A 113179-nucleotide genomic window follows, 5' to 3' on the forward strand; every position below is an offset into this window, starting at 1 on the left:
GCGCCGAAGCGCCGCCCGAGCGGCGCCACGGCACCCGGCCCGTGCTCGGGAAGCCCGAGCCGCTTGCCCCGGTACCCGAAGTCGGCGCCCATCTCCTCGGCGGCCGCACGCGGCCCGGAGAGCCACGATCCGATTGCTTGCCTATTGTCCACCCGACCACGGTACTGCGCCCGCCCGCGCCTCCTGCCGGGCGGGGGCCGCCACGGCCCGGGACATCGCACCGAAACCGGCCCGGAATGTGCCGGGAACCGGCCGCCGAGCGGGTCACGAGGTGCCGCTCACACCCGGCTCGGTTAACTTCGGCGAAACAAATGGGTCATGCTTGAGAAATCCGGTCTGCCTATGGTCGGGTCCAGCGTGTGCCACCGCACTGGCCACACAACGAGCTGCAACCCCGTCCCTCCCGGGCCGGGAGTAGGAGGAGTTGGATGTTCCAGAACGCCGACGACGTGAAGAAGTACATCGCCGACGAAGACGTCAAGTTCATCGACGTCCGGTTCTGCGACCTGCCCGGTGTGATGCAGCACTTCACCATCCCGGCAGCGGTCTTCGACCCGACCGAGGAGCTCGCCTTCGACGGCTCCTCGATCCGCGGCTTCCAGGCCATCCACGAGTCCGACATGGCGCTGCGCGCGGACCTGTCGACCGCCCGTGTCGACCCGTTCCGCCGCGACAAGACCGTCAACATCAACTTCTTCATCCACGACCCGATCACCGGCGAGCAGTACAGCCGTGACCCGCGGAACGTGGCCAAGAAGGCCGAGGCCTACCTCGCCTCCACCGGCATCGCCGACACCGCGTACTTCGGCCCCGAGGCCGAGTTCTACGTGTTCGACAACGTCCGCTTCCAGACCTCGGCGAACGAGTCCTTCTACCACATCGACTCCGAGGCCGGCGCCTGGAACACCGGGTCGGAGGAGAACAACCGCGGCTACAAGGTCCGCTACAAGGGCGGCTACTTCCCGACCCCGCCGGTCGACCACTTCGCCGACCTGCGTGCCGAGATCTCCATGGAGCTGGACAAGAACGGCCTCCAGGTCGAGCGCCAGCACCACGAGGTCGGCACCGCCGGCCAGGCCGAGATCAACTACAAGTTCAACACGCTGCTCGCCGCGGCCGACGACCTGATGCTCTTCAAGTACATCGTGAAGAACGTCGCCTGGCGCAACGGCAAGACCGCGACCTTCATGCCGAAGCCGATCTTCGGCGACAACGGCTCGGGCATGCACGTCCACCAGTCCCTGTGGGCCGGCGGCGACCCGCTGTTCTACGACGAGCAGGGCTACGCGGGCCTCTCGGACATGGCGCGCTACTACATCGGCGGCATCCTCAAGCACGCCCCGTCGCTGCTGGCCTTCACCAACCCGACGGTGAACTCCTACCACCGCCTGGTCCCCGGCTTCGAGGCCCCGGTCAACATGGTGTACTCGCAGCGCAACCGCTCCGCCGCGATGCGCATCCCGATCACGGGCTCCAACCCGAAGGCCAAGCGCGTCGAGTTCCGCGCCCCGGACCCGTCGTCCAACCCGTACCTCGCCTTCTCGGCCCTCCTGATGGCCGGCCTGGACGGCGTCAAGAACAAGATCGAGCCGCCGGAGCCGATCGACAAGGACCTGTACGAGCTGGCTCCCGAGGAGCACGCCAACGTCCAGCAGGTGCCGACCTCCCTCCCGGCCGTCCTCGACGCCCTCGAGGCGGACCACGAGTACCTCCTGGCGGGCGGCGTCTTCACGTCCGACCTCATCGAGACGTGGATCGACTTCAAGCGCACGCACGAGATCGCCCCGATCCAGCTGCGCCCGCACCCGCACGAGTTCGAGCTGTACTTCGACCTCTAGGCAGCAGGTCACCACGGCCTGAGCAGCGAGATGTGAGCAAGCCACCGGGACCGGCGCTGAAATGCGCCGGTCCCGGTGGCGTTTGCGTGTCAGGCCCGCGCAGCCGGGCGGGTGGCTCTCAGTGGGGCTCTTCGGTGACGTGGGAGTTGGTGAGCGTGAGTGCACCGCCTGCCGAGACCAGGCCGACGATGACCGCCGGTACGGCGTAGGTGATCCGCTCGCCGTGGTGGAAGAACGACGCCACCGGAGCGTCGCTCCGGGTGCCTGCGGGCAGCTGTGCGGTGCACAGCGCGGCGTCTACGCGCTGTGCACGATCTGGATCAGGTTGCCGCACGTGTCGTCCAGGACCGCGACGGTCACCGGGCCCACCTCCAGCGGCTCCTGCGTGAAGCGCACCCCGCGTTCGCGCAGCCGGGCGAACTCCGCGGGGACGTCGTCCACGGCGAAGGAGGCGGCCGGGATACCGTCCTTGACCAGGGCCGTCTTGTACGGCTTCACCGCGGGATGGCCGTCGGGCTCCAGCAGGAGTTCGGTCCCGTCGGGGTCGTCCGGCGAGACGACGGTCAGCCAGCGGTCCCGGCCCACCGGGACCTCGGCCTTCTTCACGAAGCCCAGCACGTCCGTGTAGAAGCGCAGGGCCCTGTCCTGGTCGTCGACGAAGACACTGGTCAGGTGGATTCGCATGGTGCTCTCCCGTGCGTCGGGCCTGAGCCATCGGTTCACGTCGCGCCCAGGCGGTTCGGTGTACCGATCATGGGGCGTGCGGCGGGCCCGGAAGCGTGCACGGGCCCGACGCGCCCGGGCGGAGGGCCGTTCAGACGACCCGGAGGAGTCGCCGGCCGCATGGGCGACGATGCTGCGGAGGTCGTCGCACAGGGCATCCAGGACGGTGCCGGCGACCGCCGCGCGTCCACCGATCGCTGACGTCGCACTCCCCGTCGGTGATCATCACGATGTCACCGCGCCCGGTCAGTGCCGCAGCGCCTTGGCCACCTCGACCTTGACGTCCCCGTTCAGCTTGCGGTTGCTGCGGGCCGTGGCGTCCTTGGTCCCCTTGGCGGCCACGTCGTCGACCGTCACCACGACCGTGTCGAGCAGATTGCCGCCTCCGTCCTTGAAGTTGATCTGCACGACGTACGACTGCGAAGAGTCGGTGCCGTTCTTCACCGTGATCTTCGAGGTGACGCGGCCGTCCTTGTCGGTGGCGGGGGCGCCCGCCTTGACGTCACCGCCCGCGTTCACGCCGTCCTTGAAGCTGTTCAGCTTCTCCTCGGCGGCGGCCGTCGCGGAGGCGACCACATCGGCTCCCTGGGAGGCGACGGAGGAGGCCGCCGATGCCGCCTCCGACACCGTGCTGGACGCGCTGTCCCCGTCGTCCGAGCATGCCGATGCCGTGAACGCCACGGTCATCGCCACCAGTACCGCGCTCGCGCCCCGTACGCCTCGCCTCGTCATCGTGCCTCCCAGCACTCGTCCGTCGCCCCAAGTCAAGGGGGCGGCAGGTGGGGGCGCATGCGGTGTAGGCCGGACGGGTGAGCGGCCGGGGGCGGTGGGGTCGCGGGCCGGGCGCGGACCGCCGAGTCTGGGGGGATGAACGAGCAGACCTCTCCCGGCGCACCGGCCCCGCCGCCCCCGCGGCGGCGGCTGTGGCCGTGGGTGCTGCTGATGATCCTCGTCCTGCTCGCCCTCGGCGCCGGCGCGGTCTCCGCGGTGCTGGCCCGTGAGGTCTCGGCGGAGGGCTCGCGGACCGTACACATCCGGTACGAGGTCACCGGCGCCGCCGAGGACGTGACGCTCACCTACAGCACGTGGAAGGGCGAGGAACTGTCCACCGGGCGGCTGAGCCTGCGGAGTCTGCCGTGGGCCGGAGAGCTGGACACCAAGGGGTTCATGAGCGGTGGTTCGTTCGTCGTCAGTCTCGGGAAGTCGGGTGGTGACGTGTCCTGTTCGGTGACGGTGGACGACGGCACCCGCCGCACCGACCGGGCTTCCGGCGCCTTCGCCACCGCGACATGCAGCGGGTTCTGAGACGCGACCGCGCCCCCGGGTCGTCCGGGGGCGCGGTCCTCGGCGGGAGGGTGAGGGGTCAGCGGCCGTAGCGGATCAGCGCACGGACCATGCGGCAGGTGGTGTCGGACGGCGGGTGGATGGCGAGGCGCTCGGCGGTCGTACGTATCCGGGTGTTGCTCGCGCTCGACGGGTGGTAGACGCCCGTGTCGAGCAGGGCGATCGCCAGGCGCATCGCCTTCAGCCGGCGATTGTGGGAGACGTACCACTCACGGGGCCGTCCGGCGGGGAGCGGCTTCTTCTTCAGGGGTGTGTGGAGCGGCTTGGTCGTGACTGCGGCTACGGCCATTGGCAACCTCCTGGCACGGTGGTGGAACCCTCACTAACTACCCCTATTTTACTGCCCCCCACTGACAATCGCCCCTGGCCAGAGGGGTTTTCGCAGGTCCATCGCGTACCTTTGGACCCATGGAGATCTGGATCAATCCCGCCTGTTCGAAGTGCCGCAGCGCGGTGCAGCTGCTCGACGCGGAGGGCGCCGGCTACACCGTCCGCCGCTACCTGGAGGACGTGCCCTCGCCGGACGAGATCCGGGCCGTGCTCGACCGGCTGGGGCTGGAGCCGTGGGACATCACGCGCACCCAGGAGGCGGACGCGAAGGAGCTGGGGCTCAAGGAGTGGCCGCGCGACGCGGATGCGCGGGAGCGCTGGATCGCGGCCCTCTCCGAGCACCCGAAGCTCATCCAGCGGCCGATCATCACGGCGGAGGACGGCACAGCCGTCGTCGCGCGCACGGACGAGGCCGTCCGGGACGTGCTGGGGCGCTGAGCCGCAGGCCAGCGCACCGGAGGCGGCCACCAGGCCGGGCATCGAGCCCTACGACGCCGCCTGCGCCTCGGCCTGTGCGAGCAGTTCCGTCAGCCGGAGCCCGAACCGTACGTCGCAGGGGTGCGCCTCCCCCGTACGCGCCGAGGCGATCAGCGCGTCCACCGCTGCGCCGAACGCGCCGACGGCGCCGTCCCACCGGGGCAGTCCGACGATGCCGTGCTCGCCCCTGAGCTCGATGCCCACCCCGGCCGCCGCCACCGGCGCCGCCAGCGTGAGCGTCACCGTGCTGGAGGCGCCGGAGGTGTGGCGCAGGACGAGGTGGTGGGTGCCGGCGGGGCCACGGGCCGCGGTCAGGGCGGTGACGTCGCCGAGCACCGGGATGAGGACCGAGAGCGCGTGCGGGCCGACGTCCCACAGGCCGCCCTTCTCCCTGCGCCAGGGGGAGGCGGCGTAATCGCTGTCGGCGCCGGGTGCCCACAGGGCACCGATCCACTCGGCGTGAGCGGTGAACCAGCCGCCCGTCGCGCCCTGTTCGGCGATCCAGTCCGCGGTCTCCGGTGCGAACCGCAGGGTGCAGAAGACGATCGAGGCGACCCGGGCCTGCTCGGCGGCCTCGGCCACCTCACGGGCGCCCTCGACGGTCGTGGCCACCGGCTTGTCCATCAGGAGATGGCAGCCGGCTGCCGCGGCGCGCGCGGCCAGCGGGGCCTGGACGTCCGGCGGCACGGCGAACGCCACGGCGTCGCTCACGGCGAAGAGTTCGTCGAGCCCCGCGTCCCCGGTGTACGCCGTGGTGCCGTGTGCGGCGGCCAGTTCCCCGGCAGCCTCGGCACGGCGGCCCCACACCCCGCTCAGCACGGCGCCGGGGTGGGCGGCGAGGGCGGGGGCCTGGGTGTTGCGGGCCCAGGGGCCCGTACCGACCAGACCGATGCGCAGGGGTGTCTCGGGTGTCGTCATGGCACCAGTGTGCCCGGTGCGCCGTGGTGGCCGTTCGAATCCGGTGGCGGGGCGTGCGGGGAGGTCGTTATGTTGGCGGGGCCGGCCGCGGGACTCCGGGGCGACTTCCGGGACTTGCCTCTAAAGCAAACATTTCGCTGTTCGCCCCCTCATTCCCCGGCCGGCTTCCGCATGTGCGTACCGCCTCGCGGAACACCACGGGGGATTCATCATGCCGACCGAGACCTTTGCCGACCTTGTCGCCGCCGAGGACGTGCTCCTGTTCGTCAACGCGGCGATCACCGCGACCGGCCAGCGCGAGTTCCACTCGCAGGCGTACCGGCAGCAGCTCTCGCTGGACTTCCTGCACGAGTACGTACGGGTCAACTACCGCCGGGTGTACGCCGCGTCGCTGGCCCTGGACATCAACGACCACAACGCCGTGCGCATCGTGCAGGGCCTGCTGGAGCACCCCGCCGACGCCTCGGCCGAGGAGAGGCGAACCGAGGGTCTGCTGATCGCGGCCAGGCTGGCGAAGCTGCCACCGCAACGGGTCTACCGGCTGTTCCGGGGGCTGCGGGCGGCCAGGGTCAACAACCGGCGCACCCGCGCGATCATGCGCGACTGGCTGGCCGGACGGCCGGATCCGGCGCACGACGCCGTGAAGTACCGCGCGGGGCTGAAGACCGCGGTCCGCCATGCCCATCTCCGGCTCGACGACGGCTTGGGGCAGGCGGGCGGGGCCCCGGGCGGCGAGCTGGGGGCCTTCCTCTTCCGGCCGGGGAAGCTGCCGCGCTACCGGCACCGGCTGCTCGACGCCTGGCGCCGCGCCCACTACGAGCAGGGCGCCGTCGGCGAGCTGCCGTTCACCGTCGCCGAGGGCTTCGCGGCCCGGCACGGCATGAAGCGCGAGGCGTTCCTGGAGCGGATGGTGCCCCGGATGACGCGGCTGGAGCGGCTGCGCACCCAGGGGCAGCGCAGCACGGCCGCCCCTCTGGAACTTCCGGCGGATGTCGATCTGACCGTGATGCCGCTGACCCGGCTCGCCCTGTACGTCCTGTCGTTCGGCACCGGGCTGCGCAGCCGCCACCGCACGGAGCTGACCCTGGCCCTGCGCACCGCCGCCCGCCGGGCGGCGGGACCGCATGCCGGGAGCTGGGGGCGGGTCGCCGCCGTGCTCGACGACAGCTACTCCTCGGCCGGTTCGGGCGAGAAGCGGCGGCGTCCGCTCGCGGTGGCGCTGGCCTGCCACTTCCTGCTGGAGGCCCTCGCCGCGCCCGGTGCGTACACCCCACTGTGGACGACCGGATCGATGGATTCGCTGCTGGTCAGGCCGTGGGGGCCGACACCGCTCGGCATTCGTGTCCTGGACGCCCTGGAGCACGGTCCGGACCGGCTGGTCATCGTGTCGGACGGCTGGGACAACGCCCCGCCGGGGCTCGCCGGTGAGGTGCTGCGGGTGTGGCGGACCAGGCTCGATCCGGACCGGCGCACGGCGGTGGTCCATGTGAACCCTGTATACGACGCGGACGGTTTCGACGTCCGGCGGCTGGCTCCGAGCGTGCCGACGGCCGGGATCCGGGACGCGGAGGACCTGCCCGCGCTGGTGGAGATCGCGCAGTTCTCCGAGGGCCGCACCGGCCCCGCCGAGCTGTACGCGTACCTGGACCGGCAGGTCGCCCGGTTCGTGCACGACGACCCGTCGGGAGGACCGCTGTGAACAGGCTCGAACTGACCGGGCTCACCGCCCGCCCGGCGCAGGTGTGGGGCGGCATCCGGCTCGTACCGCTGGTGCGCGAGAGGCCCGTCGAGGGGCTCCGGCTGCACCGGGAGGTGTACACGGGGTACGGGACCGGCATGGTCGAGGTGGGTCCGCGCACCCACTACACCTCGTACATCCCGCACGGTTTCGTCGCGGACTGGGCGGGTGAGGGGGCGAACACCGCCGCGTACGGGACGCAGTTGGCCGCTCAGGGCGGGAGCGGCTCGCAGAGCACCCCGCCCAGGACGCTCACGCTGCCGCGCCACCGTCACCACCGCCTGGCCAAGCGGCAGCCCGGGAACCGGCTGCGCTTCCTGCCGCTGCACCTCGCGATGGAGGGCTATCTCGCGCTGCACTTCGGCGGGCCGTCGACCGCCTGGGAGGAGTGGTCGCGCCAGGCGCTGCGCGACGGGCTTTCGCCGCGCGCCGAGGACGCGTACCTGGGGTGGTCGGTGCGCGGGCTGGGCGACGCGTTGAGGGCGTTCGAGATCCATCCCGGCCAGTGCGGGGTGATGGTGTACACGGCCGACGCGCTCGCCGCCGCCTTCGTGGTCCCGCATCCCGACGACTACCGCCTGCTGCACCCGACGCTCGTCCAGGACCTGTACGGGGAGCTGGTCCACCAGTACGCGATGTACGGCGCACCGGTGGCCGACTTCGGGGCCCGGATCCCGGACGGCCCCCACATGCGGACGCTCGCCGATCTGCGGGCCGCCGCGCGGGAGCAGGAGCGGGAGTGGGGCGAGACGCACGACACGCTCTTCGCGCGGGAGCTGCTGGACATCTCGTACGCCTTCGACCGGGTGTACCGGATGGGGTCGTTCACGCTGTGGCGGTTCCTGCCGCCGTTCCTGCGCAACCGGGACGGGCAGCACATCGGCGAGACGATCACCGACCACAAGGGGCAGGTCGCCTACCTGAAGACGTTCCGGCTGTCCGAGGCACAGATCCGGCGCGGGCATCTGCTGCAACGGCTCGCCGAAGCGGACTGGCTGCTCCCGCGGGCGGCGGTGGCGCTCGGCACCACCCCGGAGGAACTGGTGCGGCGGATCCGTGCCGCCGGCTTCGAGTCGCTGCTCCGGGACCGCGGCAGCCGGTAGCGGCAGCCCACGACCGTCCCGTCTTACGCAGGAAACCTCGGTAACACGGGGTTCACACGAGGGCAACGGTCGGGAAATCGCGCCTTGCGAAGCTGCGCTGCATAGACCGCAGCACCCGCAAAGGATGGGCTTCCGTGACGTTCAAGGCTGAGTACATCTGGATCGACGGCACCGAGCCGACCGCCAAGCTCCGTTCCAAGACCAAGATCATGCCCGGGACCCCGTCGTCCGACGTGGCCGAGCTGCCCATCTGGGGCTTCGACGGGTCGAGCACCAACCAGGCCGAGGGCCACGCCTCCGACCGGGTGCTGAAGCCGGTCTTCACCTGCCCGGACCCGATCCGCGGCGGTGACGACGTCCTGGTCCTGTGCGAGGTCTTCAACATCGACATGACCCCGCACGAGACCAACACGCGTGCCGGACTGCGCCCGGTCGCCGAGCAGTTCGGCGGCCAGGAGCCGATCTTCGGCATCGAGCAGGAGTACACCTTCTTCGACGGCGACCGTCCGCTCGGCTTCCCCGTGGGCGGCTTCCCGGCCGCGCAGGGCGGCTACTACTGCGGCGTCGGCGCGGACGAGATCTTCGGCCGCGAGATCGTCGAGAAGCACCTCGACAACTGTCTGAAGGCGGGCCTGGGCATCTCCGGCATCAACGCCGAGGTCATGCCCGGCCAGTGGGAGTTCCAGGTGGGCCCGCTGGCCCCGCTGGAGGTCTCCGACCAGCTGTGGATCGCCCGCTGGCTGCTCTACCGCACCGCCGAGGACTTCAACGTCTCCGCGACCCTCGACCCGAAGCCGGTCAAGGGCGACTGGAACGGGGCGGGCGCGCACACCAACTTCTCCACCAAGGCGATGCGCGAGGGCTACGACGCGATCATCACCGCCTGCGAGTCGCTGGGCGAGGGCTCGAAGCCGCTGGACCACGTCAAGAACTACGGCGCGGGCATCGACGACCGGCTGACGGGCCTGCACGAGACCGCCCCGTGGAACGAGTACAGCTACGGCGTCTCCAACCGCGGTGCCTCGGTCCGTATCCCGTGGCAGGTAGAGCAGGACCAGAAGGGCTACATCGAGGACCGTCGCCCGAACGCGAACGTCGACCCGTACGTCGTCACGCGGCTGATCACCGACACCTGCTGCGCCGCGCTGGAGAAGGCCGACCAGGTCTGATCCCGCGGCACCGCACGTACGAGGGGCGCCCGCCGCACAGCCGGTGGGCGCCCTTCGGCGTGCCCGGGACGGTGCATCCCCAACCGCCGCAAGCGGGTTGAGGGATGCGGGTGAGGAACGTAACGCAAAAGGTCCGTATCGACGGGTGAGAGAGGTCTGCTCCCCCGCCCTGTTCTCTGGTTCAATGGGGGCATGGCCAGCATCCAGCACACCTCGACAGGTCGCAGCGACCTCGAGCCGTTCTGGCCCTCCCGTCAGCATCACGACTTCGACCGGGTGTGTTGCCGCGCGTTGAACGCGCAGGCCCTCTAACACCGCTCACCCCGGTCTTCGGTCCGCGCGCACGAAGCAAGTCCGTCCACAGACGACTCCCTCGCGCGAAAGAGCTGACCCTCATGGCGAACACCCGTACTTTCTCCGCCGCAGTCGCTGCCACCGCAGCGCCGTCGACGACCGCTGCGACCGCTTCCGCCCGTCCCCTCTCCCCCAACCGGCCCCGTCTGCGAGCCGTGGATCCGGACGAAGTCGTCCGGCCTGCCGACGTCTCCGCGTTCCTGACTCCGGGCGCGACCTGGCTGCCCGCGCCCCAGCACACCCTGCCGGCGCTGCCGGGCCGGCCGCCGATGGTCGGTTATCTGGTGCTCATCCCCGCCGACCAGCAGCCGGCCATCGCGGCCGCGGCCGCCCAGTACGTGGTGCCCGAGGTGCTGGAGGACGAGGGAGCCGGGCCTGTACGGATCGACTCCGTCCAGCGCACCGCCGCGGTGAACGGGAACACACTCGACCTCACCTACCTGGAGTTCGAGCTCCTCGCCCATCTGGTGGCGTACCCCCACCGGGTCCACACCCGCGACCAGTTGGTGACCACGGTCTGGGGCTACGGGCACGTGGGCGACGGCCGCACCGTCGACGTCCACATCGCCCGGCTGCGCCGCAAGCTGGGCGCCAAGCACCGCCGGTCGATCCAGACGGTGCGGCGCGTCGGCTACAAGTACGTACCCTGACCGCACACGAGGTGGGCCCCGGCTGCGGTACGTACCGCAGCCGGGGCCGACTTCGCTCGTCCGGGATCAGCCGTGCGTCACCTGGGCCGCCGCGGGAACACGCTCCGGCTCCGGCTCGCTGTGGTCCAGGTCCGGCAGGCGGGTCAGGGCGCGCGGGGTGCGCCAGTTCCGCTCGCCCAGCAGCGCCATCACGGAGGGCAGCAGGACCATCCGTACGATCGTGGCGTCCAGCAGCACCGCGACGGCCAGGCCCACGCCCATCTGCTGCATGTCCTGCATCGACAGCGTCCCGAAGACCGAGAACACCGCCACCATGATCACGGCCGCACCGGTCACCGCGCCGGCCGTGCGCCGGATGCCCTCGTCGATCGCGGCCCGGGTGGAGAGACCGCGGCCATGGGCCTCGCGGATCCGGGAGACCACGAAGACGTGGTAGTCCATCGAGAGCCCGAACAGGACGACGAGGACGAACAGCGGCATCCAGGACTCGATGGCACCGACCCCCTCCGAACCGATCAGCGAGGCGCCCCAGCCGTGCTGGAACACGGCGGTCATCACACCGTAGGCGGCGGCGACCGAGAGCAGGTTGAGCAGGATCGAGGTCACGGCGATGACGTAGCTGCGGAAGCAGAACAGCATCAGCAGGAAGGTCACCGCGGTGATGAAGAGGAAGACGGGCGCGATGCCGCGCTTCAGCTGGTCGTTGAAGTCCACCGACCCGGCCACCTCACCGGTGACATAGGCCCGCGCGCCCGTGCCGTCGAACGCGGCCGGCAGCCGGTCCTCCCGCAGTTCGGACAGACCGGCCTCGCCGCCGGGCAGCGGTACCTCGATCTCCGCGACGTTCTGCGCCCGGTGGACGGTCACCTTGTCGAAGCCGGCGAGCGCCTTGCGTACGGCCGGTGCCTCGATGTCGTCCGCCTCGACGACCACCTGGGCGGGGGCGGGACCGCCGGGGAACGTCTCGCTGATGTGGCGGTGGGCGACCGACAGCTGGGAGTCCGATCCGAACTGCTTCTCCAGGCCCAGCGACTCGGTCTTCATGCCGAGGGCCGGCGCGGCAAGCACCAGCAGGACGACGACCGAGGCGGCGGCGAAGAACTTCGGCCTGGCCAGGACGGGCCGCAGCAGCCGGCCCGCGAACCTGCCGCTCTCCTTCCTGCCGCGCTTGTCGCGGCGGTTCAGCAGCGGCACCCGTCCGGAGTCGATCCGGTCGCCCAGCCAGGAGAGCAGTGCGGGCAGGACCGTCACGGAGCCCATCATGGCGATGAAGACCACGATGATCGTGGCAAGGGCGAAGCCCTTGAACAGCAGGAGTCCGGACAGGAACATGCCGGCCATCGCGACCATGACGGTCAGCCCCGACACGAGTACGGAGCGGCCGCTGGTCGCCGCGGCGATCCGCAGCGCCGTCTCGGCGTCGCGCCCCGCGGCCCGCTCGTCACGCTCACGCCGCAGGTAGAAGAGGCAGTAGTCGACGCCGACGGCGAAGCCCATCAGGAACATCACGGAGTACGTGGTCTGGAAGAGGTGCAGCTGGTGGCTGGCGAGCGAGAGCAGGCCGAAGGCTGCCAGGCACGCGGTCAGTGCGAGGCCCACGGGCAGCAGGGCCGCGACCACGGCGCCGAAGGCGACCAGCAGGATGCCGAGCGCCAGGGGCACGGCGGTGAACTCGGCCTTCTTGAAGTCCTCGGAGAGCAGATCGCCGAGCCACTTCCCGGCACTGGCCTCGCCGAACTGGTGGACGGTGACGTCCGTCCGGGCCTCCTGGACCCCGGCCACGGCGTCCAGGACGGGCTGCACCCGGTCGGCTGAGGTGGCCGCGTCGCCCTTCATCTCGAAGGTGATCAGTGCGTCCTTGCCGTCCTCGGAGGCGACCGGCTTCGCGAGGTCCGTCACCTCACCGGTCTTCCCGAGGGCCGTGGACAGCTCCTGTGCCGCCTTCCGCCAGCCGTCGGGCTCGGCCGACGACACCATGACCAGTTCGCCCGCCCGGTGGCCGAGGCCGGCGTCGGAGAGGATCTGCTCGGCGCGGGCCGAGTCGCCGGCGCCGTTCTCCGCGTTCGTCATCTCGACCATGCCCGACGCGCCGCCGATGCCCGCGGCGAGTACGACGAAGAGCAGCCAGCCGAGAATGGCTGTCTTGCGATGGTGCGCGCTCCACACACCGATACGTGCCGCGAGATTGCGCCTCATGGCGTGTTCGCCCCCTGATGTAGACGTCGGACCGGACACCACCGAATCTAGGAATCCCGGGCCCGCGGCCCCAGCCGTCGAGACCCCCTCTCCGCGGGACGTAGGGCGAGGTCACGGGGGTGGTGCTGGGTACACCCCCGCCGGGTGGCAGAACGGCTGACGTCCTCGGCGTCCGACAGGCCAGACTGGGGCACGGACCGGTGCCGGCACGACGGCTCGGCAAGCCGGCGAGGGAAGGGGACCAGGATGAAAGCGGAGCAGGGACGGATAAGGGCGGCGCTGCTTGCAGCGGGGCGCGGGCTGGTGCTGTCGATCGCCTCGATGGCGGGTTCGGTCACGCTCTTCGTGCTGACGGTGCTCTCCATCGCCTTCATCCCGCTGGGCATCGGCCTGGTCACCACCCCGCAGGTGCTGGCGGCTGTCCGCAAGCACGCCAATCAGCGCCGTCTGCTGGCCATCACCTGGTCGGACGTCCGTATCCCGGTCCCGTACCGGCCGCTGCCGAAGGATGTGCGCAGCGGGTTCACCGGGCAGGTGGAGCGGACCACGCTGATGCTGAAGGACCCGGCGACCTGGCGGGACATCCAGTGGATGCTGGTCGACATGACCGCCGGTTATGTGGTGGCGGTGCTGGCCGCGGCGCTGATGATCTACCCGGTGGAGGGCTTCGTCCTGGCGGCGGGACTGTGGCGGGTCTTCACGGACGACCGGTACTGGTACGCGTTCGTCCCCGTCGACAGCCAGGCGACGGGCCTGGCCGCCGCCGCGCTCGGGGTGGCGCTCTTCGCGACCGGTGTGGCGCTGAGCGAACGGCTGCTGCGGGCACACTTCGTGATCGCCCGTTCGGTGCTGGCCCCCACCCATGAGCAGGAGCTGGCGCTGCGCATCGACCGGCTGACCGAGACCCGGCACGAGGCGGTCGACACCGCCGCGTCGGAACTGCGGCGCATCGAGCGGGACCTGCACGACGGGGCGCAGGCCCGGCTGGTCGCCATGGGCATGAACCTCGGCACCATCGAGGCGCTGATCGAGAAGGACCCGGCTCAGGCGAAGAAGCTGCTGGCGACGGCCCGCGCGTCCTCGGCCGAGGCGCTCACCGAGCTGCGCGACCTGGTGCGGGGCATCCACCCGCCGGTCCTCGCCGAGCGAGGCCTCGGGGACGCGGTCAGGGCCCTGGCGCTGCGGCTGCCGATCCCGTCGGATGTGGACGTGGAGCTGGACGGCCGGGCCGAGGCCCCGGTCGAGTCGGCGGCGTACTTCGCGGTCAGCGAGGCCCTGACGAACGCGGCGAAGCACTCGGGAGCGGACCGGATCTGGGTGGACCTGCAGCACGTCGGCGGGATGCTGAGGATCTCGGTCACGGACAACGGCAAGGGTGGTGCGGTGACCGGAGAGGGCTCGGGCCTGAGCGGTATCGAACGCCGGCTCGGTACATTCGACGGCATCATGGCCGTCAGCAGCCCCGCGGGCGGTCCCACCATGGTGACCATGGAGATCCCTTGCGAGTTGTCCTAGCCGAAGATCTCTTCCTGTTGCGCGACGGCCTGGTGCGCATGCTGGAGGCGTACGACTTCGAGATCGCGGCCGCCGTCGAGACCGGGCCCGAACTCACCAGAGCACTCGCCGAGTTGGAGCCGGACGTCGCCGTCGTCGACGTCCGGCTTCCGCCGTCCCACACGGACGAGGGGCTCCAGTGCGCCCTGGCGGCCCGGCGGGCCAGGCCGGGGCTGCCGGTGCTCGTACTCTCCCAGCACGTCGAGCAGTTGTACGCGCGCGAGCTGCTGGCGGACGGCAACGGGGCGATCGGGTATCTGCTGAAGGACCGGGTGTTCGACGCCGACCAGTTCATCGACGCGGTACGCCGGGTCGCCGCGGGCGGCACGGCGATGGACCCTCAGGTGATCTCGCAGTTGCTGTCGCGGCGCGCGCAGGACAAGCCGATGGGCGGGCTGACACCGCGGGAGCGGGAGGTCATGGAGCTGATGGCCCAGGGCCGTTCGAACGCGGCGATCGCCTCGCAGATGGTGATCACGGAGCGGGCGGTGGCCAAGCACACCTCGAACATCTTCGGGAAGCTCGGCCTGCCGCCCTCCGACGACGACAACCGCCGCGTTCTTGCGGTACTCGCGTATCTGGATCGCGGCTAGGAGGTGGCCGGCGGGGCGGTGAGGTGCAGCGTCGTCGCCCCGAGGTACGGCTTCGCCCTGGATTCCAGCACCTTGACGCGGACCGCCGAGGCGGTGACGGCTGCGGGCAGCGGCAGGATGCGCTCGTGGCCGATGGTCGTGCCCTCGGCGATCCGCTGCCACACGCCGTCGATCCTGGCCTCCACGGCGAACCTCTCGACCCGCTGACCGTGCCGGATGTCCTCACGGACCGCCACCCGGTCGAAGGTGTACGGGCCCGGGCCCTGCGTGCGTACATCGGAACCGTAGATCCGGCGCACGTCGTTGCCGAAGGCGGTCAGTGACGCGACGTCCGCGTCCGCGATCCGGCCGTCGGGAGCGGGTGGGACGTTGAGCAGGAGCGAGGCGTTGCGGCCGACGCTCTTCTCGTACAGGTCCACCAACTGCGCTGCGGTCTTGGGCTGTTCGTCCTCGTGGTAGAACCAGCCGGGCCGGTTGGAGACGTCTGCCTCGGCCGGGTACCACTGGAGGAAGTTGACGGCCGGGTCGAGGAGCTTGGCCCGGGAGCCGATGTCGGCGTCGGTCGAGTCGTTGGGCAGGCTGCCGAGTCCCGTCCACGGGTCGGTGGTGTGCGGGGTGACGCTCCACTCGGTCTCCCGGGCGGTGCCGGACTCGTTGCCGACCCAGCGGACGCCCTGCGGGCCCTGGAAGACGACGGTGTTCGGCGAGAGCGCCTTGACCATGTCGAACCACTGCTTGACGTCGTACTTCTGAGTGATGCCGGAGCCCGACCACGGGTTGGCGCCGTCGAGCCAGAGCTCCTCGACCGGACCGTACTGGGTGAAGATCTCGTAGAGCTGGTTGAGGTAGTACGCGTCGTAGTCGTCGGCCTGCACCTTGAAGGTGGGCAGCTTGCCGCTCTTCACGCGGGCGGCGCGGTCGTCGCCGGGGACGAGCGTGGGAATCGTGCGCTCGGTGACGGCGCTGCCGTTGCCGAAGCGGCCCTGGCCGGCGGGGGCGCGGTCGCCGTCCGCCAGCGCCATCCGCTCGGGCAGGCTCAGCGGTTTGCCCTCGGCCTGCTTGGCGCGGATCTTCTCGACCCACTCGGCATGCCAGGCGTGCGGAAGTTCGGCGCCGTCGGAGGGCGAGAGGTAGAGGCCGACCTTCAGGCCTGCCTTGCGGGCAGCCTTCACATAGGCGGCCACGACATCGGGGCTGCCGGGGCTGAGGGCGACCGAGTGGTCGGTGTAGCGGCTCGGGTACAGGACGAAGCCGTCGTGGTGCTTGACGGTCAGCATGACCTGTTCGACGCCGGCAGCCTTGTAGGCGCGCATCCACTGGTCGGCGTCGATGCTCTTCGGCGCGAAGAGCTTCTCGTCCTCCGTACCGGAACCCCATTCACGGTCGGTGAAGGTGTTCATGCCGAAGTGCGTGAAGGCGGTGACCTCCCGCTGCTGCCACGCCAGCTGTCCCGTCGTGGGGACGATGTTCGCCGCCTTCTCGATGATCCGCTCGGGACTGTCGCACGCCTCGACCGTCATCTGCGAGGCGGGTCTCACGGGCGCGCTGCACGGGGCGGCGGGCGTTGCGGATCCCCGGGGTGCGGACTGCTGCGCCGTGGCCTGTACGGGGACGAGCGCGGCGGCGGCCGCCAGTGCGATCGCGCTGAGCACATGGGTGCGTCGTGCCATGGTTCCCTCCCATTCACGACCACGAGTGGTCGGATCTATTGGGTGCCGACGCGTGCATGCTGCCGCAAGAAGTGGCTCCCGGGAAGGGTTCGCGCTACATACGTCCTATCTCTCGTACGTAAAAGTCCAAGCCCGCAGCTGTTGCGGTCAGTCACAACTGGCCGCGGTCGCCTGATACTTGGCGCCCGCCAATTCCCTCTGCCGTTGAACGGACCGCGCACCGGCGCCGTATGGAACGTCACGCTTCTCCCCCGCGAAGCCTGAGGAGTCCGAGGAGTTCCATGGGACGCACATCGCGCAAGAAACGCTCCACCCTGGCCAACCGGGCGATCATCGCCTCGGCCGCACTGATCCTGGGCGGGGGTGGGCTGGCCGCGGTCAACGTCTACGCCTCTGCGGGCGAGGGCTCGTCCGCCCCGTCCCACGGCCGGAACTGGCAGCCGGTCCGCCAGGCGTCCACCATCGACTGCCCCGAAGTGGTCAACGAGATCCCCGAGGTGCCCGATCCGGCCCGGGCGGAGGTCGACCGCGAACTGGCCGCCATGGACACCCAGATCACCGATGCCTACCGGGAGTTCGCCGACCGCAAGGACAGGATGGCCAGGGATCCACAGCTCGCCCGGAATGCCGTTCTCGACCCGCTGAAGGCCCGGCGGGCCGCCAGCATCGACCGCATCGCGACCGCCATCGGGCGCAACGCTCAGCGCCCGGAGCGGCTCGGCTCGCTGGCCCCGTGCAGTCTGCGCGCGGACGACGATGGGGGCGACGAAGCGGACGGTCCCGCCGACGACCCCACGAACGAGCCCACGGACGAGCCCGCGGACGACGGTTCCGGCGGCGACGGAAACGGAACCGGAGACGGTGACGGTGACGACCAGGACCAGGGCGAGGACCAGGACCAGGACCAGGGCGGCAACGGCCCCGAGGACTCCGACTTCGTCGACATCCAGTCCGTCCAGCCCAACGTCGACAAGCCCGCCCGGCTCCGCGGCGCCTCGCGCGGCACCTTCACCACCGAGTGCGGGCGCAACCAGAACGGGAAGTTCAACCCGGACAACGTCATCGCCGCCCCCGGTGTCGGCAACGGCGCCCACCACATGCACGACTACGTCGGCAACCAGGCCACGGACGCCTTCTCCGGCGACGACGACCTGGCGGCCGGGGACACCACCTGTCGCAACCAGGGCGACCGGTCCACGTACTACTGGCCCGTGCTCCGCCTGCAGAACGGGGCGACGGAGAACGACGCCGACGCCGACGGCGGGGGCAAGGACCAGAACACCGGGGAGATCCAGACCCCGTCCCAGGTCACGCTGAGGTTCGCCGGGAATCCCACCGGGAAGGTCACGGCCATGCCGCGCTTCCTGCGCATCATCACCGGCGACGCCAAGGCGTTCACGAACGGTGATGCCAACGCCAACGCCTCCTGGAGCTGCACCGGATTCGAGGACCGGCAGCTCAAGGACAAGTACCCGATCTGTCCGGAGGGCAGTCAGGTCGTGCGTTCCTTCGCCTTCCAGAGCTGCTGGGACGGCCGGAACACCGACAGCGCGAACCATCGCACCCATGTGGCCTTCGCGCAGGACGACGGGAGGTGCCCGAACGGCTTCCGGGCCATTCCGCAACTGGTCCAGCGGATCGTGTACGACGTGCCTCCGGGGCCCGGGTTCGCCGTCGACTCCTTCCCGGAGCAGCTGCACAAGCCCGTCACCGACCACGGCGACTTCATCAACGTCTTCGACGACAAGCTGATGCGGAAGGCGGTGAACTGCATCAACGACGGGCGGAAGTGCCGCTGATCCCCACCTCTGCGGTAAACCGCCCCCGCACACCTGCGCGGTCAGCTCCCGCGGTGACCGGAATGCACTGCCTCGCTCCCCCCACTGCCGCCACTTCCCGAGTGGTGCGGCGAGGCAGTCTCCACGGTCCCCCCGAGCCGGCCGCGCAGAGCCGCGATCACCGCGGCGTCCGAGACGGCGACCCACCTGCGGCCGACCAGGTACGAACCGCCGTAGTCGTTGGCCTCGTTGATCCATTCCCGCTGGCCGCGGTCGGTGGCGAAGGTGGCCAGCACATAACGTCCGTCGTCCGTGGTGCAGTTGGCCTGCCGCAGCTCCTGCGCGTCGGTCTGGAGCTTCGGCTCGCAGTGTGCCTGTGCGGCGAGTTCCTCCAGTGTGCCGGTGGCGGTCGGCGGGACTCCGGTCCCGTCACCGCCACCGCTGCATGCCCCGAGCAGGGCCAGGCCCACGCAGCCGGCCACGACGGCAGCCAGGCGCCGCGCATCCCCTGGCCGTCGCGTCCCGCGCTGCGTCATCATCCGGCCATCGTGCCGCTTCGGGCCGGGTCCCGGCAGCCGAACAGGGGAAGCCCTCGCGGGGGCGAGTGGGCGGGAGGCCCCGCACACCACCCGGGGTGACCATCGCACGATTCGCTCGTTCTGCTGAACGTGCGCCCACTGTCAGAGGTACCGTCAGCCGCCGCCGGGTTCGATGCGGGGCAGTCCGAGGCCTCGCTCGTCGAGCACTACCCGCGGCTGGCCCGGCTCGGCTATCTCGTCCTGCCGCACTCGCTGAGCCGCGACCGGCGCGTTCTCACGGCCCACGCGCTGGCCCAGCGGTCCCTGCAGGCGGCACGCAGAGCCGGTCCGGCGGGCGGCGGTGCCGTTCCGCTGCCGCGCCGTCCCGGCCGCGCGGAGATGGCCGATCCGGGGTACGCGTATGTCCGCCGGCAGGTGCTGCGGGGCGCACTGGCGGCGGGTCGGCCGTTGCGCCTGCGGCGGCGGCCGCGTCGCGCCCAGTTTCCGCCCGTCCTGCCGCTGACCTGGGGCCTCCGGCTGTTCCCGCACTCCGGTGGAGCCGGTGAACTGGCCCTGGAAAAGCGGCTGTCGGCGGTGAGCGGCGCGGCACGGGCCGCGTTCGTCCTGCGCGGCCTGGAGGGGCTGGCGGACTGCGAGGTGCGGCGGGTGCTGTCCGACGCGGGGGTGGCCGATCCGCATGCGGCGCTGATGGAGGCGGACGGGGTGTCGGCCCCCTACGCGCTGCTGGCCTCACCCGGGTTCGACCCCTGTTCGCTCCAGGCCCGGCCGCCGGATCTGCCGCGCCGCCGCAGATGCGTGCGGGCGGCACTGGCCGGCGTCGCCGCTCTGCTGGTGTGCGGGGCGCTGTTGGGCCTGCCGGGCGAGGGCTGGGGCCGTGGCGACCTGTCCGCACCCCTGTACGCGCGCAATCCTGCCGCCGAAGAGGCCCTGGATCCGGGGGCGTTGCGGAGGGTGCCCGCGCTGTTCTGGCAGCACTCACCGCGTACCGACTTCACCGCCTGGCCGACCCGAGGCGACCGCACCGAGGACACCCGGCTGCTGCGGCGGGCGCTGCGGGTGTGGGCGCGGCCGGGCGGCGGTGTGCGGACGTCGGCGACGCCGCGGACGCCGGAGGGGCCGCCGATGGGGGCGCCGCAGCTGCTGTACGCGGGCGAGGTGGGCGCGTCCGCGGTCGTGCTGTTCCACGACGGGCTGCGTGTCGTGCGGTACGCGGAGCCCCGTGACGCCGATCCGTCCGAGGGCGCGGCGCTCGACTTCGCCCGGGTCGACGGGGCGGACATGACGTCGGCGGGCGCCCTGGTCGTGGGCCGTGCGGGGGGCGTGGTCCGTTATCTGACGGCGCCCTGGGTGCGGCAGGTGCGGGTGCGGGATCTGCTCGCCCCGGGGCGGGCGCCGCGCGCGCTGCCCCGCTCCGCCGACGGAGTGACCGGTCCGCTGACCAGCTCGGCGACCGCACCCGGCTGCCGGTCCTGGTACGCCGTCGAGCTGGCCGACGAGGCGGCGGTGCGGCTGGTGACGGATCTCGGTGAACTCGCCCCGGTCCGGCTGACCTCGGGCCCTCCGGCGAGGCCGCACGATGTCTCGGGGCGCGCCGAGTACGCGAGCTGGGCCCGGACCGCCTGCCTGCTGTCGGCCATGCGCTCGCACGGGGTGCGCACGGTGAACTCATGGGTGTACGCGTCGCAGTCGCTGCCCGAGGGGAACGGCACGGCCCAGTGGCTGTGCACCCGGGCGGAGACCTGGCGGGGCACCGGGAGCAGGGTCCTTGCCCAGTTCCAGGCCCCGTCCGGGCGGCCACCGGGGAGCAGGCCGCCGGGAGTGGTCGCGGCGCGCGGCGAGGACTCGCCGGACTGCGGGGCGCGCTCCCCGCAGGTGCTGGCGGGCGTGCTGTGGAAGTCGCGCGGCGGCCGGTGGTACGTACTCGCGGCGGGCAGCGAGCAGTTCGCGTCGCTGGCCACGTCCGGCGGGGTGAGCGGTAGTACGCGGGGGCGGTTGCTCGCGGTGCCGGCCGGGGCGGGCGACCGGGCGCAGCTGACCGGGCGGCTGGCGGACGGCAGCCACGTCGGGGCGCTGCGCTGAGCGCACCGGGGCGGCGGCCGGATGTGGGCTCAGGAATTCGTGGCATGCCTCTGTTCCCTGGGCCTACCCCTCAGTACATTGACAACATGTCTAACACGCAGCCAGCGGCGGTCGCGTCGGAGCGGACCCCCATCAAGGCCCGCCGGGTCTCCTTCGCCTGGGACAGGACCCCCCTGCACTGGTTGCCGGGCGACCCGTTCTCCACGCACACCATGAACGTGCTCCATCTGCTGCTCCCGGCCGGGGAACGCTGGTTCATCCACGTCTACCGCCAGGTGCTCCCGTACATCCACGACGAGCAACTGCGCAAGGACGTCATCGGGTTCATCGGCCAGGAGTCGATGCACTCCCAGGCCCATGACGACGTGCTCCCGCACCTGAAGGAGCTCGGCCTCGACCCGACCCCGTACACCGCCCAGGTCGACTGGCTCTTCGAGAAGATGCTCGGCGACCGGACGCTGCCGCCGGGCCGGGCGCGCAAGTGGTGGCTGATGGAGCGGGTGGCGACGATCGCGGCGATCGAGCACTACACCGCGTTCCTCGGCGACTGGATCCTGAACGCCGACGAGCTGGAGCGGCGCGGCGCCGATCCCACGATGCTGGACCTGCTGCGCTGGCACGGCGCGGAGGAGGTCGAGCACCGCTCGGTCGCCTTCGATGTGTTCATGCATGTCGACGGCGGATACCGGCGGCGGGTGCGGACCTGGGCGACGGCGTTCTCCGCCCTGCTCTTCCTCTGGCAGCGCGGCACCCGGTTCTTCATGGAGAACGACCCGAGCCTGCTGGACGGCAAGGCGTCGTTCGGGCAGTTCTACCGCAGCGGCCGGCGGGGCACCCTGCCCAGCACCCCCGCGATGCTGCGCTCCATCCCGCGCTATCTGAGCCGTACGTACCACCCCTCGCAGGAGGGCAGTACCGCACAGGCCGTCGCCTATCTCGCCCACTCGCCCGCCGCGGTCGCGGCCGGGGCCCGCACGACGGAAGCCGGCTGACGATGCCCCTCCCCCTCCCCCGTCTGCGTACCGTCGCCGTGGTGGCCGGCGCCGCACTGCTCGCCAAGCGGGCGATGCGCCGGCGCATCGAGAAGTCCCCGCTGTGGCCGCTGCCCGCACTGGAGGAGCCGGTATCCGGCCGGGCACAGCGCCGCTCCACCACGGGCAGGCGGCTGCTGGTCACCGAGCGGACCATGCCTGCGGACGGCGTCGTACAGCTCCGTCTCGAAGGCCCGGACCTGCCGCCCTGGCAGCCCGGCGCGCATCTGGACCTGGTGCTGCCGTCCGGTCTGGTCCGTCAGTACTCGCTGTGCGGCGACCCGGCCGACCACGGCACGTACACCGTGGCGACCCGGCTGGCCGAGGACGGCCGCGGCGGTTCCCGCGAGGTGCACGCCCTGCTCCACGAGGGCCAGGAGATCGAGGTCCGCGGCCCGCGCAACCGCTTCCCGCTGGCAGAAGCCCCCTCGTACCTCTTCGTCGTCGGCGGCATCGGCATCACGCCGGTCCTTCCGATGCTGCGCGCCCTCGCGGCCTCGGGTGCCGACTGGCGGCTGCTGTACGGAGGGCGCAGCCGGGCGACGATGCCGTTCCTGGCGGAGATCGAGAAGCTGGACGGGGACGGCGACCGGGTCACCGTCGTCCCGCAGGACGAGGCGGGCCACCCGGACGTCGCGGCGGCCCTCGCGGAGGTGGCCGAGGGCACTGCGGTCCACTGCTGCGGCCCCGAGCCCTTGATGGACGCGGTCGCGGCCGCCCTCCCGCCGGGCTGCACCCTGCACCTGGAGCGGTTCTCCGCGTCGGGCGCGGACGCCGCCGGGTCGCTCCCGTTCGAGGTGGAGCTGCGCCGCTCGGGCCGCACCGTGCCGGTCGCGGCGGGTCAGTCGGTGCTCGCCGCCGTACGGGCCGAGCTGCCGCACGTCTCGTACTCCTGCGAGCAGGGCTTCTGCGGTACGTGCCAACAGCGCGTCCTGGAGGGCGAGGTCGAGCACCGGGACGACCTGCTGACGGACGCGGAGCGGCGCGAGTCGATGCTGATCTGCGTGTCGCGGTGCCGGGGCGGGCGGCTGGTACTGGACCTGTAGGGCGATGCGGGTGTTCCGGCTGCCCCGCGGCACCTGGCGGGGCTCCCGGCCCGCCGGTCGGTACCCTGTTCCTCATGACGACCGGGGTACGGCGCAGGATGGGCGTCGAGGAGCGCAGGCAGCAGCTGATCGGTGTCGCGCTGGAGTTGTTCAGTCACCGGTCCCCGGACGAGGTGTCGATAGACGAGATCGCCGCTGCCGCCGGGATCTCCCGGCCGCTGGTCTACCACTACTTCCCGGGCAAACAGAGCCTGTACGAGGCGGCGCTGCGGCGGGCGGCCGACGAGCTGGCCGCCCGGTTCCTGGAACCGCACGAAGGCCCCCTGGGGGCGCGGCTGTTGCGGGTGATGGGGCGGTTCTTCGACTTCGTCGACGACCACGGTCCCGGGTTCGCGGCGCTGATGCGAGGCGGGCCGGCGGTGGGTTCCTCGACGGCCAACGCGATGATCGACGGGGTGCGTCAGGCGGCCTGCGAGCAGATCCTGGCCCATCTTGACGTCGAGGAGCCCCCGGCCCGGCTCGAGTTGGTCGTGCGGTCGTGGGTGTCGCTCGCCGAGTCGACGGCCCTGATCTGGCTGGACGGGCGGAGGATTCCGCGTGCCGAGCTGGAGTTGCAGCTGGTGCACGACTTCGCCGCGCTGGCCGCCGTGAGTGCCGCGTACGACGAGGAGATGGCGGGCGTCGTGCTGCGCGTCCTCGCGCAGGAGCCGGCCGACGGGCCGTTCGGAGACCTGCTGGTGCGGCTCTCCTCACTTGCGCCCGCCGGGCCGGCCGTGCCTCCGCAGCGGCTGCGTTAGGGCCTCAGATCTTGCGGTAGGAGGGGTCGAGGTCGCGCGCCTCGACCGAGAGGTGGAGGGTCAGCCCGGCGGCCTGCCGGATGTGGCCTGCCAGCAGTTCCAGTACCGATTCCGTGAGCCCGGCCTTGATTTCGGGGGTGCGGCCGGGCAGCAGCGAGATGTCGACGTGCACGAGCGCGTCGCCGCCGGGTGCGTCGGCCACCACGGTCTCCTCGACCCGGCGGAACCGGGTCTTGCAGGCGGCGGTCTTCGTGGTGACCTTCTCGGCGATCAGCGGGTGCAGCGCGTCCGCGAAGCCGGGGCGGTCGAAGGTGTCGTCGAGTTCGGCGGAGTAGTCGACGGTGATCTGCGGCATGACGGGCTCCTGGGCAGGGCGTGGACGGTGGTCGCCCCTACCCTTCCCCCGGTCGGGGAAGGCGCACAAGCAGGAATCACTATGTGAGCAGTTCGCCGTGGAGGGCGAGGGCCAGGCCCGCCTCCGCGCCGTCGGAGCGGCCCCGTTCGAAGGCGCGCCGGTAGGCGGCGTCACCCACGGCGGCGCGGGCCTGGCGTTCGCAGGCCTCGCGCAGCGGGCCCAGTTCCGGGGTGCCGCGCTGGGGGTGACCGACCATCCGCCAGTAGATCTGCCCCGTGCCGTACACCCGGGCCGCTTCGGCGCCTTCGCCCTGGGCGGCGATCGCGGCGGCCAGGATGTCCAGGCCGAGTGCGATGCCGAAGCGGTCACGGAGCCGGTGCTTGCCCGCGAGCATGGACCGCGCATGCGCGGCGGCCGCGGCGGCGCGGCCCTGGAGCAGTGCGATCAGGGCGAGTTGGTAGTCGACATAGCTCAGGGTCCAGCACTCGTCCCTGGCCTCGCAGGCCGCGCGCAGGACGACGGCGGCCTCGGCCGCCTCGTCCAGGCGGCGGAGGCCGGTCAGGGCGAAGACGGTGATCAGGTGGCAGCGCAGCCGGTAGGCGGTTTCGAGCGGGGTGCCTGCCCCGGTGGTGCGCAGGACCCGGTCGGCCTCGCGCAGTCCCTTCTCCGGTTCGCCGGTCATCAGATGGGTGAGGCCGCGCAGGTAGGCGGCGGCGAGGACCCCCTCGTCGGTGCCGTCGTCCGCCGCCGCCCGTACGCACTCCTCGCCGATCCGCTCGGCGGCCGGGTAGTCGCCCTGGAGCAGGACGCAGATGCCGAGCACCCACAGGACGCGGGTGCGGTGGGGGCCGGTGGCCGGGCCGGCGTCCAGGGCGCGCTGGGCGTAGCCCCGGTTCTGCGCGAGGTGGCCGCAGCAGCACCAGAAGAAGCCGATCCGGCCGGCCATCTCCTGGGCGGCGGCGGGGTCGTGGGCCAGGAGGTGGTCGAGGGCTGCGCACAGGTCGGCGTGCGAATCGGCGATGCGGTGGTACCAGAGGATCTGGTCGTCGCCGGTCCAGCCCGCATGGGCGCCGCGGGCCAGTCGGAGGAAGCAGGCGGCGTGCCGGTCGGCGGCTGCGCGCTCCTCGCCGAGTTCGGCGAGCCACATCCGGCCGTACTCGCGCAGGGTGTCCAGCATGCGGTGGCGTTCGCCGTCACGGGCGACGACGGACTTGGCGACCAGGGTGCGCAGGGCCTGCGGGATCGCGTCCGCGGTGAGCGGCCCACCCGCGCAGACGGTGGTGGCCGTGTCCTCGTCGAAGTCGCCGCGCAGTACGGCGAGCCGGGCCCAGAGCAGCCGTTCCAGCGGGGTGCACAGTTCGTGGGACCAGCCGATGGTGGTGCGCAGGGTGCGGTGGCGCAGCGGCCTGAGCGTGGCGTCGGCGAACACGTCGAGGCGGGAGGCGAGCCGGCCGGCGATCTCCTGGGCGCTCTGGCGCCCGATGCCGGCGGCGGCGAGTTCGACGGCGAGGGGGATGCCTTCGAGGCGCCGGCAGATCTCGGCGACGGCCTCGACGGTGCCGGGTCCGTCGAGGGATGTGCCGGGGGCGGCGGCGGTCGCCCGCTCCCGGAACAGGGTGAGGGCGTCGGCCGTACCGTCGACGGGCAGCGGCCCCACGTCGACGGTCTGCTCGCCCTTCATGTTCAGGGGCTGTCTGCTGGTGGCGAGGACGGTGAGTCCTGGCGAGGTGGTGAGGATCTCACCGAGGAGGTGCGCGCAGGCGGGGCGCAGGTGTTCGCAGGAGTCCAGGACGAGCAGGAGCTGCTTGTCGTCGAGCCATTCGCACAGCACGTCGATGGGCATCCGCAGGGTGTGGTCGCTGAGTCCGACCGCGTCGGAGACGGTGGCCAGGAGCAGTTCGTCGCCGTGGAGCGGGGCGAGATCGACCCACCGGACACCGTCGCGGTACGCCGATTCCGCGCGCCCGGCCGCACGGACCGCCAGCCGGGTCTTGCCGACCCCGCCGGTACCGGTGAGGGTGGTCAGCCGGCCGGTGGCGAGGGAGTGTTCGATCCGGTCGAGCTCCGCCTCCCGTCCGACGAAGCTCGTGGTCTCCTCGGGAATGTTGCTCGCCATCGTCACCGTCGCTGACCAGGTGGAGCGGCCGGTCCCGGCCCCCGTGCCCCGTACGGCACCGGCAGACGATCGACGCCGGTGCGTACGGGAAAGGGGGCCGGGACCGGCCGGGTGGAGTGGGAGAGCGCGCCCGGGAGTGTGGTGCTGCGGCTCTCCCCGGCGGCTGCCCACACGGTAGTCCCGTTGCGGGTCAGCGCAGTGAGAACACCGCCACCGTGCGTCCCGGAACGGTGAAGCTTCCCGAACTCCTCTCGTACGTCGACTTCTTGACGGTAAGATCCGCGCCCGCCGCCTGGACGGGGTGCAGGGCGTAGTTCTTCCCGGCCAGGGCGGCGACCTTCTGGGTGGTGGCGCCGGGGGCCGCGTTGAGGACGACGACCAGCTTGCCGAGCCGCATGGTGATCACGCCGGGCGTCTCGTCCTTGCCGGAGAGCGGGAAGGAGAGCGTGGACTGCACCTGTCCGGCGGTGGAGAGGTCGAAGTCCTTCTCCGTGGACCGGATGGTGAGCAGGTCCTGGTACGCGGCCGAGGCGCCGTTGATCTGTGCGCAGCCGGGGCTGATCGCCGTGTTGGTCAGCAGCGGCTTCGCGTAGGACCACTTGGCCTGGTTGTCCGCGGCCGGCGGCAGTCCGCGGCCGAAGCCGTTGCCGGCGCTGCAGTCCCAGTGCAGGGCGTTGAACCAGTCGCCGCTGTCGAAGGAGTTGCGGTCCAGCGACTTGGAGCGCAGCAGGTCCGTGCCGGCCTGGGAGAGCGAGGGGCCCTGCGAGAGGGTGGCCGTCGCCATGGCCAGGACCTGCATGCGGGCCCGGTCGGCTGCCGAGGTGCCCGCCGGGAGCTTGAAGGCGAGGGCGTCGTACAGCGTCTCGTTGTCGTGGGCGTCGGAGTAGGCCAGGGCGTCGCCGGGGGCCGCGGCGTATCCGGCCGGGGCGCCGTTGTAGTCGACGCCCGAGCCCTTGACCGTGCTGCCGGTGGTGTCGGTGAAGGTGTAATCGGCGAGGTTGCCGGTGAGTCCGACCTTGATCAGGTCCTGGTAGTGGAGCAGCCGGGCCTTCTGCTCGGCCTCGGTGCCGTTGTGGGCGGAGGTGTTGGGGTCGGTGTAGAGGCCGGTGGCGAAGCCCTGCACGCCGGGGTCCTCGTCGAACGGGGAGCCGCCGCGCACGGCGTCGCGGGCCCGGTCGGAGAAGGTGGCGATGCCGGTGCCGGCCATGTTCTTCTGGGTGGCCTGGACGAAGCGGGCGTCGTCGGCGATCTCACCGAAGTTCCAGCCCTCCCCGTACAGGATGATCTTCTTGCCGTCGACGCCGTCCTTGGCGACGGTCAGCGCGTCGAGCGCCTTGCGGACGGCCAGGATGTTGGCCTTGGGGTGGTGGCCCATCAGGTCGAAGCGGAAGCCGTCGACCTTGTACTCCTTGGCCCAGGTGACGACGGAGTCCACGACGAGCTTGCCCATCATGGTGTTCTCGGGCGCGGTGTTGGCGCAGCAGGTGGAGGTGGCGACGGTGCCGTCCTCCAGCAGCCGCTGGTAGTAGCCGGGCACGATCCGGTCGAGGACGGACTTGTCGTCCTGACCGGAGGCGACGGTGTGGTTGTAGACGACGTCCATGACGGTCCGCAGACCGGCGCCGTTGAGCCCCTGCACCATCTGCCGGAACTCGACCGTCCGCTTGGTGCCGTCGGGGTCGGAGGCGTAACCGCCCTCGGGGACGGTGTAGTGCAGCGGGTCGTAGCCCCAGTTGAAGGCGTCCTTCGCGGCGGCCTTCGCCACGCAGGCCTGCTGCTCCTCGGAGTCGGGGGCGTAGACGGACAGGTCGCAGGCCGGCTTCTGCTGGTCCGACTTCTTCTCGGGGATGGTGCCGATGTCGAAGGCGGGCAGCAGGTGGACGTAGTTCGTGCCGGAGTCGGCGAGTTCCCTGAGGTGCTTCATCCCGTCCGAGCGGGTGTCGGTGAAGGCGAGGTACTCACCGGGGTGCTTGGACGTGGGGTCCGCGATCGAGAAGTCGCGGATCTGGAGTTCCTGGATCTGGGCGTCGCGCAGCGGCACGGCGGCGGGCTTGGCCAGCCCGCTCCAGCCCTTCGGTGCGAGCCTGCCGTCCTCGAGGTCGACCACGAGGCTCCGGGCGGAGTCGGTGGTCAGGGCGGTGGAGTAGGGGTCGGTGACCTTGTTGGTGACGAGCTTCTGGACGGTGGGAGCCCAGACGTTCACGGCGTACCGGTAGGGCTTGCCGTTCCAGCTCCTGTTTCCGGTGACGGACCAGACGCCGGTGCGGTCGTCGCGGCGCATCGGGACGGACTTGCCGTCGAGTTCGAGCGACACCGTCCTGGCGGTGGGCGCCCAGACGGACAGGGTGGGTGTGCCGTGCCGGAAGACCGGGCCGAGCGAGGCGCTGCTCGCCTTCGTCCCGTAGAGGTCGTCGAGCACCCCGGCGCTCTGTACTCCGGTGGCGGCGAGCAGGGCGCCGTTGGCCGCGCGCTGGGTGGCGATCAGCTGGCCGCGCAGGGCCTCGCGGACCCTGTCCCGGTCACGGGCGTCGACGGTGAAGGCCGGGTAGTCCTTGAGGTGCGGGTACTTGGCCTTCTGCGCGTCGGTCAGTGCCGACGGGCTGAGCCGCAGCCACTGGCCCTCGTCGGAGAGAGCGCCGTCGACGACGGAGATGCCGCCGCTCGATGCGTAGACGAGCTGCTGGCTGGTGGCGTCGGTGGCCTTCACCTTCCACACGACGGTGTCGGAATCGATCCACTGCGCCTCGGCCTTGGTGAGGTCGGGGGTGGGCACGCCCCCGGTCTGCGGCAGCAGATAGCCGGCCGTACCGCCGAGCATCCAGACCTCGTGGCCGTAGCTCGCGATGTCGAGCGACTGGTCGCTGGGCAGGTCCTTCTCGTCGCCGCGGTGCAGGATGTAGCTGAGTGAGGTGGCCCCGTCGGCGAGGGGGACCTCGAAGGTGACGCCGGAGGCGTCCTTCTTCACCGGCTGGAGCGGCTTGGACCAGTCGGTGGGTTCCTTGGCGCCGGTCCAGGTGTGCAGTCCCCAGCCGTCGTAGTCGCCGTCGGCCCGGTAGTAGTGCAGGACGGCCTTGGTGGTGTCCGGGGCGGGGTAGGCGCCGTCGGGGGCGGTGTCGGCCTGGCCGTCCTTGCCCTGCTCGATCCAGACCTGTCCGGTCTTCGCGAGGTCGACGGTGCGCTCGGCCCCGTCGGCCGTGCCGGACTTCTCGACGGTGTACGGGACCGCGGATGCGCCCTCCGGCACCTTGATCCAGGCGAAGGCGCCGTAGGCGTCCCGGCCGGCGAAGGCGGCGGTGGTGTCACCGGACCTGGCCTGCCAGCCTTCGTAGTCGCCGTCGGCGCGCTTGTAGTGGATGACGGCGTAGTCGCGTTCGACGGCGACGGGCTTCGCCGGGGCTGGTGCCTGGCCGGCGGTCGACGCGGCGATCGCGCTCGCGGTGCGTCCGGTGCGGTCGACGACGACGGCCTTGTAGCGCAGCGGCGTTCCGGCGGCGGTCGTGTCACCGATGGTCTGGGTGACCTTGTACGGGGCGTGGTCGGCGGAGCCGAGCGTCGTCCACTTGCCGTTGCCCTGCTGGGCGGCGAAGACGACCCGGTTGAGGGAGCCGCCGTCTACGTCGGCGGTGAGCTCGACCGTGCCGGTGGCGCCGGCGGCCGGTGCCTTCAGCGTGATCGAGGGCTTGGCCGCGGGGGCGTCCAGGGTCTTCGCGGCGCGGAGCACGATGCTGGACAGCGCCGGGACGGTGACGGAGATCCTCTTGTCGGCGCCGCTGCGAACCGTGCCGGAACCGCCGTACAGCGTACGGAAGTCCATTCCGGCGGACTCCGTGGACAGCTCGACGGTCTTCGCCGCGGTGCCGTTGTTGGTGGCGACGACGTACTCGTTGCTGTGCTCGGGGTCCGTACGGGAGAAGGCGTAGACGGTGCCCTCGGCGTACCGCTCGGTCTGGACGCCGTCGCGCAGCGCCGGGTTCTTCGCGGTCAGCTCGGAGAGGGCGGCGACGGACCGGTAGAGCGGGTGCGTGGTGTCGTACGCGTCGGAGGCGTGCGTGCGGTCGGTACCCAGCTCGTCGTCGTCGAGGTAGTCGGCGGTCTTCGAGGCGAACATCGTCTGGCGGGCGTCCTTGTCGCCGCCGGCGCCCGTGAAGCCCTGCTCGTCGCCGTAGTAGACGACGGGGTTGCCGCGGCTGAGGAACATCAGCTCGTTGGCGAGCTCGGCGCGCTTGACCAGCTCCGCGTCATCGGCCTTCGGGTTGTCCTGCTTCAGGAAGGTGCCGATGCGGCCCATGTCGTGGTTGCCGAGGAACTTCACCTGCTCGTAGGCGTTGGCCTTGTCGGTGGTGTACCGGTAGTCGTCACCGAAGACGGCGGCGAGCTTGGAGGCCGGGGCGCCCTGCGAGGCGTACTGACGGGCCGCTTCCTGGAAGGGGAAGTCGAGCGTCGCGTCCAGCCGCCCCTGGGTGACGTAGGGCGAGGTGATCGCGGTGTCGGCGGAGTAGACCTCGCCGAACATGAAGAAGTCCTTGCGGCCGTGCTTCGCCGCGTAGGTGTCGAGCGCGGTCGCCCACTGGGTCCAGAAGTCCAGGTCGACGTGTTTGACGGTGTCGATCCGGAAGCCGTCGATGTCGAAGTCGCGGACCCACTTCTCGTAGATCTTCTCCATGCCGGAGACGACCTCGGGCCGCTCGGTCCACAGGTCGTCGAGCCCGGAGAAGTCGCCGTACGTGGTGGACTCGCCGGCATAGGTCGAGTCGCCGCGGTTGTGGTACATCGTCGGGTCGTTGAGCCAGGACGGCGTCTTGCCGCCGGTGGTGACCGGCTTGTACGGGAAGGAGTCGGCGTCCGTCCTCGCCATGCCCGCGGCGTCGTCGAAGGGCCGGCCGTTCCGGTCCAGGTACGGGTAGGCGCCCTTGGGCTTGTAGCCGTAGGTCTTCTCGGCGTAGTCGACGGTGTCGGCGGTGTGGTTGGTGATGACGTCGAAGAAGACCTTCATGCCCTTGCGGTGGGCCTGTTCGATCAGCTTCGCCAGGTCGGCGTTGGTCCCGAAGTGCGGGTCGACCTGGGTGAAGTCGGTGATCCAGTAGCCGTGGTAGCCGGCCGATGCGTCCTTGCCGGTGCCCTGGACGGGCCGGTTCCTGAAGATCGGGGCGAGCCAGATGGCGGTGGTGCCGAGCCCCTTGATGTAGTCGAGGCGGCTGGTCATCCCCTTGAGGTCGCCGCCCTGGTAGAACCCCTTGTCGGTGGGGTCGTACCCGGTCTCCAGCCGCGAACCGGTCAGCCCGCCCTTGTCGTTGCCGGAGTCGCCGTTGGCGAAGCGGTCGGGCATGACGAAGTAGAACTGCTCGCGGGTCAGGTCGTGGCGGTCGGGCTGGGAGGCCAGCTTGGCGTCCGACGGCGCGGCGGGCGGCCTGGCCGCGGCGGCGGGCAGCGCGGGCACGAGAGCCGCGCACAGGGCGGCCGCGACGACGGCTGGTGCCGTTCTTCGCGCGGGCACGCGCAGGGACGGACGTATCACTCGGGTTCTCCTCGAAGGGGTACGGGTGCAGGGCCGGACGGGCCGGTGAGGACCCGTCCGGTGGGTGGGGCGGAGGGGGTCAGCTGCGCCAGACGTCGGCGGTCAGCGTGACCTTGCCGGAGGACGGCACCGTGGCCGTGCGGTTGGCACCGCTCTCCCAGGTGACGTTGCCGCTCGCGTCCTTGCGGACGTACTTGTACTCGAACGACGTGCCGGCGGCCAGGCTCACGTCGAGCTTCCAGACGGGGTACGTGGCCGGGTCCAGCTTCAGTGCGGCGGCGGGGTTCCAGTTGCCGAGGGCGGACTGGTTGCCGGTGACGTAGATGTTCTGGCCGAGCTGGGTGGTGGCGCTGACGCCGAAGGAGGCTCCGGACGTGCCCGTGCCGGGGTCGGTCGGGTCGGTCGGGTCCGTGGTGCCGCCGCCGGTACAGGTGCGGGCGCCGGTCTGGAGGGCGAGAGCCGTGTTGGCGCCGAGCGTGGCGGTGAACTGGCCGGAGCCGTTGACCGTGACGCCGTTGCCGGACTGGATGTCGCAGTAGTCGCCGGCGGGCAGCGAGGTCTGGAACGTCCGGGTCAGCGAGGAGCCTTCGTGGTTGATCGCGACGTACGCCTTGGAGCCGCGGCCGAAGGCGATCTGGTCGCCGCCGTTGTCCCACCAGTTGGTGACGGCCTCACCGCGCGCGGTGTTGCGGAAGCCGACCATGGAGGAGATCTCGCGCCAGGCGTGCTGGCACTTCCAGCCGTCGCTGAAGCAGGCGTTCACCGTGCCGCCGCTGGGCGGACCGGCGTCCTTGTCGGACCACTCGTAGCCGGAGTGCACATCGGGCGAGCCGTAGGGCCAGGCCAGCATGAACACGCTGGCGAGCGTGTAGTTGGCGCCGTCCTTGTAGTTCAGCGTCTCGCCGTTGCGCTCGGTGTCGTGGTTGTCGACGAAGACCGCGGCCTTCGAGGAGGACATGAAGCCCCAGCCCTCGCCGAAGTTCTTCAGATTGGCGAGGTTCTCGTTGTTGAAGACCTGCTTGAGGCTGCGGGCGTAGCGGAACTCCTGGACGTCGCCGGTGCCGGCGTACTCGTCGGGCGAGACGGCCTCGCCGGCGCCGTAGATCGCCTCCTGCTTCCAGTAGGCGCCGGCGTTGCTCAGCCGGGACTTGATGTTGGCGAGGTCGGCGGCGGGCATGTGCTTGGCGGCATCGATGCGGAACCCGTCGACGCCGAGCGAGAGCAGGTCGTTGAGGTATCCGGCGATCTTGCCTCGGACGTAGTCCTCACCGGTGTCCAGGTCGGCGAGGCCCACGAGTTCGCAGTTCTGGACGTTGCCGCGGTCGCCGTAGTTGTTGATGTTCGACTGGCAGTCGTTCATGTCGTTGACCGAGTACAGGCCGGGGTAGTCGTACTTGCTGTACGAGGACCCTCCGGTGCCCGTACCCGAGCCGGATGACATGTGGTTGATGACCGAGTCCGCCACGACCTTGACGCCCGCGCTGTGGCAGGTGCTGACCATGTTGGCGAAGGAGGTGCGGTCACCGAGCCGTCCGGCGATCTTGTAGCTGACCGGCTGGTACGAGGTCCACCACTGCCCGCCCTGGATGTGCTCCTGGGGCGGCGAGACCTGCACGTAGCCGTAGCCTGCCGGGCCGAGGGAGTCCGTACAGGCCTTCGCGACGGAGTCGAACTTCCACTCGAAGAGGACGGCGGTGACGTCCTTGGTGCCCGGGGCGGATGCCTGCGCGTTCGTGGCGGGGACCACGAGGGCGGCGGCGCCCGCTATGAGGGCGAGCGCGGCAGACAGGGGTCTGCTGGCCATGGTTTCCTCCTGCGGTGGGGGAAATGCGGGTGACGGTGCAGCCTCATACGGCAACGCGCCCTGCCCTCAAGGCTCCTGAAGGTTCTTGCTGCAAGAATGCAAACCTTGCCGCGGGGAGACCGTACGAGTCCGCCAGGTTCCGGTCAACCCTTTGGACATGAGCTGCTCACATCCGCGAAATGTTGGAGATTTCTTCCTGCAAGGTCTTACGCAAGACATTGCAGCGCTGTTACCTTTTCCCCGACTCCGGTCCGGTCGGCCGGGGGTCCCGGCACCTCGGGCCCCACGCGCCCGGCCGGCCGGGCCGGTCACACCACCGGAAAGGCCCCGAGGCCGCTTCCCCGCCGGCCCATCCGGGCCGGCCTCGGGGCCTCTCCTGTGCGTGACCCCCGCAGCCGCGATCCACTCGCGGACGATGACGGACCATCAGGAACCGCACCGCCGCGGCAGGACCGGCAGGCCTCACTAGACTCGCCTTCCATGTGGCCAGAACAGCAGTCGCCCGCCGATCAGCCGAACCCGCGGGCCGAATACCCCGGTTCGACTCCCCCGCAGTCCGGTCTGCCGGGCCCCGACTGGCACGCCGCACCCACACTCGGCATGGGTACCCCCGAGCCCCGCCGCCCTCGGAACAGAACCGTGACCGCTGTCGTGGCGGCTTCCGCGGCGGTCGTCGTGGCCTGCGGCGTGACCGGCTTCCTGGTGCTCCGCGACGACGGGGGCGAGGGGAACGCGAAGACCGACGCGAAGCCCGCGGCGACGGGCTCGGCGAGCCCCGACGGCACGGACCGGTCCGCGGCCGAGGGCGGTACGGGCCCGCTCGTCCCCGGCTGGAACACAGTGGTCAACGCCAAGCGCGGCATCACCTTCGACGTGCCCGCCGCCTGGGCGCGGCAGTCCGCGAGCTGGGTCAGCTACGTCGCGGAGGACGACGACCCCGAGGAGAAGCCGCTGGTCGCGATGATGGCCCCGGCGGTCCTCAAGGAGAAGTGGTGCACGTCCGACGACGACAAGAACGGCACCGCGGAGGACACCCCGCTCGCCTCGACGGGCACCACCGGGGAGAAGGGCTCGAAGAGCGCCGCCGAGGCCGCCGAGGACACCGCGAAGAACTGGGTCTACGGCGCCTACACCCAGCCCGACAGGACACGCCTCACGGTCGGCAAGGCCGAGCCGTACCGGACGAAGACGGGCGTCGAGGGCAGCCTCGTGACCGTCACGTCGTCCGGGACGCCGAAGAAGGGCAAGTGCGACACCGACGGCAAGGCGGTGACGTTCGCCTTCAAGAACGCGGAGGGCGGCTTCGTGTCGTGGACCTACTTCGGGGCGCACGGGGTTCCCGACGAGGTGTCCGACACCACGATCCGTCAGATCCTCAGCACGGTACGGCTCTTCAAGAAGGGCGACGGGCAGGACTGAGCGGAACGCCGCCGTGGACCGGGCGGGTACGCGAGACGGGGCCGGGTCCCCCCTCCGGACCCGGCCCCGTCTCCGCGCCCGTTCACACGCTGCGCAGCGCCGCCGTGGACCCCCGTACCACCAGCTCCGGCTGGAAGACGTACTCCGTGCGCTGCACGGGACTTCCGCCGATCTCCTCCAGCAGCGCGCCCACCGCGGCCGCCGCCATCGCCTGCACGGGCTGGCGCACCGTGGTCAGCGGCGGGTCGGTGAACGCGATGAGCTGCGAGTCGTCGAACCCGACCACGGACACGTCGCGCGGCACGTCGAGTCCGCGGTCCCGGGCGGCACGCACCACGCCCAGCGCCATCAGGTCGCTGCCGCAGACGATGCCCGTGCAGCCCTGGTCCAGCAGTGCACCGGCCGCCACCTGACCGCCCTCGACGCTGAACAGCGTGGAGCAGACCAGGGTTTCGGCGTCGGCGCGGTCCAGGCCCAGCAACGAGACCGCAGCGTCCACGAACCCGTCCCGCTTGCGGCGGGAGGGCACGTAGCGCTGCGGTCCGATGGCCAGACCGACCCGGCGGTGGCCGAGTTCGGAGAGATGCCCCACGGCCATCCGCACGGCAGCGTTGTCATCGGGCGAGACGAACGGGGCGCTGATCCGCTCGTTGTAGCCGTTGATCAGTACGAACGGCACGCCGCGGTCGGTCAGCGCGGCGTAGCGCGCCGGGTCGGCCGAGGTGTCGGCGTGCAGTCCGGAGAGGAACACGATGCCGCCGACGCCGCGTTCGACGAGCTGCTCGACGAGCTCGTCCTCCGTGGCGCCGCCGGGCAGCTGGGTACAGAGCACCGGCGTGTAGCCGTGGCCCGCCAGGACCTGTTCGACCGACTGCGCGAACGCCGGGAAGATCGGGTTGGTGAGCTCGGGCGTCACCAGTCCGATCAGCCCGGCGCTGCGCTGCCGCAGCCGTACGGGACGTTCGTAGCCCAGGATGTCGAGCGCCGCGAGCACCCGCTGACGCGTGGTGTCCGCGACGCCCGGCTTGCCGTTGAGCACCCGGCTGACGGTCGCCTCGCTGACGGACGCCTGGCCGGCGATGTCCGACAGTCTCAGCGCGCCGCCCGTGCCGGGGCCTCGCGGCAGGGGAACACTCACACCGTCCACCACACCGTGGTGTCCGCCGGCAGCTCGATCTCGGCGCCGTCGGCGTGGACCGGGGTGCTGGACAGCAGGACGGTGCCGCGCACGGGGACGCGGACCGGGGCGCCCGTCGTGTTGACGGTGCAGACGAAGCCGGGGCGGGCGAAGACCAGTACGCCCTCGGGGGCGTCCAGCCACTCCACCTCGGTTCCGGCGCCGAGCCCGGGGTGCACCCGGCGGGCGGCGATCGCGGCCCGGTACAGCTCCAGGGTGGAGCCTGCCGCGCCGGTCTGGGCCTCGATGCTCAGCTCGCCCCAGCCGGTGGGCTGCGGCAGCCAGCTGCCGCCGTCGCCGAAGCCGTACGAGCTGCCCTCACGGGTCCACGGGATCGGCACGCGGCAGCCGTCGCGGAAGCCGTCCTGGCCCTCGGCCCGGAAGAACGACGGGTCCTGGCGGGCCTCGTCGGGCAGGTCGGTGACGTCGGGCAGGCCGAGCTCCTCGCCCTGGTAGACGTAGGCGGAGCCGGGCAGCGCCAGCATCAGCAGGCTGGCCGCGCGGGCCCGGCGCAGGCCCAGCTCGCGGTCGCCCGCGGTGCGGATCTGGGTGCCGAGGCCGGCCGGGTTGGCGAACCGGGTCGCGTGCCGGGTGACGTCGTGGTTGGAGAGCACCCAGGTGGTGGGGGCGCCGACCGGACGCATGGCGTTCAGCGAGGTGTCGATGACCGTGCGCAGCTCGGCCGCGTCCCAGGCGGTCGACAGGTACTGGAAGTTGAAGGCCTGGTGCATCTCGTCGGGGCGCACGTAGTTGGCGGTGCGCTCGACGGTCGGGGTCCACGCCTCGGCCACCGCGATACGCCCGCCAGTCGCCCGCCGCCGCCCCTCTGACGAAGGCCCTTCGGGCCCCATGGTGTCGGGGTACTCGTCGAGGATGGTGCGCCAGCTGCGGTAGATCTCGTGCACACCGTCCTGGTCGAAGAACGGCATGACATCGTTTCCGAGCAGCTTCAGCTGGTCGTGCGCGCCCAGGTCGGGCAGCCCCTCGGCCTTGACGAGACCGTGCGCGACGTCGACCCGGAAGCCGTCGACGCCCATGTCGAGCCAGAAGCGCAGGATCGAGCGGAACTCGTCGGCGACGGCCGGGTGTTCCCAGTTGAAGTCGGGCTGCTCGGGCGCGAAGAGGTGGAGGTACCACTCGCCGGGCGTACCGTCCGGGTCGGTGGTCCGGGTCCAGGCCGGTCCGCCGAAGATGGACTCCCAGTCGTTGGGCGGGAGTTCACCGTCGGCACCCTTGCCGGGGCGGAAGTGGTAGCGCTCGCGCAGGGCGGAGCCGGGGCCCTCGGCGAGCGCACGCTTGAACCACTCGTGCTGGTCGGAGGAGTGGTTGGGCACCAGGTCGACGATGATCCGCAGGCCCAGGTCGTGGGCGTCCCGGATCAGGGCGTCGGCGTCCAGCAGGGTGCCGAACATCGGGTCGATGGCCCGGTAGTCGGCGACGTCGTAGCCCGCGTCGGCCTGCGGGGAGGCGTAGAAGGGGCTGAGCCACACCGCGTCGACGCCGAGGTCTCTGAGGTACGGGAGCCGGGCGGTGACGCCTGCGAGATCGCCCATGCCGTCGCCGTTGCCGTCGGCGAAGCTGCGCGGATAGACCTGGTAGATCACCGCGTCCTGCCACCAGCCGGTGCGGTGGCCCGGGGCATCGTCGGACGTGCCGGTGGAGGGGGCAGCGAGGTGCTGGGTCATGTCGTCCCTGGGGTGTCTGGGTGGGGAGTGGCGCCGGGACCGGGTCGGGATGCCGGCGCCACCGTGACTGGTGCGTGCGGGTCGTACGGCCGTGCTGCTGCGGACCTCAGCCCTTGACGGCTCCGGCGGACATGCCGGTGACGAGGTGCTTCTGCGCGAACAGGAAGACCAGGGCCGCGGGTATCGCGATGAGCACGGACGCGGCGGTCATCGGGCCCCACTGGGCCCCGTACCGGTTGACGAACAGCTGCAGTCCGCCCGCGAGCGTGAGGTTGTCCTCGCCGACCATGAAGGCGGAGGCGTACGCCACCTCGCCCCAGGCGGTGATGAAGGAGTAGAACGCGGTGACGGCGAGGCCGGGCTTGGCCAGCGGCAGGATGAGCCGCCAGAACGTGCCGAACGGGGTGAGGCCGTCGACCTGGCCCGACTCGTCGATCTCGCGCGGGATCGTGTCGAAGAAGCCCTTCATCATCCAGGCGCAGAACGGCACCGAGATGGTGAGGTAGGTGATGACCAGACCAGCCGGCTTATTCAGCAGCCCCATGCTCGCCATGATGTTGTAGATCGGCACGATGAGGACGGCGACCGGGAACATCTGGGTGATCAGCAGCGTCCACATCAGTCCGCGCTTGCCGGGGAAGCGGAAGCGGCTGACGGCGTAACCGGTGGAGGCGGAGACGAACACGCCGAGGAGCGTGGTGAGCCCCGCGACGACCACCGAGTTGCCGAACCAGGTCAGGAACTTCGTGTTCTGAAGCAGGTTCGTGTAGTTCTCGAAGGTCGTCTCTTTGAAGAAGTCCGTGGTGGTCGCGAACTCGGCGGGCTTCAGCGAGGTGAGCAGAACCCAGAGCACGGGAAAGATCGCGACCACGGACGCGACGATCAGCGTCAGATGCAGTGCGGTGGAGGCCAGGGGCGAACGCTCGCCGCGCGCCCGGACCTTGGGCGCGGAGTGCCGCGCGGCGGAGGTGGGTGCGGTGGTCACCAGTCGTCTCCCTGGGTGCGGAGGACTCGCCGGTACACGGCGGCGAAGAGCATCAGGAGTACGAGGATCAGCACGCCCCACGTGGAGGACTGCGCGAAGTCGCGCGGGCTGATCTCGAAGGAGAACTTGTACGCCTGCGTCACCAGGATCTGAGTGGCGTCGCCGGGCCCGCCGCCGGTCAGCAGGAAGATCACCGGGAACATGTTGAAGGTCCAGATGGTGGAGAGCAGGATCACGGTCGTGGAGACCGGCCGCAGTCCGGGCAGCGTGATGTGGCGGAAGCGCTGCCAGGCGGTGGCGCCGTCCATCTCGGCGGCCTCGTAGTGCTCGCTGGGGATGGACTGCAGGCCGCCGAGGAGGGCGACCATCATGAACGGCACACCGAGCCACACGTTGACGGCGATGACGGAGATCTTCGCCCAGGTGGGGTCGTCGAGCCAGGGGATGCCGTCGAAGCCGCCGCCGGAGAGGATCTTGTTGAGCAGCCCGCGGTCCTCGTTGTAGAGGAAGCGCCAGGCGAAGACGGAGACGAAGCCGGGGATGGCCCAGGGCAGGATGAGTGCCATCCGGTAGGCGGAACGCCCGGCGATCCTGCGGTTGAGGATGTTCGCGAGCGCCATGCCGAGGGTGAAGGTGATGGCCACGCAGGAGACCGTCCACACCAGGGTCCACCCGAGCGTGCCGAGGAACTGGTCGCCGGTGAGCGCGTCGGTGTAGTTGTCCACGCCCACGAACTTGTACGTGGCGGGCAGGTGGTTGACACCGATGGACCGCGCGACGTTGCGCTCGTTGGCGTCGGTCAGCGACAGGTAGATGCCGCGGACCAGCGGATACCCGATGATCACGCCGATCACGATGACGACCGGGGCGACCATGGTCCAGGCGTACCAGTGGGTCGACAGAGCCCGCCGGAGCCTGCTCGGGGGTGGTGGGTTACCAGTACCGCGGCTCCGGCCGCGGGCGACGTCGTCGCCCGCGGCCTTCGCCACCGACTGGCTGGTGTGGACAGCCATCAGTCGGCCTGCCTTCCTGTGTTACTTCCAGCCCTTGAGGAGCTTGCGGTAGGAGTCGCCGGTCGTCTTGACGGCCTTCTCCGGAGAGGTCTGGCCGGTGAGGACCTTGGTGTACTCGGTGACGAGCGGCGCGAACAGGCTGCCGGTCTCCGGGATCCAGGGGCGCTCGACGGCGCTCTCGACGACCGGCTTGAAGAAGCCGACGATCTCGTTGTCGACAACGGCCTCCTCGGCGTAGGCGGAGGTGCGGGTCGGCAGGAGGTTGAGCTCCTTGGTGACCTGGGCCTGCGTCTTGACGGAGGTCATGTAGTCGACGAAGGCGTAGGAGGCGTCGAGGTTCTTGGAACCGGCGTAGACGGCCAGGTTGTGACCGCCCTGCGGGGCACCCTGCGCGGCGGAGCCGGCCGGGACCGGGGCGACGCCCAGGTTCGTCTTGTCCTTGAACTCCTTGCCGGCGTACGTGTCGGCGACGGCCCACGGGCCGTTGATCATCATCGCGACGTCGCCGTCCTTGAAGGACGACTGCATGTTCTCCCAGCCGTCCGTCGCGTCGGTCTTCGCGGTACCGGAGTCGACGAGGTCCTTGACGACCGTCATGGCCTTGACGCCGGCCGCGTTGTCGATGGTGACGGACTTGTCTGCGGCGTTGACCATGTCGCCGCCCTCGCCGTACAGGAAGGACAGGAACCAGTACGCGTCGTCGCCGCGCAGGTAGAGGCCGGTCTTGCCGGTCTTCTCCTTGATCTTCTTCGAGACGGTCTTCAGCTCGTCGATCGACTTCGGAACCTCGACGCCGGCCGCCTTGAAGATCTTCTTGTTGTAGAAGATGCCCATGGAGTCGATGACCTGCGGCACCGCGTACGTCTTGTCCTTGTACTTGGTGGACGCCGCGGCCTGCTTCAGGAAGTCGTCCTGCTTCACCAGGGCGGCGGTGCCGTCCAGCGGGGCGAGGTAGCCGAGGTCCGCGAACTCGGGGGTCCAGGCGACCTCGGAGCGGATCACGTCGGGGGCGCCGGAGCCGGCCTGCGCGGCGTTCTTGAACTTGTTCTGGGCATCACCGAAAGGCACGTTGACGTACTTGACGTCGACCTTCGGGTGCTCCTTCTCGAAGCCCTCGGCGATCTTCTTGAAGACCTTGTCCTCGCTGCCCGCGGTGGAGGTGTCCCACCACGTCACGGTGCCGGAGAGCTCGCCCGAGCTCTTGGAGGTGCCGTCGGAACTGTCGTCATCGCTGCCGCAAGCGGTCGCCGCGAGCGCCAGGGCCGCGACCAGGGCGGTGGCCGTTATGCCACGTCGCATCTGAACTCCTTCAACTGCCGTACCGCTCCGTCGCGGCGCCGGGTCGACGTGAACGTAACAAGGATGAAAGACGGCCGAAAGAGTTTGCGGAAGATTTCTGCAAGCTTCGGCGATCGTTACATTCGCGTGTCCTCACGGTTGCCGTCAAGCCTCTTGACGGGAGCACCTGACCCCTGGCAGCAGCAGGCCACCACGCCTGATTCCGCAGTGCGACGATCCGACCGCAACCCGCAAGACCCGCCCCGCAAGACCTTGCAAAACATTGCTGCGGGGCCCTGGGGTGCCCACTCCTGCCCGTGCGCGCGAGGGCCCGCGCGGGCGCTGTCGCCCGATTCCTGCCCATGGTGGGCAATCCGACCCACGCCCGGTACAGTCCAGTCCCATGACCGCACGGCTTGCCGATATCGCAACTCAGGCGGGGGTCAGCGAAGCGACGGTCAGCCGTGTACTGAACGGCAAGCCCGGTGTCGCTGCGGCCACCCGCGAATCCGTCCTTGCCGCGCTCGACGTCCTCGGCTACGAACGACCCGTACGTCTGCGCAGGCGCAGCGCGGGACTCGTCGGCCTGATCACGCCCGAGCTGGAGAACCCCATCTTCCCGGCGCTCGCCCAGGTCATCGGCCAGGCGCTGACACGGCAGGGCTACACCCCGGTGCTGGCGACCCAGACGCCAGGCGGCTCCACCGAGGACGAGCTCACGGAGATGCTGGTCGACCGGGGCGTCTCCGGCATCATCTTCGTCTCCGGACTGCATGCCGACACCTCGGCCGACATGCAGCGCTACGAACAACTGCGCGCCCAGGGCGTCCCCTTCGTACTCGTCAACGGCTTCTCCCCCAAGGTGCAGGCGCCGTTCATCTCACCGGACGACCGGGCCGCCATGCGACTCGCCGTGACGCACCTGGTGTCGCTGGGCCACACCCGGATCGGTCTGGCGGTCGGCCCGAAGCGCTTCGTTCCCGTACTCCGCAAGATCGAGGGCTTCCACGCCACGATGCAGGAGCAGTTGAACCTCACCGCGGACGAGGTGGAGGAACTGATCCAGCACTCTCTGTACACGCTGGAGGGCGGCCAGGCGGCCGCCTCGGCGCTGATGGAGCGGGGCTGCACGGCGGTGGTGTGCGCGAGCGACATGATGGCGCTCGGTGCGATCCGCGCCGCACGCCGGCTCTCCAGGGACGTACCGCGCGACCTTTCGGTGGTCGGCTACGACGACTCTCCGCTCATAGCGTTCACCGATCCGCCGCTGACCACGATCCGGCAGCCGGTGACGGCGATGGGGCAGGCCGCGGTGCGCACGCTCCTGGAGGAGATCGGCGGCACGCCCGCCCCGCACAGTGAGTTCGTCTTCATGCCGGAACTGGTCGTGCGCGGTTCGACAGCCGCAGGCCCCGGCCCCGGCGCGGCCGCCACCGCCCCGGCCGTCCCAGGATCCCACGTGCGTTCGTAGCCCGCAGGACGTGCAACCCGCTCCCGACCGGAGGATCATCAGGCGGAGGGGGCAAATCTGGCAGACTCTGTGCCTATGGGTGAATTGAGCGTGAAACCACAGGAAGGCCGCACGGAGGCCACCCCGTCACCCATCGTGAACGAGGCGGCTCCCGAGGCGAATGCGAAGCAGAACGGCGACGCGAACCGGATCGGCAGACTGCTCGACCGCGGTCTGGCCGGACTCCGCTCGCCACGGTCGCCACGACGGCCACGCATCTGGTTCGAAATCCTGCTGATCGCGGTCAGTTACTGGCTGTACTCGCTGGTGCGAAACGCCGTCCCGGAACAGAAGACGGCGGCCCTGGCCAACGCGGACTGGCTCTGGTCGGTCGAGCGGTTCCTGGGGATCGCTGTGGAGCAGTCGGTCAACCACGCGGTCGACTCGGTGACATGGCTGATCGTGTCGATGAACTACTACTACGCGACCCTGCACTTCGTCGTCACCATCGGTGTGCTCATCTGGCTGTTCCGCCGCCACCCCGGCCGTTACGCACCAGCCCGCCTGGCGCTGTTCGCGACCACGGCGGTGGCTCTGCTCGGCTACTACCTGTACCCACTGGCCCCGCCCCGGCTGATGAACGGCGGCAACTTCATCGACACGGTCATGGTCCACCAGACCTGGGGTTCGATGGCTTCGGGCAACTTCAAGCAGATGTCGAACCAGTACGCGGCGATGCCGTCGATGCACATCGGCTGGTCGCTGTGGTGCGGCCTGACCGTCTTCGCGCTGGCCTCCGCCCCGTGGGCGCGCATCCTGGGCCTGCTCTACCCGACGGTGACCCTGATCGTGATCGTGGCGACCGCGAACCACTTCTGGCTGGACGCGGTGGGCGGCATGGCGTGCCTGGCCTTCGGTTACGCGGTGTCGTACGCCTGGTACGGCGCGCTGCCGCACCACCTGCCGAGGCTGATTCCCCCGAAACCCACCCGCCGCCCGCGCCTGGCCGCGGTGACGAGGCGCCCGCGCGCCCAGAAGGCAGCCGTCTCAAGCCCCTCCGGCGATTGAGGTGCGGGGTCCGGGGCGGAGCCCCGCACCACCCGCGCGCCGCACCGCCTCACGCCCCACATCGCGCCGCACCGCCTCACGCCCCGTAGAACCGCTCCTCCACCACCGCCCGAGCCCTCCGCGTGATCCGCCGGTAGTCGTCCAGCATGTCCCCGACGTGCCCGGGCTCGTACCCCAGATACCGCCCCACCGCGGTCAGCTCCCGCGGCCCGGAGGGGAACGTGTCGGCCGGCCGGCCGCGCACCAGCATCACCGCGTTGCGGACCCGCGTCGCCAGCACCCACGCCTCGTCCAGCGTCTGCGCGTCCTCGCCGGAGATCAGCTCCGCCGCGCATGCCGCGGCCAGCGCCTCCCTGGTCCGGGTGGTGCGCAGCCCGGGCTCCGCCCAGCCGTGCTGCATCTGCATCAGCTGGACCGTCCACTCCACGTCGCTCAGCCCACCCCGGCCCAGCTTGGTGTGGAGGGTCGCGTCCGCGCCGCGCGGCAGCCGCTCGGACTCCATCCGGGCCTTCAGCCGCCGGATCTCCCGGACCGCGTCCTCGCCCAGTCCCTCCATCGGATACCGCAGCGGGTCGATGAGCTCGATGAAGTCACGGCCCAGGTCGATGTCGCCCGCCATCGGCTGGGCGCGCAGCAGGGCCTGGCTCTCCCAGACCAGCGACCAGCGCCGGTAGTACGCCTCGTACGACTTCAGCGTGCGCACCAGCGGCCCACTCTTGCCCTCGGGGCGCAGGTCCGCGTCGATGAGCAGCGGCGGGTCGGCGGTGGGCAGCTGGAGCAGCCGTCGCATCTCGGTGACCACCCGGTTCGCGGCCCGGCTCGCCTCCTGCTCGTCGACGCCTTCCCGGGGCGCGTGCACGAACAGGACGTCCGCGTCGGAGCCGTATCCGAGCTCGTGGCCGCCGAAGCGGCCCATGCCGATCACCGCGAACCGGGTGGGCAGGGTGTCGCCCCATTCCGCGCGGACGGCGGCGCGCAGCGCCCCGGCGATCGTGACGGCGTTCAGATCGGTGACGGCGCTGCCGACCCGGTCGACGAGCGCCCCGGGGTCCGCTTCGGCGGGGCTGTCCTCGGTGCCGTAGGAGCCGATGAGATCGGCGGACGTCGTACGGAACAGCTCGCGCCGGCGCACCCCGCGCACCACCGCAACCGCCGACTCGGCGTCCTCCGCCCGTCCCACCGCGGCCAGCGCCTCCTGCTCCAGAGCGTCCCGGCTGCGCGGCTTCAGCCCCTGCGGGTCGCCGAGGATCGCCACCGCCTCGGGGGCGCGCAGCAGCAGGTCGGGGGCGAGGCGGCCGGCCGACAGGACCCGGGCGAGGTTCTCCGCGGCCGCGCCCTCGTCCCGCAGGAGCCGCAGGTACCACGGGGTCTTGCCGAGCGCGTCGGACACCTTGCGGAAGCCGAGGAGTCCGGCGTCCGGGTCGGCGGAGTCCGCGAACCAGCCGAGCAGCACCGGCAGCAGCGTGCGCTGGATGGCGGCCTTGCGCGACACTCCGGACGACAAGGCCTCCAGATGCCGCAGTGCGGCCGCCGGGTCCTCGTATCCGAGGGCTTCGAGACGGTGTGCGGCGGCCTTCGCGCTGAGCCGGGACTCGCCGGGCGCGAGCTGGGCGACGGCGTCGAGCAGCGGCCGGTAGAACAGCTTCTCGTGCAGCCGCCGCACCACGGACGCGTGCCGCTTCCAGGCCTGGTTCAGCTCGGCGATGGGGTCGGTGCGCATACCGAGGGAGCGTCCGAGCCGCCGCAGGTCCGGCTCGTCGACCGGGACCAGGTGGGTCCGGCGCAGCCGGTAGAGCTGGATGCGGTGCTCCATGGCGCGCAGGAAGCGGTAGGCGTCGTCCAGCTGGGCGGCGTCCACCCGTCCCACGTAACCGCCCTCGGCGAGCGCGCCCAGCGCCTCCAGGGTCGATCCGCTGCGCAGGGTGGCGTCGCTGCGGCCGTGCACCAGCTGGAGCAGCTGGACGGCGAACTCGACGTCCCGCAGTCCGCCGGGACCGAGCTTGATCTCGCGGTCGACCCGGTCGGCGGGGATGGTGTCGACGACGCGGCGACGCATCTTCTGCACGTCGGGCACGAAGTTCTCGCGGTCGGCGGCCTGCCAGACCAGCGGCGAGACGGCCTCGACGTACTCGGCGCCCAGCTCGGGGTCACCGGCCACCGGCCGGGCCTTGAGGAGTGCCTGGAACTCCCAGGTCTTGGCCCAGCGCTGGTAGTAGGCGAGGTGCGAGCTGAGCGTGCGCACCAGCGGCCCGTTGCGGCCTTCGGGCCGGAGGTTGGCGTCGACGGGCCAGATGGTGCCCTCTACGGTCGTGTCGGAACAGATCCGCATCATGTGCGCGGCCAGCCGGGTGGCGGCCCGCATGGCCGCGCTCTCCTCGGCGCCGTCGAGGGGTTCCGCCACGAAGATGACGTCGACGTCGGAGACGTAGTTCAGCTCGTGCCCGCCGCACTTGCCCATCGCGATGACGGCGAGCCGGCACTGTGCGGCGTCGGCGGGCGTGGCCGAACGCGCGACGGCGAGCGCGGCCCGGAGCGTCGCGGTGGCCAGGTCGGCCAGCTCGGCGGCCGTCTCGGCGACGTCCGTCGTACCGCACACGTCACGTGCCGCTATCGACAGCAGGCACCTGCGGTAGGCGACGCGCAACGAGTCCGGGTCGTCGGCCCCGGCCAGCTCGCGTTCGAACTCGGGGACCCCGGGGTGCAGATCGGCCGCCTCGTACGTGACGAGGGCCTGCCAGTCGCGCGGGTGCCTGGCCAGGTGGTCACCGAGGGCCTCCGACGCCCCGAGCACCCCGAGGAGCCGGTCCCGCAGGGGTTTGGCGGTGACGAGGGTGTCCAGCAGGATCTGCCGCTCCTCGGCCTCCTCGGCCTCGACGAGCCGGACGAGGCCGCGCAGCGCCAGATCGGGGTCGGCGGTGGCCCCGAGGGCTTCGAGGAGGACGGGGTCGGAGCGTACGGAGGACAGGTCGGGCAGGTCGAGCAGCCGCTCGGCGGCGGACGGATCGGTGAAACCGTGCCGCAGCAGTCGGGTGAACGTACTGCTCCTGCGCCCCGGCAACGTCGTCATTCCGCGCTCTCCTGCTCGCCGCCCGATCACCACCCAGTTCTACGAGCCTAGTCCTGCACCGATGAATGCGGAGCGGGTGCGCAGTCCGTACTTCGTAGGCAGGATCGCTTTCAGGACCCGACCAGGAGGCCCGACCATGTCCGCATCAGAACCCGTCACCGAGCTGGATCCCCGCTACAGCAGCCCCGATGCGGCCCCGGGCGCCTGGGCCGACGCACGGCGGCTGCTGACCGATGCCGAGCTGTACTGGCTGAGCACGGTCCGCCCGGACGGCCGCCCGCACGTCACGCCGCTGATCGGTGTCTGGTCGCAGGGCGCGCTGCACTTCTGTACGGGCGCCGAGGAACGCAAGGCCCGCAATCTGGCGGCGAACGACGAGGTCGTCCTGACGACCGGGACCAATTCCTGGTCGGACGGGTTCGACGTGGTGGTCGAGGGCCGGGCCGAGCGGGTGACGGACGGGGACAGGCTGGCTGGGCTGGCACAGGAGTGGGAGACGAAGTACGGCCCCGTCTGGCACTTCGACGTGGCGGACGGCGCGTTCGTGGGCTCGCTCGGCAACCGGGCCGAGGTCTTCGCGGTGTCCCCGCGGACTGTCTTCGGCTTCGGCAAGGGCGATCCGTTCACGCAGACCCGGTGGCGCTTCGTCTGAGCGGAGGGACCGAACGGGCCCGGCGTACGGGCCCGTTCGGTGTGTCCGCTCAACCGGCCGGCAGGGTCCCGATGACGACGGTGGCGTACCACTCGTCGGAGGTGACCACCCGCGGGACGAGCCCGCTGCTGCCCACGGCCTCCTCGGCCCGCACCGCCTGACGTTCGCTGGTCTCGACCAGCAGGCTGCCGCCCGGTGTGAGCCACTGCGGTGCCTCGGCGGCCACCCGTCTCATCACATCGAGGCCGTCGCCGCCTCCGTCGAGGGCGACGAGGGGTTCATGGACGCGCGCCTCGGCGGGCAGCAGGGCGACGTCGCCGGTCGGTACGTACGGCACGTTGGCGAGGAGCACGTCGACACGCCCGCGCAGGGAGCCGGGCAGCGGCACGAAGAGGTCGCCCTCGTAGACCCGGCCCAGGTCGCCGACATTGCGCCGGGCACAGCGGACCGCCGCGGGTTCCACGTCGGCGGCGTGCAGCTCGACGTCGTCCAGCGCGGCGGCGAGTGCGGCACCGAGGGCGCCCGATCCGCAGCAGAGGTCGACCACGACGGCCGGCCGCGGGGCCAGTTCCGCGGCCTGGCGGATCAGGAACTCGGTGCGGCGGCGGGGGACGAAGACCCCGGGGTCCACGGAGATCCGCAGACCGCTGAACTCGGCCCAGCCGAGGACATGTTCCAGCGGATGGCCGGCGACGCGGCGTTCCACCATGGCGGTGAGTTCGACGGGACCGGCCGCGGTGGCGGCGATCAGATCCGCCTCGTCCTCGGCGAATACACAGCCGGCGGAGCGAAGGGTGGTGACGAGAGAGGAGAGAGCGAGGGGTGACAGCGGGACCGGCATGGAGCGGAGCCTTTCGGAAAACGCCGATGGGTGCTCCGCGACCGGTTACGTCCGGTCGACCACGCGATCGTGTGAGGCGAGCACCCAGCCTGATACAGCGGTAATGGGTCCCACCTCCTTCGGTACGTCCCCGTGCGGGGATGCGAAACACTACCTCAGCCCGGCTCCGGTCCGGTCCCACCCGCCTGCCCTGCCACGGATGATGACCGTCATGGAGCGCTCTGTGGGACTACGGGCTGGAGCGCGACTTGACCGAGGCCGTGGCCGCCCGCCCGGCCCACTCGACGGAGCCGGTCCGCCCTCTGGTCCTCGCCGCGGTGTTCCTCTCCTCGCTGCGGATCGCGATGCGCATGTGGATCGAGGAGGAGCTGGCCCGGGAGCCGATCGAAGTGACCGACGAGATCCTGGACGAGATCGGACGGAGCTTCGCCTGAGGCGGGGTGGGCGTGACCGCCCACCCCGCCTCAGTCCTCCGTCGGCACGCAGAGCACCGGCACGGTCGACAGGTGGAGGAGCTTGTGCGGGGTGGAGCCGAGCAGCGCCCCGCGGATCGGGCTCTCGCCCCAGCTGCCCACCACGATGACCCGGGCCCCGTGACGTGCGGCGGCCTCGATCAGGGCCTGCGCCGGACTCCGGTCGATCACCTCGACGGTGGCCGGCACGCCCGCCTCGTCGGCCGCCGCGACCGCGCGCTCGAGGCCCGAACGGCCTGCCTGACGGACGGCTTCGTAGTGAGCCCGGTACTCCTCGCCGGCTGGGCCGGGCGGCGCCGCCCCGTAGACCAGGACCAGCGGCTCGCCGTATGCGGCGGCCACCTCGATCGCGATGCGCAGAGCACGTGCCGCGCCGGGTGACTCGTCGTAGCCGAGGACCACGGACATGTCAGGACTCCTTGCCGTGCACGAGGCCGGGGTCGACCACACCGCGGCGCTCGGCCCAGAAGAGGGGCGACCGGAACCGCCACACCACCATGAGCACCACACCGATCAGGCTGATGCAGATGCCGATGACGAGCGGCGGGCCGAGGCCGAACCACGAAGTGCCGCTGTAGGAGTTCGCCGGGTCCGACATGTCGATGACGGACCGCACGAGCAGCCAGGTCAGCAGACCGGATCCGATCAGCGGGGCAAGGCCGATGAGCAGGAAGCTCCGTACGCTGTCGGTCAGATGGTGGCGGTAGTAGACCGCACAGGCCACACCGGTCAGCGCGTAGTAGAAGGCGATGAGCAGGGACAGCGCCGTCAGTGAGTCGAACAGGGCGTTCTCGCTGATCTGGTTGACGACGAGATACCAGGCGATGGCGATGGCGGCCACCCACCAGGTGCTCACGTCAGGTGTCCGGAACCGCGGATTGATACGGGCGAAGTGCGCCGGCAGCGCATACCTGCGGGCCATCGACAGCGCGGTGCGGGAGGCGGGAATGATGGTTGTCTGGGTCGAGGCGAGCGCGGACGTCGCGACCGCGAGCAGCACGATCCAGTCCCAGCCGCCCATGACCTCGCGGGCGAGCAGGGCGAAGATGAACTCCTCCTCGTCGGCGTTCTCGGCCAGGTACGCCGTTCCGGCGAACGCGACGACAGCGAAGCCGACGGACAGATACGTCACCAGCAGGATGACGGTCGACCACACACCCGCCTTGCCGGGGGCGGTCGCTGAGTCCTCGACCTCCTCGGTGAGGTTGACGGCGGATTCCCAGCCCCAGTAGATGAACACGCCCAGCAGCAGACCGCTGGTGAGGGCCGCACCGCCCGCCCCGAAGGGGTTGAGCCACTCGGCCGAGGGACGGATGGAATCGAACGATGTCGTGCCCGCGTAGACGCGGTACAGCGCGACGATCACGAAGACGATGAGGAAGGCCACCTGCGCCAGGATCAGCACGTTCTGCACCTTGGCCGACAGCTCGGTGCCGATGACGCACAGGCCCGTCATCACCAGGATCAGGATGACGGTGAGCAGCTCGCGCACGAAGGTGTTGTCGGCCCAGCTGTCGAGGCCGACGGCCAGCAGGCCGAAGCTGACGGCGACGTCCGCGAGGGACCCGACGACCAGCACACCGGTCATCGTGATGGCCCATCCCCCCAGCCACCCGGTCCACGGTCCCATCGCGCGGGTGACCCAGGAGAACGTCGTCCCGCAGTCCTGATCGACCTTGTTCAGGTAGTAGAACGCCGAGGCGATGAAGAGCATCGGCACGAAGGAGGCGAAGAGCACTCCGGGTGCGTAGATACCGACGAGCGCGACGATCGGCCCGATGACCGCCGCCACGGAGTAGGCCGGGGAGGTGGCGTTCAGCCCGATGACGAGCGCGTCGACGAAGCCGATCGCGTTCGCCTTCAGGGTCGCCGGCCGCGCTGGTTCGGCTAGGTCCTCTGCCATGTGCCCTCGTTACGTCACGGGCCCGAGGAGGAAGCGGAATGGGCCTTTTACATGCTATTGAGACGGTTCCGGGTCCGCACGTCCGCCACGCACACGGCCCAGCGGATGTACGCACCCGGTCGCACCGGTCACTGCTCGCGCATGCCCCACGGTGAGCCGTACTCGGTCAGCAGATCCAGGAACGGCCGCGGCGGCAGCGCCTCGGGCCCCAGCACCCCGCTGCCGCCCCACACGCCGCCCGCGAGGAGTTCGAGGGCGGCCACGGGATTGATCGCGGTCTGCCAGACGACGGCCTGGGAGCCGTACTCCCGCATCGACCACTGGTTGTCGACGACGTGGTAGAGGTACACCTCCCGCGGCCGGCCGTCCTTGACGCCCTTCACCCAGGTTCCCGCGCACGTCTTGCCGTGCATCCGCTCGCCCAGCCCGGCGGGGTCGGGCAGGCAGGCGGCGACCACGTCGCGGGGTGAGACCGCGGCCCGCCCCAGGTCGCTCTGTACGGACACCGGTTCGGTCCGGTCGAGTCCGAGCAGGTGGAGGGTCCGGAGCACCCCGATGAACTCGTCGCCGAGCCCGTACTTGAAGGTGACCTTCCGGGCCTTCAGCCATCGCGGGACCAGGAGCACTTCCTCGTGCTCCACGTTGACGCACTCCACGGGCCCGATGCCGTCGGGGAAGTCGAAGACCTCCGGCTCGCTGAAGGGGGCCGTGGTGTACCAGCCCCGCTCCTGCTCGTACACGACCGGCGGGTTCAGGCATTCCTCGATGGTCGTCCAGATACTGAAGGACGGCGCGAAGTCATAGCCGTCCACCGTCAGATTCGCTCCGTCACGGATCCCGATCTCCTCGATCTCGTCGAAGAGCTCGTCGGAGGCGTACCGGGCGAACACGTCGGACAGACCGGGCTCCACGCCCATGCCCACGAGCGCGAGACGCCCCGCGGCCTCCCACTCCGCGGCCCGTTCGAACTGCGCGTCCCCGAGCTTGACCCCGCACTCCTCGTACGGACGGGCCGGGTGCGGCCGGGACAGGGACATGGCCATGTCGAGGTAGTGGGCGCCGTGGGCGAGGGCCGACTCGAACAGCGGCAGCACGAAACGGGGGTCCGTTGCGTTGAGCAGGACGTCGCAGCGGTGCTCACCGAGCGCTTCCAGCACCGCTGCCCGGTCCGAGGCATCCAGCCGGGCGGCGCTGAACCGGTCCCCCCGCTCCCCCAGGGCCGCGACGGCACTCTCCGCCCGTCCGAGGTCGTAGTCGGCGACCGTCATGTGCTCGAAGAACGGCCGGCGGGCCGCGATCCTCGTGATCGCCGTACCCACACCTCCCGCTCCGACCAGGAGGACACGCATGGGACACCACTCCTTCTCCGTGACGCCGGGGCGTCACCGGCACAGCCGTCCGATCCGGTGGAGAGCGGACGCTAACAGCCGAAGGACCCCGGGACGCGCAACCGGACGGGCGGTGTCCGGAACACCGCACCGCTGGAGCCGCTCAGCGCGCCCGTTCCTCGATCAGCGGGCAGTGGGTCCCCGTGTAGATGGTGGGCATGCAGCGGTTGCAGTGGATGCACTGCGACCGGGTGGCGGCGTCACGGCCGATGCGGTGCAGCAGGTCGGGCTCGCGCAGCAGGGCGCGGGCCATCGCGACGAACTCGAAACCCTCCGCCATGGCGCGGTCCATGCCCTCGCGGTCGGTGACCCCGCCGAGCAGGATCAACGGCAGCTCCAGCGCGCCGCGGAACTGCCGGGCGGAGTCGAGCAGATACAGGGGACGGTAGGGATACGTACGGAACACGCCGCGGCCCACCGCCCGGATCGCGAGACGCTGCGGGAGGGGGAAGTTGGCCGCGAACTCGGCGACGGGGGCGGCGCCCCGGAACAGGTACATCGGGTTCAACAGCGAGCTGCCCGCCGTCAGTTCGAGGGCGTCGACGCTGCCGTCCGCCTCCAGCCAGCGTGCGACCTGGAGGCTGTCGTCCACGGTGAGCCCGCCGGGCGCACCGTCCTTCATGTTGAGCTTGGCGGTGATGGCGAGGCGGTCGCCCAGCGCGTCGCGCACCGCCCGGGTGATGCCCAGCGCCACGGCGGCGCGGGCACGCAGTGAGCCGCCGAATGCATCGGTGCGGCGGTTCAGCCGGGGGCTGAGGAAGGCGCTGGCCAGGTAGTTGTGGCCGAGGTGTATCTCCACGGCGTCGAAGCCGGCCTCGGCCGCCAGCAGGGCGGCCTCGGCATGGGCCCTGACGACACGGTCGATGTCCTCGGCGGTGGCCGCCTTGTTGCGGCGCATGCTCAGCGCGTTGAACCCCGCCATCGGGGCGAGGGAGGTCAGCCCGTTGGACCGGCCGTCGGCCACCGGCCCGGCATGACCCAACTGTGCGCTGACGGCGGCGCCGGTGTCGTGCACCGCCTCGGTCAGCCTGCGCAGCCCCGGCAGCGCCTCGGGCCGCATCCACAGCTGCCGGCGCTCGGTACGGCCCTCCGGCGCCACCGCGCAGTAGGCCACGGTGGTCATGGCCACCCCGCCCGCGGCAGGGCGCAGGTGGTAGTCGATGAGCTCCTGGGTGACCAGCGCGTCAGGGGTGGCGCCCTCGAAGGTCGCGGCCTTGATGACTCGGTTACGCAACCGGATCGGCCCGAGCCGGGCCGGCGACAGCACATCCGGGGCGTCCCGGACGCCCCGGGGCGCCTCTCCCGTCGACCCTGTCGTTCCCGGTCCATCCACCATGGCGCGGAGCATCGCAGAGATCTGACGAATAGTCAGTAGCGGGGTGGGGGCGATGTACACCCTTGCCGCCCGCGCCGGCCCCACGCCGTTCCCGAGCCGCTCGTCACCCCGTGCTGTCGTCGCCGTCGCAGGCGGGGTGGAACGCCGTCAGGCCGGCCCCGGGCATGGAGCCGGGGTGTCTCACCGCGCGTCGCCGCTGCCGTCCTGATCGGCAACAGGGCACACCCCAGGGACGAGGAGCCGTATGCGTGCCGGTCTTCGAGCTGGGGGCCTGACAGCGGCGCGCCCCGACGACCACTGAACTGGTCGGCGTGGTGAGGACCTCGGTGGCGTCCAGCACCGGATGCGTGAGGTAGAGCAGCCGGAGCTCATCCACCTCGCCGCCGAAACGAGGCGGCCAGTGGGGCGACGGTGTGAAGTCGTCCAGGATGAGAAGGCCACCGGGAGCCAGCAGCTCGACGACCCTCTCGGGGTCGTCCCGCTTGCCGCCGCCGTCGCAGAAGAAGACGTCGAAGGGGCGTGCCGTTCAAGCAGCCGCCGGTCCCCGGTGAGAACGCTGACACGGTCGTCATCGGCGAAGACACCGGCCGTCCGACGGGCCAGCTCCTCGTCCTGCTCGACGGTGACCAGACGAGCAGCGGCGCCCAGCCCACCGGCGCGGGGCACCGGCGATTGCGTCATGGTTTCGCCCGGCCGACACTTGGACGAGAGGATCCTGCTCGGGGAACCTATCGAGGATGTGCGCCACCATGCCCAGCTCCGACAGGGCCGGCCGCGAGGGCCGGGACCCGGACGCCGAGATCGTGGTCCCGGAGGACGACGGTCCTGATGAGGGGCCGTCAGATGTCTTCCTGGACGTCCCTGCCCTCCATGTGGACAAGCTGGACCTGGAGGTGGACGACCTCGAGGCCCACGTCTCCCTGCAGGCCGAGGTGCTGGACCTCCTCAAACTGAACGTCGGGGCGGACGTGCGGCTCGGGCGGGTCCAGCTGGGCATCGAGGGTGTGGACGTCCAGGCGCAGCTCAAGGTCCGGCTCCACCACATCGCCGCCGTCGTCACCCGGCTGCTGGCCACGGTGGATCGCAACCCCCAGATCCTCGAGCAGCTGACCCGCGGCGTGGGTGCGGCAGTCGAGGACGTCGGGGCCGGCACCGGCCGGGCCGCGGGAGAACTGGGCAAGGGCGCCGGCGCGGCCGTGAGCGAGGTCGGCCGGGGAGCGGGGACCGCGGTCGAGTCCGTGGGCGGGGGCGCGGGCAGGGCGGTGGAAGGCGTCGGCGCCGGAGCGGGCGACGCCGTCGAAGACGTGGGCCGGAGCGCTGCGGACGCGGTGGAGGAGGCCGGCGAGGGCGCCGGTGGCGCGGTCGACGGGAGCACGCGGGACGAAGGGGAGCAGGACGACGCGGGGGAGGAATCCGAGCGCCCGGCCGCCCGCCGTCGGCGCCGAGCTCCGGAGCACGCGTCCACCGAGCCGGACAGGCCCCGTCGCACGGCTCCCGCGAAGAGGGCGAGCCGTGGCAGGAAGGCGGCGACGGAATCCCCGACTCCGGAGAGAAGGACCGGCCACGCCAAGAAGGCGGCCGCCAAGAAGACCTCTGCGGCGAAGACCCCCGCGAAGAAGGCCTCGGTCCGTCCGCGGCACCGCACGTAGCCGGCAGCCCGGCCCGGGGCTGAAGCACTGGTTGGCGAGGTGAGGCCTCGGAAGGCCCGGCCCGCGCCGAGCCGGAACGTCAATCGGAGGCGCGGAGGGTCACCGTGTGGGCCACCACGCTTCGGACGTCCGGAGCCGGTACCAACCGTGCTCTCGAGACGTACGACTTCGGGCCGACGGTGGGAAACCGCCGGCCCGAAGCCACGAACAAGCACCTCAACGGCGCTGACCTGCGATTACAGCACCGGCAGGAGCGCCTTCAGCTCGAAGGCCGTGACCTCGCTGCGGTACTCCTCCCACTCCTGCTTCTTGTTGCGCAGGAAGAAGTCGAAGACGTGCTCGCCGAGCGTCTCGGCGACCAGTTCGCTCTTCTCCATCAGCGCGATCGCCTCGCCCAGGTTCTGCGGCAGCGGCTCGATGCCCATCGCGCGGCGCTCGGCGTCGGACAGGGCCCAGACGTCGTCGTCGGCGCCGGCCGGGAGTTCGTAGCCCTCCTCGATGCCCTTGAGGCCCGCGGCCAGGAGCACCGCGTACGTCAGGTAGGGGTTGGCGCCGGAGTCGATGGAGCGGACCTCGACGCGGGCCGAGCCGGTCTTGCCGGGCTTGTACATCGGGACGCGGATCAGCGCGGAGCGGTTGTTGTGGCCCCAGCAGATGTACGAGGGGGCCTCGCCGCCGGCGCCTGCGGCGCGGGAGGAGCCGCCCCAGATGCGCTTGTAGGAGTTGACCCACTGGTTCGTCACGGCGGAGATCTCCGCGGCGTGCTTGAGCAGGCCCGCGATGAAGGAGCGGCCGACCTTGGAGAGCTGGTACTCGGCGCCGGACTCGTAGAACGCGTTGCGGTCGCCCTCGAAGAGGGAGAGGTGGGTGTGCATGCCCGAGCCGGGGTACTCCGAGAACGGCTTCGGCATGAAGGTCGCCTGCACGCCCTGCTCCAGCGCAACCTGCTTCATGACCAGCCGGAAGGTCATGATGTTGTCCGCGGTGGAGAGCGCGTCCGCGTACCGCAGGTCGATCTCCTGCTGGCCGGGGGCGCCCTCGTGGTGGCTGAACTCGACCGAGATGCCCATCGATTCGAGCATGGTGATCGCCTGGCGGCGGAAGTCCATGCCGACGTTCTGCGGGGTGTGGTCGAAGTAGCCGGAGCTGTCCGCCGGGGTGGGGCGGGTGCCGTCGACCGGCTTGTTCTTCAGCAGGAAGAACTCGATCTCCGGGTGGGTGTAGAAGGTGAATCCCAGGTCCGAGGTCTTGGCCAGGATGCGCTTGAGCACGTAGCGCGGGTCGGCGAAGGAGGGCGAGCCGTCGGGCATCAGGATGTCGCAGAACATCCGGGCCGTGCCGGGGGCCTCCGCGCGCCAGGGCAGGATCTGGAACGTGCCCGGGTCCGGCTTGGCGATCATGTCCGACTCGTACACCCGGGCGAAGCCCTCGATGGCCGAGCCGTCGAAGCCGATGCCCTCGTCAAACGCCTGTTCCAGCTCGGCAGGGGCCACGGCCACCGACTTGAGGTAACCGAGCACGTCCGTGAACCACAGCCGTACGAACCGGATGTCGCGCTCCTCGAGCGTCCTGAGGACGAATTCCTGCTGCTTGTCCATAGCCACATCCTTGCAGTTCAGACGGTCCGTGCACCACCGCCCGGGGTAAGGGGGAGAGTCCAGTATCACGACCCCGGATTTCACCCAGATTACGCACCCGACGTGAGATGGAGCACGCGGCCACCCACTACGATCGTCGGCCATGGTGCGTATGGGCTGCGACTGCCCCGCAACGGCCCCGTACGCACCGGCTCCTGACCCGTTCCGTCATCTCATCGCCCCTTCGCAGAAGGACCTACGACATGAGCTTCGACCGCAGGACCCGCATAGAGCAGATGCGCAAGGCCGACCGTGCGCGAGACCGCCGCACCCGCGTGCTGGTCATAAGCCTCAGCGCCGTCGTCGTCGCTGGTCTCGTCACCTTCGGTACCTACACGCTGGTGGACAGGTCCAAGGCCTCGGCCGACCAGAAGGCCGCGGACGCCAAGAACGCGGAGCAGTCCGAGGCGGAGAAGAAGGAACTGGCCGAAGGGCCGATCCAGGGCGAGAAGACGTGGGACGCGAAGAAGCTGACCCGCAACCACGTCACCGAGACCGTCTCGTACCCGATGAAGCCGCCGGTCGGCGGTGACCACAGCCCCGTCTGGATGAACTGCGACGGCGACGTATACAAAAAGGCGATCCCTGACATGAACGCCGTGCACGCGCTGGAGCACGGTTCGGTGTGGGTGACGTACACGGACAAGGCCTCGGCCGCCGACGTGGACGAGCTCGCGGAGCGGGTCGGGAAGACCCCGTACTCGCTGATGAGCCCGTACAAGGACCAGGCCGGCGCCATCATGCTGAGCGCCTGGGGCAAGCAGGTCACGGTGGACAGTGCCGATGACCGCAGGGTGGCGCAGTTCTTCGCCAAGTACGTGCAGGGCCCGCAGACGCCCGAGCCGGGCGCGGCGTGCACCGGCGGACTGGCGGCTCCGTGACGGTGACGGATCGCACCCGGCGCACCCGGTGGGCGGCGGGTTCCGCCGTCGCACTCGCGCTGCTGTTCGCGGGGGCGGCGACGGTCGCGTCCGCGCGGGGCGACGGGGCGGAGCACCACGCGGCCGCCCCCGCAGCGAAGGCCCCGGCATCCGATTCCGCGGACGCCGGGTTCGCCCGCGACATGGCCGTCCACCACCAGCAGGCCGTGGAGATGTCCTTCATCGTGCGCGACCGCACCCAGGACGAGGACGTGCGCCGTTTCGCGTACGACATCGCCAACACGCAGGCCAACCAGCGAGGCATGCTGCTCGGCTGGCTGGACCTGTGGGAGCTGCCGAAGGCCGCCGCCGGGCAGGAACCGATGGCCTGGATGGCCACCGGACAGCACGCGGGCCACGACATGGCCGGGATGCCGGGCATGGGCGGCGCTTACGAGGCCCACGACGGGTCCCTCATGCCCGGCATGGCGACTCGTACCGAGCTCGAACAGCTCCGCAGGGCCAGTGGCAAGCAGGCCGAGGTCCTGTACCTCCAGCTGATGACCGACCACCACAAGGGCGGTGTCGACATGGCCCGCGGCTGCGCGGACCTGTGCACCGTGAAGGTGGAGAAGCGGCTGGCCCGGGGCATGGTCGAGGGTCAGCAGTCCGAGTTGGGGGCCATGGCCGGGATGCTGGCGGAACGGGGTGCCGCGCCCCGGCCCGGGAAGGTGTCCTGAGGGCCGCCGGAGCGCCGTCTTCCGTGACCGCACCCGAATGGGTGATAGCGGTCGCGTGCCCCGGGCGAGCCCATGACGATGGGGTCGCTCGGGGTCGTACGGAGTGCCCGTCGGCACGCAGGAGGAATCCCCCATGACCACCGCCAAGGACATCATGCACACCGGCGCCACCTGGATCCCGGCGCACGAGACCCTCGACCGCGCCGCCCAGTTGATGCGGGACCACAACGTCGGCGCGCTGCCCATCTCGGAGAACGGGCACCAGGACCGGATGGTCGGCATCCTCACGGACCGCGACATCGTGGTCGCCTGTGTGGCGATGGGCCGGGACCCGTCGAAGACGACCGCCGGCGATCTCGCCCAGGGAACGCCGCGCTGGATCGACGCGGCAGCCGAGGTGGAGGCGGTGCTGGAGGAGATGCAGACCCACCGGATCCGCCGGCTGCCGGTGGTCGAGAACAAGAAGCTGGTCGGCATGATCAGCGAGGCCGATCTGGCACAGCATCTCTCCGAGGACCAGATCGCAGGCTGGGCGGAGAAGGTCTACTCCCGCAACTGACCGGTACGCGGTACGGCCGGACGGCCTGCCACTCCGCCGCGCAGGGGAGGCGGGCCACCACCGTTCGCATACCCGGCGGGGGTAGGGTGGCCGCCATGTCCGGCACGAGGGGTTCGACGTACGGGCGGCTGCTGCTGTTCGCCACGCTGCTCTTCGGGATCTTCACCATGCACACCGTCGGGCACCCGGCGGAACACGGCGGCCCGGGTGTCGCGACGCAGACCGCCTCGCACGCGATGACCGAGGCCGCCCCGGCCGCTGTGCCGCCCGGACCCGCCGTGCAACCCCTGCCCGCGGCAGCTGCCGGGCACGATCGCCGGGCGCCGGTGCACGGCATGGACCCGATGGCCGTCTGCCTGGCCGTGCTGGGGACCTGGGGCCTCGCCCTGCTCACGCTGTCGCTGGTGGCACGGCGGTCCGCCGGCCTCCGGCCGGGGCCGGGCCCGGCCCCGTGGCCACGACTGCCCCGGCCCTCTCGTCCACCGCCTCGGACACGCAAGGCCGTCCTCACCGGACTGTCGGTGCTTCGGATATAGGCGCGCCCCGCGCCCCGTCCATCCTCCAGCACACCGACACCATCCTTGAGGTGCACTCAGTCATGCCCGCTCAGCACACCCGACGCGCCGTACTCGGCGCTTCGCTCGCCCTTGCCGGTACGGGAGTTCTCGGCGCCTGCGCCGAGCGCGGCGCCGCGGCGGACCACTCCGCCATGGACCACCCGGCCCCCTCCGGCACCGCGGTCCCGGAGGGTTACGTCTCCCCCGACGGCCCGGAGGTCGCGGCGGCCGAGAAGCGGCGGGGCGCCGGCCCCGAACGCAAGGTCACCCTGACCGCGACCCCGTCCCGGCTCGACCTGGGCGGCGGGCGCACCGTCAGCTCGTGGGCGTACGGGGACCGGCTCCCCGGGCAGGGGGTCCGGGTCACCGCGGGCGACACGCTCGCCCTCACCCTCGCCAACCATCTTCCGCAGCCCACCTCGCTGCACTGGCACGGACTCGCCCTGCGCAACGACATGGACGGGGTGCCCGGGCTGACCCAGCGGGCCGTCGGGGCGGGGACGGACTTCACGTACCGGTTCGGGGTGCCGGACCCCGGCACGTACTGGCTCCACCCGCACTCGGGCGTCCAGCTCGACCGCGGGCTGTACGCGCCGCTGATCGTGGAGGACCCGAAGGAGCCCCTGTCGTACGACAAGGAGTGGGTCGTCGTCCTGGACGACTGGGTCGACGGGGTGGACGGCTCCACCCCCGACGCGGTGCTCCAGGAACTCACCGGGGGCGGCGGCCACAGCGGGCACGCCATGCCGGGGACGCCCGCGGCGGAAGAGGGCGGCAGCGGACCCTCGCGGATGCTCATGGGCGCCACGAGCGAGCTGCTGGGCGGCGACGCCGGTGACGTGGACTATCCGTACTACCTGGTCAACGGCCGCGTGCCCGAGGACCCGTCCGTCTTCACCGCACGGCCGGGCGACCGGATCCGGCTGCGGATCATCAACGCGGGCGGCGACACCGCCTTCCGCGTCGCGCTCGGAGGCCACCGGATGACGGTGACGCACACCGACGGCTTCCCGGTCCGGCACACCACGACGGATGCCCTGCTGCTCGGAATGGGCGAGCGGTACGACGTGCTGGTCACCGCCGGGGACGGGGTGTTCCCGCTGACCGCGCTGGCCGAGGGCAAGAAGGCCTCCGCGATGGCCCTGCTGAGGACCGGGAGCGGTGCGGCCCCCGGCGCGGCCGTGCGGCCGGCGGAGCTGGACGGCGAGCTGGTGACGGCCGGCCGGCTGTCCCCGGACGCCTCCGTGGCCCTGTCCGCGCGTGAACCCGACCGGACGGTGCAGATGCGGCTGACGGGTTCCATGGAGGCGTACGACTGGGCCTTCGACAGGAAGCCGTACACCGCCGACCAGCGTCATCCGGTGAAGGCCGGGGAGCGGGTCCGGCTGGAGTTCCGGAACCCGACCGCGATGTGGCACCCGATCCATCTGCACGGGCACACCTTCGCGCTGGCCGGGGGTGCCGCCGGGGCCCGTAAGGACACCGCGATCGTGCTGCCCCGGCAGACGCTGACCGTGGACTTCGACGCGGACAACCCGGGCCTGTGGATGCTCCACTGCCACAACCTGTACCACGCGGAGGCGGGCATGATGACGGTCCTCGGCTACCGCCGCTGACGGCTCCCTGGCGGGCCGCGGCACTTTTCGTGTGGCCCGCCAGGACATTGCGTCAGTAAGACGATTACACTGGGCGGCGTGCCTCAACTACGCCTCGCACTGAATCAGATCGACTCGACCGTCGGCGATCTCGCCGGGAACACCGAGTCGATCCTCCATTGGACCCGGCACTCCGCCGGACAGGGCGCCCACCTCGTGGCGTTCCCCGAGATGGTGCTGACCGGTTACCCCGTCGAGGACCTGGCCCTGCGGTCGTCCTTCGTCGAGGCGTCACGGGACGCGCTGCGTGCGCTCGCCGCCCGCCTGGACGCGGAGGGCTTCGGGGAACTCCCGGTCGTCGTCGGTTACCTCGACCGTTCCGAGTCCGCCGCCCCCCGCTACGGCCAGCCCGCCGGGTCGCCGCGGAACGCCGCCGCGGTACTGCACCGCGGGCAGATCGCGCTGAACTTCGCCAAGCACCACCTGCCCAACTACGGGGTCTTCGACGAGTTCCGGTACTTCGTGCCGGGTGACTCGATGCCCGTCGTGCGGGTGCACGGCATCGATGTGGCGCTCGCGATCTGCGAGGACCTCTGGCAGGACGGCGGCCGGGTGCCGGCCGCTCGCGCCGCCGGGGCCGGGCTGCTGCTGTCGATCAATGCCTCCCCCTACGAGCGGGACAAGGACGACACCCGGCTGGAACTGGTCCGCAAGCGGGCCCAGGAGGCCGGCTGCACCACCGCGTACCTCGCGATGATCGGCGGCCAGGACGAGCTGGTCTTCGACGGCGACTCGATCGTCGTCGACAAGGACGGCGAAGTGATCGCCCGTGCCCCGCAGTTCGCCGAGGGCAGTGTGATCCTGGACCTCGACCTGCCGGCCGCCTCGCCCGAGGCGCCGTCCGGCGTGGTGAACGACGGGCTGCGGATCGACCACGTGGTCCTCTCCGAGAAGCCGCTGCCGGCGTACGAGGCGGAGCTGGCCGGAGGGTACGCGGACCGGCTCGACGACGACGAGGAGCTGTACTCGGCGCTGGTCGTGGGCCTGCGCGCGTACGCGGCGAAGAACGGCTTCAGCAGTGTGCTGATCGGGCTCTCCGGGGGGATCGACTCGGCGCTGGTCGCGGCGATCGCCTGCGACGCGCTGGGCGCACAGCACGTGTACGGCATCTCGATGCCGTCGAAGTACTCCTCGGACCACTCCAAGGGCGACGCGGCCGAGCTGGCTCGGCGTACCGGGCTGAACTTCCGGACCGTACCGATCGAGCCGATGTTCGACGCGTACATGGGGTCGCTGGGGCTCACCGGCCTCGCCGAGGAGAACCTGCAGTCGCGGCTGCGCGGCACGATGCTGATGGCCGTCTCCAACCATGAGGGCCAGATCGTCCTGGCGCCGGGCAACAAGTCCGAGCTGGCGGTCGGTTACTCGACGCTGTACGGCGACTCCGTCGGCGCGTACGGGCCGATCAAGGACGTCTACAAGACGTCGATCTTCCGGCTGGCGAAGTGGCGCAACCGGGCCGCCGAGGAGCGCGGGCAGACCCCGCCGATCCCGGAGGCCTCCATCACCAAGCCGCCCAGCGCGGAGCTGCGGCCGGGTCAGGTCGACACGGACTCGCTGCCCGACTACGACGTGCTGGACCGGATCCTGGAGATGTACGTCGACCGGGACCAGGGGCTCGACGCGATCGTCGCGGCCGGGTTCGACGAGGCGCTGGTGGCGAAGACGCTGCGGATGGTGGACACGGCGGAGTACAAGCGCCGGCAGTACCCGCCGGGCACGAAGATCTCGCCCAAGGGCTTCGGCAAGGACCGGCGGCTGCCGATCACGAACCGGTGGCGCGAGTCCGGCTGACGCCGGGGGGTGGGGTGTACTGCGGGCCCGTCCGGCCGGGGTCTTGTCCTCAATCGCCGGACGGGCCTGATGCGCAGGGTCCATCCGGTGATTCAGCGCACGTCCGCCCCGGACTTCTGCGGGGCGGACGTCGCCGCCCGGGCCACGACCCTCGACGGGGTCCGGTCGCGGTCCAGTACGCCCGCTGTGACCGCCACCGCGAGGCCCGCCACGGCCAGCACCGCGCCGACCAGGGCCGGGGAGGTCCATCCCCAGCCCGCCGCGATGGCCACACCGCCCAGCCACGCGCCGCCCGCGTTGGCCAGGTTGAACGCGGAGTGGTTGGAGGCGGACGCCAGGGTCGGGGCGTCCTTGGCCTTGTTCATGACGAGCATCTGCAGCGGCGTGGTCGTCATGAAGCCGACCCCGCCCAGCAGCACCACCATCACCAGCGCGGCCCACTGCACATGGGCGGCGAACGGGAAGACGACCAGGACGACGGCGAGCGCGCCCAGCGAGCCGTACAGCGTCGGGCGCAGCGCCCGGTCCGTGAGCGGTCCCGCGGCGAGTGCGCCCAGGGTCATGCCGATGCCGAAGAGCGCCAGCACCAGGGTCACCGAGGACTCGCCGAATCCCATCGCCTCGGTCGTCATCGCCGAGAGGTAGGAGTACACGGCGAAGACCCCGGCGAAGCCGAAGACGGCGGTCAGGAGTCCGAGCAGCACCTGGCGGTTGCCCAGGGCGCGCAGCTCGTGGCGGACGTTCTGGTGCGCCTCGACCGAGATCTGCGGGACGAGGCGGGCGAGCGCTGCCATCGCGCACAGCCCGATCACCGCGACCACCAGGAACGTGGCCCGCCAGCCGAGGTGCTGGCCGAGCAGGGTGGCTGCGGGGACTCCGACGATGTTGGCGACGGTCAGGCCGAGGAACATGGTCGCCACGGCCCGTGCCTGGCGCCCGTCGGCGACCAGCCGGGCGGCGACGACCGCACCGACGCCGAAGAAGGCGCCGTGCGGCAGCCCGGCCAGCACCCGCCCGGCGACCAGCCAGCCGAAGCCCGGAGCCAGCGCGGAGGCGAGGTTGCCGACGGTGAACAGCGCCATCAGAAGCAGGAGCATCCGTTTGCGCGGGATGCGCGAGCCGACGGCGGTGAGCAGCGGGGCGCCGAGCACCACGCCGATCGCGTACGCCGACACGAGGTAGCCCGCGGTGGGGACGGAGGTGCCCAGATCGTCCGCGACATTGGGCAGCAGGCCCATCATCACGAACTCCGTAGTACCGATGCCGAAGGCGCTCACCGCGAGTGCGAGCAGAGCCAGAGGCATGAAGAGAGACCTTTCCGAAGTGGGCCCCGTGCGCTCCGGCAGGCCCGGTGGGCCTGCGGAAGCGGGGGCAGGAGGAAACGCGGCCGTACGTGCACCGGCGCGGGCCGGCCGGGGCCGGATCGCACGGTGACGGACCGGCTTCCTCGCCGGCGACCTTGTTCCCGTTCGGAACAAATTCTCTCAGACGTTTTATGCCCGGAGGTGAACGGACCGTTGCGTCACAGTTCGACGCGGGCGGCGATCGGAAGATGGTCACTGTCCGTGGCCGGGAGCGTCCACGACGACATCGGCTCGACGCCCTTCACCATGATCTGGTCGATGCGGGCCATCGGGAACGACGCGGGCCAGCTGAATCCGAAGCCGTCTCCCGCCGCGCCCTGGGTGGAGCGCATCTGGGAGGTGACCGCGTTGAGCGAGCGGTCGTTCATGGTCCCGTTGAGGTCGCCGAGCAGGGCGACCCGTTCCAGCGGTTCGTGGGAGATGGCCTCGCCGAGGGCGTCCGCGCTCTGGTCCCGCTGACTGGCGGTGAATCCGGCGTGCAGCTTGACCCGTACCGAGGGCAGGTGCGCGACGTAGAAGGCCATCGGGCCCTCGGGAGTGGTGACGGTGGTCCGCATGGCGCGGACCCAGCCCATCTTGATGTCCACCGGACGGGTGTCGCTCAGGGGGTACTTGCTCCACAGGCCGACGGTCCCCTGCACCGAGTGGTACGGGAAGCGACCGGCCAGCGCCGATTCGTACGCCGCCACCTTGCCGCTGGGGAGTTCCTGGAGGGCGACGACGTCGGCGCCCGAGCCGGCGACCTGCTGGGCGGTGCCGGCGGGGTCGGGGTTGTCCGCGTTGACGTTGTGGGTGGCCACCGTGAGATCGCCGCCGGTGCCCGACTTGTCGGTGAGCAGCCCGCCGAAGAGGTTGAACCAGACGACGACCGGCAGCAGCAGGGCGATCAGCGCGGTCGCCGAGCGGCGCACCAGGCCCAGGATCAGCAGCAGCGGGACGAAGACGGCGCACCAGGGCAGGAACGTCTCGGTGAGGCTGGCCAGGTTGCCGATGGTGTTCGGGATCTGGGCATGGAGGAGCATCACGAGGGTCAGCAGGACCGAACAGCCGGCCAGGACGATCCCCCGCCGCCAGATGCCGCGGTCCCGGGTCAGTCTTTCGCGCAGGTCCCGGAAGCGGGATCCGGTGCGCTGCGTTCCCGCGTCGCCGTTCCCGGTGTCCGCCCTGTACGCCTGCACCATTGCGCTGTCCTCACTGCCTTGCCGTACACATCGCCGCGCCCCACGACCCTAGGCGATGCGCGATGCCTTTCCGGCCGTCGGCGACGGCCGTACTGCCACGAGGACGACGCGAACGGTGCGACGGGTTCCGGTCGCAGGGGGTCCGTGGTGCCTTGTGACAGAACGATCACACTCGCCCGGGCCCCGGGCGAGTCAGCCGTGGCCTGCGTCTTCACCGGGTCCGGCGGCGGCGGGCCTCGGCCCGAGCCCCTCGATCAGCAGGCCGATGATGCGGTCGGCGAGGTCCTCCGGAAGCGGCGCTTCGGGCCGGTGGATGGTGCGTACGAGCATGGGGCCGAGGAACAGGTCGTCCATCAGCTCGACGTCCGCGTCGCCCCGCAGCTCACCCGCCTCGACGGCACGGCCGACGGCGGCGAGCATCGCGGCCCGGCGGGGCGCGATCACGGTGCGCTGGTACTCGGTCCACAGCTTGGGATGGCTCTTCATCTGCGCGAAGACGTTGTGCAGCAGCACCGAGGAGCGCTGGGCGAGTCCACGGGTGCGCATGGACTCCAGCAGGACGCTCAGGTCGTCGAGGCCTCCGGTGCCGGAGACGTCGGGTTCCGGCGGCTCGATCTCGCGCAGGACGTCGACGAAGAGTTCCTCCTTGCCGGCCCAGCGCCGGTAGATGGTGGCCTTTCCGACCCCGGCGGTGCGGGCGATCCGCTCGATGGACAGCCCGGCGAGGGGCTCTCCCGCCTCCAGGAGCCCGACGACGGCATCCAGGATGGACCGCTCGGCCGCCGCGCTGCGGGGGCGGCCTCGGCGCGGCTCCTGATCGTCTCCGGGGCGGGGCTCCGGGTTCCGGCCGTCGTGGGCCTGCCGGTCCCGCTCCTCGGGGAGCCGGTCATCCCGGTCCGGTGCCTGAGCCTGCACGTGAAACCACCTTTCGCCGCCCCCGATTCTCCCCGACGCGGGCGGCGCCGGGCCGCATCAGCACCTGCCGTCCGGGCCTGACCGGGCACGCCCGGCCGGGCCCGGTCAGGACGAAGGCCCCGGACCGTGCGGGGCCGCCGGCCTCACCGTCCGGCGGGCGCTGGCACCGCCTCCTCGTCCTGCGCGGCCGTCTGCCCGGCAGGAGGCCTGCCCGGCAGGAACAGGGCGACCACGATCGTTCCTACCAGGGCGACGCCCGCCGAACCGATGGCCGTGACGTGCATGGCGCTCATGAAGGCGTCGTGCGCGGCAGCGACCAGCGGGGTGCCCGCCGGGCCCATCTTCTCCGCGACGCCGAGCGTCGCCTCGATCGACTCGCCCGCCACATCCCTGGCCGCAGCAGGGACCGCGTCGAGGTGTCCCTCGATGTCGCCGCGGTAGACGGTGGACAGCACCGAACCGAGGACGGCGATCCCGAGGGCACCACCGACCTGACGGAACGTGTTGTTGACGGCCGAGCCCGAGCCCGCCTTCTCGCGGGGCAGCGCCTGCATCACGGCGACCGTGACCGGCGGCATCACATGGGCCATGCCGGTGCCCTGGACGAAGAAGACCACGCACATCACCCAGACCGGGGTGGTGGCGTCGAACAGGGCGAACGCCGCCAGTCCGGCGGCGACCATCAGCATGCCGACGGTGCACACGGCGCGGGCGCCGAACCGGTCGACCACGAGCCGGGCGCGCGGGGCGAAGACCATCTGCGCGACGGCCAGGGGCAGGATCAGCAGCCCGGACTGAAGGGCGCTCCAGCCGCGCACGCTCTGCATGTAGAAGGCGGAGAAGAACGTCACACCCATCAGCGCGAAGAAGACCAGCGCGATGGCGGCGACGGCCGCGGAGAAGGCCGGCTTCCTGAAGTACGACACGTCGATCGCCGGGCTGCTGCTGCGCTTCTCGTGAAGGACGAACACGACCAGGACGGCCAGGCCGCCGATGACCGGCAGGAGTACGGAGACGTCGGTGAAGTCGGCGAGTTCGCCGCCGCGGATGATGCCGTACACCAGCAGCACCAGGCCGATGATGGAGAGCACCACACCGATCGGGTCGAGCCGTCCCGGCTTCGGGTCCCTGGAATCCGGCACGAGCACGACCATGGCGATCAGCGCGAGAACCACGACGGGCACGTTGACCAGGAAGATCGAGCCCCACCAGAAGTGTTCGAGGAGCAGTCCGCCGGTGATCGGGCCGATCGCGATGCCGAGGCCGACGCTGCCGGCCCAGATGCCGATGGCCTTGGGCTGCTCGTCACGCTCGAAGACGTTCATCAGGACGGCGAGCGTGGCCGGCATGACGAAGGCGGCGCCGAAGCCCATCACCGCACGCCAGGTGATCAGTTCGGCGGGCGATCCGGACATGGCGGCGAAGGCGGAGCCGGCACCGAACAGCACGATGCCGAAGAGCAGGACCTTCTTGCGCCCGATGCGGTCGCCGAGCAGGCCCGCGGTGAAGAGCAGTCCGGCGAAGACGAGCGTGTAGGAGTTGATGGCCCACTCCAGCTCGCTCTGGGTGGCTCCCAGACCGGTGGGCGAGGGGGAGGCGATCGTCTTGACGGCGACGTTCAGGATCGAGTTGTCCAGCACCACGATGAGCAGGCTGAACATCAGGACGGCGAGGATCGCCCAGCGGCGGCGGTGGACCGCCTCGGGGACCTGGGGCACGGCGACAGGAGCGCCGGACGGTATGGACATGAAGAAAAGCGTAACGTCATTTCGATACGAGACCGTCTCGTATTGGAAAGTCTTTACCGGCCGCCGTGGCACCGGATGCCACCCGGTGCGGCGGGCCCACTTCCCGGGAACGGCTCCGGGGTGCCACCATGGAAGCGATCCGGGGACGCCGTCAGGGCGCCTCGAGATGACGAAGGAGCCGTTGGCAATGTCGCTTCAGGCTGCACAGAACCAGTCCACACACCCCGCGGGAGCCCCGTCCGACAGCAGCAAGGCGCTGTACGGAGGCAAGAGCAACCGCCGCGTCACCGTCCACGACATCGCCGCCGCCACCGAGCGCGGCGAGAAGTGGCCCATGCTCACCGCCTACGACGCGATGACCGCGTCCGTCTTCGACGAGGCCGGCATCCCGGTCATGCTCGTCGGTGACTCCATGGGCAACTGTCACCTCGGCTACGAGACCACCGTGCCCGTCACGATGGACGAGATCGCCATCCTGTCCGCCGCCGTCGTCCGGGGCACCAAGCGCGCCCTGATCGTCGCCGACCTGCCCTTCGGGTCCTACCAGGAGAGCCCTGTCCAGGCCCTGCGCAACGCCACCCGGCTGATCAAGGAGTCCGGGGTCGGCGCGGTCAAGCTGGAGGGCGGCGAGCGCAGCCACGAGCAGATCAAGCTCCTGGTCGACGCCGGCATCCCGGTCATGGCCCACATCGGCCTGACGCCGCAGTCCGTCAACGCGATGGGCTACCGCGTGCAGGGCCGGGGCGAGGAGGCCGCCCAGCAGATGCTGCGCGACGCCAAGGCCGTACAGGACGCGGGCGCGTTCGCCGTGGTCCTGGAGCTCGTCCCGGCCGAACTGGCCGCCGAGGTCACCCGCACCCTGCACATCCCCACGGTGGGCATCGGGGCCGGCCCCGACACCGACGCGCAGGTGCTGGTCTACACCGACATGGTCGGCCTGACCGGCGGCAAGGTGCCGCGCTTCACCAAGCAGTACGCCGACCTGCGCCAGATCCTCGGCGACGCCGCGAAGGCGTACGCGGACGAGGTCGTGGGCGGCACCTTCCCCGCGCCGGAGCACACCTTCCACTGAGGCCGTGCGGGTCCGGCCCAGGCCGCACGGGCCCGCTTCCCACGACCACTGCCGCACCACCGACAGCCCGCCGACTTCCCCCATCGGCGGGCTGTCGCCCTGCTGTCGGCGGACTGTCGGCGCGCTGTCGGTGGCGGCTGGTCTGATGGTGGACATGACGCGAATCGACAAGAACCCCAGGAACGGCAAGAACGCCGTCGAGGTACGGGGGCTGGTCAAGCACTACGGCTCGACCAAGGCTCTGGACGGCGTGGACCTCGATGTGCGCGAGGGCACCGTCCTCGGTGTGCTCGGCCCCAACGGCGCCGGCAAGACCACCCTCGTACGAGTCCTGTCCACCCTGATCCAGCCCGACGCCGGACACGCGATCGTGGCGGGCTACGACGTGGTGAAGCAGCCCCGCGCGCTGCGCCGCACCATCGGCCTGACCGGGCAGTACGCCTCGGTCGACGAGAAGCTCTCCGGCTGGGAGAACCTCTACATGATCGGGCGGCTGCTCGACCTGCCGCGCAAGAAGGCCCGCACGCGCGCCGACGAGCTGCTGGAGCGCTTCTCACTCACCGACGCGGCGAAGAAGGCCGCGATGGAGTACTCCGGCGGAATGCGCCGCCGACTGGACCTCGCCGCCTCCATGATCGGCAGCCCTGCCGTGCTCTACCTGGACGAGCCGACGACGGGGCTCGACCCCCGTACCCGTAACGAGGTCTGGGACGAGGTGCAGCGGATGGTCGCGGAGGGGGCGACCGTGCTGCTCACCACCCAGTACATGGAAGAGGCCGAACAGCTCGCCAGCGAGCTCACCGTCATCGACAAGGGCAAGATCATCGCCCGCGGTGGTGTGGACGAGCTGAAGGCCAAGGTCGGCGGCCGCACCCTGCAGATCCGCCCCTCCGACCCGGCCGAACTGGCCGCGATGGCACAGGCCCTGCGGGAGGCCGGTCTCGACGGGATCGCAGGCGCCCAGGCGGTCCCGGACGAGGGACTGCTGTACGTGCCGATCCTCAGCGACGAGCAGCTCACCGCCGTGATCGGCCTGCTCGGCACCCGGGGCTTCTCGCTGGCGCACGTCGCCACCGCGCTGCCCAGCCTCGACGAGGTGTTCCTCGCCATCACCGGCGACAAGGCCACCGTCACCGACACGATCCCCCAGGAGGTCGCGGCATGAGCACGACGACTCTGACGCCCACCCCCACCGACGCGGCCGTGGCCGCCCCGGCCACGAAGGTCCACGACGAGGGCCGGATCGGGCTGCGGAACAACCTGCGCCACATCGGGGCGCTGGTGCGGCGCAATCTGCTCCAGATCAAGAAGGATCCGGAGTCGATGTTCGACGCGCTCCTGATGCCGGTCATCTTCGTCCTGCTGTTCGTGTACGTCTTCGGCGGCTCGGTCGGCGGCAGCATGGGCGGCGGCCGGCAGGAGTACCTGAACTACCTGATCCCCGGTCTGATGGCGATGATGGGTATGAACATCGCCATGGCGGTCGGCTCCGGTGTCAACGACGACTTCCGCAAGGGGGTCATGGACCGGTTCCGCACCATGCCGATCGCCCGCTCCTCGGTACTCATCGCGAAGATCGTGGTCGAGCTCGGCCGGATGATGGTCGCCACCCTGATCCTGCTGGCCATGGGCTTCGCGCTCGGCCTGGAACTCCACGGGTCGGTGCTCGGGCTGATCGGGGCGATCGCCCTGGCGGCCGCGTTCGGCGCCGCCATCATGTGGATCTTCATCCTGCTCGGACTGTCCATGAAGACGGCCCAGGCCGTCCAGGGAATGGGGATGATCGTGATGATGCCGCTCCAGTTCGGCTCCTCGATCTTCGCCCCGCCCACGACGATGCCCGGCTGGCTCCAGACGTTCACCGACTACAACCCACTGTCCAACCTGGCCGACGCGGCCCGCTCCCTCATGATGGGCACCCCGGTCGGCAACTCGGTCTGGCTGACGCTCGGCTGGACCGTGGTCATCACCGCGATCATGGCCCCGCTCGCGGTGTCCAGGTTCCGCAAGAAGTCCTGACCGAAGGGGTTCGGACCCTCTCAGTCCCGGTACGCGTCCACGAGGGCGGCGGCCTCCTCCATGGAGAGGCCGCCGCCCTCGGCGTACGCGGCCTCGTAGGCGGCGTCCACGAGGGCCGTACGGACCATCGCCTCGGCCCGGGCGAAGTTCTCCCGCTCCATCGACGTCTGGAAGTGCCCCTGCGGCAGCAGCGCCCGGCCGGCGGCCAGCAGCCGCGCACCGAGCTCCGCCCCGCGCTCCTCGCCGAGCCCGCCCAGCGCCCACGCCACCGTGACCAGGTGGATCACCGCCATCTGGGGCGCCACCATCTGCGTCAGCGGATCGCCCAGGCGCGTCAGCGCCTGCCGGCCCCGGTCCAGGGCACCTGCGTAGTCCCCGTCCTGGTTGTCCAGCCAGGCCAGGCCGCCCAGCACGAAGCCCTCGAAGATCGCCATCGTCTGGGACCTGAACTCTTCGAGCAGGATGGTGAACTGCTCGCGTGCATCGGCCGTACGGCCGGAACGGCCCAGCCACAGCGCCAGGAAGAGCCGCGCCGCCGGCCTCGCCTCGTGCCCCGTGTGCCGACCGTCGGCGAGCACCTCGCGCAGGATCGCCTCGCCCTCCGCGCCGCGGTCGAGCTCGGTGAGCGCGGAGGCGTACCGGGTGCGGAGCACCGACACCTGGGCCAGGGCGCCGAGCTTCTCCGCGTAGCCGACCGCGGCCTGGTAGTCCTCGGCCGCCCGGGTGAAGTCGCCGGTCTTCTCGTGCGCCTCGCCACGCGAGGAGAGCGCCTCGGCCATGCCCCAGTCGTCGCCGAGACGGCTGAAGATCTCCAGGCTCTCGTCGGCGTCCACGTGGGCCGCACCCGCCCAGTCGGGACGGTTGGCGAGCACGTTGGCACGCATCTGGAGCGCCGCGGCGAGCTCCCACTCGTACGCGAACTCCCGCGCGGCGCGGACCGTCTCGTCCAGCAGATGCCGCAGGTCCGCAACTCCCCCGGTCAGCATCACGGCGAAGAACCAGAGCGACGCGGGGCTCCGGCAGGTCTGCGGCTGCCCGGCCCGGTAGGTGGTGGCGATCCCCCGCAGCCGCTCCATGCTGGCCTCGTTCGTCCACTCGTCCATCGCGTGGTCCATGCTGACCAGCTGGATCAGCCCCACCTGACGCCGCGCCTCCTGGAGCAGTTCGGGTCCCATGGGCGGGGGCGCGTCGGTGCAGCGTTCGTGGATCGACGGCGCGGGCCGCACGGGAGGGGCGAAGGGATCGGGGCCGAGGGCCGCGGCGGCGTCGGCCCAGTGCAGGGCGTCGCTGCGCAGATTGCGGATCTGCCAGTACCAGGAGAGCGAGATCACCAGGCACAGCGACTCCTGCTCGTCCCGTGCGGCGACGGCGTGCCGCAGCGCGGTGCGCAGGTTCTCGTACTCGCGCCGGAAGAGCTCGATGGCGGCGCGCTGTCCGGCGCCGCGGAGCAGGGGATCGGTGGTACGGGCCAGCTCCCGGAAGTACACGAGGTGCCGGCGTTCGACGGCGTCCCGCTCCCCCGTCTCGTCGAGCCGCTCCGCCGCGTACTCGCCGACGGTCTCCAGGAGGCGGTAGCGCATCCCGCCGTCCGCCGCGGGTGCGGCGACGACCAGGGACTTGTCGACGAGTGAGCCGAGCAGCCCGGCGACCTCCCGCGCCTGCTGCGGCCCGTCCGCGCAGACCGCCTCGGCCGCTTCGAGGGTGCAGCCACCGGCGAAGACGGACAGCCGGCGCAGGGTGGCGTGTTCGTCATCGGCGAGCAGGTCCCAGGACCAGTCGACGACGGCCCGCAGGGTCTGCTGGCGCGGGAGCACGGTGCGGCTGCCACTGGTCAGCAGCCGGAACCGGTCGTCGAGCCGGTCGGCGATCTGCTGCGGGGTGAGCATCCGCAGCCGGGCGGCGGCGAGTTCGATGGCGAGGGGCAGACCGTCCAGGCGGCGGCAGATCTCGGCGGTGGCCGCCGCGGTCGCCCGGTCGGCGTCGACACGGAAGCCGGGCAGCGCGGCGGCGCCGCGATCGGCCAGCAGGCGCAGTGCCGTCGGGACGGGCAGCGGCTCGACGGGCCGGACGAACTCGCCTGGTACGCCGAGGGGTTCGCGGCTGGTGGCCAGGACGGTGAGCTCCGGGCAACGGGCCAGCAGATGATCGGCGAGGGCCGCGGCGGCCTCGATCACGTGCTCGCAGTTGTCCAGGAGCAGCAGCATGCGGCGCCGTGAGCAGTGTTCGGTGAGCCGGGAGAGCGGCTCACCCGCGCCCCGCTCGCCCGCCCCCCGTTCGGCGGCCCGGAGTTCCTCGGCACCGGCAGCGCGCAGCACGGTCTCGCGAGCGCCCAGGGCGCCGAGGACCGCCTCCGGTACCGCTTCGGGATCGTCGACGGGCGCGAGTTCGGCAAGCCAGACGCCGTCCGGCCAGGACGCGGGGTCGAAGGATTCCGCGGTCTCCTGGGAGAGCCGGGTCTTGCCCGCTCCGCCGGGTCCGAGCAGGGTGACCAGCCGGGCCCGGGAGAGGTCGCCGCGCAGGGCGGCGATGTCTCGCTCGCGCCCCACGAAGCTGGTGAGCCGGGCCCGTAGGTTGCCCTGCCGGACAACCGCTGCAGGGGTGCGTGGGGCGCTCGTCGGCGGAGCGGGGCGGGGCGGTTCCTGGCGGAGCAGTTCGGCGTGCAGCGCGCTCAGCTCGGGTCCCGGGTCGGTACCGAGCCGGTCGGCGAGTACGGTGCGCACCTCGTCGTACGCGGCCAGCGCCTGGGCCATCCGCCCGGCGTCGCGCAGGGCACGCAGCCGCAGCGCCTGGAGCGGTTCGTCGATGGGGTGCTCGTCGCAGAGCGCGGCCAGCTCCGGCAGCACCTCGTCGGCCCGGCCGAGCGCGAGCGCCGCGGTGAGCCGGGCCCGGCGGGCATCGAGGCGGCGGGCGGTCCAGCGGGCCGCGACGGCGTGCCGGTCGGGAAGGTCGGCCAGCGCCGGTCCCCGCCAGAGGCCGAGCGCATCGTCGAGGACGCTCAGGGCCTTCGCCGGATCGCCCGCCTCCAGGGCTCGTGCACCCTCCCCCGCGAGGCGTTCGAAGCGGTAGAGGTCGACGCTGTCCGGTTCGGCGGCCAGCCGGTAGCCACTCGAAGCGGAGGCGACCGCCGCATGGCCGAGCGCCCGCCGGAGCCGGCCCACGAGTGCCTGCAGGGCGCCCGGCGCGTCGGCCGGCGGGTCGCCGTCCCACACCTCGTCGACGAGCACCGCGACGGGCACCGTCCGGCCGGTGCGCAGGGCGAGCACGGCGAGCAGGGCGCGCAGCCGTGCCCCGCCGATGGCGACGGCCGTACCGTCGTCGCGAAGTGCTTGGGTGGTACCGAGGATGCCGTAGCGCACGCGCCCATTGTCCGTGACGGGGGCCGGGCCATCCACAGCCACCCGGCCGTACCCGCTCGCCCCGCCCGTATTACTGCCCGCCATGCCCCCACCCTCCATGGAACCACCGGCCCGATGCGAGACGTTTTCCGCGTGTCGCCTGTACCGTCGGGGCTCGCCGCCCCCAGGGCCTCTCATCTCCGCAGCCACCAGGAGCCCGCCGATGACCACCGCAACAGCCCGCAGCGACCGGCGGATCAGTCCGGTCTTCCTCGGCATCGCCGCCGTGACGGCGGTGTCCGGCTGGGCGGTGTGGACGGACTTCGCCGAGCAGCCGGGCTTCGCCACGTTCCTGTTCGTCACGGCGGCCTGGGTCGTCTCGCTCTGTCTCCACGAGTACGCCCACGCCCGGACGGCGCTGCACAGCGGCGACATCTCCATCGGCGCCAAGGGCTATCTGACCCTCAACCCCTTGAAGTACACACATGCGCTGCTGAGCATCGTGCTGCCCGTGCTGTTCGTGATCATGGGTGGCATCGGGCTGCCCGGTGGCGCGGTCTTCATCGAGCGGGGCCGGATCCGCGGCCGCTGGCGGCACAGCCTGATCTCGGCGGCGGGCCCGCTGACGAACGTCCTGTTCGCGCTCGTGTGCACCGCGCCGTTCTGGCTGGACGCGCTGGACGGCGTCCCGGTCGCCTTCCGGTACGCACTGGGCTTCCTGGCGCTGCTCCAGGTGACGGCCGCGATCCTGAACTCCGTACCGGTGCCGGGTCTGGACGGCTACGGGGTGATCGAGCCGTGGCTCTCGCACTCGGTCCGGCGCGCGGTGGAGCCGTTCGCGCCGTTCGGGCTGATCGCGGTCTTCGGCCTGCTGTGGGTCCCCGAGGTGAACGCGGCCTTCTTCGACGCGATCGACGCGCTGCTGCGGTCGCTGGGCGTCAGCGAGTTCGAGACGTACTGCGGTCTCGACGCCTACCGGTTCTGGCAGACGGCGAATCCGGTCTGCGCGATGAACGGGTAGCTGCCCTACACGCCCTGCGCGGTCTGGGCGGCCTGCGCGTTCCCGACGCGCTGCCGGCGTACGTAGTACCAGGACATGTTGGACGAGAGTCCGACCAGCAGCACCCAGACGATCCCGAGGAGCCAGCTGCCCTGCACGAAGGAGATCACGGCGGCTGCGACGGCGAGGACGCAGACGGCGATGGCGTAGAGAGCGAGGCGGGGCATGGGGGTGGCTCCTGTCGGGGGATGATGCGCGGTCCCGTCCAGTGTCCCCCATGCCCCCGGCCGCCGGGAGCAGGGTGCGGTGGCCGGCTCACACGTCGGTGGTGCGCAGCCCCGCGTGTGCCTTGTAGCGGCGGTTGACCGAGATCAGGTTGGCAACGAGTGACTCGACCTGGTGGGCGTTGCGAAGCCGGCCCGCGAAAATGCCGCGCATCCCCGGGATGCGGCCGGCCAGTGCCTGGACGATGTCGGTGTCGGCGCGGACCTCGCCCAGCACCAGCACGTCGGTGTCGATCTCCTCGATCGCCTCGTCCTGGAGCAGTACCGCCGAGAGGTGGTGGAAGGCGGCTGTGACGCGGGACTCCGGCAGCAGGGCGGCGGCCTGCTCGGCGGCGCTGCCCTCCTCGGGCTTCAGGGCGTAGGCGCCCTTCTTGTCGAAGCCGAGCGGGTTGACGCAGTCGATGACGAGTTTGCCGGCGAGTTCGTCGCGCAGGGACTCCAGGGTCTTGGCGTGCCCGTCCCAGGGCACCGCGACGATCACGACGTCGCTGTCGCGCGCGCAGTCGGCGTTGTCCGCGCCGCGGACGCCGTGCCCCAGCTCGTCGGCGGCGGCCTGCGCGCGGTCCGCCGCACGGGAGCCGATGATCACGTCCTGTCCCGCGCGGGCGAACCGGTAGGCGAGTCCGCGCCCTTGCGGGCCTGTGCCGCCGAGGACACCGATGGTGAGGCCGGACACGTCGGGAAGGTCCCAGGGGTCCTTGGCGGGGGGCTTGGGCGCGCTGCCGCTGTCATTTGTAGTCATGGCCCCGACACTACTGCCAGGTACGAGGGCGGGACGCTGCGTCCTCGGCCAGTGGGACGGACCTTCACGCGCGTCCTCGTACGGATGGTTCCGCCGCCGTTCGCCGGTGCGGGGCCCCTGCGTGGTGCATGATGCCGGGCCATGGATGCCGTACGGGTGGCGCTGCTGCGTGAGGTGCTTGCCGGGACCCAGTGGCCGTCGGCAGCCCGGCGGTTCGCCGGGACGCTGCGCTCGTCCGTCGTGCCGCACGGGGGCGGACTGCTGCTGGTGGGGACCGAGGTGTACGAGCCGTGGCACCTGGCGGCCCACCTGGTCGACGAGTCCACCTGGTCGGGGCTGCCCGAGCTGGTGCCCACGCTGGTGCGCCACCGGGTGGAGCCGGGCCGCCCGGCGCACCTGGCGGTGGGGCTCGGCCGCATCGAGGCGGCCGGGCGGGGCGAGACGCTGCTCGTGGTGGTGCCGGAGCGGCCGGGCGAGGGACTGCTGGAGCGGGTGCACGATGCCCGCAGGGCCGGGGCGACGGTCCTGTCGCTGGACAACGGTGATCCGGAGGTCCGGGGGCTCGCCCACGAGGCGCTCTCCGTGACGGGCGGTGACGAGGTGGACCTGGACACGGTCCAGCACCTGGTCAGCGCTGCGGCCGGGGAGAACAGCGCGCCTGTGCAGCGCGGCCGGCGGCGGTTCCGGGACCGGCTGTCCCGGCTCGCCGACCAGCTGACCGCGCCACCGCCGGCGCGGTGGTGACCCGGAACACCGCCGGCCCGGCTCCACGGTCGTAAATCTGTTTGCACCGGGCACGCACCGGGACGGACCATGTCTCCTCGTGACCTCTCGCCCCTCCCTCGCCGCCAGGCTCGCCGCGCTGCTGCCCGACCTCTCGCCCTGGCGTTCCTCGGCGGACTTCCGCCTGCTGTGGGTGCAGGGGATCGTCACCTACTTCGGCAGTTTCATGGCAATGATCGCGCTGCCGCTCCAGATCAAGGACCTCACCGGGTCCCCGCTCGCCGTCGGCGCGATGGGCGCGGTCGAGCTGGTGCCGCTGGTCGTGTTCGGGCTCTACGGCGGTGCGCTCGCCGACGCGGCGGACCGCCGCAAGGTCATCCTGGCCACGGAGGCGGGGCTCGGTCTGCTCGCGCTCGTCCTCCTGGTGAACGCGGCCCTGCCCGATCCGCTGCTGTGGCCGCTCTACGTGGTGGCCGGCGGCGTCTCCGCGCTCGCGGGGCTCCAGCGGCCCGCGCTGGACTCCCTGATGGCCCGCATCGTGCCGCACGACCAGCTGGGCGCGGCCGCCGCGCTGAACTCGCTGCGCTGGCAGGCCGGCGCGATCATGGGACCGGCGCTGGCAGGCCTGGTGGTGGCCTATGCCGGTCACGCCACGGCGTACGCGGTCACCGTCGTCACGTTCGCCGTCTCCGTGGCTCTGTGCCGCAGGCTCGCGCCCGCGCCGCCCGCGGAGGAGGGGACGAAGCCGTCGCTGCGCGGCATCGCGGAGGGGGCGCGCTACGCGTGGAGCCGGCCGGTGCTGCTCGGGACGTACGCGATCGACATGGCGGCGATGTTCTTCGCCTTCCCGAACACGATCTTCCCGTTCCTGAGCGACGAACTGGATGCCGAGTGGTCGCTGGGACTGATGTACGCGGCGGGCTCGGTCGGCTCCCTCGTGCTGGGCCTGACCAGCGGCTGGACCTCGCGGGTGCGCCGGCATGGACTGTTCGTGGTGTTCGGTGCGGCCGTCTGGGGGCTGGCCATCGCGGCGGCCGGGTGGTTCGGCAACGTATGGCTGGTGCTGGTCTGCCTGACGGTCGCCGGTGCGGGCGACATGCTCAGCGGGCTCGGCAGGTCGACCATCTGGAACCAGACGATCCCGGAGGAGCTGCGGGGCCGGCTGGCGGGCATCGAGGTGCTCTCGTACAGCGTGGGCCCGCAGCTGGGCCAGGTACGGGCCGGCGGTATGGCGGGGTGGACGGGGACCCGGACCGCGGTCTGGTCCGGGGGCGTGGCCTGCGTCGCCTCGGTGGCGCTGCTGGCGGCGGCCCTGCCGAAGCTCCTCACGTACGACTCGGAGACGGACGAGGACGCGCTGCGCAGACGGGCACGGAGCGAGGAGGCCCTGCGGGCGGCGTCGACGGGCTGAGCCCGGGGCCGCCGGCCCCGGACCCCCGCCTCAGAGGCCTCTCAGCCGCTCGCGTCCTCGTCCGGACCCTGGCGATCGTGCCATTTGGGGTCGGTCTCCCACTCCAGATTCCGCTCCTGCGCGGTCTCCATCGCGTGCTGCGCCTCCTGGCGGGAGGTGTACGGGCCGAAGCGGTCCTTGGCCGGGCACTCGGGGCCCTCCTCGACCTTCTTGTGCTCCAGGCAGTAGAACCACTCGCCCGGCTTGCCGACCGTGCGCTTCTTGAACAGGGCCATCAGCGGCTCCTTTCGTCGGTGCCATGCTGCCCCATACCCGCTGGTTAGGGCCTGTCATTCGGATCAGGCCGGATCCCGGACCCCGCGAGCCCGGCATGATCCGAATGACAGGCCCTAAACTCGCTGGCATGTCTGGCCAGTCGCTGCTTGTACCAGGGGAGCTCACTCCCGTCCGTTCCGTGCCCGGAAACATCCGGCGCCCCGAGTATGTGGGCAAGCCCGCCCCGACGCCGTACAGCGGCCCGGAGGTCCAGGACGCCGGCACCGTCGAGCGCATGCGCGTCGCGGGACGCATCGCCGCCCAGGCCATGGCCGAGGCGGCGAAGCACATCGCCCCGGGTGTCACGACGGACGAACTCGACCGGGTCGCCCATGAGTTCATGTGCGACCACGGCGCGTATCCGTCGACGCTGGGGTACCGGGGCTTCCCCAAGTCGCTCTGCACCTCGCTCAACGAGGTGATCTGCCACGGCATCCCGGACTCCACTGTGCTGCGCGACGGCGACATCGTGAACCTCGACGTGACGGCGTACATCAACGGGGTGCACGGCGACAACAACGCCACCTACCTCTGCGGTGACGTGGACGAGGAGTCGCGGCTGCTCGTGGAGCGCACCGAGGAGTCGCTGAGGCGGGCGATCAAGGCCGTGCGGCCGGGCCGCCAGGTCAATGTGATCGGCCGGGTCATCGAGTCGTACGCGAAGCGCTTCGGGTACGGGGTGGTGCGGGACTTCACGGGGCACGGGATCAACTCCTCGTTCCACTCCGGGCTGATCATTCCGCACTACGACAGCCCGCACGCCACCACCGTGATGCAGCCCGGCATGACCTTCACCATCGAGCCGATGCTGACGCTCGGGTCCCACGACTACGACATGTGGGACGACGGCTGGACCGTGGTCACGAAGGACCGGAAGCGCACGGCTCAGTTCGAGCACACGCTCGTGGTGACGGAGACGGGTGCCGAGATCCTGACACTCCCGTAACCCCACCGACCACCTCCTCGTCCGACGGCCGCCCCTTCCGGGCGGCCGTTCTGCGTGTACGCGGCGGTCCGCGCCCGCACGTTTTTACCGACAGGTCGTCGGGAAGTGGTTGACTTAGGTATGCCTAAGTAGGAAGATCGACGCATCGGCAGGCTCCGGGGCGAACAGCCTCGGCGGACCGATGCTTCCGTCTCTTTCTGGACTTCCCGTCCCCCTCGGTCCCCGGAGGCCCGCCTTGGACGCAACCGTCACCGCCACGCCCTTCTCGACGCTGATCCGCACCGCGTCGCACGAGCAGCACACCGAGGCGGAGACCTCGACCTTCATGAGCGATCTGCTCGGCGGGCGACTGGGGGTGGACGCGTACACGCGCTACACCGAGCAGCTGTGGTTCGTGTACCGGGCGCTGGAGGCCGGGGCCCAGGCACTGGCCGAGGACCCGGTCGCCGGGCCGTTCATCCGGCCCGAGCTGATGCGCACCGCCGAGCTGGAGCGCGATCTGGCGCATCTGCGGGGTGCGGACTGGCGCGAGGGCCTGGAGCCGCTCCCGGCCACGGCCGCGTACGCCGACCGGGTCGCCGAGTGCGCTCGCACCTGGCCCGCCGGGTACATCGCGCACCACTACACCCGCTACCTGGGCGACCTCTCGGGCGGTCAGATCATCCGCGACAAGGCGGAGAAGACGTGGGGCCTCGCGCACAAGGGTGACGGGGTGCGGTTCTACGTCTTCGAGGAGATATCCAACCCCGCCTCCTTCAAGCGGGGTTACCGGGAGCTGCTGGACGCGGTGAACGCGGACGATCTGGAGAAGCAGCGGATCGTGGACGAGTGCAAGCGCGCGTTCGCGCTGAACACCGCGGTGTTCCGGGAGCTGGGCGAGGTGTTCCCGCTCAGCGCCTGAGGACTGTCGGCGGCGGGGTACCCGGACCCGGGTACCCCGCCGCCTCGTCGTGTCCTCAATCGCCGAACGGGCTCGACTGCGCCAGTACGACCCGGCCGCCGATCTCCACCGCGCCGCCCGGTGCGGGCGCCGTGAGGATCTGGGAGCCGCGGCCCTGCATGATGTTCAGGGCGCGGCCCAGCTGAGCGCTGAGCAGCAGCGCCGCCGCCCCGGTCGCCTCGTCCTCGGCGATTCCGTCGTCCCGGCGCGGGAACGCCCGTGCCCTCACCCGGCCCGCGGCCTCGTCCTCCCACGCCCATGCGTAGAGCCAGCCCTCACCGGGCGGCGGGGCCGGCAGCGCATCGACCTCGGCGACCGAGCCGTACTGCTGAAGCGTGCGCGGCGGCGCCCACTCGGGGCGGGCGGTGATCCAGCTGAACTCGCCGTCCTGGCGGGCGAAGACCTCCCCCACCCCCAGCTCCAGGATCTCCAGGTCCAGCAGCCATGCGGCGCCGACCACGGGGTGTCCGGCGAACGGCAGCCGAAGCCCCGGTGTGTAGATGTCCAGGTGGCCGCGTTCGGGGTCGTCCACGAACACGGTCTCGCTGAAGCCGAGTTTCCGGGCGAGCTCCTGCCGGGAGACCTCGTCGGGGTGGTCGCGACCGTCGCGTACGACTCCGAGCGCGTTGCCGTGCCGGCCGTCGGGGCCGCAGAACACGCGCAGCACGTCGATGCCGGCGGGTACCTCGTATTCACTCACGAGCGCATTCAAGCACCGCCCGGGCACCCGCCCCGCGAGAAGGACGGTACCCGGGCGGTGCGCCGGGGATCAGACGGTACGGCGACGGCGGGCCACGACGACCGCTCCCGCACCGGCCGCCACGATGACGCCCGAGGCGGCGAACAGGGTGCCGGCCGGGAGGTCGGAGCCGGTGGAGGCCAGGGCGCCCGAGCCGCCGACCGTGCCGGCGCCGCCCACGGTGCCGCCGGTGGACGAGCCGCCGATCGGGAACGGGCCGCCGCGGGGGACGCGGTCGTCGTCCTGCACGATCCGGGCCTCGCGGCCGCGTACGCGGACCGGGTCGCCGTGCTGCACGACGGACGGATCGCGGTGGCGGGCCCGCCGGCCGGGGTGTTCACCGGCGCCTTGCTCAGCGAGGTCTACCGGCAGCCGGTCGAGGTGTTCCCGCATCCGCGGACGGGGGTGCCCCTCGTCGTCCCGGAAAGGGTCTCTTGACCATCGCTTGACCTTTTCAGGGCTCGCTCATGGGTCGGCTGTGATCCTTCCGTTCCTGCGAGTCCCCAGTGAGAGCTGAATCACTGCACGGGTGGGTATCGGTCAGGTAAGCCTCGGTTAAGTTAGGTCCGCCTCACCCACCTTTGTCCGACCGTTCCCCCTTCTCCTTCGTCCTCAAGTGGAGCCCGCATGCGAGCCGTTCGTTTCTCCGTCGTCACCGCTGCCGCCACCGTGGCCGCCCTGACCGCCGTCACGGGCTGCGCCGAGAAGAGCGACGGCAAGGGCGAGGGTGCCGTCCAGGTCGTCGCCAAGGACGACTCCTGCGAGGTCTCGAAGACGAAGCTGCCGGCCGGGCACATCGAGCTGGCCGTGCAGAACAAGGGCTCCAAGGTCACCGAGGTCTACGTCCTGTTCCCGGACGACCGCATCGTCGCCGAGCGCGAGAACATCGGCCCGGGCACCAAGGCCACCATCACCGCCGAGATCAAGGCCGGTGCGTACGAGATCGCCTGCAAGCCCGGCATGAAGGGCCACGGCATCCGTCAGAAGATCGAGGTCAGCGGCGGCAAGGTGGCCAAGCGCAGCCCCGAGATGGACAAGGCCGTCGCCGCCTACCGCACCTACGTCCAGGCGCAGGCCGACGAGACGCTGCCGAAGGTCAAGGTCTTCACCGACGCCGTCGCCGCCGGTGACCTCGAGGCCGCGAAGAAGGCCTACGCCGACTCCCGTATCGGCTGGGAGCGCACCGAGCCGGTCGCCGAGTCCTTCGGCGACATCGACCCGAAGGTCGACGTCCGCGAGGACGGCCTGGAGGACGGCCAGAAGTGGACCGGCTGGCACCGCCTGGAGAAGGCGCTGTGGCAGGACAAGAAGCTGGGCACCGAGGAGAAGGCGCTCGCGCCCACCCTCTACAAGGACCTGCTCGACTGGCAGAAGCGGGTCGGCACGGCGGAGATCACCCCGACCTCGATGGCCAACGGCGCCAAGGAGCTCCTCGACGAGGTCGCCACCGGCAAGGTCACCGGTGAGGAGGAGCGCTACAGCCACACCGACCTGGTCGACTTCAAGGCCAACGTCGAGGGTGCGGAGAAGTCCTACGAGCTGCTGAAGCCGATCGCCACGAAGAACGACGCGGCGCTGACCTCCTCCCTGGACAAGCAGTTCGCGGCACTGAACACGCTGCTCGACAAGTACCGCACGGACAAGAACTCCTACGTGTTCACCTCGTACGAGAAGGTCGGCAAGGCGGACCGCAAGGAGCTGTCGGACGCGGTCAACGCGCTGGCCGAGCCCCTTTCGCGGCTCGCCGCCGCGGTGACGAAGTAACCGGCCGGAAGGAGGTTCCGGACATGTCCGAGCAGAATCGGCAGACATCCGACGACGCCACCGAGACCTCCGGCGGCGCCCCGTCCCGGCGGGCGCTGCTCGGCTGGGGAGGCGCCGGGCTCGCACTCGGCGCGGCGGCAGCCGGCGGCGCGGTGGCCGCGGTGCGTTCCGGGGACACCCCGGTGACGGCCGCGGACAGCGGCGCGGCGGTTCCGTTCCACGGTGCGCACCAGGCCGGGATCGCCACCGCCGTCCAGGACCGCCTGCACTTCGCCGCGTTCGACGTGACGACGAAGGACCGCGCGGAACTGGTCGCGCTGCTCAAGGAGTGGACCCGGGCGGCCGAGCGGATGACGGCCGGCCACGCGGTCGGCGACGGGGCCTACGGGGGCCTGGCCGAGGCGCCGCCGGACGACACGGGCGAGGCCCTGGGGCTCAAGCCGTCCCGGCTGACGCTGACGATCGGCTTCGGCCCCTCGCTGTTCGCCAAGGGCCGGTTCGGCCTGGAGGACCGGCGCCCCGAGGCGCTCGTCGAGCTGCCCAAGTTCCCCGGCGACAACCTCGACAGGGCCCGCAGCGGCGGCGACCTGTGCGTCCAGGCCTGTGCGGACGACCCGCAGGTCGCGGTGCACGCCATCCGCAACCTCGCCAGGATCGGCATGGGCCGCACCGCGATCCGCTGGTCGCAGCTGGGCTTCGGCAAGACGTCCTCGACGACGCCCGACGCCCAGACCCCGCGCAACATGATGGGTTTCAAGGACGGCACCCGGAACATCTCCGGCACCGACACCGCCGCCCTCGACCAGCACGTGTGGGTCGGCGGGAAGGACGGGGCCGGCTGGATGACCGGGGGTTCCTACCTGGTGGCGCGGCGCATCCGGATGCACATCGAGACCTGGGACCGGACCGGACTGCAGGAGCAGGAGGACGTCTTCGGCCGCGACAAGGGCGAGGGCGCCCCGGTCGGCAAGGCGAAGGAGCGCGACGAGCCGTTCCTGAAGGCGATGCTGCCGACCGCTCACGTACGGCTCGCGCACCCCGACACCAATGACGGGGCGACGATCCTGCGGCGCGGCTACTCCTTCACCGACGGGACGGACGGCCTGGGGCGGCTCGACGCCGGGCTGTTCTTCCTCGCGTACCAGCGAGACACCCGCAAGGCGTTCGTACCGCTGCAGCGGCGCCTGGCGGCACACGACGCACTCAACGAGTACATCCAGCACGTGGGTTCGGCGCACTTCGCCGTCCCGCCGGGCGTCCGCGACAAGGACGACTGGTGGGGCCGGGCGCTGTTCTCGTAACGGGACTCGAAGCGGAAAGGGAACCGAAACGTGTTCAGTAACTTCCTGATCGGCCTGCGCGAGGGCCTTGAGGCCAGCCTGGTCGTCTGCATTCTCGTCGCGTACCTGGTGAAGACCGGCAACCGGCACAAGCTGGTGCCGATCTGGATCGGCGTCGCCATCGCGATCGTCGTCAGTCTGGCCTTCGGCGCCGGTCTCGAGTTCGGTTCGCAGGAGATGACGTTCAAGGCCCAGGAGGCGCTCGGCGGTTCGCTGTCGATCCTCTCGGTCGGTCTGGTGACCTGGATGGTCTTCTGGATGCGCCGCACCGCACGGCATCTCAAGGCGGAGCTGCACGGCAAGCTCGACGCGGCGCTCGCGATGGGCACCGGCGCCCTGGTCGCCACGGCGCTGCTCGCGGTGGGCCGTGAGGGCCTGGAGACCTCGCTGTTCGTGTGGCGTGCGGTGCACGCGGCGGATGACGGCTGGCATCCGATGATCGGTGCGGTGCTGGGCATCGCCACGGCCGTCGTGCTGGGGTGGCTGTTCTACCGGGGCGCGCTGAAGATCAACCTGGCGAAGTTCTTCACCTGGACCGGCGGCATGCTGGTGGTCGTCGCCGCGGGTGTGCTCGCGTACGGCGTCCACGACTTGCAGGAGGCCGAGTTCATCGGCGGTCTGCAGAACCGGGCGTTCGACATCAGCGCGACGATTCCGCCGGACAGCTGGTACGGCACGTTGCTGAAGGGGACGTTCAACTTCCAGCCCGATCCGACCGTTCTCCAGATCACGGTGTGGGCGCTGTATCTGATCCCCACCCTCGCGCTGTTCCTCTCCCCGGTAGGGTTCGGACGGTCAGAGAGCCCTGCAGTGGGGGCGACGGATCAGAAGGCGCGGAAAGCAACGGATGAGAAGCCTGAGGCCGGTTCGGCTGGCGACGGGGCTCGCGGCAGCGACGATGCTGACCATGACGGCGAGCGGGTGCGTGACGGTGCACGGCGAGCTGGAAGTCGTCCCGGCGGCGACGCGGTCTGAGGCCGCGCGGGCCCTGGATGCCTTCACCACCGCGTACAACGCGGCGGACAAGGCCTACGACCCCGCGCTGGACGCGGAGCAGGTCACCGGTTCGCTCGGCGCGATCAACCAGGCGGGGCTGCGGGCCCGCCAGAAGAACTATCCGAACGGCAACGCGAAGCACCGGGCGCTGGAACTGACCGACGCGAACTACGTCATCCCGAAGAAGGCCGGCTGGCCGCGGTGGTTCCTCGCGGACACGGACTCCAACCGTGATCAGGACAGCGGGAAGCTCGACACCCGCTGGCTGTTCGTCTTCGTCAAGTCCGGCCCCGACGTGGGGTGGAAGGCCGCCTATCTGTCGGTCGCCACCCCCTCCCAGCTCCCCGACTTCGTGAAGGACGGCGAGGGGCGGGCCACGCCGGTGGCCGCGGACAGCAGCGAACTGGCGGTGGCTCCGCAGGACTTGGGTGCGCGGTACACGGGATACCTGCAAAAGGGCACGCCGGACGTGTTCGCCCCCGGAGCGTCCACCTCGGAATGGCGCGACGCCCGCCTGAACACCCGGCGGGCCGGCTTCTCCTACCAGTACATCGACCGGCCGCTGAACAGCGGGGCGTTCGGGCCGCTCGCCCTGAAGACGGCGGACGGTGGCGCGCTGGTCTTCTTCAGCAGCAAGCACTTCGAACAGCAGACCGCGGCGAAGGGGCTGCGTCCGACGGTCTCCCGTGACGTCGAGGCACTGCTGACCGGAGAGGTGCAGAGCACGCTCACGAAGGAGCGGGTCTCCAGCCAGCTGGTGTACGTCCCCAAGAAGGGTGCCGGGTCGGGCAAGGTGATCATGCTGAACCGTGTGCCGGGGCTGACGGCGGCGAAGGGGTCCTAGGCGGATCCCGTGCCGGGGCTGACGGCGGCGAAGGGGTCCTGGGGGACCCCTCTCCCTCACTCCCGCCCCGGCTACCGGCTCATTGGCCAGGCCACCGACTCGTGGTCGACGTCGCTCTGCTCGGCGGAGCCCACGAACCGCGCACACGCGTCCGTCAGGGTCTCCAGCAGCGTCAGCGGGTCCGGCAGTGGATTCTCCGGTCCCCGGACCCAGCGGACGTCCACCTCACCGGGGAGCATGGCCGGCGGCAGCAGCACATAACTGCCTCGGCAGTGCCACCGCAGTCCGGGGTGCTCGTCCATCGTCTCGGGGTGGCAGTCCAGCTCGCACGGCCACCACTCGTCCTCGTCCTCCGGCGTACCGCGCGTCGCGGTGAAGAAGAGCATCCGGTCGTCACCGGAGCGGGCCACCGGGCCCACCTCGATACCGGCGGCGAGGAGCCGTTCCAGCGCCTGCGTGCCCGCCGACAGCGGCACGTCGAGAACGTCGTGGATCATGCCGGTCGCCGTGATGAAGTTGGCCTGCGGCTGGCTGCGCGCCCAGCGCTCGATCTGTGCACGGTCGGTCGTGGACTGCGTCTGCCAGGCGAAGGAGACCGGATGCCTGGCGGGGGTGGGACAGCCGACGCGTTCGCACGAACATCGGTAGCCGATCGGATGGGCGGCGGGCGCGATCGGCATCCCCGCCTCGGCGACAGCCAGGAGCAGCGCCTCCCGTGCGGTGCCGTCGACATCGCCCTGCTGCGGTTTGGGCCGTCGGCGCAGCCAGTGGGAAAACCTGCTCTCCGAGCCGCGACTATGGCTGAAATCGGCGCCCATCTATCCCCTTACCTCAGCGTTGCCCCTGCCCATGGTCCCACCATCCTGCGCTTCGGGTGGCCAGAGTCCTGAAGCGGGGTACGACGAGCGATGCTGCACAGTGACCGCTATCACACTTATTGTCATGAAATGGCGGATGAATTTCAGGTGTTCGGAGCCCCGGAAGGAGGCAGCCGCCGCCCGCCGCCCCCGTACGGAGCGAGGCGGTCGCACATATCACAGCTGCGCGGAACCACCCGATCGGTCCACTGCGCCGCGGCCCCGGACGGCGCACCATGGGCTCACGCACACACCCGTGCGACGCACCGGCCGCAGCGGCCACCAATGCCGCAGCGACGATTCGTGAGGAGCCCTCATTGCCTCGTGAAGCCACACCCCGCCGCTACCTGATGTGCGCCCCGGCGCACTTCAAGGTGACGTACTCCATCAACCCCTGGATGGACCCCACCAAACCCGTCGACCTGCCGCTGGCGCAGACCCAGTGGGAGGACCTGCGCGACCGCTACCGCACCCTCGGTCACACCGTCGAGCTGCTCACGCCCCACCCGGAACTGCCGGACATGGTCTTCGCCGCCAACGGGGCCACCGTCATCGACGGCCGGGTGCTGGGGGCCCGCTTCGCCTACCAGGAACGGTTCCCGGAGGCGGCCGCCCACCGCGACTGGTTCCGCGGCCACGGCTTCACCGAGGTCCGTGAGCCGGTCCACGTCAACGAGGGCGAGGGCGACTTCGCGGTGACCTCCTCGTACGTCCTGGCGGGGCGCGGCTTCCGGTCCAGTCCGCTCTCGCACGACGAGGCCCAGGAGTTCTTCGGGCGGCCGGTGATCGGCCTCGATCTGGTCGATCCGCGCTACTACCACCTGGACACTGCGCTGAGCGTGCTGGACGACGCGGCCGACGAGATCATGTACTACCCGGGCGCCTTCTCGCCGGGCAGCCGGGCCGTGCTGGCCCGGCTCTTCCCGGACGCGCTGATCGCGAGCGAGGCGGACGCGGCCGCGTTCGGGGCTGAACGCGGTGAGCGACGGGCTCCACGTACTGCTGCCGCAGGCCGCCACGGGCCTGTTCGACCCGCTGCGGGACCGCGGCTTCGAACCGGTGCCGATGGATCTCGGCGAGCTGCTCAAGGGCGGCGGCAGCGTGAAGTGCTGCACCCAGGAGCTGCGCGGCTAGCCGGCCGGAGAGTCAACGGCCGGAGGGGTCCTCCGGCTCCTGCGGGGGCGGCCAGGCATCGCCCCAGTCGATGTCCCGGGCGGCGCGGTACAGCTCGCCGTGCCGCTTGGTGACCGTGGCGCGTTGCAGCGCCTCGTCCCGGGTGCAGAGTTCCAGCAGCACCTGGCCCTTGCGGATCTGCGGCCGGCGCGTGATCCGCGCGTCCACGGGCCGGGGGGTGAAGCGGGTGGCCACGACGTAGCTGAACTTCTCGTCCTCGTACGGCAGCGAGCCGCCCTTCACCTTCCGGTGCAGCGAGGAGCGGCTGACCCGGGCAGAGAAGTGGCACCAGTCCGTGCCCGGCCCGATGGGGCAGGCATCGCTGTGCGGGCAGGGCGCGGCGACGGTGAGTCCGGCGGCGATCAGCCGGTCCCGGGCCTCGATGATGCGGGCGTAGCCGTCGGGGGTGCCGGGCTCGACGACCACGACGGCCTGCGCCGCACGGGCCGCGGCGTCGACGAGGGCGGTGCGGGCCTGCGGTGTGAGCTCGTTGAGCACGTAGGAGACGGTCACCAGGTCGGTGGCGTCGAGGGCGAGGTCCTTGCCGATCCGGGCCCGCTGCCACTCGGCGGCGCGCAGTCCCGGGATGCCCGAGGCCGCGGCCAGTTCGCGGCCCAGTGCGAGGGCGGGCTCGGCCCAGTCCAGAACGGTGGTCCGTGGCCCCTCCCAGGCCCCGGCGACCGCCCAGCTCGCCGCTCCGGTGCCGCCGCCGACGTCGGTGTGCGTGGCCGGCGCCCAGTCCGGGGCGGCGTCGCGCAGGGCGTCGAGGGCGGACCGTACCGCCTCGAAGGTCGCGGGCATGCGGTAGGCGGCGTACGCGGCGACGTCCGAGCGGTCGCGGAGCAGCGGGGTGTCGGTGGGAGTGGTCCCCCGGTAGTTGGCGATGAGCCGGTCGACGGCCTGGGTGGCCTGCTTGGGCGGCAGCCCGTCGAGGAGTCCGGCCAGGGCCGCGCGCAGGGCTTCCGCGGTGGGGAGGGTGACGTTCACCGAGGAATTGTAGGCGGACGCGAACGGGCCCGGGCTCCGCACAGGATCGGGACGGAATGAAAACGGAACCGAACTGTAAACGCATACACGCCAGTTGCTACGCTGACCGCCGCGAGGTCGTGTCGTGCCCATCGGGGGGACCATGAGACTGAAGTTCGGGCGCCTGACTCCGGTCGGCGGTGGGAGCACGAGGCAGAGGGTCGTGCGCCTGGCTCTGGTCGGTGGGCTGGTGGTGCTGGCTCTGCTGCTCCTGCTGTCCGCCGGCGGTGGTGACAGCGGCGACAGGAAGGCCGACGCCAAGCCGAAGAAGCCGGTGAAGAAGAGCGCGGGCCCGGCGACGCAGCTGACCGTCCCGTCCACGTACACGACCCGGCGTGGCTGGGAGCTCATCGGCACCTCCCCCGACTACGCGCTCTCCCGGACGACCGGGCGGCTCGCCTATCTGGTGCGGACGGCCGAGGGCGAGTACCAGCTGCGGACCATCGACCCGGAGACCGGGCGGGCCGGCTGGAGCGGGGACGCCTGGCGCCCGCCGGCCGCGATGCACTTCCCGAAGCTGCTGACCGTCACCACGGACGACCAGGAGTACTTCGTGACCTGGGCGTACGGGAAGGTCGGCGAGGACGCTCCGGCGCCGGCCGACCGGATCGTCTCCCTCGACGTGTACACCGTGGAGAACGGCAGCCGGCAGCGGGTCGAGGTGCCGTGGAGGTCGGTGCCGACCGTCATCGCCACCGGCCCCGGCATCGTGATCGGCGACGGCGGGACCTCGAGCGTGGTGGTGGACCCGGCGACCGGCAGGGTCACCAAGGTCCCCGCCAAGGAGCTGAAGTACCCGAAGGGCTGCGCGTCCTGCAAGCACCTCACCGAGGTGCGCGGGCTGACGTCGAAGGGCCTGCTGGTGAGCGGGGCCCGGGAGTTCTGGGTACAGGGCGGCTGGTTCAGCCGGAAGGTGGCGCCCAAGGGCGCCGACAAGAAGAGCGGCGTCCCGACGTCCGTGGCCCCCGGCGTGGTGCTGGCGAAGTGGCAGCTCGCGAAGGGCGCGAAGCTCGCCGCGACCCACGAGCTGTGGACGGTGCACGACACGGAGACGGGCAAGGCACTGGTCTCCGTGCAGTGCCACAAACCGGCGATCGCGCCGGGGCAGTACCCGCAGGCTGTCGTCTCGTCGTCGGGCGACTACCTGGTGGCCGGGAACCTCGCGTTCGATCTGGCGTCCGGCAAGGGCTTCTGCTTCGAGGACACCGAGGGGTCCAAGACGCTGGTCCTGGCGTCCGTGACCGACGGCGGAACGGCGTACGGGGCGACGAACGTGCGCAACGCTACGGATGTGCTCGCCGGGGGCGGCTTCCCGGTCGAGGCCGACCTGTCGGCGGGGACGACGGACATGCTGTCGCCCAATGTGCGGGTGCCGGGCGCGGAGGCCCCGGAGGGGGTCGGGCTGTTCCGCTGGACCGATGACAAGGACCGGCTGCACCTGATCGGCTACCCGCAGGCGGACTGACGCCCGCGGGCAGCCCGACGCCCCTCGGCGGCCTCAGGGCCGCGCGGCCACCTGCTGCCAGGGCCGGCACATTCCCAGGAAGCACGCCATCGCGCCCAGCGCGCACACCAGCTGCACGACGGCCATCGGCACGGCCGTCGCCTCCCCGGCGATCCCGACGAGCGGCGAGGCGACGGCGCCGATCAGGAACGAGGACGTACCGAGCAGCGCGGAGGCGGAACCGGCGGCGTGCTTGGTGCGCATCAGCGCCTGGGCGTTGGTGTTCGGCATCGCCAGGCCCATCGCCGACATCAGCACGAACAGGCCGGTCGCCACCGGTACGAGTCCGACATCCCCGAAGACCCCGGACGTCATGAGCAGCAGCGCCGTCGCGGCCAGCACGATGACCGCGAGGCCGAAGCCGAGTGCCTTGTCGAGGCTGACCCGGCCGACGAGGACCTTGCCGTTGATCTGGCCCACGGCGATCAGTCCGACCGAGTTGATGCCGAAGAGCAGGCTGAAGGTCTGCGGCGAGGCACCGTAGATCTCCTGCACGACGAACGGCGAGGCGCTCACGTAGGCGAAGAGTGCGGCGAAGGCGAGACTGCCCGCGATCATGTAGCCGCTGAAGACGCGGTCGGCGAGCAGCCCGCGCATGGTGCGCAGGGCGTCCGCGATGCCGCCGGTGTGGCGCTCCGCGGGCGGCAGGGTCTCGTGCAGCCACTTCCAGACGACGAGCGTGAGCAGCACGCCGACGACGGTGAGGACGGCGAAGATGCCCCGCCAGTCGGTGAGCCGCAGGACCTGCCCGCCGATGACGGGGGCGATGACCGGGGCGACGCCGGAGATGAGCATCAGTGTCGAGAAGAACCTGGCCATCTCCACGCCGTCGTACATGTCGCGGACGACGGCCCGGGCGATGACGATGCCGGCCGCGCCCGCGAGGCCCTGGATCAGGCGGAAGCCGATGAGGAGTTCGGCGGTCGGGGCGAAGACGCAGATCGCGGTGGCGAGTACGTAGACGATCATCCCGAGGAGCAACGGGCGGCGCCTGCCCCAGCGGTCACTCATCGGGCCGACGACGACCTGGCCGAGCGCCATGCCGGTGAGGCAGGCCGTCAGGGTGAGCTGGACCGTCGCGGCGGGTGCGTGCAGCGCGTCGGTGACGGCGGGCAGCGCCGGGAGGTACATGTCCATGGACAGCGGCGGCAGCGCGGTCAGTCCGCCGAGGACCAGGGTGACGAGGAGTCCGGTGCGCCGGGCGGTGGCGGCGGGGCCGGGAGGGAAGGGGGCGGGCCTGCCGGGAACTCCGGCCTCTGCCCCGGTGTCGGGCGTGGGTATCTGCTGGGCTCGGCTGACGCCGCTCTCCGGCATTCTCATCTCCATAGTTGTTGAATCCGCCTCTATGCTCTCAGCTCAGCCGGAATGGTCGACACCTTTGTGGGAGCGTGCATGAGCAGGACTGTCCGTTGGGGCGTGCTGGCGACAGGCGGAATCGCGGCGACTTTCACCGCAGACCTGCAGGCGATGCCCGATGCGGAGGTGGTGGCCGTGGCCTCCCGCACGGACGCCTCGGCGAAGGCGTTCGCGGAGCGGTTCGGGATACCGCGGGCGTACGGGAGCTGGGCCGCGCTCGTCGCCGACGAGGAGGTCGACGTGGTGTACGTGGCCACGCCGCACTCCGCGCACCGGGAGGCGACGGCCCTCGCCCTGGAGGCCGGGAAGCACGTGCTGTGCGAGAAGGCGTTCACGATCAACGAGCGCGAGGCCCAGGAGCTGGTGAAGCTCGCCCGGGACCGCGGCCTCTTCCTGATGGAAGCGATGTGGACGTACTGCAACCCGGTCATCCGGCGGATGACGGAGCTGGTGCGGGACGGAGCGATCGGCGAGATCCGCACCGTGCAGGCCGACTTCGGCTTCGCCGGCGACATCGGCGCCGGGCACCGGCTGCGCGATCCCGCGCTGGGCGGCGGGGCGCTGCTGGACCTGGGGGTCTATCCGGTGTCGTTCGCGCAGCTGCTGCTGGGCGAGCCGGCCCGGGTGCAGGCCGATGCGCTGCTGTCGCCGGAGGGCGTCGACCTGAGCACCGGCATGCTGCTGGGCTGGGAGTCGGGCGCCAACGCCCTGCTCTCCTGCTCGATCGTCGGGCATCACCCGACGGCCGCCACGGTCATCGGGACGGCCGGCCGGATCGACTTCCCGGAGAGCTTCTTCTATCCGCAGCGCTTCGTGCTGCACCGGGCGGGCAAGGAGCCGGAGGAGATCACCTCCGGTCCGGGGCCGCAGGGCCTGACGGGGATGCAGTTCGAGGCGGCCGAGGTGATGCGGGCGGTCCGGGCGGGCGAGACGGAGTCCCCGCTGGTGCCGCTGGACGGTTCACTCGCGGTGATGCGGACGCTCGACGCGGTACGTGAGCGCATCGGCGTCCGCTACCCCGTGGACGGCGTGGTGTCGTAGGGCGTCCCGCCCGGGTCAGGCCGGGGTCAGGCCCTGATCGCCCACCTCCGTGACGAACGAGGCGGCCGTCGTCACGGGGGCGCCGGGCGTGGTGACGGCGGACACCGTGCGGTAGTCGGCGCGTGCCTGGCGCTCCTCGAGCGTGACGAGAACGTAGCCGCGGCGCCCGTTGTAGAACTTCATGTGCGGGTTGGCGGTCGTCTGGTTCGTCCAGTTGGCCGGCTTCTCCGAGCCGTTCTTGCCGCTGGCGATGGAGGTGGCGACGATCTCGGTGCCGACGGTGCGGGAGGCGGGGTCGTCGAAGTCCCGCTTCAGGTCGAAGGCGTAGCCGACGTGCACGTCGCCGGTCAGCACCATGAGGTTGTCCACACCGGTGGCCTCGGCGCCCCGCAGGATGCGGTCCCTGGATGCCGGGTAGCCGTCCCACGAGTCCATGGAGAGCTTGTAGGCGTCGGTCGGTACATCGCGCCGCTGGGCGAAGGTGACCTGCTGCGGGACGACGTTCCAGGTGGCCTTCGAGTGGCGCCAGCCGTCGATCAGCCAGCGCTCCTGGGCGGCGCCGGTCAGGGTGCGCGAGGGGTCCTCGGACTCGGGTCCGGGGGTCTGCCAGCCGTCGCCGTACGCCTGGTCGCTGCGGTACTGGCGGGTGTCGAGGATGTCGAACTGGGCGAGCCGGCCGAACTGCAGGCGCCGGTAGAGCTTCATGTCCGGGCCCTCGGGCCGCTGCGGGGCGCGCAGCGGCTGGTTCTCCCAGTACGCGCGGTAGGCGGCGGCCCGGCGGATCAGGAACTCCTCGGGCGGCACGCCGTTCTCGGGGGTCTCGCCCGCGTAGTTGTTCTCGGTCTCGTGGTCGTCCCAGGTGACGACGAAGGGGTGCGCGGCGTGGGCGGCGCGCAGATCGGGGTCGGACTTGTAGAGGGCGTACCGCAGCCGGTAGTCCTCCAGCGTGGTCGTCTCCCGGTTGAACAGGGCGGGCAGGGTGCGGTCGGTGTAGTTGCGGGCCCCGCCGGTCGCGGTGACGGCGTACTCGTAGAGGTAGTCGCCGAGGTGGAAGACGACGTCGACGTCCTCCTCGGCGAGGTGCTTGTACGCGGTGAAGTAGCCGTCGTGGTAGGCCTGGCAGGAGACGGCGGCCAGGCTCAGTTCGCGCTTGTGGGCGCCGGGGGCGGGCGCGGTGCGGGTCCGGCCGACCGGGCTGGTCCACTGCCCGGCGCGGAAGCGGTAGTAGAGGACGCGGTCCGGGGCGAGGCCTCTGACGTCCACGTGGACGCTGTGGTGGAACTCCGGGTGGGCGGTGGCGGTGCCGCGCCGGACGACGTGCCGGAAGCGCTCGTCGCGGGCCAGCTCCCAGCGCACCTCGACGCGGGCGGCGGGCAGTCCGCTGTCGGGCTCGAACGGGCGGGGCGCGAGCCTCGTCCACAGCAGGACGGAGTCGGGCAGCGGGTCCCCGGAGGCCACGCCGAGGGTGAACGGGTCCTCGGTGATCTTCCGGGTGTCGAGCTCGGCGGCGCTCGCGGATCCCGCGGCCGGCAGGCCGACGGAGAACGCGAGTGCGGCGGCGGCTCCGGTGACGGTGAGAAAGCGGCGGCGGCCGGTGTGCCGGGCCGCGTCGCGCATCTCCTGCTGGTGCGATGAGTGCGTCATCTGTCCCTCCCCTGACTGGTGATGTGGGGGAAGTCCATCGGGCCGGCGCATCGGGCGGTTGGCGTGCTCACGTCGCACGGGCGTCGCCCGGATGAGGAGTGCGGCAGGAATGGATCCCCAGGGGCAAACTCCGCGTATGCGGCAGATCCATGATCATTTACTTCTGGTGCTACGCCCGGGGAATCGCCGGTTTCCGGCGCGGGAATCACCCCCCGGGGCACGAACACCCCGTCCGGCCGCACGTCTTGACCCCGCCCGGCCCGCCCGGCCCGCCCGGGAGCGGACCGCCCCGTGGCCGGGCGTACGCTGCCGCACCATGAGCAACAAACCGTTGAACTCCGCAATGAAGACGGCTGTGGTCACGGGCGCGGGCTCCGGAATCGGCCGCGCGGTGGCTCTCGCCCTGACCGGGGCCGGCTGGTCGGTGGCGCTCGCGGGCCGCCGCCCCGAGCCGCTCGCCGAGACCGCCGCACTGGCCGGGCCGGACGCCCGGGTGATCACCGTCCCCGCCGATGTGTCGCGCCCGGATGACGTGGACGCCCTGTTCTCCTCCGTACGGGAGTGCTTCGGCCGCCTCGATCTGCTCTTCAACAACGCGGGCACCTTCGGGGCGCGGGCCGTACCGGTCGAGGACCTCTCGTACGACGACTGGCGCACGGTGGTCGACGTGAACCTGACGGGGGCGTTCCTGTGCGCGCAGGCGGCCTACCGCCAGATGAAGGAGCAGGACCCGCAGGGCGGACGGATCATCAACAACGGCTCGGTCTCCGCACACGCGCCGCGCCCGCACTCGGTCGCGTACACCGCGACCAAGCACGCCATGACCGGCCTCACCAAGTCGCTGTCGCTGGACGGCCGTCCGTACCGGATCGCCTGCGGGCAGATCGACATCGGCAACGCCTCGACGGAGATGACGGCGCGGATGCAGACCGGGATCCTCCAGGCCAACGGTGAACTGGCCGTGGAGCCGGTGATGGCGGCCGCGGACGTGGCCCGGACGGTGGTCCACATGGCGGAGCTGCCACTGGAGGCCAACATCCCGTTCGCGACGGTGATGGCGACGGCGATGCCGTACGTGGGCCGGGGCTGACCGATCAGGGCCGGAACCGACCCCCGAGCGACCACAACTGACCGGCCCTCACATCTGAACGACCGATGCCCGCCCGATTCGCACCCCGCCCGGCCCGGCAAGCGCGTGCTGCCCTTATGCTCGCAGTTCTTCACCGGAACTCCACACAAGGAACACAACATGCACATACGTACCGCGGTGCCCCTCGCCCTGGCCGCCACCACCGCCCTCGCGGGCTCGCTGCTCCTGGCCACCCCGGCCTCGGCCGCGAAACACCAGGGCGGGGTGCACCTCGGCAAGATCCAGTACGACAGCCCCGGCAAGGACACCCGGTCCAACACGTCGCTCAAGGCCGAGTGGGTCGAGATCCACAACAACACCAAGGCGAAGGTGCAGCTCAAGGGCTACAAGCTCAAGGACAACACGGGGTACACCTACACCTTCCCCGCCTACAGCATCGGCGCGGGCATGACCGTCAGGGTCCACACCGGCAGGGCAAAGAACAGCTCCGGTCACGTGTACTGGAACCGCGGCTCGTACGTCTGGAACAACACCGGCGACAAGGCGCGGCTGATCAAGCCGAACGGCAAGCTCCTGGACTCCTGCTCCTGGACGAAGTCGAGCAAGGGCACCAAGAACTGCCACTGAGCCGGCCGCCGCGGTCCGGGGACTCCCGAAGTCCCGCCCGGTGAGGGGGCGGACGGGGCATCGGGGAATGCCCCGGACCACGGCGCGGTTGTGCCGCACATGACTGATTCTGGCGAGACCGCGGTCCTGCGCTACACAGCCTTCTCCGCCGACCCCGCGGGCGGAAATCCGGCCGGCGTCGTGCTGGACGCGTCCGGTCTGGACGAGGCGGGCATGCTCGCCGTCGCGGCGGAGCTCGGCTACAGCGAGTCGGCGTTCCTGACCGGCCGGACCGAGGCGTCGGAGCCCGGTGCGCGCGGTTACGCGATCCGCTACTTCAGCCCGAAGGCCGAGGTCCCGTTCTGCGGCCACGCCACCGTGGCCACGGCCCTGGCCCTGGCCGAGCGGGACGGCCCCGGGGACCTGGAGTTCGCCACCGCGGCGGGCCCGGTGCCGGTCACCGTCGTCCGCGAGGGAGCCGAACTACGGGCGACCCTCACCAGCGTGGAGCCGCACGTCACGGACGTCGCTCCGGAAGACGTCGCCGAGGCGCTGGCCGCGCTGGACTGGCCGGCCGCCGATCTCGACCCGGCCCTGCCGCCCCGGATCGCCTACGCGGGCGCCCGCCATCTGGTGCTGGCCGCCGCGAGCCGTGAGCGACTGGCCGCGCTCTCCTACGACTTCGCGCGCCTCGAAGCCCTGATGCACCGGCTGGACCTGACCACGCTCCAGCTGGTGCGGCGCGCGTCGGACACCGTCTTCCACGTCCGCGACCCGTTCCCGGTCGGCGGTGTGGTCGAGGACCCGGCGACGGGCGCGGCGGCGGCCGCCTTCGGTGCGTACCTGCGCACGCTGTCCCTGGTCCCGGAGACCGCCGTGCTCACCCTGCACCAGGGTGAGGACATGGGCCGCCCCGGCACGCTGACCGTCACGCTGCGGGCGGGCGACGCGCGGGTGCGGGTGAGCGGGACGGGCACCCGCATCCCGGCCGGCGCGTAACGGCGCGGCGGCCTCGACGGGGTCAGCAGGCGTTCAGCGGCCTCAGCGGCGGAGGAACTCCCGGTACCAGGGGGCGTGCCCCGCGAAGGACGTCCGGAAGTCGGGCCCCGGGGCGCACCCGAAGTCCTGCCTGACCCGTTCGTCGGCGAACCAGTGGTCCACGGTGAGCATCTCGAAGTGGTGTGTGGCGTACGGGACGCCGGCCAGGCGGGCGCGGGCCTCGTCCAGTCCGATCTCCGTGCCCGCCCAGGGCAGTCCGAGAGCGCCGAGCACCGTGGACAGCAGGTCCGAGCAGGTCACCGGCTCGGGGTGATTGACGTGGTAGACGCCGGACGGCGGCTTCGGGGCGAGCGCCGCCCCCAGAAGTGCACGGCCCAGGGTCTCCACGTCGATCAGCGAATGGCGGGCGTCGCAGCCGGCCGGCGCCGCCTCCAGGTAGCGCAGCAGGGCGACCAGTCCGGGAATCGCCCACCGGTCCCCCGCCCCGTGCACGATGTGCGGGCGCAGGACGGCTCCCCCGGCGGCCAGGACGTGCTGTTCGGCGGCGACCCGGGTCAGGCTGGTGACGGAGGCGGGCGCGGGCTCGGCCGCTCCGGGAAGCAGTGCGGAGAAGGGGCCCCGGCCGTAGACGGACGCGGTGCTCAGCTGGACGATCCGGCCGACTCCGCTGCGTACGGCCTCGTCGACCAGCGCACGGGTTCCGTGGTCGTTGACGGTCCGGGCGGTCTGCTGGTCGGAGCCGATCAGGGAGGCGCAGTGGATCACGGCGTCGACACCCTCGCAGCTGCCGCGCAGCGATCCGGGGTCGGCGAGATCCCCGTACACCGTCTCGAAGCCGGGCCCTGCGCCTGCGGTGTCGAGCGAGGTCCGGTGGGTCATCAGGCGTAGCCGGACCCCGGGCGTCGCGCGGGCGGCGGCGGTCACCCGGCTGCCGATGAAGCCGGTCGCACCGGTGATGAGGATGCGGGGGGTCACGCGAGTTCGCTCCGGACGTCGCCGGACCCGGCCGGGTAGGAGTCCGGTGAGCGGAGGGTGCAGGTGAAGGCCGGTTTGCCGTCCTGGACGGCCCGTACGAACACCCCGGCGGGCGAGACGCCGTCGGCCGGGAGTGACGTGGCCTCGATCCGGCAGGGCCGGTCCAGCTCCACGTACTGGAGGAAGTCGGCCTGAAGAGCCGTCGGCAGGAACGCCGAACCGGTGGCGGCGTGCGCGGCCTGTCGGGCCGCCTCCAGCAGCGCAATGCCCGGCACATGGTCGTTGGGGCGGCCGAAGAGCGTCGGGTGCCGGGTGTCCATGCGCAGCAGCCAGGTGTCCGGCTCCGTGCCGGGCGAGAGGACGACGTCCTCTTCGGAGGTCCTGCCGACCGTGCGCGGCGCGACGGCGGGCAGGAGGGGTATCGGGTTGTCGAGCACGGCGCCGCGGTGGCCGCGCAGCCGCTGGTACGCGCCTGCCGAGGAGCAGCTGATCCGGCCGCCGCCGGAGGCGAGCACGGTGCCGCGGCGGTGCAGGAGAAGTTCGAGATGCATGGAGCCGAGGCTCCGGCCCCGGCGGCGGATCCGGGAGCAGGACACGTCCACCGTGATGTCCCAGGGGTCGTCGCCCAGTTCGAGCCGTTCGGACGCGGCGGTGTACCTCAGCTCCCACATCACGAAGGCGTCGCCGACCGGCACACCGAATTGGTCATGGGAGACCAGCATCGTCGTCTGCCGCATGGTCTCGGCTATGAGCAGGGGGTCCTGGTGGCGGCCGCCGACGGGGGCGAAGAACCGGTGGGACCGCGGCCAGTTGGCCGACACCGAGAACTGGGTGTCGGTGAGCCGGGTGAGCCCGGTGGGGAAGACGTCCTGCGGATCGGTCCGATGGACCAGCTGTCTCAGCCGGTCGGGCGACCTTCCTCCGGGGCCGGGCTCCTCCCCACCTGCGGAGGACGCCTCCGCCGGAACGCCGGAGGGGGCATCGGCACGGCCGGCACCCGCAAAGTGCCCGACGTGCTCGACGCTCTCCACCGACATCGAAGCGCTGCGTGAGGTGAGCTGAACCATGAAGTTCCCCCAGTGAGGATCCGAGTCAAAGGGCCGAGCCGCCCCGCAGTAAGATACTGACAGCCCGGTTTTCCTTTCCAGCCAACCCCCTGTGGCGCGACCCACGCCACCAGTAGAGAGAAGCTGATGGCACAGCAGGCGCGCGCGATCCAGACCCGCCGGTCGATCCTGGTGGCGGCCGCCGACGTGTTCGACGAGCGCGGCTACAGCAGCGCCACCATCAGCGAGATCCTGGCACGTGCGGGGGCGACCAAGGGCGCGCTGTACTTCCACTTCGCCTCGAAGGAGGACCTCGCCCTCGGGGTGATGGACATACAGCTGCACAGCGATCCGCTGCCGCCCCAGCTGACGAAGCTCCAGGAACTGGTGGACCAGGGCATGCTCCTCGCCCACCGTCTGCGCCATGAGCCGCTGGTCCGTGCCAGTGTCGGCCTGGCCATGGACCAGGCTGTGGAGGGCCTTGACCGCGGCACACCTTTTCGCGCCTGGATAGACCGGCTGGAACACCTTCTGGTGGCCGCCAAGGGGCAGGGGGAACTGCTGCCTCACGTCGATCCGAGCGAGGCGGCCGAGATGCTGGCGGGATCCTTCTCGGGCATCCAGGTGATGTCCCAGGTCCTGTCCAACCGCGAGGACCTGGGCCGGCGAATCTCGGTCCTGCTGCATTACGTCCTGCCGAGCATCTCGACGCCGGCCGTCCTGGCCACGCTGGACATGGCCGAAGATCGCGGTGAGCGTCTGCTCCGCAGCGTCGAAAACGTACCCAGCCAGGCCGGCGCCCCCAGCTGACGGCCCGCGGTGGCCTCTTGCCCACCGGAACCAGACCGCACGGTCCGCAAACCACCCGCGAGAACCGTGCGCGGCACCTGGCCGCACACCCGGTCTTCCGGCCCTCCGCTCCGTAAGCTCGGTTGCTCACCGTCGGCCACCGACAGGAGTCACCGATGTCAGTCCGCCGCGTCGTCCCCAACATCCCGATCGACACGGGTGGCGAGACCGGGGACGCCCCCGAAGCCATGCGGGCCAACGCCGTCTTCTACGGGCAACTGGGCTTCGAAGAGGTCATGAACCACGGATGGATCATGACGCTCGCCTCCCCCTCCCACCCCACGGCCCAGATCAGCATCATGACCACCGACAGAACCGGCCCCGTCACCCCGGACCTGAGTGTGGAGGTGGAGGACGTGGACGCGGTGTACGCGGCGGTGGTGCGGGGCGGCGCGGAGATCGTCTACGGCCCGGCCGACGAGGAGTGGGGTGTGCGCCGCTTCTTCGTACGCGATCCGAACGGGCGCGTCATCAATGTCCTGAGCCACCGCTGATCCTGGCCGCGGCAGGGGCGCCCCTCACCTGGATGCTCGACTGGCGCCTCAGTTGTCCCCTCGGCCCGCTGAAGCCCTCAGTTCGCCGACGTCATGGCGAGACGACCGGCGTCGGCGGCGTCCGTCGGAGCGTTTCGAACGCTGTCGGGCGTGGCCGGTCCAGCAGGAATTCGCGGATGCGCAGGGCGCATTCCGCCGGGCTGTGGAGGCTGGTGTCGACGTCGAGGTCATGGAGTTCGTGTGCGTGCACCTGGTCGTACTGAGCGGCGGCCAGTCCCGGTTGGCGATCGCCACGCTCGGCCTCGCGCCGCTTCAGCTCGGGCAGCGGGCAGCGGACCCCGATGAAGACCGTGTCCTCGGGAACGAGCAGATCCAGAAGGTCCAGCAGCCGCCACTGCCGGCTCAGCGGGTGATCGACGACCAGGTTGTTGCCGCCCGCGGCCATACCGGCGACGGCGCGGTGGAAGCCCTTCACCGTGCGGTCGATTTCGGCCTGAAGGTCTTCGTCGGGGGTCCCGAGCCCGCCACGCATGGCGTGGAAGGCATCCACCGGTATGTGGAACCACGAGCCGTCGAGGATGGCGAGGAGCTCCCGGGCGATGCTGCTCTTGCCGGAACTGGACGTCCCGTTGAGCAGAATGACCGTGCCGCCCCCTGCGGTTTCGGGGATGCCCGAGTGAGTCGGAGCCGTCACGCCCGAAGGCGTCTCAGTTGCCATGGGGTCATCCCTTCCGCACGCGGCGAAATCCTTGATCCAAGTACAGCCGCCCCGATCATCGCAGGCGTTGGACGCCGGGGCCGACGGAACCTTGCGGAATCCGCAGTCCGGCAAGTGCCTCGACGCGGAGGGCGATTCCTCGGCCGACCGCACCAGGCTGCACCTGCGGACCTGCGGCACCGGAGCCAACCAGAAATGGGTCCTCCCTGAGTGAACCGCTCGACACCGTCATCGGCGCGGAGGGCGCCGGTGGCGGGACCGGCCGCTCCGCTGGGCCGGTGACGGCGGCAGGATGCGACGCCGAAGCGCCCCGCCGCCGTCCCTCAGGCGGTCGGGGCGGCGACCGCGAGGCGTGGGTCGCGATGGTGGTGCTCACTGTGGTCGGGGACACACCGAAGTCGTCAGCCCTGTCACCGGGCGCGGGTCCGGCTCGCCGCGGCCGGCGGACTGCCCGGCCCGCCGACCTCCCCGGCCCGTGGATCAGTAGCCCTGGCCGACCAGGAAGGAGTCGAAGTCGAGGGCGAGGGAACGTGCTTCGGCCGCGTGGCCCTCGTCGTCCCCGTCGACGAGGACGAGAACGCAGATGCCCTGCCCGGTTCTCGCTACCCACATGACGCGGTTCCCTTCGCGCAGGAGCGCCAGGTCGAGTTCGGCCCCTGTCACCGCGTCCGTGATCCGGTCCAGTTCCGCACGGTGCCACACCACCCCGGCGAGCCGGAGCGTCGGAGGACGGCCGGTCTCCTCGCCGGCCGTCCACAGCGCCGCCATCTCGGCCCGGTCCGGAGCGTCGGCTGTGCCGGCCTCCGGCTGCCGGTCTCCCTGTCCGGCGGCGCCGCCGAAGAAGTGCCGGCCGTCCTCGCCCTCGCGGCCTGCAGCGGCGAAGAACCCCGATTCGGCCGAGAAGGCCGCCACGGCACGCACGGCAGGGTGGCTCCCACCCAGGGCGAAACGGCTGCTGAGTACGTCTTCCCATTGCTCGGTCACGGGAGGCATCGCTGGTGGCCTTTCGACGTGGTGATGGTTCACGGACCCGCACGGGTCTCCTCGGGGCGGTGACGTTCGGTGACGTGCCCCTCCGACTGGACATCTCCTGCCCGTGAACGCGCTGATCAGACGCATGACCGGGAGGTCAGTGCACACGTCGGCTCCCGGGTGGGGCGGGGCCGCCCCCCACGTGCTACCGGTGAGGCAGCTTCGCGCGTGCGGAACCGGCGGCGGAGTGCATGGCCCGGCCCGTCCCGCTCGCGACTGCCGAGGCGCCGGAGCCGGCTGTGTCGATCGCCGCGTGCACGTGTCCGCCCGCCCTCGCCGCCGCACGGTGGGCCTTCTTCCGGCCTCGCGTGGTCGCGGTGCGGGCACGGTAGGCCGTCGACGGTTTGCCGTGGGTGTCGGCTGCGCCGAGCAGCAGAGCGCCGAACAGGCCGATGCGCTGGGTGAATTCGAGGAGTTGGTCCTTCCGTAGCTCCGGGTCCTCCTCCTTCCACCACGCGTGCTCGGCGAGGGTGGCCGGCACGAGGCCCGCGGCCAGGACAAGGGAGGCGGTACGAGGGAGCCGCCCCAGCGCGAGCAGTCCGCCCGCACCGATCTGCACGGCGGCGTTGAGCCTCACCACGCGCAGAGGATCGTCGACAGGGGCCCCGAGGCGCCGTGCCCATGACTCGGCGCCCGCTGCGAGGGGGAGCGGTCTGCGCAGCGCACGCACCCCCTCGATGACGAACGGGGTTGCCAACAGAGGGCGGGCGATTCTTCTCAGGACAGCCATGGATCCCCGTGTGCCCCTGGAAACAACCGTCACACGCGGCCGCCGCCCTGCCCGGTGGAGTCTTCACCCGCTCCTCCCGCACCCGTTTCCCGGGCGGCTTCGACAGGGGACGACGGTTCGTGAGCGGTCGTCACGGGGGAGGCCGCTCCGGGACAGGCGCTCGTCCGCGCAACCGCCGTCACGCGCGGGCGCCTTGGTCTGTCCCGTAACCCCTGGCGGGCCCTGATCAGCTGAGCAGCCAAATGCATGCCCCGCCCAGGACGAGGAGCAGGCAGACGGCCAGGTTGGTGCGCCAGGACGTCAGGAAGATGGCGACGAACTCGCGGATCATCGCGCTGGGCCAGAAGTACGCGGCCGTGGGTGACCCGACGACGTGGCCTCTGACCCCCGTCCGGCGGGCGGTCACCGCGGCGCGGAAGACGTGGTAGTTGTTCGTGACCACGACACACCGGTAGTCGGGATTGGCCTTCTCCATGATCGATTTGCTGTACCGCAGATTCTCCTCGGTCGTCGTCGAGCGGTCCTCGCGTTCGATCAGGGCGGCCGGGAATCCGCGCTCGATCAGGTACTCGGCCATCGCGTGTGACTCCGGCAGGGTTTCGTCGGGCCCCTGACCGCCGGAGGCGAGGAGTACGGGCTGCCTGCCGTGAGCCGTCAGCCTCGTGTGCACGGCTCGGGCCCGCTCAAGTCGGCCGGCCAGCAGCGGCGACACCGTGGCGCCGTTGATGAGACCGGCACCGAGCACCACCACGTAGTCGGCCTTGCGGTGGATGTGGAGGCGGCCGTAGAGAAACGCGTAGACGACGAAGCAGACGAACAGGAAGGCGATGTAGCCGGCCAGGGCGAGCACTGTGCCCGTCACCACCACCAGGGTGTCGTTCTTCAGGATCAGCGCGGTGATCATCAGCGCGAGAAGGGCCACCAGAGCAAGCCCTGTCAGCAGGGACAGGAGGTTGGCGGGGCTTCTGCCCTCCTTGCGCACCATCGTCACGCCATTGGAGATCAGGAACCAGGACAGGATGACGATGCCCACCGCCACGAGGAGGAGGAGCACGATGCCGATCTCCCTCCCCGTGGCCGGCTGCGATCGGGCGAGCTCGGCGAGCCGGGCGGCCGCGGCGAAGGTGAGCGACAGCCCCAGAAGGACGGCGTTGCTGAAACGCCGGCGCTCGCGGAGCGTGCCGACACAGAAGGCGACGAAGATCAGGACCGCCGGGACGTAGGCCAACATGCGCACATGCTAGGCGGAGGGCCGCGGGCACCCCCGAGGAGGCCGGGTCATCGACGCGGAGGGGCCGGGAGGGTCCGAAGCCGCGTCGGGGAGGGCAGGCCGTCACCTCGGCGGGAGCGGGTAGGGGTGGAGGCATGAGGCTGATGAGCGAAGGCGAGCGGCAGCCGGCGTCGGGCCGGTGGAAGACGTACGCGGCCACCGCGCGGGAGTCATTGACATGTCCAGGGCAAATTGGAATGCTGCGAGGGCGCTCTTCCATCGATGTAAACGCCGCCGCCGACTCGTTCGTCGCAGTGGAGGCCGACCTTGGAACGGGACCATGAAACTCACTCGCCATCTTTCCCGCGCCGCCGTCCTTGCGTTGTCCGGCGTGCTCGCTGTCGTCATGTCCCTGTCGTCCGCAGAGCAGGCCCGGGCGGAACAGACCATCAGGGCCGCGGACCCGAGTGTGATCCGGGTCGGCAGCACCTACATATCGGTGCAGTCGGCCGGTGGTGGCATCGCCGTGCGGCAGGCGTCCTCGACGGCCGCGCTGGCATCGGCGCCCGCCCGACAGGTGTGGTCGGACACGGCCGGTCACGGCGAGGTCTGGGCTCCGGAGATCGTCACGGACGGCGGCCGCTACTACATCTACTTCTCGGCCGGCCGCGGGGCGGCCCACCGGATGTACGTCATCAGCTCGGCGAGCCCGGACAGCGGCTACACCGGGGAGAGTCAGCTGGCCCTGCCGGACGGCAAGTGGGCGATCGACGGGACCCTGTTCACCTTCGGTGGGCAGCGCTGGTTCGTCTGGTCCGGCTGGGCCGGTGACACCAACGTCGAGCAGAACCTCTACATCGCGCGTATGAGCAGTCCCACCGCACCGACCGGCGCACGCCACGTCATCTCGCAGCCGCGGGAGAGCTGGGAACGGGTGGTAGGCAACCCGTTCATCAACGAGGGCCCCGAGGCCATCAAGGACCCGAACGGGCAGTTGCACATCGTGTACTCCGCCAACGGCAGCTGGAGCGACCAGTACTGCCTGGCCGACCTGCGCCTGCGCCCCGGAGGTGACCCGACATACGTCTGGGACTGGTACAAGTCCAACGGCTGCCTGTTCGGTTCCAACCGGGCGACGATGATGTCCGGCTGGGATCCGACGCTGTACGTCAACGGCCCCGGCCACCACAGCTTCGTCCTGCTCAACGGCGACATCAGCACCAGCCCGCCCGCCGGCCCCCGATTCCCCTCGATGTTCCACGCGGTGCCGAAGGGGACGCCGTACGCGTGGGAGAACCGGTACTGGTACACCGGCACGTTCGCCTGGTGGGGCAACACCACCTACAGCCGCGCCAATGTCCCCGGCCCGACCACCGACACGGGCTGGAGCCTCAAGTTCTTCGAGTAGAGCGGCAGGGTGCGGCAGGGGCCCGTGGAACCGGAGCGGGCCGGAGGGTGTGAGAGGTTTCGTTCCCCGTCGACACGGCGGTCAGGGGACGATCGTGTCCTGCTCCGGCTTCCACCCCCAGGCGGTGAGCATGCCGGCCGACAGCGAGGAGCACGCGTCGGAGTCCAGGTACCGGAGGGCGGCGTCGATGGCCGCGTCGTCCACCCGGCCGGTCGCGAGCATCGCCGGCCTGCTGCGCTCCCATGTGTCGGCCCAGAAGCGGCTGATGGGACTGCCCGGCTCGAGCGGAGGCGCGTGCATCTCCGCGGCAACGGGCATCAGCCCTGCCGCGCGCAGCAGGCTCGGGTACGAGGGCACCCAGGAGACATCGGTGCCGATCGAGGCCCGCAGTCCCTGCCACATGGCCAGCATCGCCGTGGTGTACGGCGTGCCGGGCGTACGGTCGCTCGTCAGATCCACCGCGTCACTCAGGACCAGCACGCCTCCCGGTGCGACGAGTTCGGCCAGTGCGGTGATCAGGCGTTCGTGCTCGGCCAGGTGCATCAGGACGAAGCGTGCGTGGACGAGGTGGAAGCGGCCGGAGGTGAAACCTGGGGTGGAGATGTCGGCTTCCAGCAGTTCGAGCCCCGGCATCGGCCGCTCGCCGAGGAACCGGACATCGCGGTCCAGGGCGAGCACGCTCTCCACCCCGGCCTCGCCCAGCAGCCGGCGGGAGACGGTGCCCGTGCCGGCGCCCACGTCGAGACAGTGCCACCCCGGGCCGGCCCCGAGCGACCGCAGGCGCGCCATGGTGAGGTCGTCGTAGGCGAGGGCCCCGAAGTCGATGCGCTCGCCCTCGCCGGCCTGTTCGGGCCGGAAGACGGCTTCGCCGTAGCGGCCGCCTTCCGGTGCGCCCCCGCGCGGAGCGGAGGTCATGCCGCCACCCACGCGAAGCCGGGCGCGCGTTCCGGCGCCCGCTCGGCGAGGAACGGGAACAGCGGGGCGTCGAAGGGGTGCATGGCCGGGCCTCTCCACGAGTGTCGGGGTGCCGAGCGGTCCGTCCCGAGGACGCCGCCCCACCGAATCCTGCCCGGACGGCCGCCTCCCCGGCCGAGGCGCGCCGCGCCTGGGCCGATCGGCCTCAGGAGGCGCCCGGTGCATCGCGGCAGCGTGCCGAAGGTCGGGACCGAGGGGGCGGCCGGGCCGGAATCACACGCGGCGCCGGGGCCGCAGCGTGTCCACCTGTCGACGCGAGCAGCCGGGTGCCGTTCGGGGCCGGCGGGCGGCCGCGGGACCTGGCTGCCGCCCCGTTCCGTGTCGATGGCCGGGGAGGGCGCGTCAAAGCGGGGCGGCATGTACTCCGCGGCGAAGACCGGGCCGTCTGCCCGGCGACGAGAGAGCAGCCTCGGCGGACTGCCCGATGTCTCTACGAAATTGGTCCCACTGGCGTGCGATTCGAGCCAATATGTGCGAATAATCGCGCGGAATGCCCGTTACGAGAAGTGCGTCCGGCGTGCGGGTGACGCGCCGGGTGGCGCCCGGTGTTGCGCGCCGGGGCATGGAAGGGCTTGCTGTTGATTATTGAACGGGTGGATGTAGCGGTCAGTGATTGTCAGGGCCATTGCCGCCGCATATGCGTGCCGTTTACAGGCGAGAGCTGCGGAAATGTCCGCAATTTGTAACGGAGCCGGACACGGCTTCCGCCGGCCGATTCGAAGGCGCAGTGTTCTGGCTCTCGGCCCGACGGGTCGGGACCCGTATTGCCTCTGCCGGCCTCCATCGGCATGCAGAGGCACTGTTCTTGAGGAGACATCACCTTGTCTGCTTTCTCGGCCACCAGCCGTATCGCCGCGACCGTGCTCACGGCCGGCGCCCTCGTCTCGGTCGTCGCCCTGCCGGCCGGCGCACAGGACAACGACCGCCACCACTCCCGGGACCGGGTCGTCATCAGTGATGTCCAGGCCAACAGCCCCGGACGTGACAACGGCTCCAACCGGTCGCTCAACGCCGAGTGGGTCGAGATCACCAACCAGAGCCGCCGCTCGGTGAACCTGGACGGCTGGACCCTGCGCGCCGCCGACGGTAACCGCTACCGCTTCGACGACGTCCGGCTCGCCGGCCGTGCCACCGTCCGCGTCCACACCGGCGTCGGCCGCGACACCCGTACCGACCTCTACCAGGACCGCCACCACTACGTCTGGGACAACTACTCCGACACCGCGACCCTGCGCGACGACCGTGGGCGCACGGTCGACACCGATTCCTGGGGCCGTGGGCACCACCACTACCGCCGCTGACCGAGGACCGGGGACGGTGACGGTCCGACCGCCGCCCCACGGCGGACGGATCCTCCGCCTTCCCCTTCGGGGTGCCGGGTAGCCGCCCTGCCCGGCACCCACCCCGCCGCGCGAACAGCGCTGAGCCCGGACCGTTGGGGAACGGTCCGGGCTCAGCCGTCTGTCGGCCCGGGTGCCGCAGATGCCGGGCGTAGGCATGTCCAACAAGGGCACATGAGCTCCAATGGGAGGAGGCATCATGAAGCCATTGGACTCCGCGCCCCTGGACACGGAGAGCGGCAGGCCCGTCGAGTGCGGTGCGTCCGCGCCCTGGGCGGAAGGCGTGAGCCGGGAGAGGACGCGCCGGCCGGCCGGTGAGAACGCAGGGAACCCGAGGGGGATTGCGGAAGAAGACCCCAGGGAGCGGGTCAACCGTCGCTGGAACGAGATCCTGCAGGAGACGAGGGTCGCACAGACCGGTATCCAGATCCTCTTCGGCTTCCTGCTCAGCGTCGCATTCACTCAGAGATTCGAAAGGCTGGGCGACTTCGACCACCGTGTCTACGTCATCACTGTCGTCCTCGGTGCCGCCGCCATCGGAGCACTCATAGCGCCCGTCGCGCTGCACCGATTCCTTTCCGGCTCCCGGATGAAGGACGAAGTGGTAGCCGTTGCCGGCCGGTTCATGGTGTGCGGCATGGTCCTGCTCGCACTGACCATCGGCTGCACGCTCCTTCTTCTGCTGCACACCGTACTCACCGACCTTCTGGCGGAGATACTTGTCGGCACCGTCATGGCGTGGTTCGCCGCGGCCTGGTTCGTACTCCCGTTGATTCTCAAGATGCGCTCGGGCCGCCGCGTCGACTGAGTGATCGAGAAGCGGCTGCAGGGCTGCGGTCCGAGCCGGGCGGGGAAGGCTCAGGACACGAGCTGACACGGGCGGGCCGGCGGACTACTGAGGTTGGACGCGGCATGCCGTGCTGCTGATCAGGCAGGTCGGATGGTCAGGCCGGTTTCGGTCCGACGCAGGTCAAAGGCCCATTCCAAGGCAAAGCCGCTGGTAGCGGCAGACGAGTCGGGCTGTACGCCGGGTTCTGTCGCCCGGTCGCCTCGCGGCGGCCGGGGAGACGGCCATCCATCTAGGACCGGCATTGCTGCCGGTCTCGTGCGGTCTACCCGCGAACTCGGGCGGGCCGCCCTCGAACGTTCGCGCAGAGCCGTCTTGCGACGGCCCCTCTTGACCTTGCTCCGGGTGGGGTTTACCTAGCCGCCTGAGTCGCCTCAGGCGCTGGTGGTCTCTTACACCACCGTTTCACCCTTACCGGGGACCGAAGTCCCAGGCGGTCTGTTTTCTGTGGCACTGTCCCGCGGGTCACCCCGGGTGGCCGTTAGCCATCACCCTGCCCTGTGGAGCCCGGACGTTCCTCGGGAGGGTCCGAAGATCCTCACGCGGCCGTCCGCCCGGCTCGTCTGCCGTGGCGCCCATGCTACCCGCCCGCCCGGGGCTGCCCGACAGGGCGAGCGGGCGGCTCAGATGAACGCCCCGGTCTGCAGCTCGATCCCGAAGGGCTCCGGGAGGCGGATCGCCTTGCCGAACGGGACCGTGCAGTGCTGGCGGTAGTCGTCCCCCCGCGGGTCACTGAACAGCGTGACCGAGGACTCCTCGCGGTCGACCAGCAGGTAGAGGGGGACGGGGCCCCGCGCGTAGCAGTGCCGCTTGCCGGTGCGGTCGGCCGTCGGCTTGGACGAGGTGACCTCGACGACCAGGGCCACCCCCTCGCACGGCATCCAGGGGTCGGCTCCGCGGTACAGGCGCAGTTCGGTGGGGGCGAAGGTGCCGTCCGGGATGACGTGGTTCTTGGGGCACCCGCCGCCACTGCGCAGCTTCAGTCCCTTGTTGCCGGAGAACTGCATCTTGGTTCCGGAACGGGTGATCACCTGCTCAAGAATCAGGCCGATGTAGTCCTCATGATCCCCGTCCGGCGGCGGCGTCACTACGATCTCCCCCTCGATCAGCTCGGCCCGGAAGCCCTCCGGCGTGTCCAGCGCCAGGAAGCCCTCAAGCAGGACTTCCGCCTGCGAGAGCGCTTCGTGCGGCATGGCAGACATGTCACGCCCCTTCCTCGGTCGCTCGCCAGAGTGGGACATCGGGGAATCCGCCGTCCGTGAGATGGGAGTGGTTCCCTCGATCGTGGCACAGCGCGGCAGGCAGCTGTCAGAGGCGGACCGAGGCGAAGGCCGCGATCCCCGCCGTCCAGGCCGCCGCGACGTCGGAGTCCTTGGGGAAGCGGCCGTTGAGCTCCATCGTGACCATCCCGTGGGCGAAGGCCCAGGCCGCCCTGGCAAGCCCCTCGTCGCCGGCCAGGGCGCGGAAGAGCGGGGCGGCGGCGCGCTCCTCCAGGTCCTGCGGGAGGGGGTGGCCGGTGGTGAGGCGGTAGAGGTGGGGGTGGGCCAGGGCGTGGGCGCGGTAGGCGGTGGCCAGGGCGGGGAACGAACCCGGAGCCGCGGCCTCGGCCGCTTCGAGCACCCCGGCGGTCTCCCGGAGCATCGCGTCGGCCAGGGCGTTCACCACAGACGACTTGTCCGGGAAGTGCTTGTAGAGCGAGGGCGCCGTGATGCCCACGCGCCCGGCGAGACGGCGCATCGTGAGAGCCTCCGGGCCCTCCTGCTCCAGCAGGGTGCGTGCGGCGGCGAGGATCTGACGGGCGCGGTCGGTGGTGGCGGGCCGGGCTGCGAGATCGGTCATGACGATCCTCCTCTTCCTGCCGGCTCGGGGTGCGGAGCCGAAGGCGCGATCGTACGAGATGGGGACAGGTGCGGCAGGGACCAGGGGTGCGTGGCCCGGCGCCTTGGCCTTGCCGCAGCGTCAGAATTTCTACTGCTCGACCTCGCGGTCGGCGGTCAGCGGTCAGCGGTCAGCGGTCAGCGGTCAGCGGTCAGACGACGGTGACGGTGACGGTGACCGCGCCGCTGGGCTTCGTACCGCCGCTCGGCGCTCGCGGGCAGGCTGGTGCGGTCCGATTCCACGCGGATGATCCGCGCGCCGCGGTGGCCGCTCTCACGCAGGCGCGAACAGCACCTTCGCCGATCCCGGATCCGCCTGGGTGAGCCGGACCCGCAGCCGCTCCCCCAGGGGGAGTTCGGCGGTGCCGCCCTCGATGCGGGCGACGATCGCCGGGTCGTCGATGTGGACCGTGCCGGCGGTCGGCTCCTTCTCCTGCACGTCCACCACGTACCCGTCGAAGACCGCACCGACCCGGTCCTTCAACAGCGCCGCCTCGACGAGGTCGACGCACTCGCGCTCCACCGTGTTGGCGCGCCGGGTCCCGTCCGCCATCTCCTTGGGCAGGGCGGGCAGTGCGCTCAGGGCCCACTCGGGCGGATCGCGGTCCGCGGCGGCCGCGACGCACAGTTCGGCGGCGTACCGGTCGACGAGGCGGCGCAGCGGCGCGGTGCAGTGCGTGTAGAGCTCGGCGACCGCGGCGTGCACGGCGGGGGTGGGCAGGTCACCGTTCTCGAACACGGTGTAGCCGGCGCCGCGCAGCAGCGTGGTGCACTCCTGGAGGAACGCCGCGTGGTTGGTCCGCTTCGGGTCGAGCGAGCGGACGACCTGCGCGTACGGGACGTGGTGCGGCCAGTCGATGTGCAGGGCCTCGGCCGAGCGGCGCAGGCGGGCCACCGCACCGTCGGGGGCGACCGGGAGCGTACGCAGGATGCCGGTGCCGGACTCGGCCATCAGCCGGGCCGCTGCCATACCGGTGAGCAGCGAGATCTGGGCATTCCAGCCGTCGGCGGGGAGCGGGGCGCGGTATTCGAGGCCGTAGGTGCCGTCCCTCTCGATGATTTCCTGTTCGGGCACGTCGAGGGAGATGCCGCCGCGGGCGATCTCCTGTTCCTCTCGCAGTGTGCCGATGTCCTTGAGCAGGGCGAGGGACTCCTCGGCGGTGCCCGTGTCGATCCGGTGCTGCACGCCCGCGTAGTCGAGTTTGGCGCGGCTGCGTACGAGGGCGCGGCGCACCCGGGTGGCGACGGCGCGGCCCTCGGCGTCGAGGTCGATCTCCCAGAGCACGGCGGGGCGGGTCTCGCCCGGCAGCAGGCTGGCGGCGCTCTCGGAGAGCGTTTCAGGGTGGAGCGGCACCTTGCCGTCGGGGAAGTAGAGCGTGTTCACCCGGCGGTGGGCCTCGGTGTCGAGCGGGCCGCCGGGGCGGACGAAGGCGGCGACGTCGGCGATGGCGTAGTGCACGCGGTAGCCGTGGGCCCGGCGTTCCAGGTGCATCGCCTGGTCGAGGTCGGTGGAGGTGGGCGGGTCGATGGTGAGGAACGGCAGGTCCGTGGCGTCCTCGTGCCCGGAGATTTCGGGGTTCCGCGCCGCTTCGGCCGCCTCGGCAAGCACGTCGGGCGGGAAGCCGTCGGGGAGTCCGAGTCCGGTGCGCAGGTCGCGCAGGGCCGCCCGCAGCGGGCTGTCGGCTGCGCCGGTCATGTGGAGCTGGCGGCGGGGCATGGACCGAGCGTATGGCGGGGCGGGGCGGGCGGCATCCCGGGTGGCGGAGGGGGCGGGCGCCGGGTCCCCGTACGCTGGCGCGAG

General features: G+C 71.1%; 95 protein-coding genes, 1 other RNA gene and 5 pseudogenes (1 of these 101 only partly in view). 51 read left to right on the forward strand and 50 right to left on the reverse strand.

Annotated features, from left to right (window positions below; all coding sequences use genetic code 11):
- Positions 1-152, reverse strand: partial view of an RDD family protein gene (locus tag SH922_RS10655; protein ID WP_393057279.1) — the 5' end (the start) only. The gene continues 316 nt to the left of window position 1, outside the view; only the first 152 of its 468 coding nucleotides appear in the window; its start codon is at positions 150-152; its stop codon lies beyond the left edge, outside the window.
- Positions 153-428: 276 nt separating this feature from the next.
- Here SH922_RS10655 and glnA (SH922_RS10660) point away from each other — a divergent pair, with 276 nt between their 5' ends.
- The gene (gene glnA, locus SH922_RS10660; protein ID WP_351003228.1) at positions 429-1838 is read left to right on the forward strand and encodes a type I glutamate--ammonia ligase; all 1410 of its coding nucleotides are present in this window, start codon (positions 429-431) and stop codon (positions 1836-1838) included.
- Positions 1839-1956: 118 nt separating this feature from the next.
- Here the strand turns inward: glnA (SH922_RS10660) and SH922_RS10665 are convergent, their stop codons facing one another.
- From SH922_RS10665 to SH922_RS10675, 3 genes are all read right to left on the reverse strand, one after another.
- Complete coding sequence (locus tag SH922_RS10665; protein ID WP_393057282.1) at positions 1957-2082, reverse strand: hypothetical protein; 126 nt, start codon at positions 2080-2082, stop codon at positions 1957-1959.
- Positions 2083-2135: 53 nt separating this feature from the next.
- Entirely contained in the window at positions 2136-2522 is a 387-nt protein-coding gene (locus tag SH922_RS10670; protein WP_393057284.1) for a VOC family protein, read from the reverse strand.
- A gap of 285 nt (positions 2523-2807) precedes the next feature.
- Positions 2808-3293 (reverse strand): hypothetical protein, encoded by a 486-nt coding sequence (locus SH922_RS10675; RefSeq protein ID WP_393057286.1) that lies wholly within the window; start codon positions 3291-3293, stop codon positions 2808-2810.
- A 135-nt stretch (positions 3294-3428) separates the two neighbouring features.
- Between SH922_RS10675 and SH922_RS10680 the strand changes: the two genes are divergently transcribed.
- Positions 3429-3866, forward strand: coding sequence for a hypothetical protein (locus tag SH922_RS10680; RefSeq protein ID WP_393057288.1), 438 nt, complete (start codon positions 3429-3431; stop codon positions 3864-3866).
- Between the two features lie 58 nt (positions 3867-3924).
- Here SH922_RS10680 and SH922_RS10685 read toward each other — a convergent pair whose 3' ends face one another.
- Positions 3925-4194 carry a hypothetical protein gene (locus SH922_RS10685; RefSeq protein ID WP_393057291.1) on the reverse strand — a complete coding sequence of 90 codons (270 nt, stop codon included), beginning with the start codon at positions 4192-4194 and terminating at the stop codon, positions 3925-3927.
- Positions 4195-4313: 119 nt separating this feature from the next.
- Between SH922_RS10685 and SH922_RS10690 the strand changes: the two genes are divergently transcribed.
- Positions 4314-4673 (forward strand): arsenate reductase family protein, encoded by a 360-nt coding sequence (locus SH922_RS10690; protein ID WP_393057293.1) that lies wholly within the window; start codon positions 4314-4316, stop codon positions 4671-4673.
- A gap of 48 nt (positions 4674-4721) precedes the next feature.
- Here the strand turns inward: SH922_RS10690 and SH922_RS10695 are convergent, their stop codons facing one another.
- Complete coding sequence (locus SH922_RS10695) at positions 4722-5630, reverse strand: Gfo/Idh/MocA family protein (RefSeq protein WP_393057295.1); 909 nt, start codon at positions 5628-5630, stop codon at positions 4722-4724.
- A gap of 211 nt (positions 5631-5841) precedes the next feature.
- On the opposite strand from SH922_RS10695, the gene SH922_RS10700 reads away from it, so the two are divergent.
- The 4 genes from SH922_RS10700 to SH922_RS10715 all read left to right on the forward strand — a co-directional run bounded on the left by SH922_RS10700 (position 5842) and on the right by SH922_RS10715 (position 10644).
- Positions 5842-7329: a hypothetical protein gene (locus SH922_RS10700; protein WP_393057297.1), complete on the forward strand. Its 1488-nt coding sequence runs from the start codon at positions 5842-5844 to the stop codon at positions 7327-7329.
- Positions 7326-8471, forward strand: coding sequence for a hypothetical protein (locus tag SH922_RS10705; protein ID WP_393057299.1), 1146 nt, complete (start codon positions 7326-7328; stop codon positions 8469-8471). The genes SH922_RS10700 and SH922_RS10705 overlap by 4 nt, the downstream gene beginning before the upstream one ends.
- 134 nt (positions 8472-8605) lie before the next feature.
- Positions 8606-9640 (forward strand): glutamine synthetase, encoded by a 1035-nt coding sequence (gene glnII / locus SH922_RS10710; RefSeq protein WP_393057301.1) that lies wholly within the window; start codon positions 8606-8608, stop codon positions 9638-9640.
- A gap of 395 nt (positions 9641-10035) precedes the next feature.
- Positions 10036-10644, forward strand: a complete 609-nt coding sequence (locus SH922_RS10715; protein ID WP_393057303.1) for a winged helix-turn-helix domain-containing protein — start codon at positions 10036-10038, stop codon at positions 10642-10644.
- A 66-nt stretch (positions 10645-10710) separates the two neighbouring features.
- Here the strand turns inward: SH922_RS10715 and SH922_RS10720 are convergent, their stop codons facing one another.
- The gene (locus SH922_RS10720; RefSeq protein WP_393057305.1) at positions 10711-12840 is read right to left on the reverse strand and encodes an MMPL family transporter; all 2130 of its coding nucleotides are present in this window, start codon (positions 12838-12840) and stop codon (positions 10711-10713) included.
- Between the two features lie 246 nt (positions 12841-13086).
- Here SH922_RS10720 and SH922_RS10725 point away from each other — a divergent pair, with 246 nt between their 5' ends.
- On the forward strand, positions 13087-14355 hold the full coding sequence (locus SH922_RS10725; RefSeq protein WP_393057307.1) for a sensor histidine kinase: 1269 nt from the start codon (positions 13087-13089) through the stop codon (positions 14353-14355).
- Positions 14340-14987, forward strand: a complete 648-nt coding sequence (locus SH922_RS10730) for a LuxR C-terminal-related transcriptional regulator (RefSeq protein ID WP_393057309.1) — start codon at positions 14340-14342, stop codon at positions 14985-14987. Before SH922_RS10725 ends, SH922_RS10730 begins: the two co-directional genes overlap by 16 nt.
- Here SH922_RS10730 and SH922_RS10735 read toward each other — a convergent pair.
- Positions 14984-16657, reverse strand: a complete 1674-nt coding sequence (locus SH922_RS10735) for an alpha-L-fucosidase (RefSeq protein WP_393057311.1) — start codon at positions 16655-16657, stop codon at positions 14984-14986. The genes SH922_RS10730 and SH922_RS10735 overlap by 4 nt on opposite strands.
- A gap of 281 nt (positions 16658-16938) precedes the next feature.
- Here SH922_RS10735 and SH922_RS10740 point away from each other — a divergent pair, with 281 nt between their 5' ends.
- Positions 16939-18456: a DUF1996 domain-containing protein gene (locus SH922_RS10740; protein WP_393057314.1), complete on the forward strand. Its 1518-nt coding sequence runs from the start codon at positions 16939-16941 to the stop codon at positions 18454-18456.
- Positions 18457-18497: 41 nt separating this feature from the next.
- Here SH922_RS10740 and SH922_RS10745 read toward each other — a convergent pair whose 3' ends face one another.
- A complete protein-coding gene (locus SH922_RS10745) occupies positions 18498-18971 on the reverse strand; it encodes a hypothetical protein (protein ID WP_393063519.1) in 474 nt (157 codons plus the stop codon).
- A 132-nt stretch (positions 18972-19103) separates the two neighbouring features.
- Here SH922_RS10745 and SH922_RS10750 point away from each other — a divergent pair, with 132 nt between their 5' ends.
- From SH922_RS10750 to SH922_RS10765, 4 genes are all read left to right on the forward strand, one after another.
- The gene (locus SH922_RS10750; protein WP_393057316.1) at positions 19104-21053 is read left to right on the forward strand and encodes a hypothetical protein; all 1950 of its coding nucleotides are present in this window, start codon (positions 19104-19106) and stop codon (positions 21051-21053) included.
- An 86-nt stretch (positions 21054-21139) separates the two neighbouring features.
- Positions 21140-22045 (forward strand): metal-dependent hydrolase, encoded by a 906-nt coding sequence (locus SH922_RS10755; protein ID WP_393057318.1) that lies wholly within the window; start codon positions 21140-21142, stop codon positions 22043-22045.
- 2 nt (positions 22046-22047) lie between these two features.
- The gene (locus tag SH922_RS10760; RefSeq protein ID WP_393057320.1) at positions 22048-23130 is read left to right on the forward strand and encodes a PDR/VanB family oxidoreductase; all 1083 of its coding nucleotides are present in this window, start codon (positions 22048-22050) and stop codon (positions 23128-23130) included.
- Positions 23131-23204: 74 nt separating this feature from the next.
- On the forward strand, positions 23205-23927 hold the full coding sequence (locus SH922_RS10765; protein WP_393057322.1) for a TetR/AcrR family transcriptional regulator: 723 nt from the start codon (positions 23205-23207) through the stop codon (positions 23925-23927).
- 4 nt (positions 23928-23931) lie between these two features.
- Here SH922_RS10765 and SH922_RS10770 read toward each other — a convergent pair whose 3' ends face one another.
- The 4 genes from SH922_RS10770 to SH922_RS10785 all read right to left on the reverse strand — a co-directional run bounded on the left by SH922_RS10770 (position 23932) and on the right by SH922_RS10785 (position 33717).
- Entirely contained in the window at positions 23932-24282 is a 351-nt protein-coding gene (locus SH922_RS10770) for a 5-carboxymethyl-2-hydroxymuconate Delta-isomerase (RefSeq protein ID WP_393057324.1), read from the reverse strand.
- Positions 24283-24361: 79 nt separating this feature from the next.
- Positions 24362-26398 carry an ATP-binding protein gene (locus SH922_RS10775; protein WP_393057326.1) on the reverse strand — a complete coding sequence of 679 codons (2037 nt, stop codon included), beginning with the start codon at positions 26396-26398 and terminating at the stop codon, positions 24362-24364.
- A 190-nt stretch (positions 26399-26588) separates the two neighbouring features.
- The gene (gene pulA, locus SH922_RS10780) at positions 26589-31913 is read right to left on the reverse strand and encodes a pullulanase-type alpha-1,6-glucosidase (RefSeq protein WP_393057328.1); all 5325 of its coding nucleotides are present in this window, start codon (positions 31911-31913) and stop codon (positions 26589-26591) included.
- Between the two features lie 79 nt (positions 31914-31992).
- Positions 31993-33717, reverse strand: a complete 1725-nt coding sequence (locus SH922_RS10785; protein ID WP_393057331.1) for a carbohydrate-binding module family 20 domain-containing protein — start codon at positions 33715-33717, stop codon at positions 31993-31995.
- Positions 33718-34317: 600 nt separating this feature from the next.
- Between SH922_RS10785 and SH922_RS10790 the strand changes: the two genes are divergently transcribed.
- Positions 34318-35136 carry a hypothetical protein gene (locus SH922_RS10790; RefSeq protein WP_393063520.1) on the forward strand — a complete coding sequence of 273 codons (819 nt, stop codon included), beginning with the start codon at positions 34318-34320 and terminating at the stop codon, positions 35134-35136.
- An 82-nt stretch (positions 35137-35218) separates the two neighbouring features.
- On the opposite strand, the gene SH922_RS10795 is transcribed toward SH922_RS10790, so the two are convergent.
- The 5 genes from SH922_RS10795 to SH922_RS10815 all read right to left on the reverse strand — a co-directional run bounded on the left by SH922_RS10795 (position 35219) and on the right by SH922_RS10815 (position 41295).
- Positions 35219-36286, reverse strand: a complete 1068-nt coding sequence (locus SH922_RS10795; RefSeq protein ID WP_393057333.1) for a LacI family DNA-binding transcriptional regulator — start codon at positions 36284-36286, stop codon at positions 35219-35221.
- On the reverse strand, positions 36271-37998 hold the full coding sequence (locus SH922_RS10800) for a glycoside hydrolase family 13 protein (RefSeq protein ID WP_393057335.1): 1728 nt from the start codon (positions 37996-37998) through the stop codon (positions 36271-36273). Before SH922_RS10800 ends, SH922_RS10795 begins: the two co-directional genes overlap by 16 nt.
- 106 nt (positions 37999-38104) lie before the next feature.
- Positions 38105-38983, reverse strand: a complete 879-nt coding sequence (locus SH922_RS10805; RefSeq protein ID WP_393057337.1) for a sugar ABC transporter permease — start codon at positions 38981-38983, stop codon at positions 38105-38107.
- A complete protein-coding gene (locus tag SH922_RS10810; protein ID WP_393057339.1) occupies positions 38980-39996 on the reverse strand; it encodes a carbohydrate ABC transporter permease in 1017 nt (338 codons plus the stop codon). The genes SH922_RS10805 and SH922_RS10810 overlap by 4 nt, the downstream gene beginning before the upstream one ends.
- A gap of 21 nt (positions 39997-40017) precedes the next feature.
- Positions 40018-41295 (reverse strand): extracellular solute-binding protein, encoded by a 1278-nt coding sequence (locus SH922_RS10815; protein ID WP_393057341.1) that lies wholly within the window; start codon positions 41293-41295, stop codon positions 40018-40020.
- Positions 41296-41677: 382 nt separating this feature from the next.
- Here SH922_RS10815 and SH922_RS10820 point away from each other — a divergent pair, with 382 nt between their 5' ends.
- Both SH922_RS10820 and SH922_RS10825 read left to right on the forward strand, forming a co-directional pair.
- Positions 41678-42745: a LacI family DNA-binding transcriptional regulator gene (locus SH922_RS10820; protein ID WP_393057343.1), complete on the forward strand. Its 1068-nt coding sequence runs from the start codon at positions 41678-41680 to the stop codon at positions 42743-42745.
- A 135-nt stretch (positions 42746-42880) separates the two neighbouring features.
- A complete protein-coding gene (locus SH922_RS10825; protein ID WP_393063521.1) occupies positions 42881-43792 on the forward strand; it encodes a phosphatase PAP2 family protein in 912 nt (303 codons plus the stop codon).
- A 76-nt stretch (positions 43793-43868) separates the two neighbouring features.
- On the opposite strand, the gene SH922_RS10830 is transcribed toward SH922_RS10825, so the two are convergent.
- On the reverse strand, positions 43869-46859 hold the full coding sequence (locus tag SH922_RS10830) for a bifunctional [glutamine synthetase] adenylyltransferase/[glutamine synthetase]-adenylyl-L-tyrosine phosphorylase (RefSeq protein WP_393057345.1): 2991 nt from the start codon (positions 46857-46859) through the stop codon (positions 43869-43871).
- Between the two features lie 136 nt (positions 46860-46995).
- On the opposite strand from SH922_RS10830, the gene SH922_RS10835 reads away from it, so the two are divergent.
- The gene (locus SH922_RS10835) at positions 46996-47511 is read left to right on the forward strand and encodes a pyridoxamine 5'-phosphate oxidase family protein (protein ID WP_393057347.1); all 516 of its coding nucleotides are present in this window, start codon (positions 46996-46998) and stop codon (positions 47509-47511) included.
- Between the two features lie 49 nt (positions 47512-47560).
- Here SH922_RS10835 and SH922_RS10840 read toward each other — a convergent pair whose 3' ends face one another.
- Positions 47561-48352 (reverse strand): putative protein N(5)-glutamine methyltransferase, encoded by a 792-nt coding sequence (locus tag SH922_RS10840; protein WP_393057349.1) that lies wholly within the window; start codon positions 48350-48352, stop codon positions 47561-47563.
- Positions 48353-48588: 236 nt separating this feature from the next.
- Here SH922_RS10840 and SH922_RS10845 point away from each other — a divergent pair.
- Positions 48589-48786: pseudogene (locus SH922_RS10845) on the forward strand (TetR family transcriptional regulator); the annotation flags it as partial.
- A 30-nt stretch (positions 48787-48816) separates the two neighbouring features.
- Here SH922_RS10845 and SH922_RS10850 read toward each other — a convergent pair.
- The 5 genes and pseudogenes from SH922_RS10850 to SH922_RS10870 form a co-directional block, all read right to left on the reverse strand.
- On the reverse strand, positions 48817-49233 hold the full coding sequence (locus tag SH922_RS10850) for a universal stress protein (RefSeq protein WP_393057351.1): 417 nt from the start codon (positions 49231-49233) through the stop codon (positions 48817-48819).
- A gap of 1 nt (position 49234) precedes the next feature.
- Positions 49235-50728, reverse strand: coding sequence for an APC family permease (locus SH922_RS10855; RefSeq protein WP_393057353.1), 1494 nt, complete (start codon positions 50726-50728; stop codon positions 49235-49237).
- 128 nt (positions 50729-50856) lie between these two features.
- Complete coding sequence (locus tag SH922_RS10860; RefSeq protein ID WP_393057355.1) at positions 50857-52077, reverse strand: saccharopine dehydrogenase family protein; 1221 nt, start codon at positions 52075-52077, stop codon at positions 50857-50859.
- A gap of 142 nt (positions 52078-52219) precedes the next feature.
- Positions 52220-53452 carry an NADH:flavin oxidoreductase gene (locus tag SH922_RS10865; RefSeq protein ID WP_393057357.1) on the reverse strand — a complete coding sequence of 411 codons (1233 nt, stop codon included), beginning with the start codon at positions 53450-53452 and terminating at the stop codon, positions 52220-52222.
- A gap of 277 nt (positions 53453-53729) precedes the next feature.
- A pseudogene (locus SH922_RS10870) lies at positions 53730-54103 on the reverse strand (transferase); the annotation flags it as partial.
- Positions 54104-54201: 98 nt separating this feature from the next.
- Here SH922_RS10870 and SH922_RS10875 point away from each other — a divergent pair.
- Positions 54202-55101, forward strand: coding sequence for a hypothetical protein (locus SH922_RS10875; protein WP_393057360.1), 900 nt, complete (start codon positions 54202-54204; stop codon positions 55099-55101).
- A 236-nt stretch (positions 55102-55337) separates the two neighbouring features.
- On the opposite strand, the gene glnA (SH922_RS10880) is transcribed toward SH922_RS10875, so the two are convergent.
- The gene (gene glnA, locus SH922_RS10880; protein WP_136324925.1) at positions 55338-56699 is read right to left on the reverse strand and encodes a type I glutamate--ammonia ligase; all 1362 of its coding nucleotides are present in this window, start codon (positions 56697-56699) and stop codon (positions 55338-55340) included.
- 242 nt (positions 56700-56941) lie between these two features.
- On the opposite strand from glnA (SH922_RS10880), the gene SH922_RS10885 reads away from it, so the two are divergent.
- The 6 genes from SH922_RS10885 to SH922_RS10910 all read left to right on the forward strand — a co-directional run bounded on the left by SH922_RS10885 (position 56942) and on the right by SH922_RS10910 (position 62903).
- The gene (locus tag SH922_RS10885; RefSeq protein ID WP_393057362.1) at positions 56942-57619 is read left to right on the forward strand and encodes a DUF3105 domain-containing protein; all 678 of its coding nucleotides are present in this window, start codon (positions 56942-56944) and stop codon (positions 57617-57619) included.
- Between the two features lie 2 nt (positions 57620-57621).
- Entirely contained in the window at positions 57622-58338 is a 717-nt protein-coding gene (locus SH922_RS10890; protein WP_393063522.1) for a DUF305 domain-containing protein, read from the forward strand.
- A 133-nt stretch (positions 58339-58471) separates the two neighbouring features.
- A complete protein-coding gene (locus SH922_RS10895) occupies positions 58472-58897 on the forward strand; it encodes a CBS domain-containing protein (protein WP_393057364.1) in 426 nt (141 codons plus the stop codon).
- A gap of 95 nt (positions 58898-58992) precedes the next feature.
- Complete coding sequence (locus SH922_RS10900; protein ID WP_393057366.1) at positions 58993-59433, forward strand: hypothetical protein; 441 nt, start codon at positions 58993-58995, stop codon at positions 59431-59433.
- 62 nt (positions 59434-59495) lie between these two features.
- Positions 59496-61070, forward strand: coding sequence for a multicopper oxidase family protein (locus SH922_RS10905; protein ID WP_393057368.1), 1575 nt, complete (start codon positions 59496-59498; stop codon positions 61068-61070).
- A 78-nt stretch (positions 61071-61148) separates the two neighbouring features.
- Positions 61149-62903, forward strand: coding sequence for an NAD+ synthase (locus SH922_RS10910; protein ID WP_393057371.1), 1755 nt, complete (start codon positions 61149-61151; stop codon positions 62901-62903).
- 92 nt (positions 62904-62995) lie between these two features.
- Here SH922_RS10910 and SH922_RS10915 read toward each other — a convergent pair whose 3' ends face one another.
- The 4 genes from SH922_RS10915 to SH922_RS10930 form a co-directional block, all read right to left on the reverse strand.
- On the reverse strand, positions 62996-64207 hold the full coding sequence (locus tag SH922_RS10915; RefSeq protein ID WP_393057373.1) for an MFS transporter: 1212 nt from the start codon (positions 64205-64207) through the stop codon (positions 62996-62998).
- Positions 64208-64425: 218 nt separating this feature from the next.
- Positions 64426-65448: an endonuclease/exonuclease/phosphatase family protein gene (locus tag SH922_RS10920; protein ID WP_393057375.1), complete on the reverse strand. Its 1023-nt coding sequence runs from the start codon at positions 65446-65448 to the stop codon at positions 64426-64428.
- A gap of 192 nt (positions 65449-65640) precedes the next feature.
- Positions 65641-66363: a TetR/AcrR family transcriptional regulator gene (locus SH922_RS10925; protein ID WP_393057377.1), complete on the reverse strand. Its 723-nt coding sequence runs from the start codon at positions 66361-66363 to the stop codon at positions 65641-65643.
- A gap of 143 nt (positions 66364-66506) precedes the next feature.
- Entirely contained in the window at positions 66507-68111 is a 1605-nt protein-coding gene (locus tag SH922_RS10930; protein WP_393057379.1) for an MFS transporter, read from the reverse strand.
- A 187-nt stretch (positions 68112-68298) separates the two neighbouring features.
- Here SH922_RS10930 and panB point away from each other — a divergent pair, with 187 nt between their 5' ends.
- From panB to SH922_RS10945, 3 genes are all read left to right on the forward strand, one after another.
- Complete coding sequence (panB, locus tag SH922_RS10935; protein ID WP_393057382.1) at positions 68299-69183, forward strand: 3-methyl-2-oxobutanoate hydroxymethyltransferase; 885 nt, start codon at positions 68299-68301, stop codon at positions 69181-69183.
- Positions 69184-69328: 145 nt separating this feature from the next.
- Positions 69329-70348: an ATP-binding cassette domain-containing protein gene (locus SH922_RS10940; protein WP_393057384.1), complete on the forward strand. Its 1020-nt coding sequence runs from the start codon at positions 69329-69331 to the stop codon at positions 70346-70348.
- A complete protein-coding gene (locus tag SH922_RS10945; protein WP_393057386.1) occupies positions 70345-71202 on the forward strand; it encodes an ABC transporter permease in 858 nt (285 codons plus the stop codon). The genes SH922_RS10940 and SH922_RS10945 overlap by 4 nt, the downstream gene beginning before the upstream one ends.
- A gap of 20 nt (positions 71203-71222) precedes the next feature.
- Here SH922_RS10945 and SH922_RS10950 read toward each other — a convergent pair whose 3' ends face one another.
- Entirely contained in the window at positions 71223-74558 is a 3336-nt protein-coding gene (locus tag SH922_RS10950) for a BTAD domain-containing putative transcriptional regulator (RefSeq protein WP_393057388.1), read from the reverse strand.
- Between the two features lie 202 nt (positions 74559-74760).
- On the opposite strand from SH922_RS10950, the gene SH922_RS10955 reads away from it, so the two are divergent.
- Positions 74761-75558, forward strand: a complete 798-nt coding sequence (locus SH922_RS10955) for a site-2 protease family protein (protein ID WP_393057390.1) — start codon at positions 74761-74763, stop codon at positions 75556-75558.
- 5 nt (positions 75559-75563) lie between these two features.
- On the opposite strand, the gene SH922_RS10960 is transcribed toward SH922_RS10955, so the two are convergent.
- Positions 75564-75764: a hypothetical protein gene (locus tag SH922_RS10960; RefSeq protein WP_393057392.1), complete on the reverse strand. Its 201-nt coding sequence runs from the start codon at positions 75762-75764 to the stop codon at positions 75564-75566.
- Between the two features lie 88 nt (positions 75765-75852).
- Complete coding sequence (npdG, locus tag SH922_RS10965; RefSeq protein ID WP_393057394.1) at positions 75853-76563, reverse strand: NADPH-dependent F420 reductase; 711 nt, start codon at positions 76561-76563, stop codon at positions 75853-75855.
- Between the two features lie 141 nt (positions 76564-76704).
- Between npdG and SH922_RS10970 the strand changes: the two genes are divergently transcribed.
- Together SH922_RS10970 and SH922_RS10975 are read left to right on the forward strand one after the other, a co-directional pair.
- Positions 76705-77307, forward strand: coding sequence for a hypothetical protein (locus SH922_RS10970; protein ID WP_393057396.1), 603 nt, complete (start codon positions 76705-76707; stop codon positions 77305-77307).
- 79 nt (positions 77308-77386) lie between these two features.
- Positions 77387-78697: an MFS transporter gene (locus SH922_RS10975; RefSeq protein ID WP_393057398.1), complete on the forward strand. Its 1311-nt coding sequence runs from the start codon at positions 77387-77389 to the stop codon at positions 78695-78697.
- Positions 78698-78738: 41 nt separating this feature from the next.
- Here SH922_RS10975 and SH922_RS10980 read toward each other — a convergent pair whose 3' ends face one another.
- Positions 78739-78972, reverse strand: coding sequence for a hypothetical protein (locus SH922_RS10980; protein ID WP_393057400.1), 234 nt, complete (start codon positions 78970-78972; stop codon positions 78739-78741).
- A 128-nt stretch (positions 78973-79100) separates the two neighbouring features.
- Between SH922_RS10980 and map the strand changes: the two genes are divergently transcribed.
- The gene (map, locus tag SH922_RS10985) at positions 79101-79958 is read left to right on the forward strand and encodes a type I methionyl aminopeptidase (RefSeq protein ID WP_393057402.1); all 858 of its coding nucleotides are present in this window, start codon (positions 79101-79103) and stop codon (positions 79956-79958) included.
- A 235-nt stretch (positions 79959-80193) separates the two neighbouring features.
- Positions 80194-80859: a heme oxygenase (biliverdin-producing) gene (locus SH922_RS10990; protein WP_393057404.1), complete on the forward strand. Its 666-nt coding sequence runs from the start codon at positions 80194-80196 to the stop codon at positions 80857-80859.
- Positions 80860-80914: 55 nt separating this feature from the next.
- Here SH922_RS10990 and SH922_RS10995 read toward each other — a convergent pair whose 3' ends face one another.
- Entirely contained in the window at positions 80915-81598 is a 684-nt protein-coding gene (locus SH922_RS10995; protein WP_393057406.1) for a PhzF family phenazine biosynthesis protein, read from the reverse strand.
- Between the two features lie 246 nt (positions 81599-81844).
- Here SH922_RS10995 and SH922_RS11000 point away from each other — a divergent pair.
- The 5 genes and pseudogenes from SH922_RS11000 to SH922_RS11020 form a co-directional block, all read left to right on the forward strand.
- Positions 81845-82075, forward strand: a pseudogene (locus tag SH922_RS11000) (hemin ABC transporter ATP-binding protein); the annotation flags it as partial.
- Between the two features lie 189 nt (positions 82076-82264).
- Positions 82265-83401 (forward strand): iron uptake system protein EfeO, encoded by a 1137-nt coding sequence (gene efeO / locus SH922_RS11005; RefSeq protein ID WP_393057408.1) that lies wholly within the window; start codon positions 82265-82267, stop codon positions 83399-83401.
- 23 nt (positions 83402-83424) lie between these two features.
- Positions 83425-84702 carry an iron uptake transporter deferrochelatase/peroxidase subunit gene (gene efeB, locus SH922_RS11010; RefSeq protein WP_393057410.1) on the forward strand — a complete coding sequence of 426 codons (1278 nt, stop codon included), beginning with the start codon at positions 83425-83427 and terminating at the stop codon, positions 84700-84702.
- Positions 84703-84732: 30 nt separating this feature from the next.
- Positions 84733-85716 carry an iron uptake transporter permease EfeU gene (efeU, locus tag SH922_RS11015; RefSeq protein ID WP_393057412.1) on the forward strand — a complete coding sequence of 328 codons (984 nt, stop codon included), beginning with the start codon at positions 84733-84735 and terminating at the stop codon, positions 85714-85716.
- Complete coding sequence (locus tag SH922_RS11020; protein WP_393057414.1) at positions 85649-86581, forward strand: hypothetical protein; 933 nt, start codon at positions 85649-85651, stop codon at positions 86579-86581. The genes efeU and SH922_RS11020 overlap by 68 nt, the downstream gene beginning before the upstream one ends.
- Positions 86582-86652: 71 nt before the next feature.
- On the opposite strand, the gene SH922_RS11025 is transcribed toward SH922_RS11020, so the two are convergent.
- Entirely contained in the window at positions 86653-87399 is a 747-nt protein-coding gene (locus tag SH922_RS11025) for a bifunctional DNA primase/polymerase (RefSeq protein ID WP_393057416.1), read from the reverse strand.
- A 389-nt stretch (positions 87400-87788) separates the two neighbouring features.
- On the opposite strand from SH922_RS11025, the pseudogene ddaH reads away from it, so the two are divergent.
- Positions 87789-88572, forward strand: a pseudogene (gene ddaH, locus SH922_RS11030) (dimethylargininase).
- Positions 88573-88584: 12 nt separating this feature from the next.
- Here the strand turns inward: ddaH and SH922_RS11035 are convergent.
- The gene (locus SH922_RS11035; RefSeq protein WP_393057418.1) at positions 88585-89598 is read right to left on the reverse strand and encodes a small ribosomal subunit Rsm22 family protein; all 1014 of its coding nucleotides are present in this window, start codon (positions 89596-89598) and stop codon (positions 88585-88587) included.
- 202 nt (positions 89599-89800) lie between these two features.
- On the opposite strand from SH922_RS11035, the gene SH922_RS11040 reads away from it, so the two are divergent.
- Complete coding sequence (locus tag SH922_RS11040) at positions 89801-91102, forward strand: hypothetical protein (RefSeq protein WP_393057420.1); 1302 nt, start codon at positions 89801-89803, stop codon at positions 91100-91102.
- Between the two features lie 33 nt (positions 91103-91135).
- Here SH922_RS11040 and SH922_RS11045 read toward each other — a convergent pair whose 3' ends face one another.
- Positions 91136-92455, reverse strand: coding sequence for a multidrug effflux MFS transporter (locus SH922_RS11045; protein ID WP_393057422.1), 1320 nt, complete (start codon positions 92453-92455; stop codon positions 91136-91138).
- 78 nt (positions 92456-92533) lie between these two features.
- On the opposite strand from SH922_RS11045, the gene SH922_RS11050 reads away from it, so the two are divergent.
- Complete coding sequence (locus SH922_RS11050) at positions 92534-93538, forward strand: Gfo/Idh/MocA family protein (protein ID WP_393057424.1); 1005 nt, start codon at positions 92534-92536, stop codon at positions 93536-93538.
- Between the two features lie 15 nt (positions 93539-93553).
- Here SH922_RS11050 and SH922_RS11055 read toward each other — a convergent pair whose 3' ends face one another.
- Positions 93554-95182 carry an alkaline phosphatase D family protein gene (locus tag SH922_RS11055; RefSeq protein ID WP_393057426.1) on the reverse strand — a complete coding sequence of 543 codons (1629 nt, stop codon included), beginning with the start codon at positions 95180-95182 and terminating at the stop codon, positions 93554-93556.
- 316 nt (positions 95183-95498) lie between these two features.
- Here SH922_RS11055 and SH922_RS11060 point away from each other — a divergent pair, with 316 nt between their 5' ends.
- The 3 genes from SH922_RS11060 to SH922_RS11070 all read left to right on the forward strand — a co-directional run bounded on the left by SH922_RS11060 (position 95499) and on the right by SH922_RS11070 (position 97877).
- Positions 95499-96272: an SDR family oxidoreductase gene (locus tag SH922_RS11060; protein WP_393057428.1), complete on the forward strand. Its 774-nt coding sequence runs from the start codon at positions 95499-95501 to the stop codon at positions 96270-96272.
- 159 nt (positions 96273-96431) lie between these two features.
- Complete coding sequence (locus SH922_RS11065; protein WP_393057430.1) at positions 96432-96899, forward strand: lamin tail domain-containing protein; 468 nt, start codon at positions 96432-96434, stop codon at positions 96897-96899.
- 99 nt (positions 96900-96998) lie between these two features.
- Complete coding sequence (locus SH922_RS11070; protein ID WP_393057432.1) at positions 96999-97877, forward strand: PhzF family phenazine biosynthesis protein; 879 nt, start codon at positions 96999-97001, stop codon at positions 97875-97877.
- A gap of 42 nt (positions 97878-97919) precedes the next feature.
- Here the strand turns inward: SH922_RS11070 and SH922_RS11075 are convergent, their stop codons facing one another.
- Positions 97920-98852: an NAD-dependent epimerase/dehydratase family protein gene (locus SH922_RS11075; protein ID WP_393057434.1), complete on the reverse strand. Its 933-nt coding sequence runs from the start codon at positions 98850-98852 to the stop codon at positions 97920-97922.
- Entirely contained in the window at positions 98849-99919 is a 1071-nt protein-coding gene (locus SH922_RS11080) for a ScbA/BarX family gamma-butyrolactone biosynthesis protein (protein ID WP_393057436.1), read from the reverse strand. The genes SH922_RS11075 and SH922_RS11080 overlap by 4 nt, the downstream gene beginning before the upstream one ends.
- A 126-nt stretch (positions 99920-100045) precedes the next feature.
- On the opposite strand from SH922_RS11080, the gene SH922_RS11085 reads away from it, so the two are divergent.
- Entirely contained in the window at positions 100046-100708 is a 663-nt protein-coding gene (locus SH922_RS11085; RefSeq protein ID WP_393057438.1) for a ScbR family autoregulator-binding transcription factor, read from the forward strand.
- Positions 100709-100863: 155 nt separating this feature from the next.
- Positions 100864-101241 carry a VOC family protein gene (locus SH922_RS11090; RefSeq protein ID WP_393057441.1) on the forward strand — a complete coding sequence of 126 codons (378 nt, stop codon included), beginning with the start codon at positions 100864-100866 and terminating at the stop codon, positions 101239-101241.
- Positions 101242-101332: 91 nt separating this feature from the next.
- On the opposite strand, the gene SH922_RS11095 is transcribed toward SH922_RS11090, so the two are convergent.
- Positions 101333-101959 (reverse strand): chloramphenicol phosphotransferase CPT family protein, encoded by a 627-nt coding sequence (locus SH922_RS11095; protein ID WP_393057443.1) that lies wholly within the window; start codon positions 101957-101959, stop codon positions 101333-101335.
- A 73-nt stretch (positions 101960-102032) separates the two neighbouring features.
- On the opposite strand from SH922_RS11095, the pseudogene SH922_RS11100 reads away from it, so the two are divergent.
- Positions 102033-102173: pseudogene (locus SH922_RS11100) on the forward strand (RICIN domain-containing protein); the annotation flags it as partial.
- A gap of 266 nt (positions 102174-102439) precedes the next feature.
- Here SH922_RS11100 and SH922_RS11105 read toward each other — a convergent pair.
- From SH922_RS11105 to SH922_RS11115, 3 genes are all read right to left on the reverse strand, one after another.
- Complete coding sequence (locus SH922_RS11105; protein ID WP_393057445.1) at positions 102440-102952, reverse strand: hypothetical protein; 513 nt, start codon at positions 102950-102952, stop codon at positions 102440-102442.
- 184 nt (positions 102953-103136) lie between these two features.
- Positions 103137-103721 (reverse strand): DoxX family protein, encoded by a 585-nt coding sequence (locus tag SH922_RS11110; protein WP_393057447.1) that lies wholly within the window; start codon positions 103719-103721, stop codon positions 103137-103139.
- 226 nt (positions 103722-103947) lie between these two features.
- Positions 103948-104952, reverse strand: a complete 1005-nt coding sequence (locus SH922_RS11115; RefSeq protein ID WP_393057449.1) for a YdcF family protein — start codon at positions 104950-104952, stop codon at positions 103948-103950.
- A 319-nt stretch (positions 104953-105271) separates the two neighbouring features.
- On the opposite strand from SH922_RS11115, the gene SH922_RS11120 reads away from it, so the two are divergent.
- Entirely contained in the window at positions 105272-106339 is a 1068-nt protein-coding gene (locus tag SH922_RS11120) for a glycoside hydrolase family 43 protein (RefSeq protein WP_393057451.1), read from the forward strand.
- An 81-nt stretch (positions 106340-106420) separates the two neighbouring features.
- Here the strand turns inward: SH922_RS11120 and SH922_RS11125 are convergent, their stop codons facing one another.
- Positions 106421-107254: a class I SAM-dependent methyltransferase gene (locus SH922_RS11125; RefSeq protein ID WP_393057453.1), complete on the reverse strand. Its 834-nt coding sequence runs from the start codon at positions 107252-107254 to the stop codon at positions 106421-106423.
- An 875-nt stretch (positions 107255-108129) separates the two neighbouring features.
- Here SH922_RS11125 and SH922_RS11130 point away from each other — a divergent pair.
- The gene (locus SH922_RS11130) at positions 108130-108615 is read left to right on the forward strand and encodes a lamin tail domain-containing protein (protein ID WP_393063523.1); all 486 of its coding nucleotides are present in this window, start codon (positions 108130-108132) and stop codon (positions 108613-108615) included.
- A 238-nt stretch (positions 108616-108853) separates the two neighbouring features.
- Positions 108854-109462, forward strand: coding sequence for a DUF6328 family protein (locus SH922_RS11135; protein WP_393057455.1), 609 nt, complete (start codon positions 108854-108856; stop codon positions 109460-109462).
- Between the two features lie 199 nt (positions 109463-109661).
- Here the strand turns inward: SH922_RS11135 and rnpB are convergent.
- The 4 genes from rnpB to SH922_RS11155 form a co-directional block, all read right to left on the reverse strand.
- An RNA gene (rnpB, locus tag SH922_RS11140) (RNase P RNA component class A) lies at positions 109662-110063 on the reverse strand.
- 61 nt (positions 110064-110124) lie between these two features.
- Positions 110125-110694 carry a Uma2 family endonuclease gene (locus tag SH922_RS11145; protein ID WP_393063524.1) on the reverse strand — a complete coding sequence of 190 codons (570 nt, stop codon included), beginning with the start codon at positions 110692-110694 and terminating at the stop codon, positions 110125-110127.
- Positions 110695-110809: 115 nt separating this feature from the next.
- Positions 110810-111340 (reverse strand): TetR/AcrR family transcriptional regulator, encoded by a 531-nt coding sequence (locus SH922_RS11150; protein WP_393057457.1) that lies wholly within the window; start codon positions 111338-111340, stop codon positions 110810-110812.
- Positions 111341-111652: 312 nt separating this feature from the next.
- The gene (locus SH922_RS11155; protein ID WP_393063525.1) at positions 111653-113074 is read right to left on the reverse strand and encodes an RNB domain-containing ribonuclease; all 1422 of its coding nucleotides are present in this window, start codon (positions 113072-113074) and stop codon (positions 111653-111655) included.
- Between the last annotated feature and the right edge of the window lie 105 nt (positions 113075-113179).

This window comes from Streptomyces sp. LN549 (genome assembly GCF_043203805.1).
Taxonomy (GTDB): Bacteria; Actinomycetota; Actinomycetes; order Streptomycetales; family Streptomycetaceae; genus Streptomyces.

Excerpts from the sequence above, each read along its gene's own strand:
- SH922_RS10905 (WP_393057368.1), top strand. The coding sequence starts at position 59,496 with ATGCCCGCTCAGCACACCCGACGCGCCGTACTCGGCGCTTCGCTCGCC.
- SH922_RS10745 (WP_393063519.1), bottom strand. The coding sequence starts at position 18,971 with ATGACGCAGCGCGGGACGCGACGGCCAGGGGATGCGCGGCGCCTGGCT.
- SH922_RS11145 (WP_393063524.1), bottom strand. The coding sequence starts at position 110,694 with ATGCCGCACGAAGCGCTCTCGCAGGCGGAAGTCCTGCTTGAGGGCTTC.
- SH922_RS11120 (WP_393057451.1), top strand. The coding sequence starts at position 105,272 with ATGAAACTCACTCGCCATCTTTCCCGCGCCGCCGTCCTTGCGTTGTCC.
- SH922_RS10720 (WP_393057305.1), bottom strand. The coding sequence starts at position 12,840 with ATGAGGCGCAATCTCGCGGCACGTATCGGTGTGTGGAGCGCGCACCAT.
- SH922_RS10855 (WP_393057353.1), bottom strand. The coding sequence starts at position 50,728 with ATGGCAGAGGACCTAGCCGAACCAGCGCGGCCGGCGACCCTGAAGGCG.
- SH922_RS10900 (WP_393057366.1), top strand. The coding sequence starts at position 58,993 with ATGTCCGGCACGAGGGGTTCGACGTACGGGCGGCTGCTGCTGTTCGCC.
- SH922_RS10885 (WP_393057362.1), top strand. The coding sequence starts at position 56,942 with ATGAGCTTCGACCGCAGGACCCGCATAGAGCAGATGCGCAAGGCCGAC.
- SH922_RS10765 (WP_393057322.1), top strand. The coding sequence starts at position 23,205 with ATGACGACCGGGGTACGGCGCAGGATGGGCGTCGAGGAGCGCAGGCAG.
- SH922_RS10770 (WP_393057324.1), bottom strand. The coding sequence starts at position 24,282 with ATGCCGCAGATCACCGTCGACTACTCCGCCGAACTCGACGACACCTTC.
- SH922_RS10695 (WP_393057295.1), bottom strand. The coding sequence starts at position 5,630 with ATGACGACACCCGAGACACCCCTGCGCATCGGTCTGGTCGGTACGGGC.
- SH922_RS10670 (WP_393057284.1), bottom strand. The coding sequence starts at position 2,522 with ATGCGAATCCACCTGACCAGTGTCTTCGTCGACGACCAGGACAGGGCC.
- SH922_RS11025 (WP_393057416.1), bottom strand. The coding sequence starts at position 87,399 with ATGGGCGCCGATTTCAGCCATAGTCGCGGCTCGGAGAGCAGGTTTTCC.
- npdG (WP_393057394.1), bottom strand. The coding sequence starts at position 76,563 with ATGACTACAAATGACAGCGGCAGCGCGCCCAAGCCCCCCGCCAAGGAC.
- SH922_RS10740 (WP_393057314.1), top strand. The coding sequence starts at position 16,939 with ATGGGACGCACATCGCGCAAGAAACGCTCCACCCTGGCCAACCGGGCG.
- glnA (WP_351003228.1), top strand. The coding sequence starts at position 429 with ATGTTCCAGAACGCCGACGACGTGAAGAAGTACATCGCCGACGAAGAC.
- SH922_RS11050 (WP_393057424.1), top strand. The coding sequence starts at position 92,534 with ATGAGCAGGACTGTCCGTTGGGGCGTGCTGGCGACAGGCGGAATCGCG.
- SH922_RS11060 (WP_393057428.1), top strand. The coding sequence starts at position 95,499 with ATGAGCAACAAACCGTTGAACTCCGCAATGAAGACGGCTGTGGTCACG.
- SH922_RS11110 (WP_393057447.1), bottom strand. The coding sequence starts at position 103,721 with ATGGCTGTCCTGAGAAGAATCGCCCGCCCTCTGTTGGCAACCCCGTTC.
- efeB (WP_393057410.1), top strand. The coding sequence starts at position 83,425 with ATGTCCGAGCAGAATCGGCAGACATCCGACGACGCCACCGAGACCTCC.
- SH922_RS10945 (WP_393057386.1), top strand. The coding sequence starts at position 70,345 with ATGAGCACGACGACTCTGACGCCCACCCCCACCGACGCGGCCGTGGCC.
- SH922_RS10810 (WP_393057339.1), bottom strand. The coding sequence starts at position 39,996 with ATGGCTGTCCACACCAGCCAGTCGGTGGCGAAGGCCGCGGGCGACGAC.
- SH922_RS10820 (WP_393057343.1), top strand. The coding sequence starts at position 41,678 with ATGACCGCACGGCTTGCCGATATCGCAACTCAGGCGGGGGTCAGCGAA.
- SH922_RS11070 (WP_393057432.1), top strand. The coding sequence starts at position 96,999 with ATGACTGATTCTGGCGAGACCGCGGTCCTGCGCTACACAGCCTTCTCC.
- SH922_RS10960 (WP_393057392.1), bottom strand. The coding sequence starts at position 75,764 with ATGCCCCGCCTCGCTCTCTACGCCATCGCCGTCTGCGTCCTCGCCGTC.
- SH922_RS11090 (WP_393057441.1), top strand. The coding sequence starts at position 100,864 with ATGTCAGTCCGCCGCGTCGTCCCCAACATCCCGATCGACACGGGTGGC.
- SH922_RS11135 (WP_393057455.1), top strand. The coding sequence starts at position 108,854 with ATGAAGCCATTGGACTCCGCGCCCCTGGACACGGAGAGCGGCAGGCCC.
- SH922_RS10815 (WP_393057341.1), bottom strand. The coding sequence starts at position 41,295 with ATGCGACGTGGCATAACGGCCACCGCCCTGGTCGCGGCCCTGGCGCTC.
- SH922_RS10980 (WP_393057400.1), bottom strand. The coding sequence starts at position 78,972 with ATGGCCCTGTTCAAGAAGCGCACGGTCGGCAAGCCGGGCGAGTGGTTC.
- SH922_RS10850 (WP_393057351.1), bottom strand. The coding sequence starts at position 49,233 with ATGTCCGTGGTCCTCGGCTACGACGAGTCACCCGGCGCGGCACGTGCT.
- SH922_RS10675 (WP_393057286.1), bottom strand. The coding sequence starts at position 3,293 with ATGACGAGGCGAGGCGTACGGGGCGCGAGCGCGGTACTGGTGGCGATG.
- SH922_RS10860 (WP_393057355.1), bottom strand. The coding sequence starts at position 52,077 with ATGCGTGTCCTCCTGGTCGGAGCGGGAGGTGTGGGTACGGCGATCACG.
- glnA (WP_136324925.1), bottom strand. The coding sequence starts at position 56,699 with ATGGACAAGCAGCAGGAATTCGTCCTCAGGACGCTCGAGGAGCGCGAC.
- SH922_RS11085 (WP_393057438.1), top strand. The coding sequence starts at position 100,046 with ATGGCACAGCAGGCGCGCGCGATCCAGACCCGCCGGTCGATCCTGGTG.
- SH922_RS10835 (WP_393057347.1), top strand. The coding sequence starts at position 46,996 with ATGTCCGCATCAGAACCCGTCACCGAGCTGGATCCCCGCTACAGCAGC.
- SH922_RS10940 (WP_393057384.1), top strand. The coding sequence starts at position 69,329 with ATGGTGGACATGACGCGAATCGACAAGAACCCCAGGAACGGCAAGAAC.
- SH922_RS10680 (WP_393057288.1), top strand. The coding sequence starts at position 3,429 with ATGAACGAGCAGACCTCTCCCGGCGCACCGGCCCCGCCGCCCCCGCGG.
- SH922_RS10915 (WP_393057373.1), bottom strand. The coding sequence starts at position 64,207 with ATGCCTCTGGCTCTGCTCGCACTCGCGGTGAGCGCCTTCGGCATCGGT.
- SH922_RS10725 (WP_393057307.1), top strand. The coding sequence starts at position 13,087 with ATGAAAGCGGAGCAGGGACGGATAAGGGCGGCGCTGCTTGCAGCGGGG.
- SH922_RS11055 (WP_393057426.1), bottom strand. The coding sequence starts at position 95,182 with ATGACGCACTCATCGCACCAGCAGGAGATGCGCGACGCGGCCCGGCAC.
- SH922_RS10760 (WP_393057320.1), top strand. The coding sequence starts at position 22,048 with ATGCCCCTCCCCCTCCCCCGTCTGCGTACCGTCGCCGTGGTGGCCGGC.
- SH922_RS10685 (WP_393057291.1), bottom strand. The coding sequence starts at position 4,194 with ATGGCCGTAGCCGCAGTCACGACCAAGCCGCTCCACACACCCCTGAAG.
- SH922_RS10970 (WP_393057396.1), top strand. The coding sequence starts at position 76,705 with ATGGATGCCGTACGGGTGGCGCTGCTGCGTGAGGTGCTTGCCGGGACC.
- efeO (WP_393057408.1), top strand. The coding sequence starts at position 82,265 with ATGCGAGCCGTTCGTTTCTCCGTCGTCACCGCTGCCGCCACCGTGGCC.
- SH922_RS10755 (WP_393057318.1), top strand. The coding sequence starts at position 21,140 with ATGTCTAACACGCAGCCAGCGGCGGTCGCGTCGGAGCGGACCCCCATC.
- SH922_RS11020 (WP_393057414.1), top strand. The coding sequence starts at position 85,649 with ATGACGGCGAGCGGGTGCGTGACGGTGCACGGCGAGCTGGAAGTCGTC.
- SH922_RS10715 (WP_393057303.1), top strand. The coding sequence starts at position 10,036 with ATGGCGAACACCCGTACTTTCTCCGCCGCAGTCGCTGCCACCGCAGCG.
- SH922_RS10865 (WP_393057357.1), bottom strand. The coding sequence starts at position 53,452 with ATGGTGGATGGACCGGGAACGACAGGGTCGACGGGAGAGGCGCCCCGG.
- SH922_RS11150 (WP_393057457.1), bottom strand. The coding sequence starts at position 111,340 with ATGACCGATCTCGCAGCCCGGCCCGCCACCACCGACCGCGCCCGTCAG.
- SH922_RS11095 (WP_393057443.1), bottom strand. The coding sequence starts at position 101,959 with ATGGCAACTGAGACGCCTTCGGGCGTGACGGCTCCGACTCACTCGGGC.
- SH922_RS10700 (WP_393057297.1), top strand. The coding sequence starts at position 5,842 with ATGCCGACCGAGACCTTTGCCGACCTTGTCGCCGCCGAGGACGTGCTC.
- panB (WP_393057382.1), top strand. The coding sequence starts at position 68,299 with ATGTCGCTTCAGGCTGCACAGAACCAGTCCACACACCCCGCGGGAGCC.
- SH922_RS11065 (WP_393057430.1), top strand. The coding sequence starts at position 96,432 with ATGCACATACGTACCGCGGTGCCCCTCGCCCTGGCCGCCACCACCGCC.
- SH922_RS10920 (WP_393057375.1), bottom strand. The coding sequence starts at position 65,448 with ATGGTGCAGGCGTACAGGGCGGACACCGGGAACGGCGACGCGGGAACG.
- SH922_RS10930 (WP_393057379.1), bottom strand. The coding sequence starts at position 68,111 with ATGTCCATACCGTCCGGCGCTCCTGTCGCCGTGCCCCAGGTCCCCGAG.
- SH922_RS10790 (WP_393063520.1), top strand. The coding sequence starts at position 34,318 with ATGGGTACCCCCGAGCCCCGCCGCCCTCGGAACAGAACCGTGACCGCT.
- SH922_RS10735 (WP_393057311.1), bottom strand. The coding sequence starts at position 16,657 with ATGGCACGACGCACCCATGTGCTCAGCGCGATCGCACTGGCGGCCGCC.
- SH922_RS11125 (WP_393057453.1), bottom strand. The coding sequence starts at position 107,254 with ATGACCTCCGCTCCGCGCGGGGGCGCACCGGAAGGCGGCCGCTACGGC.
- SH922_RS10785 (WP_393057331.1), bottom strand. The coding sequence starts at position 33,717 with ATGGCCAGCAGACCCCTGTCTGCCGCGCTCGCCCTCATAGCGGGCGCC.
- SH922_RS10840 (WP_393057349.1), bottom strand. The coding sequence starts at position 48,352 with ATGCCGGTCCCGCTGTCACCCCTCGCTCTCTCCTCTCTCGTCACCACC.
- SH922_RS10775 (WP_393057326.1), bottom strand. The coding sequence starts at position 26,398 with ATGGCGAGCAACATTCCCGAGGAGACCACGAGCTTCGTCGGACGGGAG.
- SH922_RS11105 (WP_393057445.1), bottom strand. The coding sequence starts at position 102,952 with ATGCCTCCCGTGACCGAGCAATGGGAAGACGTACTCAGCAGCCGTTTC.
- SH922_RS11045 (WP_393057422.1), bottom strand. The coding sequence starts at position 92,455 with ATGCCGGAGAGCGGCGTCAGCCGAGCCCAGCAGATACCCACGCCCGAC.
- SH922_RS11115 (WP_393057449.1), bottom strand. The coding sequence starts at position 104,952 with ATGTTGGCCTACGTCCCGGCGGTCCTGATCTTCGTCGCCTTCTGTGTC.
- SH922_RS10895 (WP_393057364.1), top strand. The coding sequence starts at position 58,472 with ATGACCACCGCCAAGGACATCATGCACACCGGCGCCACCTGGATCCCG.
- SH922_RS11080 (WP_393057436.1), bottom strand. The coding sequence starts at position 99,919 with ATGGTTCAGCTCACCTCACGCAGCGCTTCGATGTCGGTGGAGAGCGTC.
- SH922_RS10875 (WP_393057360.1), top strand. The coding sequence starts at position 54,202 with ATGCCCAGCTCCGACAGGGCCGGCCGCGAGGGCCGGGACCCGGACGCC.
- SH922_RS10955 (WP_393057390.1), top strand. The coding sequence starts at position 74,761 with ATGACCACCGCAACAGCCCGCAGCGACCGGCGGATCAGTCCGGTCTTC.
- SH922_RS10690 (WP_393057293.1), top strand. The coding sequence starts at position 4,314 with ATGGAGATCTGGATCAATCCCGCCTGTTCGAAGTGCCGCAGCGCGGTG.
- SH922_RS10830 (WP_393057345.1), bottom strand. The coding sequence starts at position 46,859 with ATGACGACGTTGCCGGGGCGCAGGAGCAGTACGTTCACCCGACTGCTG.
- SH922_RS11155 (WP_393063525.1), bottom strand. The coding sequence starts at position 113,074 with ATGACCGGCGCAGCCGACAGCCCGCTGCGGGCGGCCCTGCGCGACCTG.
- SH922_RS10800 (WP_393057335.1), bottom strand. The coding sequence starts at position 37,998 with ATGACCCAGCACCTCGCTGCCCCCTCCACCGGCACGTCCGACGATGCC.
- map (WP_393057402.1), top strand. The coding sequence starts at position 79,101 with ATGTCTGGCCAGTCGCTGCTTGTACCAGGGGAGCTCACTCCCGTCCGT.